A 109273-nucleotide genomic window follows, 5' to 3' on the forward strand; every position below is an offset into this window, starting at 1 on the left:
AGACTGATAAACGAAAAATGACAAATTATAAGTCTAAAACTCGTTTTAATTGCAAGAATTTTTAAGCAAAGAGAAAAGTAACGTTTTATAAAATACAAAAGAGGGTGACCTTTTGGGACACCCTCTTTTTTAGTATCATTTTATAAATTGATGTTAAGAGATTTTCTTGTTTTTTGATAACGAAGTGTTTTTTAGTATGGTAATGTCTAATATCATTGCGAATAGTCATATATTTATGCACCCAATTTATTATTTCTTATGAAAAAATTAAATATGTATTTAATGATACTAGCTCCCATCTTGGGGTTTGCACAGCAACCCAATAAAAAGATCCAGGAATTATGGAAAAGTATCGAGCATAAAGAGCAACAACAAGAAGTGCGAAGCTTGTTGCCCGAAGTACAGGAAGTAATTTCCCTTTCTCGTCAAACAAAAGCATATGCAAGTCTTTTAAAAGGAATGTTTTATGAAGCGAAAATCAATATTACAATTCAAGAAGACAAAGACTACGATATCAATCAAATGCTAGGTGCATTTGAAAAAGAGTTAAATACCGCAACTGGCGAATACAAGGCGATTGTCCAAGCGTATATCGCTCGCGTTTATCAATTGTACTACGAAGAAAATGCGTATAAAATCAGCAATAGAACAGTTGTAGAACAACAAAAAGGAACGGATATTCGCTTCTGGTCCAAGGAAGATTTTGAAAGAGAAAGTATACGCTATTGGGAAGCGGCTTTAGAAACAGCTAAAAAACAAGCAACCGCTACAGTGGGAGGATGGAATGATGTCTTTCAAACAACAGAACAATATAACTTAGACTTTTCGAAGTTCTCGGTTTATGATGCATTGCGTATGGATTATGCCCTGTTTTTAAACAATGGGTTTTCTTATCGCGCGTCTTCGGAACAACGTGCCTTAAAAACTAAAGAAGCGAAGGAAATTGTAGCGCAAGTTATTCAGGACTTGACCAAAAAAGGACAGACCGAATTGGCTGCTTATGTTCGCATCTATGCCTTGCATAATTTTGACGACCAAACAGAAGTAGAAGAACGAAACAAAATCTACCAAGATTTGCTGAAACAAAATCCGACATCGGTTTTAGTACATGAAGCGGTCGCTCAATTTATGTTCTACACCTATCGTGATACCCAAGACAAAGAATTAGCACAAACGGCAGGTGGAACTTTGTTAGCTTTTATTGAGCAAACCGCAGGGAAATTTCCCCAAACGGAAACGGCAGAACGCCTTAAAGCAATGAAGAAAGTGGTGGAAGCTCCTTCTTTAGAAGTAGGGTATAATTCCTATGAATTACCTAATCAAAGTTCGGTCTTAGCTGTTACACATAAAAATCTCAATACTCTGTATTTTAAAATTTTAAAATACGAGGATCAAGCGAAAGTGTTTGCGGTAAATCAACCCAATACCTTAGCAGGATATAAAAAGATTGCTTCGGATTACGAAAAGGTAACCGATTATACGATTGCAGTAAAACCCTTTACAGATTATCAGTCCCATACCACCAAAGTAGAGTTGAAACCATTGGCTCCTGGTCGTTATATTGTCTTAGTGGCGAACCGAGACTTCGATTATCTAACAGAAGGAGAAGATGTGGTTAGTATGGCCTTGGTGAATGTGACATCAAATGCGTTTTTAACCAACGGAAATAAGTTCCGATTGTACGATCGTAAAACTGGACAACCCAAAGCTAATCAAGCGGTGTTTTTAGCGAATGGTTCACAAAAAGATTTAAGTAAAGCCTATTGGGAAACCATTGTAAATACCGATGCAAACGGAGAGTTCTCTACAGAATTTATCAAAGAAAATACGAACTTATTTTATGGAGTAAAAGGAGAATCGATTTACTATTCGACCTATGCTTATCCGCAACACAAAGGAACTGAAGAGGGCGTAGAAGTAACTAATTGGAATGCGAAAGTGCTAACGGATCGCGCGATTTATCGTCCAGGTCAGGTCGTGTATTTTAAGTCGATTGTTTTCCGACAAAATGGAAAAACAAGACAGGTGGGAGCCAATCAATTGGTAACTGTTAAATTGATAAACCAACAAACCCAACAAGAAGTAGGAAACGTAAATTTGAAAACCAATGCTTTTGGGTCAGTTCAAGGGGAGTTTATTTTGCCAACTACTGGATTATTGGGAGATTTTACTTTTGAAGTACTTTTAAAAGAAGGAAATATTGGAGAATATACTTCTATTTCAGTAGAAGAATACAAACGTCCGAAATTTGAGGTGACAATGGATGCAGTTACAGGAGTGTTTTACTTTGATGAAAAAGTAAAAGCGACTGGAAAAGCAGTGGATTATGTAGGAGCAACTGTAGCCCAAAGTAAAGTGAACTATCGTGTAGTGCGCAATTCGGGTTATCGCTATGACGTGAGAGGTTATTATGGTTGGCCACGTCCTGAACAAGCCGTGACGATAACACAAGGAGAAGTAGAAACAGATGAGACAGGACAATTTACCATCGATTTTACTGCTATTCCAGGGCGTAAAGAATATAAAGCAGATGCCTTGCGTGTAGATTCGTATACCGTATATGTAGATGTAATGGATAGTAAAGGGGAAACCCACAGTACGACACAAACCATCTATGTAGGAGATCGAAATATCAGCTTACAATTGCCAATTAGCACCAACGAAATGGTGTCAACCAAAGAATTAGAAGCAATCAAAGTCAGCACAAAGAATCTGAATGGTGAAGCTTTTGCTGCGAAAGGTGAGGTGAGTATCGTTGAATTAGAAGCGCCTTATGCTCGTCGAATGTTATTGCCTTATGACAATTCTAGCAGAGAGGATTACGAACTGTATTCATATGAAGAATTTATAGCGAAGTTCCCTTATGTAGCGTATGGAAATGAAAACGACCACACCAAATGGAAACAAGGTAAAGTAGTGTTCACCAAAGCTTTTGATACTGCCAAAGAAAATACAATCGCCTTTCCAAATGCTAAAATTTTAAATTCAGGATTTTATTTACTGAAGGGATTTGTTTGGGAAAAAGGAGAAAAAACAGAAGTAGAACAATATTTCTATTACGATAATACCAAAGAAGAACCAGGGGTAATTTATCAGTTGCTTTCAGTAAAAGCAGACAAAGAGAAATACAAAGTAGGTGATTTAGCTAAGATTCGATTACAAAGTGGGGAAAACCAAACAACGGTAATCGCTTCTGTATTTGTCAATGGTCACTTAAAACAAAAGAAAACGCTAGAAGTAAACCGCAAAGCAAGTTATTTCGAATACCCAATGAGTGGGGAAATGGGAGATGTACGTGTGAGTTTCACGGCGATTAAACACAACTTTGCAACGCAGAAATCAGCCCAATTGGTATTAGATGCAGCACAAGAAGACTTAAAATTAGAATTGGTTACGTTTAGAGATAAACTAACACCTGGACAGGAAGAAACCTGGCGCTTAAAAGTATCAGGCATGGCGAAGGATAAATTTGCTGCTGAGGTAGTTGCAGCGATGTATGACGCTTCTTTAGATCAATTTAGAAGTAATACGTCTTTCCAAACGAGCTTTGATTATTATTTTAATTATGGTCAAGATTCTGATTTTAGTACATATAATTTAAGCAGAAAAAGCTATGCACAACATATTTTGTATAGTACAACTTATCCAAACTTAGTATCGTATAGTCCGCCAATTGCATTGAATTTATTTGGATTTAGTAGTGGAGCGGGAAGAACCATTAGAATTAGAGGAATGGCTACGGCTGCTCCAACCGCATTAAGTAAACAAAATAAGGGGGATGCTAATATGGTTATGCATGATGCTGTTGTAGAAGAAGTAGCAGTTCAGTCTACGGGTGGCGCAGTACCTCCAGCACCAAAAGCAGAAGTAAAAGAAGCAGCAACCGTTCAGATTAGAACCAACTTAAAAGAAACAGCTTTCTTCTATCCGACCTTAAACACAGATGAAAAAGGAAATGTGAGTTTTTCTTTTACGTCTCCAGAAGCATTGACACAGTGGAAGTTTATGGCGTTTGCTCATACAAAGAACTTAGAAAGTAGCTATGTAGAGCAAGTGGTTCGCACCCAAAAAGAATTGATGGTGCAGCCAAATATGCCGCGTTTTGTTCGAGAAGAAGATCAAATGATTCTATCGACTAAAATTGCTAATTTAAATGATAAAGCATTAAGTGGAGAGGTGGAAATCCAATTCTTTGATGGCTTGACAGCAACGCCAATCACGACCTTAGTGGATAGCAACAGTCAAGTCAAACAGCACTTTACCGTTGGAGCAACAGCAAATACAGAAGTAGCTTGGATAATCAATGTTCCAAAGAATATAGCCGCTTTAGGTTATCGCATCGTTGCAAAATCAGGCACGTTTAGCGATGGAGAAGAGTCAGTTATTCCCGTGCTGTCTAACCGCACTTTAGTAACGGAAACTATGCCGTTATATATCAAAGAAGGACAGAATAAAATCTTTACGTTTGAATCCTTAGAGCATCCTGGGTCAGCCTTACGCGATAACTATAAATTGACCTTAGAAGTAACGGCAAACCCAATGTGGACGGCTCTTTTAGCCCTGCCATACCTAAAAGAATACCCATACAACGGGACGGAACAAACCTTCAGTAAAGTATTCGCCAATACCATTGCTAGTCAGTTGTTGAATAGCAATCTACGCATTCAGTCTGTTTTTGAATACTGGTCAAAACAAGGAGCAATCCAATCGAAGTTAGAGCAAAATGAAGAGCTGAAACAAGTGTTGATTGAAGAAACTCCTTGGGTGCGTCAAGCAGCAGATGAAACAGAACAAATGAAACGCTTAGCGGTATTGTTTGATTTGAATAAAATGAAGATGGAACTAGACGCTGAATTAGAGCGTTTAAACAATCAACAGAATAGCGATGGAGGTTTCCCTTGGTTTAGTGGAGATCAGTCTAATGTCTATATTACCCAAGCTATTGTGGAAGGATTCGGTCAGATGAAACAAGCAGGAACCCTGCATCCAAAAGCAATGGACATACTGAAAAAAGCAGTGGCATATTTAGATGAGCAGCATTATGCAACGTATCAAAAGAATAAAAATACGACCGATTTACCAGCAATCGATACGCATTATTTGTACGTGCGTAGCTTGTTTAAAGACGAACTAAAAATACAAGATAAATATGCGAAAATGATTAGCGAGTATCGCAAAGAACTAGCGAATCAAAAAGCAATAGATAATTTGTATGTAACGGGAATGAAAGCGGTGATTTTACAGCGTTTTGGTGATAGTAAAGCCGCGAATAACCTAGTAAAAGGAATTATGGAGTTAGCTGTGAAGAGTGATGAAATGGGGATGTATTGGAAGGAAAATGCAGCAGGCTGGTTGTGGTATAATTCGCCTATAGAAACGCAAGTGATGTTGATTGAGGCGGCTCATGAAGTAGATGCTGCAAAATATGTCCATGCGATTGAGGAAATGAAAGTGTGGTTATTGAAGAACAAACAAACTGTTGCATGGAACTCCACAAAAGCAACAACACGTGCCGTATATGCTTTATTGTATTTGGGAAAAAATTGGATGAATACCGATCAAGGTGTTGAAGTAAAAGTGGGAGGGTATCCTGTTACGTTCACTAAATCAGAGCAATTCAATACTGGATACTATAAAAAAGTTTGGGAAGGATCAGCAATTCAAGAAAAAATGGGAATTGTTGAATTAGATAAAAAATCCACTGGAGTGGCCTATGGAGCGATGTACTGGCAGTATTTTGAAGATCTAAACAAAGTATCAAAATCAGGTTCAGGCATTACGTTTAACAAACAATTGTTTATCAAAGCAGCTACAGATAAAGGACAAGTATTACGCGAGATTACCAACGAATCGCCGATTAAAGTAGGAGATGTGGTAACGGTTCGCTTGGAAATTCAAGTAGACCGCGATATGGATTATGTTCATTTAAAAGACATGCGTGCGAGTGGATTTGAACCGATGAATGTGCACTCAGGTTACAAACGCAAAGGAGAATTTGGGTATTATGAAGAAACACGTGATGCCGCAACTAACTTCTTTATTACTCACCTAAGCAAAGGAACGTATGTGTTTGAATACGATGTTCGTGCCAATAACGCAGGGTATTTCTCTAATGGAATCACATCGTTGCAAAGTGTGTATGCACCAGAAATGAAAGCCAATAGCGAAGGACAGGATGTGAAAATTTTGAGAAACTAATCTTACAGTTCTAGAGGATTTTATTCCATCTTAACGTATAAAAAAAGAAAAAAGACTTGAGTTAATCAACTCAAGTCTTTTTTTATATTATTTTTTAAAAGAAATAGGTGTTAAAATATGTTTATTTATATGTATATATTTTTTTAAAAATAAAATAATATATATAAAATGTATATTTGTTGAAATAAAAATAGAGAAAATGAAAAAGATTATCTTATTGGGGCTCTTGTGTTTCAGCACATTGTTTACTGCTTGTAATTCAAGCTCATTTTCGTATTGGATTGACAATCCAACGAATGAATCCATCACAGTTTATATCGATGAAAAGGCTTACGAAATACCTGCGCAAACGAAAATTGCCGTTGATTTGCCCTTTGGTAAACATCAATTAAAGTATAAAGACCAATCCCTTTGGTTTCATAATGGGGGACGTATCAATTCAAGTACGGCGATTATTAACCCAACCCAAGGCAATTATGTGTTCTATAAACAGTTGTTTATGGATAAAAACGATACACGTGCTACGAAAGAATTTGAAGAATGGGCAATACAAACCCAAAGTGATTCTCTTCGCTTAGCAATTAATGACACTATTATGACACTGTTTGTTCCTTTTCAAGTATCCAATAAAATCTTTATTAGCAAAAGTGATTTTGATTGGAAATACAATATAGAGGAACCTATGCCAGAGGTGGTAGATTTATCAAATCCGATTGTCACAAGAAGAAATCGTCAATTGCTTAATGATCCCAATTATCAAGCAGGAAGATTTCAAGAAACGGTGTATAAAATATTTCGAGAGCAAGAGTTCTTTGATTTTATTCGAGAAGTAAATCAGGATAAAGTAGTATTCCTCGAAGAAAAAAAACCGTATGCCGAGTTGCCAAAAGCCAAGATTGTATTGACGCAAATGGAGAAGGTCAAGGGAGAGCAATATAAACAAGCATTGGAAGATCGCTTAGTTGGATTTCATACTTGGCTGAACATGGAAGGCAGTAAGTCTAGTAAAGGGTTTAAAGATTTCTTTTTTTCTTCCCAATTAAATGAGTTGAGAACGGCTTATTTAGCCGCGTATCCTGATGATTATTCGTTCAATCAAGCAACGAATGAACTCAATGAACAATTGAATGTGTTTATGCGTTATCAATTGAATATTATTGATGAGGAATAAGCAGTTAACCTTTAGGTTGGTGCAATAAAAGGAATAATTTTCTAGCAAATAATTGTAGGTAAAACAACTGAATCAAGAAAGTAAAGTAGATCGTTTCGTTGACTTTCCATTATAATATAAAAAGAGAGACTAAAAACTTCGTTTTTAGTCTCTCTTTTTATATTAAAGCATCTCCATTCCTTCCATATCACCACCTTCTGGACCATCAGGAGTCATTGGCTTACGCTCCATTTTTTTCGGTTGGTTGAAGCGATAGGTAAATGAAAGATTGATTTGTCTACCTCTCCATTGCATTTCACTATGTGAAATAGATTGTGGTAATACTAAATCTTGTTCTCTCTTTCTTGAGTTGAATATATCGCTAATATTGAACGTAATCGTTCCCTTGTCTTTTAATATGTCTTTACTTAAAGCTACATTACCTGATAAATTACCTAATACCTTTCCTTGAGCTGTATTGTAAGGCGCACGGTACATTCCGTTTAGTTGCCAATCAATTTTGTAAGGTAAGGTGATTTTAGAGGATAAACGCGTAAACCAAGCGTAGGCATCCTTGTCAAAATTCTGTGTTTCTAATGTTCCATCTAGATGGGTAAACGTATAATCCCCTCTTGTTTCCGTTCTGTAGAAGTTGAAGTTTCCATTCAATTTCCACCATTTGAAAGGAGTGTAGTTTAAGGTAATATCTAATCCGTAGCGGTGTTCTGTCGCTAAGTTAATCGGTGAGCTAATAGAAATAGGAGTTCCATCAGCTGTTTCTCCTGCAATTCGACGTACAAATTGGAAAGTATCATCCGTTTTGTTGTAGTAGGCTGATGCATTTAACGTAAAACCAGTCCAACGTTTCATAAAACCAAAATCAACTGCATGCGTTTTCGCAGGATCTAAGTCGGGATTTCCTTGAAAAAAGTTGATATCACTCGTATAATTTGAAAACGGATTCAAGAAGAACCCACGAGGTCTATTCACACGTCTACTGTAACTAATACTCGTACTTGTACTTTCATTCCATTCGTAGTTTAAAAACGCACTTGGAAAGAAATCATTGTACTTTTTGTTGTTGTAGCTTTGGGTGTCTAATTGATTGACATCAATACTAGAATCTTCCCAACGCAAGCCCACCATAAAGCTCAATTGAGACGTAATACGATCTCCATATTGTGCATAAAGTGCGTGAATATCTTCCTTGTATGCTAAGGTATTAGACAAACGTCCATCCGTTTGCCAACTACTGTTGTTCAAACGCTGAAGATTAAAAGCTGTATTTGTCGATTTAAACGTTCCTAAATACCCCGCTTCAAAGTTTCCATGTTCCCCAATAGGCAACGTGTAATCAAGCTTTGCTAAACCACTCTTTTCTTTTTCCTTGTTTGTTGTGCGTTCAAAAGAAGTGTTGTTTAAAAAGTCATTGATATCGTCAATTCCCGCATTTTCATTGTCTTTATCCTGTGCAATAGACCCTTCTATGGTCAATACATGTCCATCTTTGTCAAATTTTTTCTCAAAAGTAGTGGTGTAATCCACGTTGTTTCGTGTACTATTTTTATTCTCGTTACGATAGCGGTTGTATAAAAACGCATCAGAAGCATCGTAGTAATCATAGCTTACTCGATTGGGATTGCTTCCTGTGTTACGACGAGCTGTAACAGTATTGGTCCAGGTGATTGAAGGAGTTAAATACCATTCTAAACCGAAGGTACCGTTGTAGCCTTGTCTTTCTCTATTATTGTCTTTGTACTCATAAATACGTTGAGTTGGTTCGCTTGTTACTGGATCAAGATAGCGGTTGTCATTTAGGTTGTACCCTTCTGATTTAGAGTCTCTATAGCCTAAAGAGGTGAAAAAGTTGAATTTCTCACTTCTAAAATTGAACATTGAGTTCAGCTCATAGTTGCGTGGATCTCCCATCGTTCCTGTTACACTTCCGTTAATTCCTAACGCTTTTCCTTTGCGCAGAATGATATTGATAATACCTGCACCTCCCTCTGCTTCATAACGAGCGGATGGATTGGTAATCACTTCCACACGATCAATAGATTCTGCAGGTAAAATACGCATAGCCTCTTGGATGTTGTTCGCTAATCCTGTGGGCTTACCGTCAATCAATACTTTTACATTTTCGTTTCCTCTCAAGCTGATTGTTCCTTCACTATCTACCACAACAGACGGTACGTTGTCTAGTACATCCGCAGCCGTTCCGCCTTTGACAATCATGTCTTGTCCAACGTTGTATATTTTTTTGTCTAGTTTGATATCAACTGTAGAACGCTCCGCAATAACGGTTACCTCTTCTAACATTTGCGTATCATCCTGTACTTTTTGCATCCCAATATCGGTGTTTCCCTGTACAGTGATATTTTTTAATTCCAGGGTTTTAAAACCTAGAAAATCAATCTTGATATAGTAGTTTCCGTCGGGAACATTAAAAGAAAAACGACCTTTTTCATCGGTCATCGCTCCAGAAACAATAGAAGAATTGCTTTCATTTTGAGCATAAATACTAGCGTATTCAAGGGGAGTGTTAGTCGCTGCCTCAATTACCGTCCCAGTGACTGTACTTTGAGCGCGGTTCTGGGCTGCTGTTGTTAGTGTCGTTAAAAATACGAACAACAGCAGAAGAACTGATAAAGGTGTTTGTTTTTTCATTTATAGTCGTTTAGTTTACTTCTCTGAACTTAGACTATAAATTGAAGCAGGGGTTTAATAACTATATTGTTAAAATAAAGTTAATTAAAGAATTTGATAAATTTTTTCTGTGGGTCTAGCCACAATAGCTTTAGAGCCATTAACGACTACAGGACGTTCTATAATTTTAGGATGGGTAACCATCGCTTCAATAATTTCTTCGTCAGAGAGCGATTTGTCCGCAAAGTTCTCTTGCCAAAAAGCATCCTTGGTTCGAACCAACTCAATAGGGGAGTAGTTTAATTTTTGGAGTAAGGCTTTAATATCGTCATAACTGAGGTTTGCATCCAAATATTTTATAATTTTGTACGCTACCCCTTGTTGCTCCATAAAGGCAATACTTTCTCTTGACTTGCTGCAACGAGGATTGTGATAAATTGTAATCATAAGTGTTAGGGTTTGTTCTCAAATATAGCAATTTTTTTGAAAAATGAAATATATCGATCAACTGCAACATCAAGTAACGAAGCGACAAATTCTGTATTATGTTCCTTTTACCTGCTTTTATTTGATGATTATGTTTGTAAACTGGTTAGTTACAAAATATTCTTCAATATCAACCAAAGAATTGCTGAATTCTCAAGTTGAGATTTTAGGAAAAAACAGAGCGTTTTTTCAATTAATTATTCCTTTTTCTATTTTTTTGTTGTTATTAATCATATGGGTCTTGTTTGTTCACAAGCAATCTTTGGTTACGTTAACTACATCTAGATCAAAAATAGATTTGAAACGCTTTGTTTTCGCTTTTGGCTGGCAGACCATCCTGATTTTGACTAGTTTTGGCGTTAGTTATTGGCTCAATCCAACGAATTTTGTTTTTAATTTCAACCTTCCTGCTTTCTTAGGATTTTTTGTGATTGCGGTTATTTTTATTCCTCTTCAGACAAGTTTTGAAGAGTATTTCTTCCGCGGATATCTGCTTCAAGGGGTAGGATTAGCTACAAGAAGTAGAGGGATGGCGCTCGTGGTGACTTCTGTCGTTTTTGGATTATTACATTTAGCCAATCCCGAGGTGGAAACGCTAGGTGGTGGAATTATGGTGTACTATATCGGAACGGGATTCTTTTTGGGAATCATGACTTTGATGGATGATGGATTAGAATTAGCCTTAGGCTTTCACGCAGCGAATAATCTAATCGGTGCTTTACTTGTTACTTCAAGTTGGACGGTATTTCAAACGAATTCCGTATTTTTAAACGTAGCGGAGCAAGAACAAGTATCGGTGTGGGAATTTATCTGGCAAGTCTTTGTTTTTTACCCTCTTTTACTGATTATTTTTGCTAGAAAGTACCAATGGAAGAATTGGAAAAATCGTCTTCTTGGCCGAATCGCTTAATTTTTTTGACGTTTTAAGGTATGAATAAAAACTATATTCACCCCAAATTTAAATTGAATGGAGTGTCCTATACGATGGCCTCACTTCTAGAAGAAGCACAACAGATGCGAACCTCAACAGCGGAGTATCTGCGCGATTTGGGGCAACTAATCATCGCTTGGTTTGATGAAAAAAACTATGTTGTTCAGCATACTTCGGGTACCACAGGACCACCGAAGAAAATACAACTGGATAAAGCGGCGATGCGCGTTTCCGCACAAGCAACGGTTACTTTTTTTAATGTCAAAGCAGGAAGTAAAGCCCTGTTGTGCATGTCAACCCAATTTGTTGGTGGAAAGCTGATGTTTATTCGCGCCTTATTATTTGGATGGGAATTGGATGTTTGTAAACCTACGGCTCGTCCGTTAGCTGGGAATCCTACTCACTATACTTTCGTGGCCATGGTACCCATGCAAGTAGAAAATAGCTTAGATGAATTGAATCAAATTGATACACTGATTATTGGAGGCGCTAAAGTTTCTCCTATTTTAGCACTGAAACTACAGAACAAAAGGACGAACGTATACGAAACCTATGGGATGACAGAAACCATTACGCATATCGCAGCTAAAAAGATAGGAACTCCTTCTTTCGAAATTCTGCCTCATGCGCAAATTCAAACGGATGAACGTGGTTGTTTGGTGATTGAAGTACCGGCTATTAATCCGCAACCGATTGTGACCAATGACTTAGTGCAATTAATTGATGATAAGCATTTTGAATGGTTGGGACGTTTTGACAACGTTATTAATAGTGGAGGAGTTAAGCTGTTTCCAGAACAAATTGAAGAAAAATTAGCAGCTAAAATAAAAGAACGCTTTTTTATTGGTGGCAAAGCAGATGATTATTTTGGTACTATTGTTGTGCTAGTTATTGAAAGCCAGCCGTATACTTTAGCGGAAGATGTATTCGATGGATTAGCCAAATACGAAAGGCCCAAAGAAATTCAATTTGTGACGCAGTTTATTGAAACGGAATCAGGCAAGGTGATTAGAAGTAAAAATATAAACGAATCAACGAGCAAACAGAGATGAGTAGAATAAAATTACAAAAAATAGTACTATTGGTTATGTTGGTAGGAATTGGTCAGGTGGAGCACAGTGTGGCACAAACAAATAAAAAAAATAGTAAGCAGTCTATTACGGCTGATTTTATGCAACAAATCGTCAATAAAAATCACGCGTATTACAAAGACGGAAAAGTAGCCGACTATATTCCAGAATTGGGAAAAGCAGATCCAAAAGCGGTGGCCTTCTCAGTGGTTAAAGCCAATGGAGAAATTGTCAATGTAGGGGATGTACAGGCAAAATTCACCATTCAAAGTATTTCAAAAGTCATCGCTTTGATGATTGCAGTACAAGAAAAAGGAGAAAAAGCCCTCTATGAACGCATTGGCTATTATGGAACGGAAAAAGCCTTTAATCATTATGCCAATTTAGAAACGGCGGGGAAACCTTTAAATCCCATGATGAATGCGGGAGCAATCTTAACGACGGCTTTCATTGAAGGAGAAGGAGAGGTCGCTTACCAAAAGATTCTAAACATGTTGCGTTATATTACGAAAAATGAATCCATTGACATCAATCAAGCAGTTTATTTATCTGAAAAAGAAACGGGACACCGCAACCGAGGAATTTTTTACTTGTTGAAAAATAACGGGTTAATTGACGGAGAAGAGAATAAATTAGACAATTATTTTAAACAGTGTTCCATCGAAGTAACCGCGGAAGATTTAGCTAAAATTGGTTATTTCTATGCCAATGGTTGTACGCGTTTTGATGGTGATAAAACCTACTATAATCGCGATTTAGCGCGTTTGATTCAAGCGCAAATGCTCATTGCTGGAATGTATGATTTCAGCGGAGAATACGCCAGAACGGTTGGTTTACCTAGTAAATCAGGAGTAGGCGGAGGAATCGCAGTGAGTGTACCGAATAAAATGGGAATCGGCGTATTCAATCCTGCTTTAGACCAACATGGAAACTCTGTCGTTGGATATCGAATTTTAGCTGATTTTGTCAATCAATTGGAATTGAGTTTGTTTTAAAGGTTTGGTGAGGTTTAGATGAGGGTTGTTTAGTTTGTAAATTGTCAGGTAAACTGTAAACTATCAACCACTTAGGAAACCTTGTTAACAAATAATCACAAAACCACGAGCATCGCTCGTGGTTTTGTGTTTTTTCAAAACTCCTCATTGAATTAGGAGGCAGTTAGTTTGTGCGTATGTTGGATTAATCGAAGGGTGAAACCAATAGTTAGAATGAATAGTAGCATCTGTATGACATAATCCTTAGCGGGGATCAGGATAATCGTAAGAGCAAAACTACCTACAGTTGCCCACATTCGATTTTTGTACTCCCCTAGAACAACTTTGTCTTTTTCAAACAGAAGAATCAAAAAAGAAAGTATACTTCCTCCTCCTAATAAGAATAGAATCTCCCTCCATTCAGTTTGCGTATAGATGGAGTAGAACAACGTGATACTAGCGGTTAGCAGTCCAATATAAAGAATGGATTTGTCTAATCGAGCGATAGGAAGCCATTCCAGATGACTTTGATAGATTGTAGCACTTGTGCTATGTTCGAATTCTTCTGCTGTAACTATTTTACCTTGAATACAACGAGAGCTTAATGTTTTTCGATATAGCTGAATCAGCCCTTTTCCTACATCCATAAATAGGAGGAGATAAACAGGATTTTGTTGTTGAGGTAAAACAATCGTGTTTTTAAAATAATCGAGTTTCCAATGGATAGATGTCGCCTCATCAGGAAGGTAAATGTCAAGCGAATCATTATGCATAATGTAGGCCACTAATTCGCTTTCGTGATAGATCTTTAGCCGTCTGGCATGATACCAATTTCTAGGAAAGAAAAGCTTGAGGTGTACTGTTTTCATCTTTTACTTTTTAAGTTAGCGAGAGGCCATAAATGAACTGAAAGCTGCGCCTCCTACTAGTACAGCTAAACCACCCCATCCACTAATAGCTGTAGCTGCTCCTACAGCACCACTTTGAATCATAGCTAATGCTCCTGCTGTATCAGCACCAGCATAGTAGGTAAGAAGACTTCTTCCTCCTAGTATGGATTGATTGGTTAGATGCCAATAAGCATTAGAATATTCAGCAATAGAAATAGCATCTAATAGCTGTTGTTGATATTCAGAACTAAGGGATGCATCGGTTTTAATTGTTGTGGCTATTTTGTCAAGTTCTGCAGAAAAAGAGGTTGTGCCTTCATATTGACTCGTTGCATCAAAAATAGTTAATGCATGTATTTTAACAGCTAGAGGCAAGGATGCTGTATAAGAAGCTTGTAGTTTTTCCCGTAAAAGTTGAAGATTGTCTGTTGATTGTATAAGTAAATTTAACTGTTGTGTTAGGTCAGGAATCTTCAGGAGCATCGCTGAAAATACGTTTGATCCTACTCCTTGTTCTAAGAAATAAGCATTGATTATACTGACCATGGCTTCGGATAGTTCTTTTTTCATAGGATCAACTAATAGCTGTCCTTCTCGCTCAGCTTGTTCAAAAAGGTGAAGTAAATCATTATGCATTTGACCTACTGATTTGTCGTTTTTGTAGATTGTTTTAGAAGAAGCTGGGTCAATACGTTCGCTTGTTTTGTAATCATTTGAACAGCCTAGTAAGGAGCTCAATACAACTAAAAAGAATAGATTTTTTTTCATGATAAATGTATTTAGTGGGTTATAAATCATATCTAATTTAGTGTTGTTTTTCTTATTATATTGATTTTTTTAGTTAAAACAGTGGTTTATATTTTAAATTTGTATATTTTAATTGTATTTTTTTGTTTTTTGTAATTATTCTATACTGATGTATGGGTCTGGGATCGATCGCATCCAAACGATTGGATTACCATCGTCAAGTAACGGCGTAAAAAAGAGGCTGTCAAAGAGGGTATCCCAAAAGGTTAATCTCTTTCGTTTTTATCGCATTTTTCACTTTTCAAGTTGATTCACAACAAGGAATGAATGGTTTTAATATTTGTAAAAAAAAATAGTTAAATAAAATGTTAATTCAGGTATAGTTTTTGATTTAAAATATTGATTTATAATGGTTTAAATATTTTAAAAATGAAAAAATATAACGTAATTATTTTTATATTATTAATATTATTAGGGTTAGGATCCTGCACGTATGAACAAACGACTCAGGTATCTAGGACCCATATCGATTTGCTTTTTATGCTAGCTTATCAAAATGTAAAAGGAGAAGATTTACTTAATCCTTTGACTCTAGGAGGGTGGAGTGCGGAAGAGATTAGCATCTTTGCCATTGATGAATACGGATATCGACTTCCTCTTGCGGAGGAGAAAACGAATAACTTTGTACAGTCAACAGATGATTGGGGGCAGAAGCAGTACTATATTTGGTTTATTTACAGCCCGTTTGCTAATAAGGAAACAAAGAGCATCGTCTATATTGCTTTGCCGAATGGAGATACCGATAAAATTGAAGTTTGGGCAACGAGAGGGAGCAATAGTTTGGTGAAAGAGAAATTGTTTTATAATGATGTATTGGTCTGGGATCGATCACATCCAGATGATTGGATTAAAATCGTTAAATAAAGGCATAAAAAAACCACGAGCATCGCTCGTGGTTTTTATTTTTTATTCTAAACGAATTAGAATTGCTCTCTACCAGAGAAGTGGAATGCACCTTCGATTGCTGCATTTTCGTCGCTGTCAGATCCGTGAACAGCGTTTTCTCCAATTGATTTAGCGTATTTTTTACGGATTGTACCTTCCGCTGCTTCAGCAGGGTTAGTCGCTCCGATTAGTTTTCTGAAATCTTCAACAGCGTTATCTTTTTCTAAAATAGCTGCTACGATTGGTCCTCTTGACATGAATTCAACTAATTCACCATAGAAAGGTCTTTCAGCGTGTACTTCGTAGAATTTCTCTGCGTCTCTAACTGTTAATTGCGTTAACTTCATAGAAACAATTTTAAATCCTGCTTCTGTAATCATGTTAAGGATTCCACCGATATGACCTGCTTCTACTGCGTCAGGTTTAATCATTGTAAAAGTTCTGTTCGTTGCCATTTGTTCTAAAATTAAATTTTTTGCAAAAATAGACTTTTATGTCTAATATATCGCATTTTGATTCAAAATATTCATCCTCAAAGGGAAGTAATTGTCTTAGGTCGTTGGAATATCCAATAAACGCTGCGCAAGATCAATCATTTCGGGTGTACCCGTATGCTTTTTTGGTTCATCGGATAGCTTGACTACATCGGTCCAAGGGCCGCCTTCTGGATAGGCTTGTGACATTTTAATTACAATATTCAACGCAGTTAATCCCGCATCATTGGTGAAGTCCGTGCCAATACCGAAGGACATGCCAATGCGATTCTTACAATAGGTTGCAATGCGCTCTACTTTTTCAGGGTTTAATCCATCAGAAAAGATTATGGTCTTTGATAGCGGGTCGATATTCATCTTTTTGTAATGTGCAATCGTCTGATTGGCAAAATCAATTGGATCCCCACTGTCGTGGCGAACTCCATCAAATAACTTGGCGAATTTTTTGTCAAACGATTCAAAGAACACTTTGCTGGTATAGGTATCGGTCAGGGCGATTCCCAAATCTCCTCGATAGGTATCTACCCAATGTTCCAATCCCATGGAATTAGCCATTTTAAAGCCGTATTTAGCGGCATGGAACATAAACCATTCATGTGCATGCGTTCCAATAGGTTTAGTACCGTATTTCATTGCTAAGTGTACATTACTGGTTCCAATGAAGGTGCCACCACCATATTGTTGTAAAGTCTCAACGACTACTTGATGTACAGCATAGGAATGACGGCGTCTGGTACCAAACTCGGCAATGGTAATGCCTAACTTTTTATAGTTCTCAATTTTCTCTTTGGTCTTTGCGCGAATGATATCGTCTGATTCTCGTTTTGATCCAGTCAATTGATAGTATAATTCACAAATCATTGACATTAATGGCACTTCCCAAAGAATGGTACGATACCAATAGCCTTTAATGGACACTTCTAATGCTGTGCCTTCTTGGGTAATTTCTATTTCTGAAGGATCAAAGTGATACCCTTGTAGAAAATCCAAATAGGTTGGATCCAAATACGGACAAGTCACTTGAAGAAACGCTTTTTCTTGTTTCGTTAATTTGAGTTTTGCCATTTCATCTACAGCCGCTCTTAGCGCTTCTGCAAATCCAGGTGGATAATGGTGCTGACCGCGATTGATGAAGATATACGAGGCTTTGGCGTAGGGAAATTGCTTAATCACCGCATGTTGCATGGTGAATTTATAAAAGTCATTGTCTAAGATAGACGGGATCACTTGGGGCGTGTTTGTTGTTTCCATAGCTTGATTGAATTGCTCAATCGATGTCAATACATCTGATTAAGGCACAAAGATACAATATACAAAAAAGTAAAACGGCTTTGACTTAAAATAGCCGTAAAAAATAACAAACCCGCTGTTAAATGATTTAAAGCGGGTTGTTTTCGGTTGTTTTATTCAAAGGATTGCAGCGACACTAACTTCGTATAGGTGCCGTTTCGTTGCATTAATTCTTCATGAGTACCTTGTTCGACAATTTGCCCTTTCTGCATGACAACGATTAAGTCGGCATTTTGAATCGTGGACAAACGGTGTGCAATCACAAGAGAAGTTCTGTTTTTCATCATATTCTCCAACGCATCTTGCACGAGTTTTTCACTCTCCGTATCTAAGGCGGATGTTGCTTCGTCTAGTACCATGATTGGCGGGTTTTTCAATACCGCTCTCGCAATGGATAACCGTTGTTTTTGTCCCCCAGATAATTTACTTCCGGAATCTCCAATATTGGTCTCAATTCCCTGTGGAAAATCTTGGACAAACTCATAGGCATTGGCTACTTTCAAAGCTGCAATAATCTCTTCATCTGTTGCGTCTTCTTTGCCAATCAACATGTTTGCTTTGATTGAATCGTTAAATAAGATACTGTCTTGCGTAACTAAGCCAATTAAACTTCTTAGGCTGTGTAAATCCAAGTTGCGGATGTCCTCATTGTCAATCTTAATTGCTCCTGCATTGATATCCCAAAAACGAGTCAACAAGTTGGCTAACGTACTTTTTCCACTTCCCGATTGCCCGACTAAAGCGACAGTTTTTCCTTTAGGAACCGTCAGACTAAAGTCTTTGAGTATCAATTCGTTTTCGTATTTAAAGTTGATATTTTCAATGGTGATTTTATCGTCAAAGTGCTCTTTTTTAATGGCTTGTGCTGGACTTGTAATTGGATTTCTTTCTTCTAAAATCTCCAATACTCGTTCTGCCGCTGCATTTCCGCGTTTTAGTGAATAAGATGCTTTTGACATGGCTTTCGCTGGCGTTAAAATATTGTATGCCATTCCTAAATACGAGATGAAGGCAGGTCCAGATAAGCTTCCTTCATTGAGTACCATATGTCCTCCAAAAATGAGTAAGACAGCGATGGTCACAATGCCTAAAAACTCACTTAATGGAGAAGATAGATTCTGTCTGTTCAGAATTTTATTGTTCAAATGATAAAATTCTTCCGTAGAACCTTGGAATTTTTTATTGAACTTCGCTTCCGCATTAAAACTCTTAATTACTTTTAATCCAGACAAGGATTCTTCAATTAACGATAAAAAATATCCTTGTTCTTCCGATGCTTTTTGTGAGCTCTTCTTTAGTGTTTTTCCCGCTAGCGATATGACTAATCCAGCAATCGGAATAAAAATAAAGACAAAAATCGTCAGTTTCGTACTGATCATAAACATAGCGATAATGGTAAAGATGATGGTCAGCGGTTCGCGGACTAATACCTCCAAAATCGATAAAAAGGAATGTTGAATTTCTAGAACATCGGCAGTAATTCGCGAAATAACGTCTCCTTTTCTCTTTTCAGAAAAAAAGGAAAGCGGAAGATCGATGGACTTTTTGTACATCGCATTTCGGATGTCTTTTAACACGCCATTACGCAAAAAAGTAATAAAATACATCGCCCAATAGTTGAACAAGTTTTTCAATAAGAATAGCGTTATAATTACGGCTACCATGACTAACAAGGTGTTTTGTGCGCCATATTGTTGAGAATTAGTTGTGATAAAATAAGACATATAATTCTCAAAGTAGCTAGTAATACTTGTGATTCCTTCGTATACCGGTTTTTCGGTAATTCCTTTTTTTGTGTCAAATAAAACTGTTAGCATTGGAATCAAGGCAACAAAGGACAATGCGCTAAAAAGGGCGTAGAGGATATTGAAAAAAACATTCAGGTAAGCGTAGGATTTATACGGCTTAGCGAAATAAATTATTTTTTTAAAATATTCGTTCATATAGGGTAAATATAAAAAGCAAAAATAAAACAAAAGACTGGTTTGGTGCCAGTCTTTGCTTTACTGTTTAGTTCAGTTTCATTTCTTCTATGATCGCTTGGATCTTATTCGTTAAAAGTTGCTCTACCTCCTTGATGTCTTCCAATCGGTCTAGCCATTCGTTGACACTGAAATAGAATTTAATTTTTGGCTCCGTTCCACTTGGACGAGCTGCTATTTTTGTGCCGTCTTCGAGGTAGTAAATCAATACGTTCGATTTTGGAATGTTGATAGATTCGGTATCGCCGGTGAGTAAGTTCTTTGCTTGGCTGATTTGGTAATCCTCTACACAAACCACGCGTTGACCAATAATTTCAGTTAATGGATTTTCGCGTAATTCCACCATCATTTGCTTGATTTCTTCAGCTCCTGAAATTCCTTTTTTAACTAAGGAAATTAAGTGCTCTTTGTAATAACGGTGATCAATGTATAAATTCATCAACTCTTGGTAGAACGAGCTTCCTGCTGCTTTGGCAAGCGCTGCAATTTCACAAACTAATAGGGCAGAAGCAACAGCATCTTTATCGCGTACATTGTCGCCTACCATATAGCCAAAACTTTCTTCTCCACCACCAATAAACTGTTGGTTTGGAAATTCTTTAATGAATTTAGCAATCCATTTGAAACCGGTTAATCCCACTTTGCATTCTACACCATAGCTCTCTGCTAAATCGAGCATCATAGGAGTAGAAACAATCGTCGAACCAATGAACTCATTGCCTTTGAAGCCTTTGTTTACCTTCCATTGTTCTAACAAAAACGCTGTCATCATCACCATGGTTTGGTTCCCGTTTAACAAAATCATTTGTCCGTCTAAATCGCGAACCCCAATACCAATACGGTCTGAATCAGGATCTGTACCAATAACGATATCCGCTCCTTTTTCTTCGGCTAAAGCCAACGCCATCGTTAGCGCTTCTGGCTCTTCCGGGTTTGGTGATAGCACTGTAGGGAAATCTCCATTAGGCTCTTCTTGTTCTTTGACAATATAAACGTTGTTGTATCCTGCCTCTTGTAAGGTTCTCGGAATCAATTTGATTGAAGTTCCGTGTAGGGAGGTATACGCTATTTTTAATCCGTCTTTTACGGCTTGAGGCGTATTAAAACTCGCATTTTTAAGCGTAGATTGGATAAAGGCACGATCTAGTTCTTCACCAACTGTCGTAATCAAGGTATCATTACCTGTAAAATTAATTTGCTCATACGTCAGTTGATTGATTTGGTCAATCACAGCAGCATCTTCTGGGGGGACAATTTGTCCCCCATCAGACCAATACACTTTGTATCCGTTGTATTCAGGTGGATTGTGAGATGCCGTTAAGACAATCCCTGCCTGACAACCATAGTAGCGCACCGCAAAGGATAGTTCCGGGGTTGGACGCATCTCGCCAAATAAATACACCTGTATTCCATTGGCGGTAAATACATCAGCTACTACTTTGGCTAATTCTTGACTATTGTGACGGCAATCGTAATTGATTGCCACTTTTAATTCTTGCTTGGGGAAGGACTGGTGGATAAAGTTAGCTAATCCTTGGGTGTTTTTTCCTAAGGTGTATTTGTTGATGCGGTTCGTACCTACACCCATAATACCACGCATTCCTCCTGTACCAAATTCTAAGTTTTTGTAAAAACTATCTTGTAATTGAGCAGGATCTGTATCAAGTAATTGTTGTACAATTTTTTGTGTTTCAGTATCAAAGGGCGCTTGTAGCCATTGTTCTGCTTTTGTTATAATTTCTTTTTCTATCTGCATGTCCTTCTAATTTAGTTTTCGTTTAACCTTGTGTATTCCGCAATTTTATATCGACTTGTATTGGATTTCGTCTGTAAAATAAGTTCGCCTAAAAAACCCGCTAAAAACAATTGTGTTCCAATAATCATTGTAGCTAAGGCGATGAAAAACCAAGGATCTTGAGTGACCAAAATCGTCGGTTTACCTTGGTATAGCTTCATTAATTTGCTAGCTCCAATGATGGCAGCGGCAACAAAGCCGACCATAAAGGTAATAACTCCTAAGGTACCAAAAAGATGCATGGGGCGCTTACCAAATTTAGATAAAAACCAAATGGTGATTAAATCTAAAAAACCATAAATGAAACGACTCATCCCAAATTTAGTGGTTCCGTATTTTCTCGCTTGATGTTGAACGACCTTTTCACCAATTTTATCAAACCCTTCATTTTTAGCTAATACAGGAATATAACGGTGCATTTCTCCCGATACTTCAATGTTTTTGACCACTTCTTTGCGGTAGGCTTTCAACCCACAATTAAAATCATTTAAGTGTACACCCGATGTTTTACGCGCCGCCCAATTGAATAATTTAGACGGTAAGTTCTTGGCCAATACCGAATCGTATCGCTTTTTCTTCCAACCCGATACCATATCAAAGTGATCAACCGTAATCATGTGATATAAGCCAGGAATTTCATCTGGACTATCTTGTAAATCCGCATCCATAGTAATCACAACATCTCCTGCTGCTTGAGCAAAACCGGCGTGTAGAGCTTGTGATTTTCCAAAGTTGCGCTGAAATTTAATGCCTTTGACATGAGGGTCTTGTAGAGCTAAATCTGAAATAATGGACCAAGAGCCATCCGTACTGCCATCATCGACAAACAAAACCTCATAAGTATAGCCATTTTCTTGCATGACCTTGCGAATCCAAGTGTATAGCTCCGGAATGGATTCTGCTTCATTGAGCAGCGGAATGACAAGGGATAGTTGTATATGCATGGTTTAGTTTTTAGAATCAGCAGTTGCTTGTTCTTCCTCTTTTGGAGGGGTAAATTCTGATTTATTCTTGAAAATAGCGGCCAATAATAAACCTAAGATTGAATTTCTTAAAATACTACCAGCCCACATGAACAGCTGTGATTTTGGCTCGAATTGATTTAATTCTTTGGCTTTGGCAAATTGTTCGTCAATTTGCGCTTGAGGTAATCCTGAATTGTTTAGTGTTTCCACCAACATATCGTGTAACACTTTATTGATAACATCTTTTGCTGATGGGTCAATCAATTGAAATAATAGGTTATACATCGCAAAATTAACGGTAACTCCTATAGCAATCATAATTAAAAAGGGCGTAAATGCTTCGCGAAAAGTCAGATATCCTCCCATGCGTCTCTTGGCTGTAAATACACAGAGTACTCCAATAATGATGATGATGGCCATAGTAAAAAAGCCGACAAATTTATTGGCAAATAACGTTTGATCGGTGAAAAATAAGGTACAGTTAAACAGGATGTAATACAGTGCTAGTATAATCCCAAAGGTAAGGCCTACTTTATTGAGTGGATTCTTCATCAGTGTGTTTTCAAAAAAATGTAAGTTACAAATATACTAAAATCCCCTTTTAGTTTGGTGTAATACAAGAATAAAGGCGAAAGATTGGAAATAGGGAAGAAATTTTAAAAAGCGGATATCAATTTTGGATTAGAAGGAAGAAGAAACAAGTCAAGCCTCACTTTCTTACTTGCGCCATTTTTGTTATTTTTACATCAAGAGAAGAAGTGAAAATCAAGTAAAAAAGAACGTATGAGTGTACTTTTTATCAAAAATATGGTGTGTAATCGCTGTACGTTGATGGTTCAAAAAGAGATTGAAAAATTGGCGGTAACTGCAAAATCTATTCAATTAGGTGAGGTTGAATTGGAACGTGCGTTAACTACAGCAGAACGCGATGCGTTGCGTCAAGCATTAGAGACTTTGGGTTTTGAGCTGATTGATGATAAAAAGGGCCAACTGATTGAAAAGATTAAGACAAGTATTGTGAAACTTGTTCATTATCAGGATAATGATTTAAAGGTAAACTTGTCTGATTTTTTAGGGAAAGAATTAGAACAGGATTATAATTATTTGTCTAATTTATTTTCTGAAATTGAAGGAAAAACCATTGAAAAATACTTCATTGCACAGAAAGTAGAGCGAATTAAAGAATTATTGGTCTATGATGAGCTATCATTGAGTGAAATTGCGCATCGGCTTAACTATTCCAGTGTGGCGTATCTCAGCAATCAATTTAAGAAAGTAACAGGATTAACACCCAGTCATTTTAAGAAGATACGAGACAATAGGCGAAAACCTTTAGACGAAGTATAAGTAAAAGTTACAAATCAAATCCGAAATTTCATAACAGTTTAGTGGGGGATAAACGCCAAATTTGTAGTATATAAATATCCATAGCATTATGACAAATACAACTAAACATAATATCGTTTATCTTCCTGTTGAACAAGTCAACAGTGAGCATTGTGCCTTGATCGTAGAAAAAGGACTAGCTCAAGTCAAAGGGGTGGAATCTGCCGAAGTTGAACTCAATAACCAACGCGTAGCGCTTGCTATAAAAGATGCAGAAATCATCGGGCAAGTAGTAAAGAAAGTACGCGATTTAGGTTATGACGTTCCTACAGTTAAACAGACGTTTCCTGTTTTGGGAATGACTTGTGCTTCTTGTGCTGGGAGTGCAGAAAGCATTGTGGGCTTTGAAGAGGGAGTGGTAGAGGCAGCAGTGAACTTTGCTACAGGTAATTTAACCGTGGAATACGTACCAACGCTGATTAATGCAACTCAACTTCAACAAGCGCTACAAGGGGCAGGTTATGATTTGTTGGTGGTGGATGAAGCAGAACAACAAGAGTCTTTAGAAGCTATTCACGCGGAGAAATTTAAACAATTGAAACGCAAAACCTGGGGTGCTGTAATTTTATCTCTTCCTGTGGTGGTGATTGGAATGTTCTTCATGGATATGCCATATGGCAATGAAATTATGTGGTTGTTTTCTACTCCTGTCTTGCTGTATTTTGGAAAAGATTTCTTTATCAATGCATGGAAACAAGCGAAAAATCGTTCAGCGAATATGGATACCCTTGTAGCATTGAGTACAGGAATTGCTTATGTTTTTAGCGTATTCAATATGCTTTTTCCTGAGTTTTGGGCGCGTAGAGGATTGGAAGCGCACGTTTATTTTGAAGCAGCAGCGGTTATTATTGCCTTTATTTTACTTGGTAAATTATTGGAGGAAAAAGCCAAAGGAAATACCTCTTCTGCGATTAAGAAACTCATGGGATTACAACCCAAAACAGTATTGGTTCTTCAAGCGGATGGAACAGAAAAGCAAATTCCTATTGAAGCCGTAGAGGTAGGAGCGGTTATTTTGGTGAAACCAGGAGAAAAGATTGCGGTAGATGGAATGGTATTATCTGGTAATTCCTATGTGGATGAGAGTATGCTAAGTGGTGAACCTGTTCCTGTATTGAAAAAAGAAGGAGAAAAGGTGTTTGCAGGAACCATTAATCAGAAGGGAAGTTTTCAGTTTGAAGCAGTTAAAGTCGGAAAAGAAACCATGTTAGCCCAGATTATTCGCATGGTACAAGACGCGCAAGGAAGTAAAGCCCCAGTGCAAAAATTAGTAGATAAAATTGCGGGAATATTTGTTCCTGTGGTGATTGGAATTGCTGTAGTGACTTTTGTGTTGTGGTTGATCCTTGGAGGAGAACATGGTTTAGTACACGGACTATTAGCTGCAGTAACTGTTTTAGTAATCGCTTGTCCATGTGCTTTGGGATTAGCTACACCAACAGCCATTATGGTAGGGGTAGGTAAAGGAGCAGAGAATGGAATCTTAATTAAGGATGCGGAAAGTTTAGAGTTAGCCAAAAGTGTTTCGGCTATTGTATTGGATAAAACAGGAACTATTACGGAAGGGAAACCGCTGGTAACAGGAATGAGATGGTTAAATAATCAGGAGGATAGAAAGGATGTGCTACTCAGTATCGAAAAACAATCGGAACATCCCTTAGCAGAAGCGGTAGTTGCGTATTTCAAAGATGTTGAACCAACAGCTATTACTGCTTTTGACAGTATTACAGGAAAAGGTGCAAAGGCGGATTATCAAGGGGAAACCTATGTGGTAGGAAATAAAAAACTATTACACGAAAATCAGATTACCATTGCGAAGGAGTTGCAAGAGCAAGCTGATCAATGGGGAAGAGAATCCAAAACCGTGGTTTGGTTTGCTAATAGTCAACAGGCATTAACAGTTATAGCAATTTCCGATCAAATCAAGCAAACGTCTGTACAAGCAATTGAAGAATTACAAGCGATGGGAATTGAACTGTATATGTTGACTGGTGACAATGAAGCTACGGCTCAAGCAATTGCTAAACAAACGGGAATCCAACACTATAAAGCAGAGGTGTTGCCTCAAGAGAAGGCCGATTTTGTCAAAGCATTACAACAACAAGGTAAAGTAGTGGCGATGGTGGGCGACGGAATCAATGACAGTACAGCCTTGGCAACAGCCGATGTGAGTATCGCCATGGGGAAAGGAAGTGACATTGCTATGGATGTGGCAAAAATGACCATCATTTCATCGGATTTAACTAAAATTCCACAGGCTATTCGATTGTCTAAACAAACCGTAAGTACCATCAAACAAAACCTGTTCTGGGCCTTTATTTACAACCTAATTGGTATTCCTATTGCTGCCGGAATCTTGTATGCGGTCAATGGATTTTTGCTCAACCCAATGATTGCTGGAGCTGCCATGGCATTGAGTAGCGTTAGTGTGGTAAGCAATAGCTTGCGCTTAAAATGGAAAAAATAAAAATATCACAAAAGAGAACAAGAATAGTATAACAGTGCAAAAGAGAAAAATACAGAACTTTGTACGTATAATAATCAATAAAATTAGATCAATATGAATCATACAAGCAACCAATTCAAGACCAATTTAAACTGTTCTAACTGCGTAGGAAAAGTAACCGCAGATCTTAATGAAGCCGTAGGTGAAGGACAATGGACGGTAGATACGTCGGTAGAGGATAAAATTCTAACGGTAAAAAATGATGCAATAACAGCAGATGAAATCGTGAAAATTATTAAGAAAAAAGGATTTAAAGCAGAAAGCCTTTAGTGGTGATGGGAAATGGGGGATGAGGTGAGGGGTGTGGGGATTTGGTGAGACTAGATACAGGTTTGTACAAAAGATAGACACTATGTCACGCATCAAACCAAAACACCACTTACTACTTACCATTCACTAAAAAAAGTAAAAAAGTATTTGTAAATACAAATTAAATTGTAAATTTGCATGCTTAAATAAAATAAGTATAACCCAAAAGTTATTCAACGTTTACACCTTTCTTGAGAACAGGAAGCTTCGAAATAGCGAATAGCTCAATTTTTAAACAAGATTTATCATGAAAAAAGGTATTCACCCAGAAAATTACAGATTAGTAGCATTTAAAGATATGTCAAATGATGACGTATTCATTACAAAATCAACAGTTGAAACAAAAGAAACAATTGAAGTTGATGGAGTAGAATACCCAGTGTTCAAAATGGAGATCTCTCGTACATCTCACCCTTTCTACACAGGTAAATCTAAACTTATTGATACTGCAGGACGTATCGATAAATTCAAAAGCAAATATGCTAAATTCAACAAATAGTCTGAATTTATTCAAGATAACGAAAACCTTCCAAGCAATTGGAAGGTTTTTTTTATGTATATCTGTCACAAAAATGCGGTTTTTTTAACGGATTCGATTAACTTTGACTCATTGATGAACTGATACCAAGTGTTATGAATTATATTTTATTTGACGGGGAGGTAAGAAATGCCCTATTGCCTTTTACTTTTACAAGACCTGTAGCCGATATACGTGTAGGAATTTTGACCATTCGCGAAAAATGGGAGAACTATCTGGGCTATACCACTACAACAGTAACAGAGGAATACTTAGAAACGAAGTTTCCTATGGTAGAAACAGCACAAAATATCATGATTAATAGCGCGTTCTTGCCAACAGAACAATTGGTGGAACGTATTCAAGAACTTCAACAGAAACAAGCCATTAGCTATCAGGATGATATCGTTGCTTTTTTTACAGAAGAAGAACAAGAAGAAATTGATTTTGATGCGTATGAAATAATCGATTATACAGATACGCTTATTAAAATTGCACATACGTGGGATATTTTTCAGTACAATGATGCAGCTATTCGCCAAGATTATGCCTTGTTGACCGAAGATCGTCTTTCAGAGCCAATTCCTTCAACCGTGCAAGTGCTTGGTAGCGAAAATATCTTTATTGAAGAGGGTGCAGTGTTGAACTTTGTAACGCTGAATGCAACAACAGGACCTATTTATATTGGAAAAAATACAGAAATCATGGAAGGTGCTATTATTCGTGGACCTTTTGCCTTATGTGAAGGAGCTCAAGTGAAAATGGGCGCTAAAATTTACGGAGCGACCACTGTTGGACCAGAATGTAGAGTGGGAGGAGAAGTGAGTAATTCGGTGCTATTTGGCTATTCAAACAAAGGACATGATGGGTTCTTAGGTAATTCGGTTGTAGGGGAATGGTGTAATCTTGGAGCGGATACGAATAACTCCAACTTGAAAAATAACTACGCGCCTGTAAAATTGTGGAATTACGAAACAAATGCAGTGGAAAATACAGGATTACAATTCTGTGGATTGATGATGGGGGATCACAGCAAAAGTGGTATCAATACGATGTTCAATACTGGAACGGTAGTAGGGGTCGCCTGTAGTATTTTTGGAGGCGGTTTTCCAAGAACATTTTTACCAAGCTTTACTTGGGGAGGTAAGGATCTCGATGATGTATATGATGTGGATAAAGCCATTAAAACCATGCAAATTGTCATGAGTCGCCGTCATATCGAATGGACGCCAATGGAAGAAGCTATTATTCGCCACTTGGCAGAAGAAAATAAATTAGAACGCTTTCAAGCAAAATTAGGAAGATAGTTTGGAGATTGGAAATGAGTGAGGATTTATCTCATCTAGTTTATATTTTGTTTTGGTATTCGATGAATCTACGCTACGATGTGGTGAGGTTGGGTGAGATAAGTAAGAAAATAATTTTATAATAATCCATTTACGGAATAACAAAAAAGACTTGGATACCCCAAGTCTTTTTTGTTCTTTGCTCTTTGGCTTTTGATGAGATTATCTTTTACAAAGATTAACTTTCTTACAAAAATAAATCGTGCAAACCTCACCTAATCCTCACCAAACCTTGATTTCTTTTTTGTTCTTTGCTCTTTGGCTTTTGATGAGATTATCTTTTACAAAGATTAACTTTCTTGCAAAAATAAATCGTGCAAACCTCACCAAATCCCCGTCAACTCTCACTCATCACTAGTAATAAGAAACAGTCTGTGGTCGATCGTAATTAAAATTCGGCAGATCCATGCTATATTGTACTGAATTAGCACGGAATACGCTACCACCAGAATCGGGCATAGTCGGATAAAATACCAGGGATATGGTTACCTTACTAAATACGAGGTAATCGTTATTAGCTACTAGACCTAAGCTAAAACGAGAGTAGAGTTTAGGATCGAGTAATCGATTGCTGCTATCCCCTATAAATGCTCCTTCAAAGCTGAAATAGGGATTAAAACGGAATCCTTTCCATTCATAAGGGGCATAGGATTGCCATTGATACGCTAGAGATAATCGTTTGGTTCCTGTAATCTTTTGCGCGCGAATACCTTGAATAATTCCTTCTATTTTTAATTCATCTCCGATGTGGTCATAGCGATGTGATCCAACCACTAACTGAGGGACGAAGAAATGGCGAAAGCGCCAATTGCCCCAGACAAAGAGTCGAGTAAAATAAGTTCCTTCCAGTCGGAAGGCCGCTTGTTCGGTTTTTCCACCATGGAAGTGACTTCCCCATTCAATATTACCCGCAAAATACCCCAATTTGGTATAGCCACCCATAGAAAATCGCGCGCCAAAATACGCGCGTCTCTTGTTGTATTTATCGCGCATTCCTCCTGTAAAAGCTATGATTTTCCCCACTTGAACGTCTTCAATGATGTCGTAGTTGAAGATAAAACGGTCTTGAATATAGTTGGTTGAACTTAAACTAACGGAAGCTAAATACAAGCGCTGATCACGGTAATAATCATAAAGGTCATACTCCTTCCCTGGAGTAGTATGATAATTTTCTTTGACAAAACGAAGTGAGGTACGTAAATTGGTAATAATTGGGCTTTTGGTCGCTATGGGAATAGAATATCCTGCCCAATAATCATAGGTGTTGTATTTAATCGATTCTAAACTGTATTTCATGTTTTGATCGGGGAGGGAATCTCGCCTAAAGCGCTGTTGTGCCGTCACGCCTCCTGCCCACTTTGCATAGGGAGAATAGAACGGACGATTAAGGGAAACACCTTTGACATAATTGCCCCAAGGATCTTGATTGAATAAAATATTGGAGCGGATAAAGGTATTTTGAATGTTGTTGACGGTATAACTAAAATAGCCTCCTTGCTTATTTTCTTTGAAACGAGAAGTATATTGTACCGTTACATCATGTCCAAAACCACCAAAGTTTCGATCAGTTAGTTTCACACGCATGGAAGAAGTAGATAGAGATCCGCTCGGATAAATCGTCCAGGAATCGAGCTCTCGTATCGATACATCGACAGAATCGGGCGAAGAAGTAGGAATAGCGGTAATCTGTACCCGACGAACATAGCGCTGGGTACGAATTAAACGTTCCGATTCTTTTACTTTTAACGAATCAAAAACATCGCCTTCTGTAAAGAGTAAAAAGTTGCGAATAGTAAACTTCTTTGTTTTTAAATGGAGGCGGTTTCCCCAGTCTTCTAAGGATTTTGTAGGCTTTTTTAGCGTATCCTTTTCCGAATATCCGAAGGGATCTAAGGTCGTGATATGAATGTTGCGAATGATTTTCCCTTCCCCTTGGTCTAAATGCCGATTGACTTGAATTTCGGGGGCATGAGCTACCATTCGCTTGTTGCTTTTATACAGCATTCGGTTGAATAATCGCCCTAGTTTACTGCGTTTGTTCTTCTCTTTTAAATTGGAGAAAATCTCGGTACTATCTTGGAGCACTTCTAGGGGAAGTTCCTTGTGATATATGCTGTCTAAGGTGGGAATAGAATCAGCCTTTACGGTAGGTTTATGTTGTGCGCACGTAACTTGCACAACACAGCCGACGAAAAACAAAAAGGTGATGAATCTTAGCATGAAATGATATACTGAACAACTCGATTATTGTAACGCAAAAGTTAAGTATTTATTTCTAAATCTCGGATATAATCTTCATATTCATAAAAGAAAATTTCAAATGCTGTCATTTTTTCGTTGAAAAATTCAAAAATATGCGCCCAAGTTTCTGGATTATTAATAGAAACCTGCTCTAAAGTAACCCAAATACGACTGATTAATTTTCCATTCTCGAGGTAGTAATTGCGTTCGAAAATGGCTTCAGGTAGATGGTCTTCAAGTAAAATCGTTTTCAGTGATTCGATTTTCTCATAATAAATGGTTCTCTTTTCTTCATCTCGAGGCTCAATATCCAAAAGAACTGCGGCTTTTTTATTGTCTGCATAGAATTTGAAAGAAACATCTTTGATTTTAGTATTGTGTAACAACCATTTTCTCGGATATTCAGCGGCAAACTGAATCCAAAATTCTTTTTTTATTCTTTTAGCATCTTCTTTACTATACATGATTGATAAAGTCGTAAATTTAGGTACCTGTTAATTTGATAAAGCAAATCTATGACATTTGATTCTTTTTTGCATAAGATTGAACAAATTAAAGATGCAACCCCTATGGGGATTGATGCACATCGACTGATGATTCCCGTAGAACGGGTTCCGTATTTGTATGCCGATGATTTTGTAACTCGCAATCCCAGAGCCTCTGCTGTGATGATGTTATTGTATCCCAAAGCAATGGAAACTCATGTGCTCCTCATTGAACGAGCCACCTACAAAGGGGTGCATTCCGGACAAGTGGGGTTTCCAGGAGGAAAGTACGAGTACGAAGACGTAGATTTATTGCATACTGCTTTGCGTGAAACCCAGGAAGAAGTCGGTATTGTAGATAAAGATATTCAAATCATTCAACCCTATACCAAAATATACATTCCACCTAGTAATTTCTTTGTACAGCCGTATTTAGGTATCTCACAAAAAGAATTGTTGTTTATTCCTGACGCTCATGAAGTAGCCAATATCATTGAATTGCCCCTAGCCATTTTGATGGAGGATCAATTGGTACAAACCGTAGAAATGAAAACGAGTTACGCCTCTTGGACAGAGGTTCCAGCCTTTGTTTATCAGGATTATACCATATGGGGGGCAACAGCCATGATGCTGAGTGAACTCAAAGAAACGCTGAAAACGGCATTTAAAACACCAATGTAGAACGCAATTAGCAAATTTTAACCCTTAGCAACAGCGAAAAGCATTAAATTTGCAATTCATTAATCAGGATGAAGGAGTATGGGATTATTTAAGAGGAATCCGTTTGGACATATTTTATGGCTTAAAAAATGGATTATTAGAACGTTTGGCTTTTTAACGCATCAACGTTACCGTGGATTTAACGATTTGAAGATTGAAGGTTCTGAAATTTTACGCCGTTTACCCGATAAAAATGTATTGTTTATCTCCAATCACCAAACGTATTTTGCTGATGTAGTAGCGATGTATCACGTGTTTAACGCTAGTTTGAAAGGACGTGATAACTCGATTAGGAACATTATGTACATCTGGAAACCAAAATTAAATTTATACTATGTGGCAGCTTCGGAAACTATGAAGTCCGGACTCTTGCCGCGTATTATGGCCTATGTAGGGGCGGTTAAAGTTGATCGTACGTGGAGAAGTCAAGGAGTAGATATAGAAGAGAAAAGAGCGGTAGATCAAGGACAAGTAGAAAATATTAAGATAGCCTTAGATGATGGTTGGGTAATTACGTTTCCACAGGGAACGACAAAATCATTTAAACCTATCCGAAAGGGAACAGCACATATTATCAAGAATTATAAACCGATTGTTGTTCCAATTGTCATCGATGGTTTTAGACGATCTTTTGATAAAAAAGGATTACACCTCAAGAAAAAGGGAATTTTGCAATCGATGGTGATCAAAGAACCATTGAGCATCGACTATGAAAATGACAGTATTGAACAAATAGTTGAACAGATTGAAATGGCAATCGAACAACATCCTTCGTTCCTTAAAGTGCTGCCACAAGAATTTGTCGAAGAACAAAAAGAATTGAATGAACAGAGAACCTATGATTACTATAATTCATCGAAGAATTATTAGGTATAAGCGTGATGGGGGATGCGTAATGCGTGAAGCGTAAATGTACCTAATGTGTCCAAAGTGTCTCCATTAAAATAAGGTTCTTTATAGACTCATGCTAGTCACACAATACACACATAATATAAGTATGAAAATAAAGACGAAAAGACAGGAGGTTATCAACTTGATAGCCTTCTGCCTTTTCTCGAATTTGATTCGTATTTCAATTAAATTTAGTGCTTTCTATACAATGAACAAAAAAGTAAACAACAAAAAAGCAAAAAGACTATCCTAGGATAGCCTTTTTCTTTTAATATAATGAATTGTTTTCGTTATAGGGATACAGATTAGAACTGTCAATCTTATTTTGGAAAATAGGATTATCTTCCATTTTTCCTTTTTTCAACTTACTGGTTAATTCAAAAATAACCTTGTTAGTATCTTTCGCTAAGCGTTGGATTGTCATGCTGTTTTTTTCAAGCTTACATACCAAGTAACTATTTTCATCATAGTCATAATAGTTGTAGGTATCTCCCCACATTTTTAACGCTACAGTTCCTCCTACAAAGCGACCATCTTCGAAGGTGCTTTTGTATTTGGCTTTTCCATTTTCAAAGTAGGTACAGGTTCCGTGTAAAGCGTAATCTTTTAAACCATATTGATAGACTAAGGCTTCATTTTCATCGTAAATACTTTTCTGCATCGAACCATCTTCCAAGACCGTTTCTTCAGCAAGCAATAATCCTGTATAGGTACTTACGGTTTTTTCATAGGTGATTAATCCATTGTCATAGGTTGTATACACATTGCTGTCATAGCCATAAGCAATGGAGGTACCATTATGTGCATAGCCCTCTTTATACTCCAAGGTAGCAATTAGCTCCCCTTCTTCATTGTAGAATTTAGCAGGCCCGTGTAACTCTCCATCTTTATACACTTTAGACGATTGTAAGTGATCGTCTAGGTAGTTTTCTTCTTTTACAATTTGATCCGCTTTATAGTAGGTTTTGGTTGCAACATAGTCCGCATAATCGCTTTTAAAAGTTGCAACTCCTTCTTTTACCCCTTTTTTGTAGGTAGTAATCGTTGTAGCATACCCGTCATACTCGCTCACAGTTCCTGTATAAGGCTTTCCTGCTTTGTAGGAGGCTTTTGCTGTTTGATTGCCTTCCATATCATAGAAAATCCCTTCTTTGTTGTAGTTGATTTCAGATACTAAATACGGATCGATTTCGGTACTATAGGAACCGTTTTTATTGCCGTACTCTTTTTTGTAAATCAATTGTCCCTTGCTATACGTGCTTGTTGATTCAATCGCATCATTGTCAAAAAACGTATAATAGGTTCCCTCTTTTTCAATATTGTCAAAAACGCCTGTTACTTTGCCTTTTGGGTCAAAATAGGTCACTTTTAGAATGGTTTGTTCGTAGTCATTCTTGTTGAATAACTCCTCTCTGCTCTTTTTTCCTTGTCTTGTATAGTGTACGCGTTTAGCAGTGCCACTTAACGGTGTGAATACTTCGTCGCGTAAGATTGGTTTGCTGTCATAGGAAGGATAGGGTTCATACGTAGCAGCATAAACACTTTGTCCCATTTCATAGGTAATTTTGGAACCAATCTCATCATTGCTTAGCACGATGAAGTCACCATTGTAAGGTTCTGTATAGCCATACGTTCCTTTTTTCGATTGCAGTTTTCCAATAACTCCTCCTTTTTTGTTGTAGTAAGTAGAAGTTAATTCTGTCGCATCTTCAAAAAGTTCGCCAGAAGAATAGTACGATTTTTTCGCTACTAAAACACCATCTTTATAGGTAGTCACGGATTCATCATCATATAAAACACCATTTTGAGGCGTATAACCATCTTCATTATAGATTAATTCCCCTTTTTTGCTTCCATTTTCGTTGAAATATTCAATTTTTTCTAGGTAGTAATCCCCTTTGTAAAATTTCGTTGATTTTGGTGCAAATGGGGTTTGTGTATAGAAAATAGTTTCTTTAACTAAGTTTCCTTTTTTGTATTCCGATTGACTGGTTGGCATATCTGGCGTATCGGTGTATTCGTTGTAGAATAAATAGACTCCCTCTTGGTTGGACTCTGCTCCGTACTCATCTAAATCTGCCTTGTATGTTCCTACAATTCCTCCTTTTGCATCGTAGAACACCGTTGTGCTTTTTGTTGCTGTTGTTGTAGTTTTGTATTTAATCGCTCCAGAAACAAAAAAGTTAGTTGTTTCTGTATTGGTTCCATTCACATAGGTACTAATCATCGTTGGGCGGAAAGTATCATAATCCAAAACGATTGAAGTTCCATTTTGTACCAATCCATCTTCGTAATTTGCTGCATAAACGATTTCACCTTTTTCATTTAAATACTGCTCTTCCAAAATGTTGTTCTCTTCATCAAAAGTGAAGCTGTATTTTTGGTTGGGCTTATTTTTATTGACGTAGATGTACGATTCGTAGCTTCCCTCGTTAATAGCAATGTAAAAATAGGCACTTTTGTACAATTGCACCATTTTCCCATCATAGGGATAACCGTTTTCGTAGGTTAGCGTAAATTCTTCTTGTGTAAAAGGATCAGTAGACGTGATTTTTATTGCGTTTCCTTCTTCAAAAAACATATCGAAATTAATCGAACCATCGGCATTGTAATAGGTTACTTTTCCATCATAAGTAATCGTGTTATTGCTGTCAAAACTTCCGATTCCTTTGACTTCAATTGCTTTTGTTTCTTTGTTGTAGGTTGTAATTTCTTCCCATCCCTTTTGTTGTTTGGCTGGTTTAGAAACTCTAAATGAACTAGCTAACGCTTTGGTTGTTACTTCATCATACGCGTTGACCCATAAAGTGTCTTTTGCTGTCTGACTGTAGATCGCAGAAGAGAATAACAAGGCAATAGGTAATAATCTTTTATACATCGTACTGTGTGTTTTTATTGTACAACAAATGTAGATAAATCCACAGAAAAACAATATCACTAGTTCTAGTGAATGTAAAGTATTTTGAGGGAGCGGTATAAAAAAAGTCTTTGTAGTTTTTACAAAGACTTTGTTATTAGGTATGGGGGTTTGTTACTTAAGTTAACGTTTGTTTTTTCTTGAAAATTAAACGACTATTCATTAAGAAAATAGCACCTAATATCAGTAAAATACCCACCCATTGTAGGAGGACCACTTGTTCTTGTAAGACCATAAAAGCAACGGTTACCGATACTGGTAATTCAATAGAGGCAACAATACTTCCCAATCCAACGCCAGTATGAGGGAATCCCATATTCAGGAAGATTGGAGGTAAGATGGTGCCAAACAGAGCTAATAGTAATCCCCAAGAGTAAAAAATACGCCAATCGAAATCGCGAATACCCTCGGTATTGTCTGTAAATAGGTGGTAAAATGATCGCATGGTATCTGAATTATTAGGACCTAGTTGCGTAATAAAACAGAAAAGTAAAACAATAGCTGTTGCGCCACAGAGCATGAATAAACTGCGTTTAGGAGCTGCTAAGTGATTGGCTACTACGTTAGAAGCAAACATGGTGGTCGCAAACGAACAAGACGCAAGGAACCCGAAGATAACCCCGCGGTAATCCAATTCAATCTCATTGGCTAATATGTTGGTGGCTAATACCGTTCCAAATAAAATGAGCGCAACGGCAGCAATTTTGAGTAAGCTAGGGAATTGTTTGGTTACAACGCTTTCAATCACAACACCAATCCATACCGATTGCATTAGTAACACGACAGCAATAGAAGCATCAATATAACTCACTGCCATATAGTATAAAACCGAAGTAAATCCCATTGAGGTACCCGCTAAGATTAAATTGCGAATGTCTTTTTTGGTTGCGGTTATTTCATTGGGTTGTTTCTTGCGAATTAAGTTGATGATGAACATACCAATTAGTCCTAGTAACACTTGAGATAAAGTCACCTCGGCTGTGGTATATCCATGCGAATACGCCAGTTTTACAAAAGAGGCTAACATACCAAAACTAGAAGCTCCAATGGCTACTAAAAATACGCCTTTGATCAAATTTTGTTCTTTCATTGCTCAGTTTTTAACGGGGCAAAGGTACTTCTTTTTTTTGGAGAGGTCTAGGACAAATGTCTAAGAGGTTGGGAAGAAAAAAGGTTCATCCGTTAGCAACGAATGAACCTTTTTAATTCAGTGTGGTACTGTTTATAATTTCTCAAAATTTCGTTTCACAAAAGCCGTAAGCTCTTCTCCTTTGAGTAGACCTTGCGATAATTTTGCTAAATCTAAAGCTTGACTGAAAGCGGTTGTACGTTCTGCTTCATTGGTGTTGTTCAGGATTTTAGAAGCAAATTCCGAATTAGTGTTCACCACTAAGTTGTACATCTCTGGGAAATTACCCATACCAAACATTCCACCGCCACCGGATTGGCTCATTTCTTTCATACGACGCATGAACTCCGGTTGAGTAAGGATCAATGGCGCATCTTGACTATCCATTGACTCTAGTTTTACCGTATATTTCTCTTTCGGTACTACTTGCTCAATAAACGATTGTAAAGACGTTTGCTCTTCTTCTGATAACTTAGAAATGGCGTTTTCTTCTTTCTTAATCAAGTTATTGATGTGATCTGCATCCACACGTGCAAATGTCATTTTCTCATGCTCGCTTTCTAACTTTTGAATCAAGTGAGAAACAATAGGGGAATCCAATACGATTACTTGGTATCCTTTTTCTTTTGCAGCACTGATATAGCTGTGTTGTGCATCTTTGTTAGATGTATATAAAACAACAAGGTTACCCTCTTTGTCCGTCTGTAAATCTTTCGTTGCTTCTTTTAATTCTTCCAGTGTATAGTAGGTATTGTCCGTGGTTGGGTATAGCATGAAAGCACCTGCTTTTTCTGCAAATTTCTCCTCAGATAACATACCATATTCTAAAACAACCTTAATATCGTTCCATTTACTTTCAAAATCTGCTCGGTTCTCGTTGAACAACGATTTTAATTTATCTGCAACTTTACGCGTGATATAGTTGGATATTTTCTTCACGTTTCCATCCGCTTGTAAATACGAACGGGATACGTTTAATGGAATATCTGGAGAATCAATCACCCCTTTCAACATCGTCAAGAAGTCAGGAACGATTCCCTCTACATTATCCGTTACGAATACTTGATTTTGGTACAGTTGGATTCTGTCCTTTTGCATTTGCATATCACCACTTAGCTTAGGGAAATACAAGATACCTGTCAAGTTGAATGGATAATCTACATTCAAGTGAATGTTGAATAGTGGCTCCTCAAACTGCATCGGATATAACTCGCGATAGAAGTTTTTGTAATCTTCCTCCGTTAAATCTGCTGGTTGTTTCGTCCAAGCCGGATTTGGATTGTTGATGATGGTATCTACTTCCACTTTATCATCCCCTTCGCCTTCTTCGTGGGTACCAAATTTAATCGGCACAGGCATGAATTTGTTATACTTAGTTAAAAGCTCGCGAATTTTATAGTCTTCCAAGAAGTCTAGTGAATCTTCTGCAATGTGCAAAATAATCTCTGTTCCTCTGTCTTGTTTATCTGCTACTTCTAACGTATACTCTGGGCTACCATCACAAGTCCAATGTGCTGCAGGAGCATCTTTGTAGGATTTAGTAATGATTTCCACCTTGTCAGCTACCATAAAAGCAGAGTAGAACCCCAATCCGAAATGACCGATGATTCCCGTGTCTTTAGCGCTATCTTTGTATTTTTCTAAAAATTCCTCCGCACCAGAGAACGCCACCTGATTGATGTATTTCTCTACTTCTTCTTGGGTCATCCCAATTCCTTGGTCAATGATGTGAAGTTTTTTGTTGTCTTTGTCAATTTTAACCTCAATAATTGGATGCCCATAGTCTACATTTGCTTCCCCAATGCTTGTTAGGTGTTTTAACTTTAATGTAGCATCAGTTGCATTTGAAACTAACTCTCTTAAGAATATCTCGTGATCACTATACAAGAACTTTTTAATCAAAGGAAAGATATTCTCTACAGTAACATTAATTTTTCCAGCTGTCATATTTATTTTGGTATTATTATTTTTAATAAATTTATGTAGTTGAAAGTAGACAAAAAAGATACCAAGCTTAAAATAGATGTCAATTTGTCATTTGATTCTTTTTTGGAGTGTAAAATCTATTAATACCTAGAAAGTTTGTATTATTGTAAAAAATAGAAGAATAAGTATGAAAAAGTTAGTTTTATTAAGTTTTGTAGGCTTAGCGTTAGCCTCTTGTAAGCCAACAATGGATAAACAGTCGCAATACGGAATTAAAGGAGATTGGACATTGACTTCTGTTTCTCATATTGGAGGTGAGTTCGTAAAAGTTACTTCGTTTAATATTGCGGATGCACATTGTTTTAATGGAAGCCAATGGAAATTTGTTTCAAATAACAACACAGGTGTAGTAAACTTAAGTGGAGGGAATTCTTGCCCAATGTTTGAAAGTAACTTTAAATGGTTTGTTAATCCCAATGGTGAATTTGAATTTAAATTTGTCGATGCTGGATTAAAGGCTAAAAATGTAACCACAGGATATAAAATGAAGGTAAGAAATCAAACCGCTACGAGTTTTGATTTAATCGATCATTTTTATGTGGATGGACAAGGATATGATGTAACGTATCACTTTGTAAAGAATTAAGAAACAACAAGAAGGTAATATTATGAAAAAAACAACTACAACTTTATTAGCAGGAGTTTTGCTGGTAGGTTCTTTATCGGTGACAAGCTGTGACTCTGTCAAAAATGCGAATAATACACAAAAAGGAGCGACAATTGGAGCTGCTGGTGGAGCTATCATCGGAGGAATATTAGGAAATAATATAGGAAAAGGTGGAAATAGTGCTTTAGGAGCGGTATTAGGTGGTGTTATTGGTGGAGCTGCTGGAGGGGTGATTGGAAATAACATGGATAAACAAGCCCGTCAAATTGAACAAACCGTTCCAGGAGCTCAAGTAGAGCGCGTAGGAGAGGGAATTAAATTGACTTTAGGGGAGAGTTCAGTGAACTTTAACTTGAATCAAGCGACATTAACGGATAAAGCCAAACAAAATTTAGATAAGTTGATCATTGTATTCAAAGAAAACCCAAATACGAATATCAGTATTTTTGGATATACGGATAATACAGGTAGAGAAGAATATAACTTGAAATTATCAAGACAACGCGCAAATGCAGTGAAAACCTATTTGATGCAAAATGGAGTTTCCAACAAGCGTTTAGCAACAGAAGGAATGGGAATTGCTGATCCAGTTGCAAGTAATGATACAGAAGCAGGAAGAGCAAAAAACCGCCGCGTAGAGTTTGCAATTAAAGCGAACGAACAAATGATTATTGATGCGCAAAACGAAGCAGCAACGATGTAATTAGTTGACGGTTAACAGTTGACGGTTTACAGCATATAAAAAAAGGGAGTTCCGTGGAACTCCCTTTTTTTAGTTGCAATCGGTGCAATGTAAGTTAAAATCATCTCCCATCTCATACCAGTGAATTCCTGGTTGAATACTTGATTGAACATCCGTAAACAAGTACGGTTTTACTTTGTCGTCAATCTGTATCTTTTTGCCTATCGGCAGATAGAGAGAAAAGGTAGGATCAAGCTTCAATTGTTCTTCTGTAACTTCAACGATAAAGCTTGTATCGTTTTCTGTTGTTTTCATAACAGCTTGATGGGTATTTCCTGTATTCCCCAACTTTCCATAGGCCTGATCTTGATAGGAAGGTACAATTTCGATCTTGTCTAGGTAGTTAGTGTTAAGATGTTCATTATTATTTAGTTGTAAGACCAAATCTTTGTCGGTTGAAAATAAAAAATAATCTTCTGTGGACTCCTTATTACCATAGATTACTTTATATTGATATTCTGTTTTAGGCTTAAAAAAACTTCCTGTTTCGCTGTTGATCATCACGACAGATAACCCAATTAAACTACCGATCCACAAAACAAAAATACTAATAGCCGTAATCCAAATGTACTTCATATTGGTGTAGAGTAATTTTAATCCTAACAACAACATAATAATGAAAGGCAAGAACGTAATTAAACTAATGAAGGTATGTAGAATCCATTTTGGAATGCTAGGATCAAGAAAGGCCGAAGGGAAGTCAAATTCATTCAACATGAAGTTGGTGTTCACGATAATCATCAAGTTGACGAAAAAACTAATCAACATTCCAATGACTGCGACAATAATAAAACCAATTCCTAAAATATAGCGAATTACTTTGGTACCTTGATTCGTGGCTCGTTGTGTTTGGGCTTTGAATTTTTCGTAGTCGATGTTGTTAATTTTGCTTGTTGTGTAGTCCACCCCTTCACGTATCTTGCGTTCAATGGTCTCTATATTGACAGGTTCACCCATCATATCCAATTTTTCACTGGTCGTTTTTGCACTGGGAATGATAATCCACAACACAAAGTACAACAGAATACCCGTTCCATAGAAGAAAACCAAAAAGATGAAAATCAAGCGGATCCAAATGGTGTCGATTTTGAAGTAATGGGCTAACCCTGCTAATACACCACCTAAAATGCGGTTATCCGTGTCGCGAAATAGCTTTTTCTCTCTGTAATACGTTTGCTCACTGTGCTGATACGTTTGCTCCTCATCGATGGAGTAATCCTCTGGACGACCCATGATTTGAATCACTTCCTCCACATCCTCTGAAGTAATCACTTGTTTGGTTGGGGTTATTTTGGAATTGAATATCTCCGCAATGCGCAATTCAATGTCTTGAACCACTTCATCTTGTTCTTCAATTGGAATGGATCGGCGAATCGCTTTGATGTATTGATCCAAACGTTGGAAGGCTTGCTCTTCAATGTGAAAAACTAAACCACCAATATTTATTGTTAAGGTTCTATTCATTGTCTTGCGTTTTTGTGGTTATTTCTTGAACAGCATTCGCTAATTCTTCCCAGGTTTCTGATAGTTCGGCTAAAAATAATTCGCCTTTCTCTGTTAGTTTGTAATATTTTCTCGGTGGACCAGCATTAGACTCCTCCCATCGATAGCTTAACAAATCCCCATTCTTGAGTCTTGTTAATAAAGGATATACTGTTCCTTCTACCACTAAAAGCTTTACTTTTTTAAGTTCCTCGAGTATTTCAGAGGTATAATAATCGCGCTCTTTTAGAATGGATAGAATACAGAACTCCAAGATACCCTTGCGCATTTGAGCTTTTGTATTTTCACTATTCATAGGTTCAATGATTTATCTTATGCAAAGATATAGCTAAAAGCATGTACTATGTATAACAAAGTACTTATTATTAACTTTAATTTAACAAATAAAGTGTTGGTGTTTATATGTTTTTAATAGTCAATTGGTTTATTTTCAGTTGTTTGTTGTTTTTTTGTGTGCTGATTTGTTAAGAGCTGTTTAGTGTTCATGAGAAGGGGATAAAGAAGAAAAGCGGTGTTTATATTTTACGGAAGGATTGATGCAATAGTATAAATTCGTATATTTAGGGGGAATTAAAAGAGTCATATTATGGAATTTTCTGTTTCATCGATTAATAAATTTTTATTCTTCAAGTTACCTTCGGCCTATTGGACAGGCGTGCGATTAAGAAGTATTTCTGATACTACAGCCACAACAACGGTACGACATAAATGGGCGAATCAAAATCCCTTTCGTTCGATGTATTTTGCTGTACAAGCTATGGCGGCCGAGTTGTCTACGGGAGCTTTAGTGATGAAGAAAATTCACGACAGTGGTGCCCGTATTTCAATGTTAGTGGCGCAAAATAATTCTGTTTTTGTAAAAAAAGCAACGGGTAAGATTTCGTTTACTTGTGTGGATGGACATTTGTTGGATGAAGCTATTCAAAAGACGATTGATACCCAAGAAGGTGTGACAATCTGGATGAAATCAATTGGCGTTGATGAAAAAGGCGATGAGGTTTCTGTTTTTAATTTTGAGTGGACCTTAAAAGTTCGCACCAAGAAATAAAGAGTTGATTATGCGTGTTTTAGTTACAGGAGCAACAGGATTAGTAGGAAGAGCATTACTGAAGCAATTAAAAGCGGAAGGAGAGGAGGTTGTATTCTTGACTACAGCTAAAAATAAACGAAATGCCATACCCGGTTGTCAAGGGTATTATTGGAATCCCCAAACCCGTGAAATCGATCCCAATTGCTTAACTGGAGTAGAAGTCATTATTCACTTGGCTGGTAGTTCCATTAGTGGTTCTTGGTCTAAACAAGGTAAACAGCTGATTGTGCGTAGTCGGGTAGAGGCTTCTCAAACGTTATATCAACTCTTAAGTACCTATCCCCACCAAGTGAAACAGATTATTTGTGCTTCTGCAGTAGGTATATATGATACTTTGGCAGAGGTTCAAACAGAAGAGCACTATACGCCTGCAACGAATTTCTTAGGTCAGGTGGTTCAACAATGGGAAGGTGAAAATAGGCGATTTGTTGACTTAGGGATTCAAGTGGCTCTTTTGCGTATCGGATTGGTACTCGCTCGAGAAGGAGGAGCCTTGCCTCATATCGAACAAATGGCGAACTACTATTTAGCTTCTCCTTTAGGTTCTGGAAAACAGTACTATTCCTGGATACACTTGCAGGATTTAGTCCGCATTTTTCTCTTCGTTAAACAACGCCACCTTGCTGGCGCATTTAATGCAGTAGCCCCAAATCCAGAAACGAATAAGCAATTTACAAAACTACTCGCTCAGGCACTCCACCGCAAGATGTTGTTACCAGCTGTACCCGCTGGGGTGCTTCGCCTTGTTTTAGGTGAAAAGGCCATGCTGGTAACAGAAGGACAACAGATTCGTTGTCAGCGCTTGCTAGAATTGGATTTTCAATTTGAATTCCCAACACTTCCTCAAGCATTTTCTGCATTGTACGGTTGATAGTTAACGGTTAACGGTTAACCCCTTTTCAAAAACTGTCATTATGACATAAATCTATACTTGGCAAAGGATTTGATGAAGAGAAAGCAACATAAATTGTATGCTATTAGTATGGAAAATAAAGATATAAATAAGGAAGAGGTGGATGTGAACACATCGAATACGCAAGAAACGCAGGCTACAACTGACACGACGGAGTCTGTAGAAGATACGTTAAATGCTAAATTAGCGGAAGAAAAAGACAAGTATTTGCGCTTATTTGCAGAGTTTGAGAACTATAAACGACGTACTTCTAAGGAGCGTTTAGAGTTGTTTAAAACAGCCAATGAAGAAGTTATGTCAGCCATGCTACCGATTTTAGATGATTTCGGACGTGCGTTAGCTGAATTAGAAAAACAAGGAGAGAGTGATCATTTAACTGGAGTTCGCTTAATTTCATCTAAATTAATTGACACGTTGGGAGCAAAAGGATTGGAAGAAGTAGTCATCCAAAGCGGAGATGTTTTCAATGCAGATTTATCGGAAGCAATTACACAAATTCCAGCAGGTGATGACCTAAAAGGCAAAGTGGTGGATGTAGTTGAAAAAGGGTATAAATTGGGAGATAAGATTATTCGTTTTCCAAAGGTTGTTATTGGTCAATAACACAAAGGATTGGACCAATTTATTAATAGAAACTCAGAATCTAAATGAAGAAAGATTATTACGAAATATTAGGTATTGACAAAGGAGCAGATGCTGCTACTATTAAGAAGGCATACCGCAAAAAAGCGATTGAATTTCACCCAGATAAAAATCCAGGGGATAAAGAAGCAGAGGAGAAATTCAAAGAAGCTGCAGAAGCATATGAAGTGTTGAGTGATGCGGATAAAAAAGCGCGTTACGATCAATATGGACATGCTGCATTTGAAGGTGGCGGAGGATATGGTGGAAGTCATATGAACATGGATGATATCTTCAGTCAGTTCGGAGATATTTTCGGTAGTGCGTTCGGCGGCGGTGGTTTCGGCGGATTTGGTGGTTTTGGCGGTGGCGGAGGTCAACGCAGAGCCAAAGGAACTAGCTTGCGTATTAAAGTAAAATTAACTTTAGAAGATATCGCTAATGGCGTAGAGAAGAAAGTTAAAGTAAAACGCAAAATCAAAGCAGCAGGCGTTACCTATAAAACGTGTTCAACGTGTAATGGAACAGGACAAGTAACGAAAATAGCCAATACGGTATTTGGTCGTATGCAAACGGCGTCACCTTGTCATACGTGTCAAGGGTCGGGGCAGATGATTGACCAAAAACCAACAGGATCGGACGCAGAAGGGATGATTCTACAAGAAGAAACCGTTTCAATCAAAATTCCTGCAGGCGTGGCAGAAGGCATGCAATTGAAAGTGGCAGGTAAAGGAAATGAAGCACCAGGAAATAATAGTGTTCCTGGCGATTTATTAGTGGTGGTCGAAGAATTAGAACACGAGACACTAAAAAGAGAAGGAGATAATCTACATTATGACCTTTATATTAGCTTCTCGGAAGCTGCCTTAGGTGGAAATAAAGAAATTTACACTGTAACAGGAAATGTGCGCATTAAATTAGAAGAAGGAATCCAGTCAGGTAAAATACTTCGTCTAAGAGGAAAAGGATTGCCACATCTAAATAGTTATGGCAGTGGTGATTTACTCGTTCATATCAACGTTTGGACACCAAAAAAACTGACAAAAGAACAGAAAGAGTTTTTCGAAAAAATGCAAGAAGATGGCAACTTTAAACCTACTCCTGGTAAGGGAGATAAATCTTTTTTCGAAAAAGTCAAAGAAATGTTTTCATAATTAGAAAAGTTATCATACATTTGATGCACACTTATTAAACAGTGGATTTTCTTTTTCATAGCAATTTTTCCCAACCTTATAGCAATATGAGGTTGGGTTTTTTTATGCCTATTCGTAATCAAAATATCCCTTGCTCTTCGCAAGTTGAAATAAATGATTTATTTTTACAAGAAATATAAAAGATCGATTGATGCAACCTATCTTAGAAGTTAAAAATGTTGAAAAAAGATATTCTGATAAAATAGCTTTAAATAATGTTTCACTGGCCGTACCGAAAGGATCTATTTACGGCTTACTTGGCCCAAACGGGGCAGGGAAAACATCCCTAATTCGGATTATAAATCAAATCACCTATCCTGATCAAGGGCAGATTATTCTCGATGGTCAGCCTTTAAGCCCTTATCACATTAAAGACATAGGGTATATGCCCGAAGAAAGAGGGCTGTATAAAACCATGAAAGTAGGAGAACAAGCGCTATATTTAGCTCAATTGAAAGGGTTGAGTAAAGCTGAAGCGAAAGAACAATTGGATTATTGGTTTGATAAACTGGATATCAAAGGTTGGTGGGATAAAAAGATTCAAGAGCTATCCAAAGGAATGGCACAAAAAATTCAATTTGTGGTGACGGTACTTCACAAACCTAAGTTGTTGATTTTTGATGAACCTTTTTCTGGCTTTGACCCTGTGAATGCCAATATTATTAAGGATGAAATTTTAGAACTTAAAGAAAAAGGAGCAACCATTATCTTTTCTACCCACCGTATGGAAAGTGTGGAAGAAATGTGTGATTATATTGCTCTGATTCACAAATCCAATAAGTTAATTGAAGGACGCTTAGTTGACGTGAAAAGAGATTTCCGCACCAATCTATACCAAGTGGGGATTCTATCTAGTGATGTACATCGATTAATGTTTGAATTAGCTCAAAAATTTACCGTTCAACCTACCTCATTTAAATCGTTAAATGATGAATTGCAATTGGAAATTGATTTAGGGCAAGCTCTGCCTAATGAGTTGTTACACATTTTGTCCAACAATGGTCAAGTCACCCATTTTGTTGAGAAACTGCCAACGGCAAATGATATTTTTATTCAAACTGTAAGTAAATAGGTATGAGTGTTTTAAAACTAATTATAAAAAGAGAGTTTATCGCAAAAGCGCGTAATAAGGCATTTATTGTTATGACGTTTTTAGCTCCTCTTTTCTTCGTGGCTGTTGCTGTACTTATTGGGTATTTAAGTACGATGAAGTCTACCACCAAAGTAATCGCAATTCACGATGAAAGTGGAATATTCAGCGCGGACTTTGAGAGTTCCGAAGAATACGACTACCAAGATTTGTCCGCTGTACCGATTGCTATTCTAAAAGATAGTGTTTTGGCAGAAAAATACGATGGGTTGTTATACATTCCCAAGCAAGAACAAGTCACGGCCTATGAAAATTCGATTTATTATATCTCTAATGAAAGTCCAGGGATTGCATTTATCAGTAAAATCGAATCGACGATTGAGAATAAAGTCTCGAGTTTAAATTTAATTGCAAAAGGAATTGATCCTCAGATTATCAAAGAAAATCAGGCGGAAGTAAATTTACATTTAGAAAAAGCTTCTGGAGAACAAACGGTAAAAGGATTAAATGAGATTAAGATTTTTATCGGATCAATATTTGGTTATTGCATCATGATGTTTATTATTATTTATGGTAATATGGTGATGCGTTCTGTTATTGAAGAGAAAACCAATCGAATCATTGAGGTGATTATTTCTTCGGTAAAACCTTTTCAATTGATGATGGGGAAAATCATCGGTACCTCTATGGCGGGGTTGTTACAATTCTTAATTTGGGGAGTTGTTGGTGGTATTCTGATGCTGGTGGCTACCTCTGTTTTCGGATTGAATGCTGGAGCAGCAAATATGGAAGCTGCACAAATGGCCACAACGATGGATCCAAGTGTGATGAGCGATATCCAGAACTATATGACGGAGATTATGAGTTTACCCTTATTATCTTGGTTTATCTATTTTATTATTTTCTTTATTGGAGGGTATTTCCTATATAGTTCCCTATACGCAGCTATTGGGGCTGCTGTAGATAATGAAACAGATACACAGCAGTTCTTATTCCCGGTAATGCTACCGTTGATGCTAGGCGTGTATATCGGTTTCTTTACGGTAATCAAAGACCCACACGGAACTGTGGCTACTGTGTTTTCGATGATTCCATTTACTTCTCCAATCGTGATGTTGATGCGTATTCCTTTCGGTGTGCCGATTTGGCAAATTATTGTGTCGATAGTCTTGTTGTTTGCCACTTTTATCTTAACGGTATGGTTGGCTGCAAAAATTTACCGCATTGGTATTTTGATGTATGGCAAGCGCCCATCATGGAAAGAACTGTATAAATGGTTGAAGTATTAATCAGTAGTGCTAAAGCATAAGAGTATGAGTAAAGAATCTAAAATACTAATCGTAGAGGATGAAGCTGCGATTCGCCGCGTTTTAGTACGCATATTAGAAGATGAATCTCCTTTGTATAAAGTAGATGCAGCAGCTGATGGAGAAGAAGGATTGAAAATGATTGCTCAAGAAGAGTATGATTTGGTCATTTCGGATATTAAAATGCCGAAAATGAGTGGAGAAGAATTGCTTGTTGAGGCTAAAAAAATCAAGCCAGAAACTATTTTTGTGATGATTTCGGGACATGGTGATTTGGAAACGGCTATTAATACAATGAAATTAGGGGCTTTTGATTATATTTCTAAGCCACCGGATTTAAACCGCTTATTGACCACCGTTCGCAACGCTCTAGACAAGAGTCAATTGGTTGTTGAAAACACTATTCTAAAGAAAAAAGTTTCTAAAAAATACGAAATTATTGGCGCAAACGAATCGATTCAACAAATTAGTGCGATGATTGAAAAGGTGGCACCCACAGAAGCTCGTGTATTAATTACGGGACCAAATGGAACAGGAAAAGAATTGGTTGCTCATCAGATTCACGCACAAAGTCCGCGAGCTGTAAAACCATTGATTGAGGTAAACTGTGCAGCAATTCCAGCTGAACTCATCGAAAGTGAATTGTTTGGACATGTTAAAGGGGCCTTTACTTCTGCGGTAAAAGATCGTCCAGGAAAGTTTGAATTGGCAGATAAAGGAACCATCTTTTTAGATGAAATTGGCGATATGAGCTTACCTGCTCAAGCTAAAGTATTGCGCGCGCTACAAGAAAATGTTATTACTCGCGTGGGAGCAGAGAAAGATCAGAAGATTGACGTTCGCGTATTGGCCGCTACGAATAAAGATTTGCGCAAGGAAATTGAAGAAGGTCGTTTTAGAGAAGATTTATACCATCGATTAGCAGTTATCTTAATCAAAGTACCTGCTTTGAATGACCGCAGAGATGATATACCTTTGTTGTTGCATCATTTTGTCAAACAAATTGCCGCAGAACAAGGAACAGCACCTAAGAAATTTACGGCAGAAGCTATAGCGCTTTTGCAACAGTACGATTGGAGTGGAAACATCCGAGAGCTGCGCAATGTCATTGAACGATTGATTATTTTAGGAGGAAACGAAGTAACATTAGAAGACGTAAAGCTATTTGCTACAAAATAATATGAAATTAAAAAAAATACACCCGGTTTTACAACAAAACTTGAGTCAACAAGGATTTGAAGAACCAACAATCTTACAGAAATCTACCTTTGGGCGAATCAAAAGTGGACAGGATTTTGTCTTGCTTGCACCCAAAGAAGAAGGAAAAACAACAGCCCTACTTATTGCAGCTTTGCAACGCGTAGAAGCACCAGTAGATGATATGATCTCTACACGTGTTTTAATCGTAGTAAAAGATAAATTTGAAGTAGAACGCTTGGTGGAAGAATTCAATCAACTAGGGTCTAAAATGGATATCCGTGTATTCGGTGTACACGATTATACCGATTTAGATGATGATAAAAATCAAATGTCATTGGGTAATGATATCTTGATTGGAACGGCAGAACGATTAAATTTAATGTTTAGCGGGGCTGGATTTGATGTGAATCAGCTCAAAATGTATATCATTGATGATGTTGATCAACAATTGAGAAACAGACATGAACCGCGTTTGTATCGCTTATCTGAAAGTATTGGAAAAACACAACGCGTGTACTTTGCTACGGATTACGTTGAACAACTGGATATGTTTGTAGAAAAAACAATGACCGAAGATGTAGAATGGCTTGATTTTTACGAAGAGGATGAAGAAGAGTAAATAAAGAGTGGAAAACTTTGAATATCAAATAAATAAAAAAGGGCGAATGGAGATTCGTCTTTTTTTGTTGTTTGGCTTTTGTTCTTTGTTCTTTGTTCTTTGGCTTTCGATAAAACTACTTTTCACACTGCATGATTTTCTTATAAAAGAAGAGATTAAACAAACCTCACCAAATTCTCACCAAACCTCACCCCAAAAAGATACTCTTTTTAATTATTGCTTACACGAGCAAAAAAGTAACCAACAAAAAAGCCTCCTACAATCCTCACCACTTACCACAAAAAATAAATCGAAAACATGATTACGGCATAAGCAATAGCCAATACAATCAAAGGAGCTGTACGCCTTTGTATCGCTTGGGAAAAGCGATGTTTATAAAGGAAATAATCGCGACAAAAGCGCAGGAGAATAACCAAAAAAGCAACCCAAAAGCACAGGTGTAACATAACCGTAATCGTCTGTAATGAGACGAGGGTTGTTCCTGTAGTTGTCAGTAATAATGTGTTGTACAGTTGCATAATGTTGGTTTTAAGCTCCTATTAGAAGGATAAAAATATTTAATTTTTCTCAATCAACGATAGCTATTGCATAAAAAAACTTTTTTCACTTCACTCTATAAGTTGTTTTTCTCCCTTCTTTGCGGAAAAAAAAGAAATAAATGAGACTTCCAAAAAGCGGTAAAAATAAGATGAGCAAGCTATACAGTACTTTTTGTTGCCCGGAGTAACCAGATTGACCCAGCAAGTAAAAGTTGTAAAACATAAAAATAAAGATAAAAAGTAAGAATAGTTGCCAAAGTAAAATGCCTATGGTATTTATCTATTTTAAGGTGGTGTAATTTCAATTTATAATACAAGATAAAAATACAAAAAACAGACCATTTTTGTATAGAGATGCTAAAGTTAGATGTAAAATTTCATTTTCATAAATGCATAATTTTTTTCTTTCAAATTAGAATAATCTTTACATCTTTGTGAGACAAACTAAATCGATCAATTTACACTCACTTACAGAACATATGGAGTTATTAGATTTTATCTTTCACATAGACCAATACTTACATACGCTGATTGCGAATTATGGCGCGTGGATTTACGCAATTTTATTTTTAATCATCTTCGTAGAAACGGGATTGGTGATTATGCCTTTCTTACCAGGGGATTCACTGCTCTTTGCAACGGGCATGCTTGTGGCTCAATCGTCCGAATTAGATATTACCCTAGCAATTATCTTGCTCCTAATTGCTGCTATTTCAGGAGATTCTCTCAATTATTATATTGGAAGAAAAGTAGGCATGCGCATGACGCATATTCGCTTATTTGGCAAGCAAGTGATTAAAGAAGAACACCTAGATAAAACCCATGCCTTTTACGAAAAATATGGGGAACGTACCATTGTCATTGCGCGATTTATACCAATTGTCCGCACCTTAGCACCTTTTGTTGCAGGAGTAGGAAGCATGCGTTATAAGGTATTTATGACTTATAATGTGATTGGTGGAATTGTGTGGGTTGTCGGGTTAACCCTAGCTGGATATTTCTTAGGAAACTTACCCATTGTAAAAGACAACTTTTCCAAAATTGCACTACTCATTATCTTTATTTCTATTTTACCGATTATTTTCGAATTTATTAAGGCGAAAGTGAAGAAACAGTCCTAAGAAAGGAACATGCCCTTTTATTTTTGGTATCTTTAAGCCAATTAGAGAAGTTGTAAAATAGAAAATAGGAGGAAATACCATAGCCATAGAGCCCAAGTATCAGGTGTACCTCAGTTTAATTACGGGAGTAAGCTATGCGGGAGTTCATTGTTTGTTTCAATTGGCTGATGGCGAAGCAATACAACCAGTAAGATTACTGTTTCAAACAACTTTTTTTGCTGTGTTTTGGTGGTTTATTTTCTTTAAACTACAAATCAAGAAAAAAAAGCTTGCTTTTGAGGGGGGGGACAATCAATCCGTTGCTTTCTATGGAGTAGCGCATCAATTGATCAAAACATCTACTGTAGTTGGGGTATTATATGCTACGGATAAACAGTTATGTTTTGAACCCGATACTAAAGCCTTTGTATCAAGTACGTGGGCTGTAGACTGGAGGAATATTAAAAAGATTCAATATTATTCCTTTTTGGGCTTGTACAATCGCGGTCTCTTGATTCAAACCCAAGGAGGAATGACGTTTACATTTGTAGTTAATCAACCTCACGTGTGGTTAGAAGCCATACAAGCTAGAATAGAATCATAACCCTACCTTGTTGATACAGTATCAGTAAGGTTTTATACCACTAGTTTTATGAGTATATTAAAAAATATTTTTGCTAAAAAAGAAAAACCAATTCACACGCTAGCTGAGTTCTGGGCGTGGTTTCAAGAAAATGAACAAACCTTTTATAAGGTAGTAAAAGGACATGAGCGCATAGAAGAACAATTCTTTGATCGCTTGGCTCCAAGATTAAAAGAATTAAGAGAAGGGATTTACTTCCTTTCAGGAATGATGGATGAGACGGTAGCCGAGTTGATTTTTACACCCGATGGTGCAGTGAAGGATATCGCTTTTATCGAAGACTTGGTACATGCAGCTCCACAATTATCGCATTGGAAATTTACGGCCTTAAAACCTGCTGTAGACATCAATCGCTTTAATATCCGCATGAATAATTATGAATTTTCAAAGGAGAAAATCCATTTTTCCGCTATTGAACACCCTCAGTATCCCGATGAAGTGGATTTGGTTATCGTGTACGATGATTTTACAGAAAATGATAAACAAATGATTACCAATGGTGTATTTATCTTTTTAGATAATTTTCTAGGTGAATTAAATGCTATTACTTCTATTGATAGTCTCAAAGTAGTAGGACCTGAACAAGCGGAAGGCGAATTGATATCCATCTTAAAACTCAAGGATTACTTGGTGTGGAGAGAAAAAGAATGTGTTGAAAAATATGAAGGAACCCGCTATAATACAGAAAATGATGCTTATGTGGGACTGGAAGCAACGTTAGACAATGGTATGCCCTTACTTGCGATGATAAATCGTACCTTATTGGACTGGGATGCCAAAGCCTCACATCCGTGGGTTGTACGCGTAGAGATCGCCTTTAAAGCCAATCAAAACGGATTTCCAGATGAAACTACCTATCAATTGTTGAATCAAGTAGAAGATGAGTTAGTTGAACTTTTACCAGATGAACAAGGGTATTTGAATTTAGGACGTGAAACAGTCGATGGCAATCGCGATATCTTCTTTGCTTGTAAAGATTTTAGAGCACCTGCTCGTGCAATTGATGAGATGAAGAAAAAATATGCCGATGCTTTCAGTGTTGATTATGTCATTTACAAAGACAAATATTGGCAGTCTTTTGAACGCTATAAAGGATAAGAAAAAAAGTGCGATTTAGTTAGAGTCGCGCTTTTTTTGTTAGTATGTCCCGCCTTGGCTACTGTTACTTTTGCCTGGTTTTAAAATAGAAAATATGATTTTCTACATGTGCGCTAGTTCTAGTTTGAATTAGAACAAGTTGACGTTTCATTTTGCTTAACTTTACTAGTATAGAGATACCCAATACTATAGCCTACGCTTGGAATAATAAAGGAGAGCAGGACATTGATAAGCAAAAATGTAAAATCGGATAAGGTAACTGATTCTACCAACATATACCAATGAGAATTAAATCCCATAGTAATGAGAAATAGCGTAAATGCACTGGTATTAGATCCGAAAAAAGAAACATTACCTATACCTCCATTAAAGAGGATAAATAGGAGGAGTAAAAAGATATTGAAAAAGAAAGGCCATAAAACCGAGTGATATTTCTTAAATGTTAGCGCATTGAAACAGCTCGAAGAGATGTTAAATATAAAGGCGAGTGAGAGTAAAATGTACATGTATCGAGCGTCTGCACCGCTGTAAAAAAAGAGTAGTACTCCTAGGAGTGCTGTAAGACAATACGTCAATAAAGAATAGTTTAATCTGAATATGTAAGGCTTCATATTGATTGAGTTATGATTATGGTGAAGATAGTTAAAAAAATAAAAAATCAAAGGTATTCTCTTGTCTTTTACTCCATTAAATTTCATTATGCTTAAAATGAAAAGTCGTTATCCTATTCTTATGCACTTTGATAGGGGATAGGCTAGATAACGAAAAGGTATGTCACTATTCATCAACCAATGATAGGGTTGATTTAAAAGTTAAAATCTCTTGTTTGTTGGCATTTTGTTCAATCAGTTTGACCTGTAATTGTTTCACTTCTTTTGGAATTTTAATACGAGTTGTTTGGTGGTAATTATAACCGTAGATTAGATTGCCTTCTTTTCCAAATCCCCCTTTTGGCGCCACATAATAGGTTAATATTAATTGATTTTCCTCTATCTCTTGTGTCATATCAATGCGACCTAATTTTCTAGCGCGAAGCCCTGATGAACTATACCACCCTTGAACCTCGATAATAGCTTGGCGTCCCCAAAACGAAGATTGGATTTCGCGTAAGCGAATACTAGGTTCTAAAGGTAGGTTTTCTGGATCAACTTGTCGGGTTCGTTCTTTTCCACTATAGCTGTATTGCGTGGGGGTAAGCGTCAATGGAGAGGAACTACATCCCATGAGCGTCAGGACGAAAAAAGAAAGATAAAATACTTTCATAGTATGGGCATTTTTTTTGGTCTAAATCTATGATTAATAAAGAAGTATACGGACGTAAGAAATCGATTAAGGCTTCTGTAGCACCCAACTGCAGATTTTGCACAAAAGCAATGCCAACTAAGTCCGTGTAATACTTGTTTGTTTGGATAAAAGTACTGTAAATTGTTGAGGGATGGTATCCCTACTTTTAGGGTTTTTAGGGTGAGTGAGATTGAGTGAGATTGAGTGAGATTGGGTGAGATTGGGTGAGATTGGGTGAGATTGGGTGAGGTTGGGGGCTGATTTAATTGGGGTTTGTTTGGGTTTCGTTTTAGTTTTGTTTGGTAAAAGTAGCTTGGAGCTTTGTAAAACCGCTGTTTTGCCGAACAATTATCGAACAACTATCAAACAAAGCTAAAATCAATACTATATAACTACTTGATATTTTGTTGTTTATTGCTTTTGAAAGGAAGGAAAATGGCCTAAAATAACCTTATTTCTTCCCTAAATAGGAAGAATTGGATAAGGGGGGGATTTTGTTTAAATAAAAAAAAATCGCTCCTAGTAAACTACGAGCGATTAAGAACAAAATTGTAAGTAATAATATAGTTTTTTTCAGCGCAATTTTTTACTTTATCTTACTTGAGTCAAAATTCATTTATTTTCGCAACATGCGAAATCCCTAATTCTAGTTATTTTTTTGGGTTACATGTATGTTGTTTAACTATAAGAGGGGAAGAGAAAAGAATTCGCATCTATTTTGTATACTTATTTTGAAGAAGCAGTGGTAGATTTGTGATAAAGAGTCGGTATTTCTTTGTCAAGAACAGAATGAACTGTGATTAAATTCTTACTTTTGCGGACAAAATATCTCAAAAATAAGGTATGAATCTCACGCTTTTTAGAAAAACAGTCTGGAATGGACTGTGCTATTTTTTGTTTTTTGTTCTATTGTTTACACTAGGACGTTTCGTTTTTCTTTTGAGTTATGGCGCTTCTGATATTTTTGAAAATGAAAAGGGAAAGATTGTAGAGGCATTTGTTGTAGGGGCCCGTTTTGACGTATCAGCTATTTGTTATGGTTTTTTGCCCTTGGTTCTTTTTTGGTTGGCGTCCTTGTTTATCCCCAGAAAAAATGAAGGAGGCTTTAGTCGATGGTATACTACTTTTGCCCGCTACTATTTGCTATTTGTAGCAATTGTCTTTTTGACGCTGATTAGTATTGATTACTTTTTTTATCAGTTTTTTCAATCGCATATCAACTTGTTGTTTTTCGGAATTTTTAATGACGATACGCAAGCGGTATTGACTTCCGTTTGGACGGACTATCCGTTATTCTCTATTGCTTTGGTGTATGCCGCTGTGATCATAGCATGGCTATTCTGGAGCAAGCGTATCCAGCAGAAGATGATGAAACCTGCTGTATCTCGTGCAAAATACTATAGCTTGATTGGATTATTGATTTTTCCTTTGTTTTTTATTGGAATGAGAGGAAGTGTTGGCGTTTTTACTTTGAGAAGAGAACATACCAATATTTCCAAAAATGAATTTGTTAATTCCTTGTGTTATAATGCGTTGTATTCCTTGAAGTTCGCGAATTCAGAGCGAAAAGAAAACGCCATTAATCCAGATATTGAACGTGAATTACAAGCCAACGGTTTTGCGAGTGTGGAAGAGGTACAACGAAGTTACCAAGAAGGAAGTGAAAGAGAATTGTTTGATGCTAACTTATTTACTCGAACCAAGCACAACGAGTTTTTAGTACAAAATCCACCCAATGTGGTCTTTCTTCAAATGGAAAGTATGAGCAATCACTATTTTGATTTGAATAACGAAACATTAAACTTACTCGGGGATTTAAGTAAGGAATTACCTAATCTATACTATTTTAAAAATAGCTTATCAGCGTATAACGGAACAATTCAAACGCTGGAAGATTTTATCTTGGGTACGCCCAAAACGATTATTTCTCAGTCAGTTTACTTCGATACGCCTTTTTCAAGCTCGATCGCCTTGCCTTTTAAACAAAGTGGATATGAAACGTATTTCTTAACAGGCGCTAGTATTTCATGGAGAAATATTGACAACATGATTAAGAAGCAAAAGTTTGATGTGATTCAGGGGAAAAATTTCATCCAAGAGAAATTCTCTGCTGCTGAAGAATTTGCATGGGGCGTTCACGACGGGTATCTCTTTGACTACATCAGAGAAACACTGAAGGAATCCACTATGCCTACCTTTATTTTCGGTTTGACTATTAGTAATCACACTCCTTTTGAAGTGCCTTCCTATTATAAAAAGCAACCCATTAAAATGAGTGAGGATATGAAGAAGAAGATTCGCGTTGATGAAAAAACAGCGTATGCTAACTTTTACTCCCATCAATATGCGGCTTCAGAATTGGCGCGCTTCATTAAAGAAATTCGAAATTCTCCTCTTGGTGAAAATACCATTATTGTTGCCTCTGGGGACCACAATATTCGTCAGGTCTTTGAATATACCCCAGAGGAAGGATTCTTGAAGAGAAGTGTTCCAATTTTAATGTATATCCCAGAGAAATATAAACCAGCCTTTTTTGATGAAACTGTTTTGGCTTCACACAAAGATATTTTTCCAACGATTTTCAATTTAGCCCTGTCCGATGCATCTTATTTCTATACAGGAGATAATCTATTTGACCCGACTGTGGAACATCGATTTGCGTTAAACGATTATAACTTTATTGCTGATGATAAAGGAGCAGTAGCTATTGAAAATAATCAACCGTATTATTATACCTGGGAAGGAACAGAAAAAAGAAAACTACAAGTGGGAGACAATTCTTCCAGTCATGCGTTGTATTTACAACATAAAATGCAATCCTATACGACAATGAAAACAGTAGAAATTTACAAGAGTATCAATCAACATCGCAATAAAAAATAACGAATAAAAAAAATGTAAAAAAAAGACTTGACCGTGTGGCAAGTCTTTTTTTTATCCTCAATAGCCAGACAAAAAATAAGGCATCAAGAGAAGTTTATATATTTTCGTTTTTAAATTGAACACCCTAGATGAAAGTGAAGTAAACAAAATGTAAAGCAAACTATGTTGGTATATGGACGAAATGTCAGGCATGAAAAAAAAGTGTACTGAAATAGAAAAAAGAGCTGTATTTCCTGTGTTTTTAGTAGATACAATTTGTACATTAGAGTAATTTATAACAAAATAAAGAGTTTTTTTTATGGCATTCTATGATATAATCTCTGGACTGGAAACTCAAAGTGTAAGGATAAATCAGGAAGAAATAGCGCGCTTAAAGCAAATAATGGTAGCGGTAGAACTTCAAAAAGGGGACTTTTTTCAAGAATTTGGACAATGGAGTACACACATGGGGATTGTTACCGAAGGTGCTTTATATGCCTATTCACTTCATGATGATGGAAGTGAGAAAGTACATGATTTTTACTATCCCGTAGAACATGCCGTTGTTGTAGATTATAAAAGTTATCATAAAAACGAACCTTCCAAGGTGTATATCAAATGTCATGAAAAATGCATCCTTTATTTGGTCAATTTGAAAGAGGTTCGTGCTTTATATGGACAATTTCCCGTTTTTGCCCAAATTGAAAGTGTAATCGCTAAGTACAACATCAAAAACGCAATCAATAAAATTGAAATCCTACAAGAAGATTCCAATCAAATTAAAATCGACAAATTTCGATACTATTATTCCAAAGTATTCCATTTTTTTCCATATTCCTATATAGCATCCTATTTGGGTATTCATCGCAATACGTTGAATCGACTTTTTAAAAATAGATAGGGTTATTTTTTACCGCTGTATTGCTTCAATTATATATTTAATTAGTCGTGTTTTTATAGCTTTTCTAGAAGTAAAAGAAATAAATAGGAGAACCTAAATCCAGGAATGCACTATTTAGGGCAATAAAAATAAAAAGAGATTCTTATCTTTGTTAGGACACAATAGTGATTTAAGTTTTAATTATGTGTTAAAATTTATGATTAATTGTTGTGAATAATTAAAATTTAAAAGAAATAAAAAATATGAAAGCGAAACTTGATACCCTACTAAAAGAAAAAAAAGCTAGTACGAAAGATGCATTTCAAATCTTTGACGCATTGGAACCAGCAACCGCTGACTTTATGATTGGACGATGGAAAGGGTATTCTATTTATTCAGAACATCAATTAGATGGAGAATTGGAGAGTACGGGATGGTATGGGAAAATGTTTTTAAATAGAGAAGAGGTGCATCCTTTGCTTTTCTTTACTGAAGATAAAAAGGAGATTTTCTCCGTTAATCCCACAGGTCGCATTGCAAGTTCATCACAGCAAAAAGATAAAACGGTTGGTTTAGAAAAAACAAAATTAGCGAAAGCACGTCTTCGAAATACAGAATATAGAGGGCGATTATGTGCTACGATGATTTACGATGAATTACCTGTACTCGATGTATTTGTGAAAATAGACGATACTAAAGTACTCGGAGTAATGGATAAAAAAGACGATCCCACTTCGTTTTTCTTTATCTTAGAAAGAGATGATCAATCGAATTTAAAACTAGATATATAGGGATACTAGAAAGTCCTACTTGTAACGAACTTGAAGTTTGATATCTTAAACACAACTGATACCTAGTCAAAAAAAAATGTCGTTTTTATTGTATGACTTGTTCGAAGCAAGGGTGTATTTCATTTTTATTGGATGAACTAGTTTAAATAAAACACAAAGGTGTGATATAGAGTTATAGCTAAGGGTTGATGCTTCAATAACTAAAATAAACTAAAAACTACAAATGATGAAAAGGAAGATAACAGCAGCGGTTCTGTTAGAACCAAAGAGTAAGTTTAATGTAAAAACGATAGAATTAGAAGATCCAAGACCAGATGAAATTTTGGTTAAAATTGTAGCTACGGGAATTTGTCATACTGATCTTGCTGTAGCAAATCAAGATATGTCTTTTCCAATTCCCAGCATTTTGGGACATGAAGGCGCTGGTATTGTTGAAAAAGTAGGAGCAAATGTAAAAAAAGTAAGCGTAGGAGATCACGTGGTTCTAGCTCCAGGATCCTGTGGGGTTTGTGAGGAGTGTATGGCGGGGCATCCTTCGTATTGTTTAAATTTTTTTACTTTGAATCTGAATGGACATCGACCTGATGGAAGTTGTGCATATCATGATGGACATCAAGAGATAGGAGGTTTCTTTTTTAACCAATCTTCTTTTGCTACCTATTCTTTAACGAATGAAAGTAGTGTAATCAAAGTTCCTAAAGAGGTAGATTTAGCGCTTTTAGGACCTTTAGGATGTGGAATCCAAACGGGAGCAGGAACAATTTTGAATGTAGCCAAGCCCCAAGCCGGTGATACTATCGCAGTTACAGGAGTTGGCCCAGTTGGATTAGCAGCTATTATGGCTGCCAAAGTGGTGGGCTGTGCTAAAATTATTGCTATCGATATTCATGATGAACGATTAGCATTTGCTAAAGAACTAGGGGCTACACATACCATCAATAGTAAGCACACAGTAGAAGTGGCTCAGTATATTCGCGAGAATTTAGCGCCCAATGGTTTACATCACGCCGTAGACACAACGGCAATAAATGCTGTGATGAATGAATTAGTGAAAGCCATGAAAAAAAATGGAACGGTATATACGTTAGGGGTAATGAAAGCAGGAGGAAAATTAGAACTTGATTATTTGCCCTTCTCTTTAGGGGTGACAATTAAGTCTGTCATTGAAGGAGATAGTATTCCGGATTTGTTTATTCCGAAATTGATTCAATTGTACGTAGATGGATTGTTTCCTTTCGATAAAATGATTAAGTTCTATGAGTTAAATCAGATTAATCAAGCAGTAGAGGATTCGGAAAAAGGAATTACCTTAAAACCAATTATTCGCATGCCCCATTAGGAAGGCGAGAAAGAAAAAGGAGCATAGGGTTTGTTTAGGGGGGATGCTGACAAAAAGCAATCTACTTTTGAAAACACCTTTTGACAATAAAAAAAAAGAGATTTGGAAAGGGCCCAAATCTCTTTTTCGTTATGAAATATCTCAGTGAATCACTGTGATTTTTTCGATCTACATTATTAATGATTGTGCAAGAATGCTTGTCTATTTAAAAGTGTTTCTTCACTTTCAACATGATCGTCGTCTGGAATACAACAATCTACAGGACAAACAGCGGCACATTGAGGCTCTTCATGGAAACCTTTACATTCGGTACATTTTGACGGAACAATATAGTAAAATTCATCTGAAACAGGATCTTGAGCAGCATCTGCATCAACTTCTGTACCATCAGGTAAAACTACACTACCTCTTAAGGCTGTACCATCTTTATATCTCCAGTCGTCGGCTCCCTCGTATATTGCATTGTTTGGGCACTCAGGTTCACAAGCACCGCAATTTATGCATTCGTCGGTTATAATGATTGCCATAGCTTATATTTTGTTTTATATGTATTAACTTTGCTACAAATTTACACCCAAAACATTTCAGAAACAAATCAATATGGATTTAGAAGCTAAAAAAAAAGCATTCGTAGCGTTAGGAGATTTTTTAAGACAATTTGCTACCAATGAATTTGTAAAAAGCGAAAAAGTTGAACATAATGATGCTTTTTTCTCCGCATTTGAAGATTTAATTGAAACAGCTGTTCACTATAACGGATGGTTTGTAAAAGAACAAGTACTCGTGGCTGTACAATCCTGGGCTGATGCCTTGACAGCGGCTAATATAACACAATGGTGTTCTGCTTATGATTTTACAAAAGAACCGCTAAAAAAGGTGGGGTTAATCTTGGCTGGAAATATTCCGATGGTGGGATTCCACGATTTAGTAGCTGTTCTGATTTCTGGAAATATAGCCTTGGTGAAACTGTCATCTAACGATCAAAAAATAGTACCTTTCTTAGCGAAATACTTACAAACCGTAGAACCACAGTTTCTTGATCGACTGCTTTTTGTCGAAGGTAAAATGGAGGGATTTGAAGCGGTCATTGCAACAGGAAGTAATAATACGGCTCGTTACTTTGACTACTATTTTACTGCTGTTCCGCATATTATTCGAAAAAATAGAAATTCTGTTGCCTTACTCACAGGGGAAGAAACACCTGAACAATTAACGGAATTGGGAAAAGATATCTTCACTTACTACGGGTTAGGATGTCGAAATGTATCCAAACTATTTGTGCCGAAAGGGTATAACTTTGATGCGTTTTTTCAAGGTATGTACGCCCAAAAAGACGTCATCATGTACGAGAGATATGCCAATAATTATGATTATAACAAGGCCGTTTTCTTGATGAGTGAATTTCAACTCCTAGATAATGGGTTCTTAACGATAAAAGAAGATTCTTCGTATGCTTCGCCTATCTCATCGATATACTACGAGTATTATGATACTGTTGAGGAGGTGGTTACTCGATTACGCGCAGATCAAGAAAAAATACAGTGTATTGTTTCCAACGGACTGACCACGGATAGTATTGGATTTGGGCAAACGCAACATCCTCAACTGTGGGATTATGCGGATCAAGTAGATACACTCGATTTTTTACTAAAATTATAAACCATGAAAGACATACATAACTTTTGTGCAGGTCCCAGCTTGTTGCCTCAAACGGTATACGAACAAGCGGCGCATGCAATTCTCAATTTTGAAAATACGGGAATGTCTATTTTGTCGATTTCCCATCGAAGTAAAGAATTTGTAGCCGTGTTGGAAGAAGCGAGGCAATTGAGCTTAGCTCTATTGGGACTGGATCAAAAGGGATATGTCGCTTTGTTTTTACAGGGGGGAGCTAGCATGGAATTCTTGCGTGTACCTTATAATTTGATGCAACAAAAAGCCGCTTACGTCAACACGGGAACTTGGTCGAGTAAAGCCATCGAACAAGCGCAATTACTTGGAGAAGTACAAGTAGTCGCTAGTTCTGAGGATCGAAACTTTTCGTATATCCCTAAAAATATTCGCGTAGAAGAGGCTGTAGATTACGTTCACTTTACCTCGAATAACACCATTTATGGTACACAATTTTACGATATTCCTCAAACAAAGGCACCCTTAGTCTGCGATATGAGCTCCGATATTTATTCCCGTGAATTTGCCTATGATCAACTGGATTTGATTTATGCAGGGGCACAGAAAAATATTGGTTCTGCAGGGGTGAGTTTGATTATCGTCAAAGAAGAAATCCTCGGAAAAACAAAACGAGTGATTCCTCAACTCCTGGATTACCAAGAACACATCGCCAAAGATAGCTTGTATCATACGGCTAATGTATTTGCGGTATACACGTGTTTGTTAAACTTAAGATGGCTTAAACAACAAGGAGGGGTTGCAGCAATTGAACAAGTAAACAATAAAAAAGCAGCTTTGTTGTATCAAGTCATCGATGAGTTAGACTTCGTATCGGGAACAGCTGCTAAGGAAGATCGTTCGAAAATGAATGTAGCGTTTCGATTCAAAGAAGAACAAATGAATCGTCTTTTTGATCAGTTGTGTGTGGAGAATCAGATTGTTAATATCAAAGGACATCGCTCGGTAGGAGGATACCGTGCTTCTTTGTATAATGCGGTATCCTTGGAAAGTGTAGAAGCATTAACCACTGTATTACATCAAATGAAGACTTTAGTCTAACGTATTAAAAGAGAAAAGGATGAGAGTATTAGCCAATGATGGTATACCCGAACATAGTAAACAAGAATTAGAATCTTTCGGATTTGAAATAAAAGAAGTACGTGTAGCACATGAGCAATTAGTGAGCTACACCAAAAAAAATGAGATCGATGTGTTGTTAGTACAGCAGGGAACGCTATTAAACAAAGCGATGATTGATGAGTTGAAACACCTTAAGGCTATTGTTTTTGCTGGGGTTATTGTCAATTTGGAGCTAATCGACCACATTAAAAGTAATGGTATTGCAGTACTATGGGCGGAAGAAGCGCTAGCTAATGCAACAGCAGAAATGGTATTTGCTCATTTGTTTAGTGGAACGCGATTATTGCAAGAAGCCAATCGAAATATGCCCTTAGAAGGGGATACGATGTTTAAATCTTTACAACAATCCTATAGCTCGGGGATTGAGTTATCTGGTAAAACCTTGGGGATTATCGGTATGAATCAAGCAGGTCAATTGGTCGCTCAAAAGGCTTTAGGCCTAGGAATGCATGTAATCTATTGTGATCCTGCTGTGCCTCAGCTAAAGACAACGCTAACGTTGCCTAACGGACTTTCGTTTTCCTTGGATATGGAGTCGATTTCTTTAGAGGAGCTGGCTAAACAAGCTCATTTTATTACTATTCATACTAAATATTTTCAACGCTATATCGTTAATAAAGAGGTGCTTGAACAAGCCGAAAATCTAATCGGAATTGTCAATTGTGCGTATCCAGAAGCAATTAATGAAGTGGATCTTGTAGACGAGGTAAATAAAGAAACCATTCTCTTTGCGGGACTAGATCGCTTTGAAGAGGAACCTTACCCAGTGATTCAGGTGCTGATGCAACCAGCGTTTTCACTTTCACCCAATATTGCAACAGCAACCCATGAAAGTCAACATCGAGTTTGGTCAGAAATAGCAGATAAAATGAAAAGTTTGTTGAATTAAGCGCCTGCGCTTAATCGAAAAAATAAAAAGGTTATTCATTGGGAATAGCCTTTTTTTGTATCTTACTCCACTACAAATGAAAGATTATGTCTACGAATGAATTGCTAAAGGATTTTTTCTCTTTTTTGCGTAAACCGAGTACAAATGAAGTAGCGCTAGCTGTACCCCAGCGATTACTTTATACCTTCAGACTATGGTGCTGTCTATTCTTGTTTATCATTTTTGGAGGAGTACTCATTGACTCCCTGATTGAAGTACCTGTACATGATCGATTCGAAGAGGTAATGAACCAAATAGGAGTAGTGGGTTTTGTTTTTTTTGCGGTATTGATCGGACCTTTGTTAGAAGAAACTGCTTTCCGATTAGCCCTGCATTTCCGTTTGCGAACGGTGTTAATTGGTGTAACAGCCTTTGTAATTTACATGACACAAGCAGCCTCTTATTTGTTTGATGCTAAAAATAGTCAAGGTTTATTCGTTTTAGGTAGCGTGGCTACAGTCGGTCTTTTGGGGTTTATTTTGTTGTGTATAAAGCGTCAAAATGCGGTTAAGTCTTGGTGGAATACTCATTTTTCCTGGGTGTTTTATATCTTTTCTGTTGCTTTTGCACTCATCCACATTTTTAACTTTGAAGAATTTCCTTTAAAAGTAATTCTGTTGACCCCTATTATAACACTTCCTCAATTGATTTTAGGCCTCGGAATGGGATACTTGCGTATGCGCTTTGGCTTTTGGTATGGATACCTGTTCCACGTTTTAAATAATGCTTTTGCTGTAACTGTTTTTTTACTGATAACAGATCTTAAATTGTAAAAAAAGAAGAGGTAAACCAATCGATATTTTTTTACTTTTGTTTCAAATTTAGAAGATTATGAATAGCATCCATTGGCATACGAAAGCATTTGAAGAATTAACTGTAGAAGAATTGTATGATATCTTACAATTGCGTACGAATATCTTTGTGGTTGAACAAAATTGCCCCTATCCCGAATTAGATGGGAAAGATAAAAATTGTTTGCATGTATTTGCTACACAGCACGGTAAAGTAATTGCTTATGCTCGAATTGTTCCTCCAGGTTTGAGTTATAAAGAAATATCAATTGGACGCGTTGCTGTACATCAAGACAGTCGAAAAGATGGGTTAGGTCGAATTTTACTTGATTTAGCAATAGAAAAAATAGAAGAAGAATTTGATGCACAAGATATCCAGATAGGTGCCCAGTCCTACTTAAAAAAGTTTTATGGTTCTTTTGGATTTGAACCCGTTTCTGAAGAGTATTTAGAGGATGGTATTCCTCATGTGGATATGATTAGAAAAGTTTAAGTGGAGATGGTGAACCCATCACCCATTCCCAATTACACTTTCTTCAACTTCCATTTTCCTCTTTTAAAGGTGAGGAAAGCCAATGCAGCAATCAGTGTCTCTGCGGCTGGAATAGCGATAAATACACCTTCAGCTCCCCAATTAAAATAGTACACCATCGCGTAGGCAAACGGGATTTGAAAGACCCAAAATCCAATAAAGTTTATGATAGAAGGAGTTAAGGTGTCTCCTGCACCGTTAAAAGCATTCATTAATGTCATACCGATTCCGTAGAAGATAAATCCGCTAGCACCGATGTACATCGCTAAAATAGCTACTGCTTTAATATCTTCCTGTGTGGTGAAAATAGAAGCGAGATAGTTGGCCATGGTAAAGAAGATCAGCGTAACAACGAGCATATAGATTACATTGTATTTCAGCGTTACTAGCACTGATTCAGCTGCGCGTTCTGGGTTTTTATTCCCTAAATGTTGTCCTACTAAAGTAGAGGCTGCATTGCTCAACCCCCAGGCGGGAAGAATAAAGAACACCAGTAAGCGCAAGCAGGTTAAGAAACCTGATGAGCCAATTTCACCACTGCTTTGTGCCACAATACGGGCTAAAATCACCCAACTGCAGGTAGAAATCATATATTGAACCATACCAGGAATGGCAATTTTTAGAATATGCCATACCTTTTTTGTCTGCATCTTGAAATAGTGTAATTTTAACTGAATCAACGAGTCTTTACGAGTTAAGTAGTAAATCTGATACAATACACCAGCACTTCGTCCGATAGCAGTTGAATAAGCCGCTCCATCTAATCCCATTTCAGGGAAAATCCACCAACCACGGACTAAAATAGGGCAGAGAATGATGTTGAATACATTGCCAAACCACAAGCTCTTCATGGCAATTGCAGCATTTCCTGCTCCTCTAAAAATACCATTGATCAAAAAGAGCATCATAATAGAAACACAACTCACCAACAAGATACGGGTATATCCATACCCATATTCTGCTGACTCTTCCGAAGCGCCCATCCAAATCAACCAATCTTTAGCGAAGATAAATCCCAAAATACTGAGTATAACTGTAATAATCGTGGCAATAGAAATGGCTTGTGCTGCATGAATGGATGCTTGCTCTCGATCTTTTTCACCAATTCTACGGGCGATAATAGCTGTAGCAGCCATACTGATACCAATGCAAATTGCATAGATAATGGATAGAAGGGATTCAGTCAACCCTACCGTTTGAATAGCAAAGGCGCTCTCTTTCAAATGACCAACAAAATACAAATCAACTAAGGCAAAGACCGATTCCATCAACATTTCAAACATCATGGGAATCGCCAATAATAGCACAGCTTTATTGGTTGGTATGTTAGTTAAATCGAGAGTTTCATTCGAAAAAGACTGCTTAATCAAAGCAAAAAAGCCTTTTTTTGGGGCGATGTACGTCGTCATAAAATTGGAAAAAAGTAGGCAAATGTATTATTTTATTTAAAAAAGCAGCGGATAAATTATACCAATGGCTTTGGTGGTAGTTAACTTGAAGTATCTTTGTGGTATGTTAGAAATTTTGTACCAAGACGAGCATATCGTTGCAATTAATAAGCCTCGTGATTTATTAGTACATAAATCCTTTATAGCTAGTGATATTCAGGAATATGCCATTCAGATCTTGCGTGATCAAATTGGGCAATATGTGTATCCTGTGCATCGCTTAGATCGAAAAACGTCTGGCGTATTGTTATTCGCTTTAAATAAGGAGGTGTTAAAGCAGCTTAACGAAGTATTTGCTACGCGACAAGTAGAGAAAAAATATATTGCTATTGTACGTGGGTTTACGTGTGAGGAAGAGACAATTGATTATGCATTGACTAATGACAACGGTCAGCATCAAGAAGCGAAAACCTACTATAAAACACTGCAACGCGTAGAAGTGGATATACCCTTTGGAAAACACCTCACTTCGCGCTATTCCTTGGTAGAGGCCTATCCTGAAACAGGACGACAGCATCAATTACGCAAGCACTTTAAACATATTTTTCACCCTATTTTAGGGAGTCGTCCCCATGGATGTAACAAGCAAAATAAATTATGGTTGGATCGGTTTAATCTAACAGCGATGTTGTTGCATGCGGTTGAGCTGACCTTTGAACATCCTGTAAGTAAAGAGCTCATTCACCTGAGCGCCACCATCGATGAACAATATGAAAAGTACAATGCTTTCTTAGGGTTCAATCTTCAGGCTTATAAAAAGTAAAAGCCCAGCCTAGGCTGAGCTTTTATTGTATGAAGAAGGAAAATTAAATTTCGCTTAACTTGTCTAAGGTGTAAATAATTAATTGATCGACTGCTGCATAGGGATCTTCTGAAAACGTACCATTGGCGCGATTGGCAATAATGGTATTTAACGAAACAGCCTGATGTCCTAATAATTTGGCTAAACCGTAAATCGCAGAAGTTTCCATTTCAAAATTGGTAATGCGGTAATCATTAAATTTAAAGTTGTCAATTTTGTGGTTCAATTCTGGATCTTGAATAGCTAAGCGCAAAACGCGACCTTGTGGCCCATAAAAACCACCTGCAGTTCCCGTAATTCCCTTAAAGGTCTTCTCACTACTTAATTTGCTTTCTAACCAAGAACTGTTTGGAATAAAATACGGACGTCCTTTGCGTAAATCCCAATTCGTATGTTGAATAAAGGCTTCTTCCATAGCAAAATCTGTAATATCATCAATAAGATACGAACGCATCATATTGTCTAAACCTAAACCATATTGAGAAAGCACAAAACTGTTTACCGGAATGTCCGCTTGTAAAGATCCTGATGTACCAATGCGCACAATATTAACCGAAGTCAATTCTTTTTTTATTTCTCTTGTCTCTAAATCAATATTGAATAAAGCGTCAATCTCATTGACTACAATATCAATATTGTCCGGGCCAATTCCCGTAGAAATAACAGAAAAACGCTTGCCTTTATACGTACCCGTATGTGTTTTGAATTCCCTCTTTTGCGTTGAAAATTCAATCGTATCAAAATGCCTTGAAATTCGATCTACGCGATTCTGATCGCCAACAAAAATGATGTTTTCTGCTAAGTGTTCAGGTCTTAAATTCAAATGGTACACACTACCATCAGGATTTAAAATAAGTTCAGATGATTTTATTTTCATATTATTTCCTTTTTAACTGCCTACACGTTTAACCTTGTAGCCTTTTTTTTGTAAATACTCCATAATCTTATCGCGAAAATTACCCTGAATGATAATTTCCCCGTCTTTGGCACTTCCCCCAACACCACATAGCGTCTTTAAGTCTTTAGCCAATGTCTTTAAATCATCATCATTTCCCTCAAAACCTTTAATCAGGGTGGCAATTTTTCCTCCTCTATTCTTTTTGTCTAAATGAGCTTCTAATCGCTGTTCATTAGGCGCTAGTGTTTCCACTACTTCGTTGCTTTCTAGCTCAAATTCTTTATTCGTTGAAAAAACAAAACCGCCTAGATCTTCTAGACTACTGATTTTTTTTGCCATTCTTGTAAATTAAGTTGATGGATTAAGTTGTATGAGTAACTCAAAGGTAGTGAAAAATTGGATAAGGGAGAAGAATTATACGTGATGGATGATGCGTAATACATAATGAGTTATGAAGTAATTTTACTCATTACCCATCACGCTCAATCTATTTTATCAATCCTAACTCAACCAAGCGTTGGTGTAAAAATTCACCTGCCGTGATATCGTCGAATTTCTTAGGATTAGCTTCATCAATGCAATTATCCAAACAATTAAGTGGCATTTCACTAATTGGGTGCATGAAAAAAGGAATAGAATAACGAGAAGTACTCCACAATTCTCTTGGGGGATTAACCACTTGGTGAATCGTTGATTTCAAGCGATTATTCGAATGTCTGGATAACATATCACCCACATTGATTACTAGTTCATCTTCTGCTGCAATGGCATCAATCCATTCTCCGTTGTGGTTTTGAACTTGTAAACCTTTTCCTTGAGCCCCCATTAATAGTGTAATCAAGTTGATATCGCCATGAGCAGCAGCGCGAACAGCATTTTTTGGCTCATCTGTGATAGGAGGATAGTGAATCGGTCGTAGAATACTATTCCCATTTTTGACAAATTTATCGAAGTAAAATTCGTCTAATCCTAAGTAAAGAGCCAAAGCACGTAAAACGTAAACTCCTGTTTTTTCTAACATTTGGTAGGTCTCTTTTCCAATAGGATTAAATTGAGGTAATTCGTCAACGGTCACGTTGGCAGGATAGCTTTTTTCTAACTCCGGATTGTCTTCTACATACTGTCCAAAGTGAAAAAATTCTTTTAAATCCCCTTCTGATCGTCCTTTAGCATGCTCTTTTCCAAAAGATACATAGCCCCTTTGGCCACCAATGCCTGGGATTTCATATTGTTTTTTGGTCTCTAAGGGAAGATTGAAAAAATTGCGAACTTCTGTATACAGATTCTCAACTAATTGATCGTCTAAGAAGTGTCCTTTTAATGCTACGAATCCAATTTCTTCGTAGGCTTGGCCGATTTCATTTACAAACTTTTGTTTACGTACCGGGTCATCCGATAGGAAATCACGTAAGTTAACACTAGGAATGTTTTGCATTTTCTAAGTTGTTATGTTCTCTTACTGTTTTTAGATAAAACAAAAGTAGGTAAAATTGTGTATACAATTGGAATATAACATTTATTTAATAGTGAGAGTGAAGTAAAATACTCTCTCTTATAGTAGGTGTTCGAATACAGTTTTAGTACTGATTTTGTGAGAATGATGAAAATAAAGGAAATAAATTTCACAACACCTATTTTATTTGCGGATTTTTAGTGGACATGGAGCAAGTATTTTTATCGCGAAATATGAATTGTCTGAAATTTTTTTTAAATTTCGATAGAATTAAAAAAAAACGATAGATATGAAATTACCGATTGTATTAAAAGCAAATGAATTTGTTGTGCTGGTTACTGTTGATATAGATCCAAAATATGAATTAAAAGATATGGATTCTTTTTACGCAAACTTGCCTAAAAGTTTTAAGCCTATTTTTCAGAAAAAAGACAATTCAACAATACGGGTGTATTGTATTAGCAATAATGAAGATGAGTTGATGTTTTGCCTGCGTCAAACAGGATATAAAACGACTTTACTATAAAAATGGATCAATTGCACAACTTTAAAACAAGTAGACAACAAGTATAAAAACTGTTTCCCTTTTTGGTGAAACAGTTTTTTTTTTACCCAAGATGAGGGGATTAACCTCAGATAAATATTCGTTTTGTGGAAGAATGATAGGATTTAACCAGGGAAATTAGAAAAAAGTATTTTTGTTTTTTGTTTTTATTAAGGGGTTGAAGGTTAAGAGGAGTTAAAAATGTTAATTGATCTCAATGCAAAAAAAATAGCTCGGTTTTTGAGTATTTGTTAAATAAATGATTTTACTTTGGATTTTTAGGGTTTATTATTTTTTTATTTACAATTATTTATTTAATTTTATAATTGAAAATCTAAAATAATGAGTAATAAACGTTAAATTATTACTAAATAAAAAAAGTTCGTTTTTTTTGGTATGTTGTTTGGGATTATCTTTGTAACGTAAAAGATTGAGAATATGATATTGGCTTTAACTGTTTCATTGTTTCCCTCTTGTGGAAGCGATAATTTAACTGAAAAGGGACAAAAAGAAAATGATACAAAACAGCTGGATCTCTTGAAAAAAGAAGATTCAGAGGGAGTTTTTTTTAAGATATTAGCACAAGATTCTTTACAGACAATTACCATTAGCAAAAAGGGAATTGTTTATGCTAGTATGAAACCAAATGTAAAAATTGTTTTTCCGTATGAAGAACCCTTAATTGAAGGGGAAGGAAGAGTATATCGCGCAGCAACGGCAAATGAGAAAATAGAAATTGTTATCTATAAAGATGATAGCGCTCGTTCGTTTTTAGACGGTAGGTTCGATCATTCTGTAGCGGTAAGCTTGAGTAAGAAAGATGGAATTGAAACGGATTTTGCTTGTTTTGGGCATTACCTTTATGATAAAAAATTATCGGGAAACTGGGTGTTTAAAGCTTTTGAAAATAAAAAGATAGAAGAGTTGGGAATTAACCAAATTCCTCTAGTTTGCATTGATGTCAATACACGTAGCTTTTCAGGAAGTGGTGGAAATCACATGATTTATGGTGATCTTCGTTGTGAAGGTGATGGCATTGCTTTCAAAATTGTACTATCTCCAGATTATGTTTCCCTAAATGAAAGCAAAGAGAAAGAATTGTTGGAAATTTTGGAAGAATGTGATCGTTATGAATTAGATGGAGATGATTTGAATCTGTTTATAGGGAAGGAGCTGAAACTACAGTTTTTTAGAGATACCTATAACGTATAAAAGAGAGAGTAAATAATTGAATATCGAAAAAGGTTGAAAACTTAATTGTTTTCAACCTTTTTTATATCATCTGCTTGGATTGTGTCGCGTCGGTCTTCTACTACTTTGTAAGCATTGACGATGCGTTTTACTAATTTATGACGTACAATGTCCTTGTCGTCTAAGTAAAGCATGCCAATTCCTTCTACATCTTTTAAAATTTCAATAGCTTCTTTTAATCCCGAGGATACTTTACGTGGTAAATCAATCTGCCCAGGATCTCCTGTAATGATAAACTTGGCATTTTTACCCATACGAGTCAGAAACATTTTCATTTGTGAATGCGTCGTGTTTTGTGCTTCATCTAGGATGACAAAAGCATGATCCAAAGTTCTACCACGCATAAAAGCCAAAGGCGCAATTTGAATAACTCCTTTAAATAGATAATCCTCCAAAGTTTGTGGGGGAATCATATCGCGCAAAGCATCATACAACGGTTGCATATACGGATCGAGCTTTTCTTTCATGTCTCCTGGTAAGAACCCTAAGTTTTCCCCAGCTTCTACTGCTGGACGAGTAAGAATAATGCGCTTGACTTCCTTGTTTTTCAACGCGCGAACTGCCAAGGCAACTCCTGTATACGTTTTTCCAGTACCAGCAGGACCAATCGCAAAGACCATGTCATTCTTCTCTACAAATTTGACTAACTTCTGCTGATTGACTGTCATGGCTTTGATGAGCTTCCCACCAACACCATGTACCAATACGTCATCTAAAGCTGTGGTTTGTTGTAAGTCACTGTCCAAAACAATACGCTCAATCGCATTTTCATCAATTTTGTTGTATCGAGTAAAGTATTTAATCAAACGAACAAATTTTCGTTCAAATTCATCTAAAACTTCTTCCTCTCCATAAATTTTTAATAACGATCCTCTTGCAATTATTTTGACACGTGGATAGAGTTTTTTTAAAACGTCTAAGTGGATGTCTTGAGGGCCCCAAAAGTCTTTAGGGCTAATTTCCGATAGTTCTATTATTCTTTCGTTCAATACTAATACGAATTAATTAAAAAAATAGTCTAATTTTGTATTTCAAATCTACTATAAAAAATTGATTTTTCTTATAAAAATAGAGACTAAAAAATAATGCAGCGAATAATTACATTAACAACTGATTTTGGATATACAGATTATTATGTGGGGGTTTTAAAGGGGAAGATATATTCTAATATTCAAAATTGTAATGTAGTTGATATCTCCCATGGGGTGAGGAATTATCGAGTTGCTGATGCAGGTTTTGTACTTTCTATGGCATACAGCCATTTCCCTAAAGGCACCATTCATATTTTATCTGTGGCCTCTGCTATTCTGCCGTTTTCGGCTGCTATTTGCGTGAAATACCAAGACCACTACTTTATTGGAACGGATAATGGAGCCATAGCTGTTGCACTGGGCACACACGAGTTTGAAGAAGCGGTTGCCATCAACCACGTTGAAGGGATGAATACCAATGACGTATTTGTGTATTGCGCTTATCAATTGTGTGAAGGCAAGGAGTTACAAGCGATTGGTCAGCCTATAGATTCGTTGTATAAGATGAACTTATTGCTTGAAAATTTGACGGTCAAACCGAATCGCATTATTGGAACTTATGTGTATGAGGATAAATTTGGAAACTTAGTGACGAATATTTCCAGAGAACTATTTGAACAAGTTGGAGGGGGAAGACGCTTTGGTATTCGAATAAAAAATCGTACAATTACAAAAATAAATGAATACTACGCAGATTTTAATGTGAGTGACCCGAGTGAATTGATGAATAAAGCAGGTGAATTACTGGCTTTGTTTAACGAAGTAGGGCAATTGGTTATTGCTATTATGTATTCAACAACTAATGAACCTGGTGGCTCTATCCGTACCTTATTGGGTGTGCACTTAGAAGATCAGCTGTTTATAGAATTCGATGAAGAGTAATCTAAAGGAAAAAAATATGTTTGTACGTATCGTGAAACTTACCTTACAAGAGGATAAAATAGATGATTTCTTAAATCATTTTGAAAAATATAAAAACCAAATTCGCAACTTTCCAGGTTGCCAATTCTTAGAAGTTTACAGAGATAAACATCAACCCAATATCTTTTTTACGTATAGTTATTGGACAGAGGAATCAGATTTGGATGCCTACAAAAAATCAACCTTGTTTGGTGAAGTTTGGCCTTATTTTAAGAAGTTGTTCAAAGAAAAAGCTGAAGCGTGGAGCGTAGATAAATACGCCACGTTAAACTAAATTCTTGACCTTATGAAAGCACTGTGTTTGCGTGAAATTAAATCCTTTTTCGGATCGCCCATTGGCTACTTAGTTAGTATTGTATTTTTGATTATAAATGGCGTATTCCTGTGGGTTTTGGACGGAGATTACAATATTCCTCAAAGTGGTTTTGCTGATTTATCTCCTTTTTTCTTCCTAGCTCCTTGGGTTTTTTTATTTTTAATCCCTGCGGTAACGATGAGAAGCTTTTCAGAAGAAATCAAGCAAGGAACCATTGAGTTGCTTTTAACTAAACCTTTATCGCCTTGGCAAATCGTCCTTGGCAAGTTCTTTGGTGTCCTCGCATTGGTGCTTTTAGCCATTCTACCTACTTTGGTGTATGTATGGGTGCTACAAGAATACCTCCTTGCAGGACAAACATTTGACTTGGGAAGTGTAATTGGTTCCTATCTTGGTCTTCTTTTTTTAGGAGCTGCTTATGTAGCGATGGGACTTTTTGCATCCGCTTTAACGAGCAATCAAGTCGTTTCCTTTATCTTGGCTGTGCTATTTTGTGTGTCAGCTTCCTATGGTTTGATTCTATTAGATCGCATACCAGCATTGTACGGTATTGGTAAATGGGGGATACATGCACATTTTAGCAGCATCTCCAAAGGGGTTATTGATACAAGAGATATTCTTTATTTTATCTCTTTTTCTGCTTTATTTTTGAGTATGACTGTATTCCGAATTAATCAATTGCGCAAATAATGAAAAGAGAAACAAAGAAAAATAGTGTTCAGCTTGGAATTTTTATTGCCGGAATTCTACTCCTAAATGGTATTGGGGCTTTTGTATATCAGCGTTTTGATTTGACACAAGATAAGCGTTATACTCTTTCTCCAATCACCAATGAAATCATTGATAAAGTTGAAGAACCTGTTTTAATAGAGGTGCTTTTAGAAGGGCAATTCTCTCAAGAGTTCGTCAAACTACAAGCAGAAACGCGTCAATTATTAGAAGAATTTAGCGCGAAAAATTCAAATATCTTATTCCGCTTTGTTAATCCCTTAGAAGAAGGAGGAGGTACGCAGGATGAAATTGTCAATAACTTATACGGATTAGGTGCAAAACCGGTAACACTAACAGTAAATAATAAAGGAATTCAATCGCAAGCTTTGGTATTTCCGTGGGCCTTTGTAAGCCGAGGAGAGCAAATGGTCAAAGTACAGTTGCTAAAAAATATGATTGGCGCTAATACAGAAGAAAAAGTATTGACGTCCATTCAGCATTTAGAGTATGCCTTTACCGAGGCAATTGCTAAAATTAATACACCCAAATCTAAGAAAATTGCTATTCTAAAAGGGAATGGGCAGTTAGAAGATCAATATATTGCAGATTTTTTACTTTCTGCAAAAGACAGTTATCACCTGGCGCCTTTTACGTTGGATTCCGTAGCAAAGGCTCCTGAGAAAACGCTGGAACAGTTGAAGGAATTTGATTTGGCCATAATAGCCAAACCAACACAAGAATTCGATGACAAGCAAATCGAAGTACTGGATCAGTTCATTATGAATGGCGGTAAGACCTTGTGGTTGTTGGATCAGGTACAGGCAGATTTCGATAGTTTACGCGCAAAAGGAAGCATGCTGGTCTACCCAAAAGATCAATCATTGGGCGAAATGTTATTTAAATACGGGGTGCGTATTAATCCATTGTTAGTCAAAGATGAGGTAGCTACACCGATAAAATTAGCGTTAGGACGCCAAGGAAGTGAGACCCAGTATGGTGAGTTTATTTGGAAATTTGCGCCTTTTGTTTATCCTGAATCTAACCATCCTATTGTAAAGAATATCGAAGGGGTTCGCATGGACTTTGCTTCACCAATTGATACGCTGAAAAACGGAATTCAAAAAACAGTCTTGCTACAATCGTCTCAGTACTCCTTAACGGTGGGTACTCCAGCAGAAATTACGTTGGATATACTCAATGAAGAAACTGATCCAGCCCACTATGAAGGCAAAGGGAATTATGTGTTAGGAGTACTGTTGGAAGGACAATTTAAGTCCGTTTTTGAAAATAGAGTGCTGCCTTTTGCTTTGCCACAGGTAAAAAAACAAAGTATAGCAACTAAAATGATTGTGATTAGCGATGGGGATATCATCAAAAATCAGCTGGATCAGCACTATCAGCCCATGGAATTAGGCTATGATAAATGGACCAATAAACTTTACGGAAATAAAGAGTTTTTGTTCAATTCAGTCAACTATTTATTGGACGATTCTGGACTGATTAACCTTCGTACTAAGGAAGTTAAAATCCCTGTGCTCGATAAGATGAGGGTGTTTGAACATTATACAACTATTCAAATTATTGTGTTAGCAGTTCCTGTTGCTGTTCTGTTAATCCTCGGATTTTTGTTTTCTTTCTTTAAAAGAAAGGCTTTTGTTAAAAAGTAGTGCAAATTCTGCTTTTATTATTGAAGTTAAACGAATATATTTGTAGGTGTAAAGCCATTTACATATAAAAATATTTTAATATGAAATTTATAGTATCGAGTTCCTATTTGTTGAAGCAATTACAGGTATTGGGGAGTGTTATTAGTAGTAGTAATACGTTACATATATTAGACAATTTCTTGTTTGAATTGGATAATAATATCTTGAAAGTTTCAGCTTCTGACTTAGAAACAACAATGTCTGCTAGCCTAGAGATAGAGTCAACTAGTCAAGGAAGTATCGCTGTTCCAGCTAAGTTATTGTTGGAAACATTGAAAACATTTCCTGAGCAACCATTGACTTTCTCAGTAAAGGAAAACAATACGATTGAAATTAGTTCTGATGTTGGAAAATACGTTTTAGCGTATTCTGCAGGGGACGAATTCCCAAAAGCAGAAAGCTTAGAAGATCCTTCAAGAACAGATGTATCAGCAGGTGTACTAGCTACAGCGATTAGCAAAACAATTTTCGCAGCAGGTAATGATGATTTAAGACCTGTAATGTCGGGGGTATTCTTCCAGTTTGCGCCGACAGGTTTGATTTTCGTTGCTACAGATGCGCATAAATTAGTGAAATATTCACGTACGGATATTACATCACCTAGTGAGGCAAGCTTTATTATGCCAAAGAAACCTTTAACTATTTTAAAGAATATTCTAATGGCTTCTGGTGCTGATGTAGTAATTGAATTTAACGATTCAAATGCAAAGTTTACGTTTGATAACTATGCGTTAACTTGTCGTTTAATCGATGGAAAATATCCAAACTACGAGGCTGTAATTCCAAAGGAAAATCCAAATAAATTATTGTTGAACCGCGTTCAATTCTTGAACTCTGTTCGCCGTGTGGCTATTTATGCCAATAAAACAACCCACCAAATCAGATTGCGCATCGCAGGAACAGAATTGAATATCTCTGCTGAAGATATCGATTACTCAAACAAAGCAGATGAACGTCTAACTTGTGATTACCAAGGAGATGATATGCAAATCGGATTCAATTCAAGATTCTTGTTGGAAATGCTGAATAACCTTCAGTCCGATGAGATTCAATTAGAAATGTCATTACCTAATAGAGCAGGTATCTTAACGCCAGTTGATGGTTTAGAAGATGGAGAAGCAGTAACGATGCTTGTTATGCCTGTGATGTTAAATAACTAATAAAGTTTACAGTTTACGGTTGACAGTATACTGTAAATCATAAACTGTAAACAAAAAAGCAACCAGAGGGTTGCTTTTTTATTTTGATAAAACCCTAGCGAATGAAAGTTTCAAAATGCATTTTAATTACAGGTGGAGCAGGCTTTATTGGTAGCCATGTGGTACGGAAGTTTGTCAAGGCGTACCCCGACGATGTAATTGTTAATTTAGATGCTTTAACCTATGCTGGAAACTTAAACAATATTGAGGATATTGCAGCTTATTCCAACTATCAATTTATAGAAGGGGATATAAGAGATGAATATTTTATCGAACAATTGTTTGCAACCTATCAATTTACGCATGTCATTCATTTAGCTGCAGAATCTCATGTGGATCGTTCCATTGTTGATCCGTTGGCATTTGTTACAACCAATGTATTGGGAACTGTGGTGCTATTGAATGCTTTTCGCAAGCTTTGGGAAAACAATTGGCAAGGCAAGGTGTTTTATCACATTAGTACCGATGAAGTGTATGGAACATTAGGTAAAGAGGGGTTGTTTACAGAAACAACAGCCTATTCTCCTAATTCTCCTTACTCGGCTTCTAAAGCAAGCTCCGATCACTTTGTCCGTGCCTATGGAGAAACCTATCAGATGCCCTATTTAATCAGTAACTGCTCCAATAATTATGGTCCTAATCAATACCCCGAAAAATTGATTCCTTTAACTATTCAGCATATTTTACAACAAAAACCTATTCCTGTATACGGAACAGGTGAAAATATCCGTGATTGGTTGTATGTTGAAGATCACGCAACAGCGATTCACTTTATTTTGGAACATGGACAATTAGGTGAAACCTATAATGTGGGGGGATTTAATGAAGTAAAGAATATTGAGTTGGTGCAAATGTTGTGTGGAACCCTCGATGAACAATTGAATCAAGAAAAAGGAACGAGTGAAAAACTCATCCGCTTTGTAGAAGATCGAAAAGGACATGATTTTCGATATGCAATAGATGCAACAAAATTACAGCATTTAGGTTGGACACCTGTGGAAAATGTACAAGAAGGACTGCGAAAAACAGTTGCTTGGTACTTGGCTAATCCCACTTGGATTGCTGCTGCTATTGAGCAACGAAAATAAAAGCATTATTTGTGTTGGAGTAGACGAATATTATCGCGAATATAATCGTAATATTCCCCTTTAAATGGAGCGATGTGCTGTGCTAAAACATCAAGGGAAATCCAGTTTTTATACAAGGCAATTTCTTCCAAACACGCAATTTTAAGTCCTGTTCTTTTCTCTACTGTTTTTACAAATTCAGTTGCTTCCACTAGTGACTCATGAGTACCCGTATCCAACCAGGCAAATCCTCTTCCTAAGGGTTGAACAGTTAAGTTATCCTGCTGTAAGTACAGGTTGTTTAAACTTGTTATTTCCAATTCACCACGAGCAGATGGCTGAAGTGTTTTCGCATAATGTACCGCATTTGAAGGATAAAAATATAACCCAACGACAGCAAAATTTGATTTGGGATGTGTTGGCTTTTCTTCGATGGATATGGCGTTATGCGCTGAATCAAACTCCACCACACCATAACGTTGAGGATCTTTTACTGTATAGCCAAAAACGACTGCTTTTTTTTCTTCTTCTACTGAAGTAATAGCTTGCTGTAATTTCTTTTTTAAATCATTACCATAAAAAATATTGTCTCCTAAAATCAAACAAACAGGGTCTTGTCCAATAAATTCTTCTGCAATAAGTAGGGCTTGAGCAATTCCTTCTGGTTGTGGTTGTACGGCATAAGACAATTGAATTCCCAAGTGTTCTCCTGTTCCCAATAATGATTCGAATAGCGGTAAATCTCGAGGAGTGGAGATGATTAAAATATCGCGAATTCCAGCTAACATTAACGTGGATAAAGGGTAATAAATCATTGGCTTATCGTAAACGGGTAACAATTGCTTCGATATCGATAAAGTAAGTGGGTGTAGGCGCGTCCCTGAACCACCGGCCAATATAATTCCCTTCATAGTCTTGTGTCTTTTAATTGCTGGTACAAATCCAAACGAGAGTTGAAAGATAAGTAAAGATTTTTGTTTGAACAGGCTTTGACATAAAAACTTTAGGTGTAATTCAACCTAGTTTCTTTCTCTTTCTAGTGCTACTTGTTTCCTTCCTGTCTGTCAGACTAGAAGAAATAAAACTTTGAATAGAATAAAGAGAGAATTATGTGGATTTTATAATTAAATTTGTATATGTTTTACGAAAATAGGAAGGATGTAAAGGACTTCAGAGGTAAAAAGGGGAATAAATAATAAAAAAATCATAAACAGGAATAGCATGCTAGACATCAAGGTTCGATCGCATGACGCGTATACTTTAGAAATGAAAGTTGGTTTTATCAAGGAGGAAAATCAGCACAAAAGTGATTTTACAATCAATACCTGGATTTTTATTCCCAATACCTTAGATCTTAATAAAATGACCTATTCGAAAGATCAATTTTATTCTGATGTCAAATCTAAGATTCGCTTTATCACTCCAGTTTATAAACTTTCAGCAATTGTAGACGAAGGAGCAATCCCTTATAATAATCTTAGCGCTGCTACGAATGATGTATTAGAGACAGAAACAGACTTAAATATATACGAAGTTGAGTTTCAGCTGAAAATGTTTATGGCTATTTTTAGAAGTGCCTTGCGCAATGCCGTGACTGAATTCAAACAAGCAACGGAGGATCAGCACATGGAGTTAATTGAAACCTATGTTCATTCGAGCATGGCTATTCGCAATAAATATCGCGCATTAAAAGAAGAACTGCATTTAAATGAGCAGGTAACAGGAAAAGAATACTTGAATTATTTTAGCTTTGCAGATGAATACCTGTCCTACACTTTATTGCGCTATAGCTTTTTGTTGCTGGATCGGTTAATGTTAGTGCCTGACGAACGATTTCAATTGCTACAACACCAAGTAAAACAGCTGATTCTATCCGAACAAGCCTATATGAAAAACAAGGGGTATAGTTTCATTAAAGCCAATGAAAAAGCCACCAATCAAGCGGTTATTTATCGTTATGCGATGCTAAATAAATACGTAGAATCGGATTTGATTTTAGAATCAAATAAAAAGAAAGATAGCGATGGTGTTTTTGTCCAACAAGTATATTACAGTATTGCAGCGGGAGTATCCATGGTATTTGCCACAGTAGTAGCCTTTTCCTTTCAACAAAAATATGGGAATTTTACCATGCCATTATTTGTAGCATTAGTGGTAGGATATATGCTAAAAGATCGCATAAAAGAATTGATGCGTTTTTATTTTGCGGGTAAACTAGGAGGAAAGTATTTTGACAATAAGACTTCCATTAGTATTAAAGGAAAGTCAATCGGTTGGATAAAAGAAGCCGTAGATTTTATTACGGATGAAAAAGTGCCATCTGAAATTCTCAATATCCGAAATCGATCGGTTTTGCTTGAAGTTGAAAACCGTATTCACAATGAGAAAATATTGTTGTATCGAAAGAAAGTATCTTTGGATCGCGCAGAAATGATGAAAAATAGCACCTATTTTTTTAAAGGGGTGCACGATATTTTTCGCTTTAATTTGACGCGTTTACTGCAACGCATGGACAATCCTAAAGTGGCGGTGTTGAGTTTGGATGGACAAAATGAACAAGTGATCGGGTTTTATGCAGATAAGGTGTATTACATTAACTTTATCTCTCAAATTGAATATGGAGATCGAACGGAATATAAACGCTATCGCATTATTTGTCAACGCGATGGTATCCAAAAAATAGAAGAATTATTTACCTAATCAGTACCTTTAGATTTGTGAAGAAAAAATCCATGTTCTTGGTAAGCATCAGCTTGTTTTGTTGTACTTGGAGCAACGCTCAAGTGGACTCGCTCTATATTGGAAAATATAAGCATACATATGAAGCAACGGTAAGTATAAAGCAGGAGTTTTTATCATTAAACTATCAAGAAGAAAAAAAAGAATTTAATTTTGAACCCAATCGCCCAGTAAATATAGGATTGGCTTTTGCTTGGCGCAATTCTTCCTTGAGTTATAGCCAGGGTTTTTCAGAGATGCGTGATAAAGAGAAAGGGAAGAGTTCTACGGTGGATTTGCAGTATCATCTCGTGGGAAAAAAGTTTATGGTAGATTTTTATTTTCAACAGTATAAAGGATTCTATCGTTTGGATCAGGAAAGTAAAGCGTATCTGAGTTTTGATGATTTGAGAATTAATAGGTATGGTGGGCGATTTACGTATGTGTTTAATTCGAATAAATTTTCAATCGGTGCAGCGAATAATAAAAATAGTAGACAAAAAAAGTCGGCAGGAGCGTTGTTACTTGGAGGATCAAGTTTTTTAACGGTGATTAAAAATACGCCTGAATTGTACGAAGGTATACAGGGAAATGATAGACAAAGTTTTAGTTTTGGGCCTACTCTAGGCTACGCATACAATTGGGTGCTGTGGAAAAGGTTGTTAGTTGCTCCTTCTTTTTCCTTGGGAATTAATGGTATTTTCGACGAAAATCTTCAAACGAAAAATACAGTGTTTTATGTCAATGCGCAAATAGAAAGTACGCTAAATTTGGCCTATCAGGCTGAAGGCTGGGGAATTGGTATTCGCTCTTCGTTGAGTGTGATGTACTTTGATAAAGTTGAAGGTTACACAACTGAATTATCAAATAAAGGTTTTTCGCTCTTTTTTACCAAACGGTTTTCAATGAAAAAGGATCCAAAAATCTTTCAGTATGACTTGATTGATTGGTTGAATCCTTCTACGTATTAATTGTATTCTTTAATAAAATTTAGCGCATTTGAATTTAATTGTTGCTCTCCACTGTATCGATAGCAAACCAAGTGGCCGTTTTTGGCGACGCTATAGTCTAAACAACAGGTATTGGATGTTAAAATAAGCGGTGTTCCATTCGCATTTACTTTCATCCAATAATGGCCAAAAAATACAGGTTTTGCTGCTGGTGAATAGAAATTGACGTGTTGTACATCAATAGCTTCATCTGCCTGATGCTTAATAACTGAAGCACTCACCTTGCTAAGTGTATGTGGTTTCTGGGGTTCTTCCCACCATTTAACGCGAAACGAATGACGAATAATCCCATCTTTATCAATAAACGATTGTTTATTGGGTAGCTCTATTTCCTTGCCTTTGAGTACGATTTCTACCGCCTCGTGTAAGGAAGTGCCTTCGGTATTGGCCTCTTCTAATAAATCTGTGGTTAAGCAGTTATCCAATAGACGCGTTTTAAGGTAAGCTACACTAGCCTCATCCCAACAAGCGTGGATGGCTCGAAAGGATTCATTTTCAAAAAATAGGGGCAACGTCTTGAACCACTCAATGTACATTTTATACAAATTAGGCTTGGACATAAAGGCGGCCATCGTAATGGCGTGTTGATTGAAATTTTTCTTGCTGTGTTCGCGTAAGTAAGTGCCATCAGCTGTTAGCGTATTATAGCAAATGGCATTGTATTCATGGTTTCCCATTAGGGCTATGGCTTCTCCGTTATCGACCATATTTTTAACTAGCTCTAGTACTTCCACAACATTGACGCCTCGATCGATATAGTCACCAAGGAATAACACTTTTCGCTGCGGATGTTGATAGTAGTTTCCTTTTAACTTATAGCCTAGAGCGCCGAGTAGTTTTTTTAAGTCGTTGCTATGACCATGGATATCGCCAATAATATCAAAATTGTTAAAGTTTTTTGGAATTTGATTCATAGTGTAGAGGGGTGTGAAAATATGGTTAGTAATCGATTGTAATAAAACAAGAAAATACTACTATTTAGGGAAATATACAAATAGATAATCGTATAATTTCAGTGGAGAAGAAATAAAAAAAAGCCACTTGTTTACGCAAGTGGCTTTTTAGAGTATCAAGAATGATTATTTTTTCATTTCTTTCATTTCTTTTTCGATCATATCATAGAATTGATCGATTTTTGGCATCAAGATGATTCTAGTTCTTCTGTTTCTAGCTTTGTTTTCAGCTGAATCATTATCCACTAGAGGCACATATTCTCCGCGTCCTGAAGCTACTAATTGTTTAGGATCTAAACCTAAATCTTTTTGTAACACTCTCACAATAGAAGTTGCTCTTTTCACACTCAAATCCCAGTTATCTTCAAACATTGTATTTTTGATTGGCACGTTATCTGTGTGTCCTTCCACCATCAATTCAAAATCAGGTTTGCTTTTTGCAATTTTAGCTACTTTCGCTAATACTGCTTTCGCTTTGTCATTTACTTGGTAACTAGCCGATTTGAATAACAATTTGTCTGCAATCGAGATATATACCACCCCTTTTTCAACGTTCACTTCAATATCCGGATCGTCAAACCCAACTTCTTTTTTCACGCTTTTTACTAAAGCTAGAGTCACAGAATCTTTCTTTGTAAGGGCGTCTTGCAATCTTGTAATTTTTAAATCCTTCTCTTTTAAACTTTCTAAAGATTTCTCTAAGTTGTCAGCACCTTTGGAAGATAACATAGTTAAGTTTCCTACGTTGCTAATCAAATCAGATGTGTTTTTCTTTAAATCGTGCACTTGGTCTGATAAAACTTTTTTCTCAGCAAGGGCAGAGTTCAATTGAATCGTACAAGAATTTAATAAATCTTGTACCTCTTTGTTTTTTGCTTCTAAGTCAGCAATTTTTTGTTTTGTACCACAAGACGTAAGTGCAAGAGCCAAAACCGATAAACCTAAAACTACTTTTTTCATAAATAAAAAAATGATTGAATTTTGAGTCAAATATACCAAAAGCATTGAGATTCTAGCGTATCTGAGTAAAAATTATTTATTGTTTGTTTCGAATTGTAATAAAATTCTTTTTTCTATACACAAAGTACGAAAAAATTACGGATTTTTCTGTAAAATAATTGTTAATGTTTGTAAATTCTAATTTATTCTTAAGTTTTGGAATACGGCTATAGAAGGCAAAATGGGAGCGAATAATCGCCCAACAGTGCTTGGGTTTGAACAACAACATAAAGCGTACTCCAGCTAGACCATCGAAACACAAGCGAATAAATAGTGTGCTGAATTTATGACGTTTAGGTAAATTCTTATACATCATCATCAAGGAATTTCGAAAGTTTAAGTAGGTTTTTCTTGGACTTTCGTAGTTTAATGTTGCACCCCCTACGTGATAAACAGTTGAAAAGCCGCAATATTTGATGCGATACCCCCTGTTTTGTGCGCGCCAGCATAGGTCTATTTCTTCCTGATGAGCAAAGAAATCTTCATCAAACCCCTGGAGAATTTGAAATACTTCATTTCGGATGAACAAACAAGCGCCACTTGCCCAAAAAATAGTTTCAATATCGTCGTATTGACCTTCATCTTTTTCAATGGTGTCGAAAATGCGGCCTCTACAGTATGGAAAACCATATTTGTCTAGATATCCTCCTGCTGCACCCGCATACTCAAAGTAAGCTTTGTTCTTGTAGTCGAGTATTTTGGGTTGTACCATCGCGAGCTCCGGATCGGAGTCAAACAACGCCGTAATGGGCGTCAGCCAGTTTTCGGTTACTTCAATATCAGAGTTAATTAAAATGAGTATAGGTTCAGTTATCCCTACTAACCCTTCATTGTATCCTTTAGCATAGCCGTAATTTTCTGCATTTTGAATTAGCTTTACTTCGGGAAAGGATTCCTGAATCAATGCCTGACTTCCGTCGGTAGACGCATTGTCAATCACATACACGTTCGCTTGTGGTGAAAATTGTTCCATCGCAGGTAAAAATGTTTCTAAAAGCGCTTTGCCATTCCAGTTCAAAACTACCAGTGCAAATTGTTTCTCCATAATCCGTTGTTATTCCGTTGTAAATGTAGTGTAATGGGGTAGGGCTTGTAGAAAGAAATAGCGTTCTTTCTCATAGTCCATTCGACAAAAATAGTGATTCAATCCATTAGTAACGTATAAATGATCGGCCTGTAGTTGAAAATTGTAGCGTGCAATTTGATCAAAGGTTTGCTGGGTAATCGCAACGGAAGGCGCTTTGCACTCGATAAGAATGGCAATTGTACCATTTGGCTTAAAGACTACAACGTCATAACGCTTGTTCATTCCGTTGATTTTGACAATCTTTTCAACGCTAATGAGTGAAATAGGATACCCCTTGTGTTCCATTAAATCGTGAACCACATGTTGCCTGACCCATTCCTCAGGAGTTAGAAGAATAAATTTTTTACGGATCACATCAAAAATAGCTATCTTATTTTCACTATTTTTGAATCGGAAATTAAAGGATGGAAAGTTTAATCTTTGCATTATACAAAGATATTTGTTTAAGCGAATAGTACAATTTTAAGTAAATTATATTTTGGAACAACTCAAGGAAATCGTAAGGAATATTAAGAATAAGACGCTGGCACCTGTTTACTTTTTAATGGGGGATGAGCCTTATTACATTGATAACGTTGCGGATTATATTGAAGATCATGTTTTGACGGAAGAAGAAAAGGGATTCAATCAAATGGTACTTTACGGACGAGATGTTTCCATTCAGGATATTGTATCTCATGCAAAACGCTTTCCTTTGATGGCAGACAAACAGGTGATTATTGTCAAAGAGGCCCAAGACTTAGCGAAGACCATCGAGCAATTAGACGACTATGTCAATCAGCCTCAACCTTCAACTGTTTTGGTGTTTTGTTATAAGTATAAAACCATTGACAAGCGTAAAAAGCTGTACAAAAGCTTGCAAAAACACGCGGTACTCTTTGAAAGCAATCGATTAAAAGATTATAAGTTAGAAGGCTGGTTACAACAAACCGTAGCCAAACGCGGATATGGTATTGACCCTAAATCAGCGGCTATGTTGATTGAGTTTTTGGGGAATGATTTATCGAAGATTGTCAAAGAACTTGATAAATTAACGCTTGTATTGCCGAAAGGACAACCTATAACTGCAGAGGTAATTGAAAAAAACATAGGTATTAGCAAAGATTACAACAATTTCGAATTGATGAAAGCGATTGTCGATCGCAATCAGTTACAAGCCTATAAAATTGCCAGTCATTTTGCTCAAAATCCAAAAAATAACCCCTTTGTTGTTACGATTGGTATCGTCTATGCCTATTTTTCCAAGCTATTGTTATATCATGGACTACAAGATAAATCGCCACAGCATGCCATGCGACAATTAAAAGTGGTGCAGTACGCAATAAAAGACTATGAATTGGGGTTTAAAACCTATCCAATGAAACGCGTAAGTCAAATCATCGCTCACTTGAAAGAGGTAGACTTAAAAGGAAAAGGAGTAGGAGCTTCTCAGTTGCCACAAGGCGATTTGTTGAAAGAAATGTTGATGAAAATTTTTAATTAAAACAAAAAAAATGGCCAATAATTTGAATAAGAATAAAATATTAGGGTATGCTACCTTGATTATGATTGTAATGGGAATTGTATTAATAGCGTTAGGAACGTTGAAATACTACGAAATAGCTGGTTGGGGATTCGCAGCGGTTGGTGTAGGGTTCTTGGCGATTGCTTGGGTATTTAATGCCTTAAAAGGGCGCGTATAGCCTTCTTGACTCATTAAGAAGGAATTCCTCGGTCAATAAAAAAGTATTCGTTTGACTCCAAATGAAAATTCTAAAAGTAACTTCCATAGGGATATGTTAAAAATAAAAAAATCTTGTAATTGATTGTTGTTTTTAGTGAAAAACAAATAATCAGTTACAAGATCCCATTTGCTTAAATTCCAAGGTGCTCTTCGTACTCATCGTAATAATCTATTTCTTCCTCTTCTAAATCTACGTAAAGTCCAGCTGGTATATTACCCTCACCTAGCGGATAGTTTAAGTTTTCGCCTACAGATTGGTTTGCTTCCACATCCTCTTCGTGTAGGTCTTTAAAACGGATCGTTCTAAAAATTTTTTCCATACTATTCATGTGTTTTATTACTTTAAATATAGGAAAAATTATTTGATTATTCTAGGTGTTTTTAAAGGATTGATTATTAATTTTAAAAACTTTAACACATGGGGCGTTTTCAATTGTAGATAAGGTGTTGATTTAACTTTTTTTAAGAATTATAGGCCTTGTTGGAAAACGCAACAAGGAGTGAAGGATTAACTCGCTATGTTTGCTGATAAGTATAAAAAACAGGTTATTTGGTTTCTAGTAACCCTATTGGTTCTGCTTGGATTAATCGCAATTGACGCCTGGATAATGCCCCAAAAGACTAGAGTGGAAAAGCTCTATGGTTATCGAGAGATTACCATTCGATCGAACCATGAGGGATATCGCTTTTATACCGTTCAGGGTACGTCTTTTTCTTTAGGTGAGGCTTTTATTTGGGAACCAGAAGTGACTATCTCTAGTTCATACCTATTTGGTACAATCACAGCAGTAAAGTCGCGGAAAAAGGATTATACGTCTTATTTAATTTCTGGATTTCATGGTATTAATGCTGTTTTGTGTTCGATATTGACTTTTTCAACGATTATTAGGCTATTCTTCCTTTGGAAGAACGAAACTTTGACCCAAAATCAATATTGGAATATTGTTCTTTTTCAGGGGCTCCTTCTTTTTCTTATTTGTGCCATGCGGTTTCACTATAGCTTTATGTAAAAAAAAAAGAAGCTAACGGAAATTAGCTTCTTTCATGAAATAGATTAGAATCAACTTACATCTTTTTTAAAATCAATGCATTTGCTTTTTGTGGGAATAACACATATTCAAACAACGTTGCTTTTAGCTCCGAAGCATTTGTGAATTCTTCTACAGTAAGGTAATAGGTATAAGCACCATTGCGGTTTTCTAATATCACGGTATTCGTTGAATATTTCTCGTATTTAGACATATACTGTACCGATTCAATATTGGGAATACCACTAGTATTTTCTGCTTGAATAACAGAACAAGTACCATTGTCATTAAAGGTAATCGTGAATATTTTTTGTCCATTCAACTCTGCTTTCCACGTTCCAATCAGTTGTTGAATATCTAAAGCAACATCTTCTTTTTGACGGATTAAGCGCCCAGGCTGTCCTTGCTCATGTATGCCTGATACGGTTAAGAGAACATCTAACTCATTCACTGAAATCTGTTCTTTGATGGTTATAATGGAATAATCCGTCATTTTCATTCCAGATGAAATAACATCCAAGTGAATTTTGTCCCCTATTATTCGGTAATCTCCTTGCATTAAGGTACCGAAATACACAAAGTCAAACGTATCTCCTTCATAGAAGTTGTAAATAATATCGTGAGAAGCAGCATTGGATAGCTTCCATTTTCCACGGATGATTTGTTCTAGCTTTGGTTGCTCTTGTTCTTGTTCAATCTGAATGGCAATTTCATTCGATTTAACGTGATTGTTTACAGCGTATACAGTTAGGGATTCTCCGTCTGTTGCCAATACAGTATAAATATTTCCTTCGATGGGTTTGTTGTTCACATAGAAAATAGAAGTAGCTGTAAAGTCTTTTTGCTCACTATTCTCAGCCGATAAGGTGATTTTATCATTGACTTTTGCTGTTTCTTTATTTGCTTTAACAGTTAAGGTTTCTGTAGCAACAGTAATAGTTAAAGCCTGACTGTTTCGGTAGTTAGCTTTCGTAGCAACAACTTTAAACGTTCCTGCTGCTGTTGCTTTATACGTATGGCCTACAATTGCCTTGTCATCTACTAAAATAGTAGCATCGGTTACAGGTTTTCCCTTGTTGTCTGAAACGTCAAAAGAAACTTCTTCTCCAAGTAAAATGCGTTCTGCATTTGCTTTTAAGGTTAAGGTTAGGTCTTCTGTTGTGGAAGCATCATCACTGCTACAACTAAAAACAAATGTGCTTAGCAGTAAAATAACTGCGAAATTGATAATTTTTCTCGTAAACATAATTGATTATTTAATGATGTCGCAAAGGTATTATAACTTATTCTTATTTAGATTAAATATTGATAGAAAATAAAAGTAATTATAACTACTTGTCATTTAGTGTTTTGTTTTTGTTTTTTTGAAAAAAAAAGGTGTAAAACTTCTTTTTTCTTCATTGAAGAGCGGGAAAATTCGCTAGATGAGAAGAAAAAAGGAGCGTGAATAAGCCGATTGAGTGTAGTAGTTGTTGGGGGTAAACAGAAAGAAAATGATGCAAGAAGCGGAATTGAAAAATATTTCTTATCTCCGTAATAATGTGTATTTTTGGGGTATTCGATGGTTCTTGAGTTACTCAGGGTGAGTAGCAACGGTAGCATCACATCATTATTCAATCAATTTTTTACTTTATGTCAGACGATAAAAAGGTAATTTTTTCCATGTCGAAGGTGAGTAAAACGTACTCATCTACAAACAAAACAGTTTTAAAAGACATTTATTTGAGCTTCTTTTATGGAGCTAAAATTGGTATTTTAGGTCTTAACGGTTCTGGTAAATCTTCATTATTGAAGATTATTGCTGGAGTGGATAAGAACTATCAAGGAGATGTTGTATTTGCTCCAGGTTATACGGTGGGGTACTTAGAACAAGAACCAGAATTAGACGAAGAGAAAACAGTAATCGAAATTGTAAGAGAAGGAGCAGCAGAAGTTGTGGCTATTCTAGACGAATTCAATAAGATTAACGATATGTTTGGATTGCCAGAGGTTTATGAAGATGCAGATAAGATGCAGAAACTTATGGATAGACAAGCTGAACTACAAGATAAGATTGACGCTGTTGGTGGATGGGAATTGGATACGAAATTAGAAATCGCGATGGATGCATTGCGAACACCAGATCCAGATACACCGATTAAAATATTATCAGGAGGAGAGCGTCGCCGTGTGGCCTTGTGTCGTTTGTTGTTGCAGAATCCCGATGTTTTATTGTTAGATGAGCCTACCAACCACTTGGATGCGGAGTCTGTGCATTGGTTGGAACAACATTTGCAACAATATGCTGGAACGGTTATCGCAGTAACGCACGACCGTTATTTCTTGGATAATGTAGCGGGATGGATTTTAGAACTTGATAGAGGTGAGGGAATTCCGTGGAAAGGAAATTACTCGTCTTGGTTGGATCAAAAAGCGAAGCGCTTAGAACAAGAAGAGAAAACAGCTTCTAAACGTCGAAAAACTTTAGAACGCGAGTTAGACTGGGTTCGTCAAGGGGCTAAAGGTCGTCAAACCAAACAAAAAGCGAGGTTACAGAACTACGATAAGTTACTAAATGAAGACCAAAAACAACTGGAAGAGAAATTGGAAATCTACATTCCAAATGGGCCTCGTTTAGGAACAAATGTCATTGAAGCAAAAGGAGTTGCCAAAGCATTTGGGGATAAGTTATTGTATGACAACTTAAACTTTACGTTGCCTCAAGCGGGGATTGTGGGTATTATTGGACCGAATGGTGCAGGTAAATCGACGATTTTCCGCATGATTATGGGCGAACAAACCCCAGACGCGGGTACATTCAGTATCGGAGATACCGTAAAAATCGCGTATGTCGATCAGTCGCACTCTAATATTGACCCAGAGAAATCAATTTGGGAGAACTTCTGTGATGGTCAAGAGTTGATCATGATGGGCGGACGTCAAGTAAATTCTAGAGCGTATTTAAGTCGTTTTAACTTTGGAGGATCGGATCAAAATAAGAAAGTAGCTACTTTGTCAGGAGGGGAGCGAAATCGCTTACACTTAGCCATGACGTTGAAAGAAGAAGGAAACGTGCTGTTGCTGGATGAGCCTACGAACGACTTAGACGTTAATACACTGCGTGCCTTAGAAGAAGGGTTGGATAATTTTGCTGGATGTGCAGTAGTGATTTCCCACGACCGTTGGTTCTTAGACCGTATTTGTACGCATATCTTAGCGTTTGAAGGTGACTCTCAAGTATATTTCTTTGAGGGATCTTTCTCTGAATACGAAGAAAACCGTAAGAAACGCTTAGGTGATGTTGCACCAACACGATTGAAATACAAGAAATTAGTTCGATAAACATAGGAGTGGAGGGAGATGAATGAAGGATGTAATTTTCGATACAACGATAAAATAAGGGGCTGTCTTTTTAGATAGCCTCTTTTTTTATCCCTCACTTTTGATAGGGATAGTTAGGTAATAGTATAATAACAATTTCTCTATTTTTTAGTAAAATAAAAAAAAAGGATTAGATGGTTTTAAGTATTAGATTTAAATAAAAGAAGAAAATCTATGGAAGTCCTGTATATTGTTATTGCGTTACATGCCGAGAATAAACAAGCGTTTACGGCCGAATTATGTGCTTTGTTTCCTTTTGCTTTCCTCGATTTTGTCGAGGATAAAGAAGAACCTTTACTCCTTTTATCCATGGGAATAGATGAGATTTGCTGGACGAATTTCAACGGTTCTGTTTTTTTCTTAGAAGAGAATATTGCGCTGTTTAGTCGCAAACACCCCTATTTGAAAATTGGTGTACTCAATAAAATAGGGCAAATGCAAACGTGCTTTTATGAAGGCTATATCATGAAAAATAGGCAAATTATATTTGAATATGCAGGATTACAGCAAGGATATCAACCCTTGTTGAAGCAATTGTTAAAACAGTATGACGAAGCGCAAGCATCTATTTTTGCTACGCTTTTTTCGAGTGTTTAAGGGCAATTTCCCTCGGTGAATCTCTTGTTGAAAGGTTAAAAAAGAATGATTTCTTAGTTAAATCCGTACCTTTGTAAGATTGTATACAATCAAAAAAATATACCTATGCTATCATTTGATAATGAGACCAAGCAACTGATTATTCAGGATAATTACAAAGGAAGATTGCAATCTTCTCGTTTGATGTCTGCTGTGATATTAGGGATGTCCCTGGTGCGCTTGTTTATGGCGGATTGGCAACGTCCCAAAGAAATGGATTACGTCTTTTGCATTATTGCAGCCGTTTTTTTATTTTTAGTGTATAAGAATTTTCTGACCAAGACCGCTGTAGACCGTTTGGATAAAGTAGCAATTAAGTATGTGAAGATGCCGAAAGGATTGGCTACCAAAGCAGTCGTTAAATTGAATAACGGCAAAGTAAGAGAAATCTTTCATTTAAAAACGAAGGAACAGCAAGCCGCAGTAAAAAAGGTATTGACCAATGCAAAAATTACGATGAAGTAAAACAATCATCGAATGGATACGTAAATAAAGAAGGGATGTATCCCTTTTTTATATTTAGTAGCATAGGGATTTGGCAAAAACCAACAGAACATTTACTTTTAATGCAACAAGTCTTCGGACCACTAAGAAAACAAATTCATGAATGAATCACTTGACTTGAGAAGTGTAATGGTTACACGTTATGTGACTCCTTTACGCGAAGGAGGCTCTTTGCCGGCGCTAGCAGATGCAGATGATGGCTTTAAATACGTGATTAAGTTTAGGGGAGCAGGCCATGGGGTAAAGGCTTTAATTGCTGAATTACTTGGTGGATTATTGGCTAAAACCTTAGGATTGCCTGTTCCGGAACTCGTTTTTGCAACCTTAGATGAAGCTTTTGGCCGAACAGAGGCAGATGAGGAAATTCAAGATCTACTCAAGTTTAGTCAAGGGTTGAATTTAGGGTTACACTTTTTGTCTGGAGCCTTAACTTTTGATCCTCAGGCGTATGAAGTAGACGAAACTTTAGCTTCTCAAGTGGTTTGGCTAGATGCGTTTATCACCAATGTTGATCGTACGTTTCGCAATACGAATATGTTAGTATGGCATAAAGAGTTGTGGTTAATTGATCATGGAGCGTCATTCTACTTTCATCATTCCTTTACCAATTGGGAAAAGAGCGCCTTAACGCCTTTTTCTTTGATTAAAGATCATGTTTTACTAGCAAAGGCAAGTCAGCTAGAGGAAGTAAATCAAACATTTACCCGTATTTTAACGGATGAGGTCTTGTTGGAAATCGTACAGCAAATTCCTGTGGACTGGTTGACTTGGGAAGAGTCGGAATTGAATGCAGCGGAAATTAGAGCCGTTTATTACCAGTTTTTACAACGAAGACGGGATCATGCAGTGCTATTTGTTAATGAAGCAAAAAAATTACGTGATGCTGGTATATGAGTATGCAGTAATTCGATTCGTGCCTCGTGTGGAGCGCGGCGAATTTATAAATATTGGACTTTTGCTTTTTTGTAAACAAAAGCGAACGCTGTATGGGCAGTATTTTTTAAACCGCGAAAAATTAGCTTGTTTTGCAACAGAAATTGATTTAGCTGTTTTAGAGAAGCATATTCAAGCCTTTATCGCTATTGCAAAAGCAGAAGCCCAAGCAAGTCCTATTACAGGGTTTGATGCAGCGGAGCGATTTCGATGGTTGGCGGCAACCAAAAGCTCTTGCTTGCAAGTTTCCCCAACACATTGTGGTTTAACAGCAGATGCAGCGCAAACCTTTACCCACCTTTTTGAAGAACTAGTCTTGTAGCTATGCCATTATTTTACGTTAAAGAGGTCGTTTTAAATAAAATTAAGTACTTTTTAGTTCGCTTGCCGTTCCTGCTTAGTTTTATCTCTTTGTTTGTTCTAATCTTTGATTTAGGATTCAATACGCTAAACGACTATCACAACCATTTACATCATCTATACAATGTGTGCTTGACCTTTGGGATGGTGATTATTGCCTATCGGTACTACAGTGCTTTTCGACAAAATAAGTTTCCTAGTTTAGGGGTTAAAATATTTGATGCATTTAGTGTACTGCTGTTTTTAACTCTAGTTGTGGTGCGTTGGCAACCCGAACATACCAATCGATTTTTCGATAGTAATGCGGTTATTTTCTTTGCCGTTTTTATTATGCTTGTGCGGGAATTTTCCATGCTGCAGCTCAATTTGAAAAAAACAAAGCTCACCCCTCCTCAACTGTTTATCGTCAGTTTTTTACTGATTATCTTTATTGGAGCGTTTGTACTTTCTTTTCCTAAAGCAACAGTAACACCTGGAAGTATGCGCTATATTGATGCGTTATTTACCGCTACAAGTGCAGTCTGTGTAACGGGCTTATCTACGGTAGATATTGGCAGTCAATTTACGCTTTTCGGAAAAACAGTGATGATTTTCTTGATGGAGTGCGGAGGGTTGGGAATTATGACTATTGCAAGTTATTTTAGCTATTTCTTCAGAGGTAAAGCCTCTTATGGCAATCAGTTGGTGCTCAAAGATGTTTCGTCTGTCAATAAATTAAGTGATGTATTTAGCACGCTAAAACGCATTATGATTATCTCGGGTATTATCCAATTCATTGGGATGATTGCTATCTTTATCAGCATTCGACATCAAGCATTTGATTCGCTCTATGAACGCCTTTTCTTTGCTATATTTCATGGAGTTTCTGCCTTTTGTAATGCAGGATTCTCCACCTTGCCAGAGAATTTATATACATTAGAATATCGATTCAATTATCCGTTGCAATTGATTATTGCTGGTTTGTTTATCATGGGCGGGTTAGGGTTTCCTATTGTTTATAACGTGTATAAGTATATCAAACACTTGATAGTTAATCGATTGTTGCCTTTTAGTTTAAAAGAGGCCAGTGTGTATGTACCACGTGTGATTAACTTAAGTACAAAAATTATTTTACTCACCACAGCAGGGTTGATTGTAGGAGGAACGATTTTAGTTTATTGTTTAGAATACAATAATACCCTATCGGAACACCACGGTATCGGGAAAGTAGTTGTCGCTTTTTTTACAGCCACTTCGCCGCGTACTGCTGGATTTGCTTCGGTAGATAATAACTTGTTTACGGTGCCTACTTTTTTGATACTGATGTTGTTGATGTGGATTGGAGCTTCTCCAATATCAACAGGAGGAGGGATTAAAACCACGACATTTGCTATTGCATTACTGAATATATGGACGTTAATGAAAGGAAAAACAAGAATAGAAATCAACCGAAGAGAAGTTGATGAATCAGCTGTAAGACGTGCTTTTGCTATTATCTTTTTATCTTTGTTTGTCATTGGAATCGCCTTATTTGCTTTAACCTTTTTTGAACCCAATATTGATATTATCCGTTTGTCTTATGAAGCCTTTTCAGCCTATAGTACAGCCGGATTAAGTACAGGTATTACAGCAAGGTTGACTGATCCGAGTAAAGTGACACTGATTATGTTGATGTTTGTAGGACGGGTAAGTATTTTGACACTTTTAATTGCAATTAGTAAAAAAGAAACGGTAACCAATTACAGGTATCCGACGGAAGAAATTTTGATTAACTAAGAAGAAACACAGGATGAAATACATCATTATAGGTTTAGGAAATTTTGGTGCTTCCTTGGCACAAAAATTAACCGAACAAGGAAACGAAGTTATCGGAGTAGATAAGAATATGGCTCGTGTCGATGCCAATAAAGATAAAGTCTCTCATACGATTTGCTTGGACTCTACGGATCAATATTTAGTGGCTGAATTGCCGCTAGCAAATACAGATATTGTGATTGTCGCTATTGGAGAAGATCAAGGAGCAAATATCATGACCACAGCGGTATTGAAAAATCTAAATGTCAAACGCTTAATTAGTCGGGCAATTACTCCTTTACATGAAAATGTATTACAAGCCATTGGCGTGGATGAAATTGTACATCCAGAAGAAGAAACTGCAGAGCGTTGGGCGAAAAAATTGTGTATCAAAGGTGTCGTGGATTCATATGAAATCAATGGGCGTTATAGTATTGTCGAAATTACGATATCCGACCGTTTTGCCAATAAAACGCTAGGTGAAATAGGGTTTAGAACAAATTATAATTTAGTGGTGCTCACAACGCTAAAGGTGAGGGAGGAGCGCAATTTTTTTGGTGCACAACGAAAAATTCACGAAGTACAAGGAATTGCATCCTATGATACGGTTTTACACAAAGGGGATATTATGGTCATTTATGGTGATAACAAAGATATTAAGCGTATTTTGAATGATTAAATGAAATGGGGGAGGATGGCTCTTTGTTCGGTTACCTGGTTTAGGATTTACTCATCCTTCGTCAAGGAAAATTTTATAATAAAAAAAGGTTCGATTGTCTACAAACAATCGAACCTTTTTTGTGTGGTTTGTTGTGTGAAAAAAACATATTATTTTTTATCAAGTGGCATTATCGCTTAAAGTGTATACGTTCAGAAGCAAAGCTAGAACTTGGTTTTGAAAGTTTACCATGCTCCAATACCCCTTACAGTTCTACATTCCCAACCGGATAATCTCCTAAATAATGAGATAAATCGATTGTTTTGTAGGTTAATTTAGAATATTTATTCGAAAAGAGGATGATACATGCATTAGAATCTGCCAAGCGAATATAGGAAGAGGTATTCCCTCTCCACCAACCGTTGTGGTAGGTATAGTTTTTGTTGTTTTTCATCTTGATTAAGCGCAAACCTAAACCGTAGTTGCGCGTTCCTTTACTCTCAAAACTATAGCCCTCGGTCATTTGCATTTTTAAATCCGCGCTTAAAAAATCATCCGAGTACATCGCAGTATCTAATTTGAGCATATCCCTTGGCGTGGTGTAAATATTCTTATCTCCATAGGTTCCATCCATATAATCCCAATGCATTTCGCGGTAGTTTGAATTATAGGATTGCGTCACTTCATTTTTATGTGTAATATCATCAAAAACAAAGCTGTGGTTCATTTCTAATGGGTCAAAGATGAAGTCACGAACGACTTGTTTAAACTTTTTCCCAGTCACTTTTTCAGCAATAGAAGCCAAGACAACGTAATTGGTATTGCTGTAGGTAAAACGCGTATTGGGTTTAAAATCCAATGCAACGGTTTTACTTTTAATCATTTCTATCACTTGGTCATTGGTGATTACGTTTTGGCTGGTCCATTTATTAGGATAGTACCCGTAGTATTTCAAACCACTGCGGTGACTTAACAAGGTACGTACCGTGATGTCTTCATAGGGAAAACCTTCGATAATTTCTGAAACGGGCTGATCTAAACCTACTAAGTTTTCTTGTACTAAACGCAAAATGGTCACAGCTGTAATTACTTTACCCACTGAAGCTACGTGAATAGGCGTGGTTTCTGTAATGGCTTCATTTTGTCTCTTATTGGCATAGCCTGAGTAGCTTTCGTATAAAACCTTGCCGTTCTGTGCCACTAAAAAGCTTCCAGTATAACCGCTTTTTTTGATATATTGATTGTAAAAATCTTCGATTTGCTGTCCTTTTTCAAGGATATATTCTGGCTTTAGTTCTTGAAAAGAGGTCTCATATGGTTTGTCAATAAACACATTGTGTTCTTTGATAATTGGCATATTCAAGGCTAAATCCATTGTCGCCTCCTGTTGTTTACAAGAAGCGAAAGCTAATAAGCTAACTAAAGAGATTGCGAGTTTGGTATTCATTAGTCTTACTGTCTTTGTAGGGATTTTTTTAAAGAAAAAACCAAATTAGTAAAAGTTATCGAATATCAAAGGAAATTAGGGCTAAACTTTCAATATACAAATGAAAAAAATACAAAGTACGCAGACTATCTTCTTTTTTGAAACGAAATACGCAACGCTTGCGATTTAATTTTGATTCTTTGTATGTATAGAGCGATGTGTAGGATTCTCTCTTTCTTTGTTTAGATATGATGTAAAAAAATAGTAATTTTACTCACAAATAGTAAAAGATATGAGTAAGATAGAATGGAAAACGGCAATTGAGTTTGAAGATATCACCTATAAAAAGTGTGATGGAGTTGCTCGTATTGCGTTTAATCGACCAGAAGTTCGAAATGCTTTTAGACCGAAGACAACAAGTGAGTTGTATCGTGCATTTTATGATGCACAAGAAGACACGTCTATTGGGGTAGTTTTACTTTCTGCAGAAGGACCTTCTCCAAAAGATGGGGTGTATTCTTTTTGTAGCGGTGGAGACCAAAAGGCAAGAGGACATCAAGGGTATGTAGGAGATGACGGTATGCATCGCTTGAACATATTAGAGGTACAGCGTTTAATTCGCTTTATGCCGAAAGTAGTGATTGCTGTAGTTCCAGGATGGGCTGTTGGTGGTGGACATAGTTTACATGTGGTGTGTGATATGACTTTAGCGAGTAAAGAACACGCTATTTTCAAACAAACCGATGCAGATGTAACGAGTTTTGATGGAGGATATGGATCTGCTTACCTTGCTAAAATGGTTGGTCAGAAAAAAGCAAGAGAGATTTTCTTCTTAGGAAGGAACTATTCGGCTCAAGAAGCTTTTGAAATGGGGATGGTTAATGCGGTAATTCCACACGCTGAACTAGAAGATACCGCTTACGAATGGGCACAAGAAGTTTTGGCTAAATCACCGACGTCAATTAAAATGTTGAAGTTTGCCATGAACTTAACCGATGACGGTATGGTAGGACAACAAGTATTTGCGGGTGAAGCCACGCGTTTAGCCTATATGACGGATGAAGCTATTGAAGGACGCAATGCCTTTTTAGAAAAGCGCAAACCGAATTTCCCGAAAAAATGGATTCCATAGTAGATAAAAAATAAAATAGAAAAGGGTAAATCACTTGAAGAGAGATTTATCCTTTTTTTGTTTAAAAAATAAAGACATAAATAGTATTTCAATCACAGAGAAAGCCGTACTTTTGCTCTCTAATGCAGATCGCCTTATCGCTGGTTTAGCAATAAACGAGAGGAAAGTCTGGACACCATAGAGCAGTATAGTGGGTAACACCCATCCGCGAAGTAATTCGTGAGGACAAGTGCAACAGAAAGGATGTACAGGTAAGGCTGTAGTGAAATCAGGTAAACTCTATACGGTGAAATGTCATGTATATTTAGCGTTCGAGGGCTGCTCGCCCGATGCTTTAGGGGTAGGCAGATAGAGCCATTGAGTAATTGATGGCCTGGATAAATGATAAGGGTGCACTTCGGTGCATACAGAATCCGGCTTATAGATCTGCATTTTTTTTAAATCAATTTTGAATGAAATAAAAAGAGCGTGTTTATCCAACACGCTCTTTTTATTTCTCTTCAGTATCTTCCTCCTCATCAAATGTATATTCAAAAAAGGTAAAGACAGATCCTCCGTAGTTCTTTTCAAAAGAAAAATGAGGGAGATGCTCTAGTTTAGTAAATTTTGAATGCTCCACCACCAACATCCCCTCTTCGTCTAAGATATTGTTTTCAAGAATATCCGTGACAATTTTTTCAAATTGCTCTTGCGTAAAGTCATACGGGGGATCAGCGAAAATAATATCATACGTACCCTGGTGTTTTTCAATGAATTTGAATACATCTGATTTATAGGGAACGATATTTAATTCGAAATCCTTGGCTGTTTTTTTTATAAAATTGACACAACCGTAGTCGGCATCAATGCTGACAATATTTTCTACGCCTCTTGAAGCAAACTCATAGCTAATACTACCTGTGCCTGCAAATAAATCTAAGACTTGTAGTTCAGAGAAATTGAAGTGGTTGTTCAAAATATTAAACAAGGCTTCTTTACTCATATCTGTGGTAGGGCGAACAGGTAAGTTTTTAGGCGGACTTAGTTTTCTTCCTTTTAATTTTCCGGAAATAATTCTCATAGATGGAATAAAATATAATGTTGTTTGGGTACTTGATGATGTAGGAGGAGGCTCGGTGCTATAGTAGCCTTTTCCTCTAAGATTTCTACCTCTCTGATATAGGTATAAGCCTGTTCAAATAAAGCATCCTCTTTTTCAATGCGACTCAACAGTTTTAGTGGTGTCGTTTCTGGATCAAGTTTGAGTTGCTCGTATACAAATAAAAGGTAGTAGATGAAATCCTGTGCTGTGTTGTATAAGAAGGAATTGAATAAAATCAATTTTCCTTCTTGGATTACAATCAGCTCAAAATGATCTTTTTGTACATACGCATAAACTTCTATTGCTGTGCTGTGGGCAGATAAATCTACGATATGTTGTACTAAAGGCGTATTGATATGTTGATAGGTAAACTCACCTAGTTTATCCAATAATACATTGTTGATTTGTACGTAAGGGATATACACATTGTTCATTTTTTTGCCTGGCAATTCATCAAAGGCAAAAAAGTCTGTTGAAAATACTTTGGTGTTGTACTGTAAGTACGAACCCAAGGCTTGTTCATCGAATAACTCCGTTGGAACAAATGTATTTAGATTGCTGTCGTGTAAAACTAGAATATCTTCAAAGGAAGAAGAGAGAACTTCATGTTTCGCAAAGAGACTATGCAGCTGATCTTCTATGGTTCGGTTTTGGTTGAATCCTTCGGAAGCAAAATGACAAATTTGTTTCGATTCAATTTCTTGAATGATAAAGGTGAATTTCTGAAGGGAAACTTGAATAATCAGTTTGTGTAAGCTTTGCTCCATAAGTTGATTTAGCACTAATATTGAACAGCGAATGCAAAAGACAAATTTAAACAATTTTAGGGGAGTATATTAGTCTTGGGCTAAAAAGCTTAGTATCTTTGATGTTTTAGGTGTATTTAGGAGAAGTATAGCATGAGAGGAACTGAATTTTACAAGGTATTACGACATCAATTTCCATATGAACTGACGTTAAAGCAGGATATTTTTTTACAGAAGATTGCGGAATTTATTACCGCTGATCAGCAAGATGAGTTATTTGTCTTAAAAGGATATGCAGGAACAGGAAAGACAACGTTACTATCAGTCGTGGTAAATCAGTTGCGAGCGATTCAGAAATACGCGGTTATGTTAGCCCCAACTGGGCGTGCAGCAAAGGTGATTAGCAGCTATGCGCAGCGTCCTGCCTTTACGATTCACAAGTATATCTACTACCCAAAACCGTTGAAAAACGGAGCGGGAATGCAGTATACGATGCGTCAGAACAAGCATAAAAATACTGTTTTTATCGTAGATGAGGCCTCGATGATTGGAGATGGTTCAGCTGGAGATAGCAGCATGTATCCACACGGATCTTTACTTGATGATTTGATTTACTATGTGTATAGTGGACAAAATTGCAAGCTCATCCTCATTGGGGATGTCGCTCAGCTTCCGCCTATTAATATGACCGTTAGTCCTGCTCTTGATACCGATCAGTTGAGCCTCCACTACAATATGCCGATTCAGCATATTGAATTGGATGAGGTGATGCGTCAAGAAGAAGATTCTGGAATTCTCTATAATGCGACCAAATTACGCCTGCTGTTGGATTCACACTTCATGGATACGTTTCAATTCAACTTATATGGATTTAAAGATATTATTCGTCTAACGGATAGCTACGATATTCAAGATGCTATTTTTTCGTCCTATTCTAACGCAGGACCAGAAGAAACCATGTTTATTGTGCGATCAAATAAACGCGCCAATGCGTATAATCAGCAGATTCGCATGCGCATTCTCGATCGCGAAAGTGAAGTATCCGCTGGAGATTTATTGATGGTGGTAAAAAATAATTACTACTGGTTGAAAGATTCTACAGTAACTGATTTCTTGGCGAATGGTGATATTATCGAAATCTTACAGATATACAGGACAGTGGAGCTCTATGGTTTCCGATTTGCTTCCGTACGCATTCGCATGATTGACTACGAGCAAATGGCGCCTTTTGATACGGTGATTTTATTGGATACCTTAACGAGTGAATCGCCTGCGTTGACGTATGAAGAGAGCAATCGCTTGTACCAAGAGGTATTGTTGGATTATGAGGATGAAATTTCCAAGTACAAGAAGAATCAAAAAGTAAAAGAAAACGAGTATTTCAATGCGCTACAGGTAAAGTTTTCCTATGCGGTGACCTGTCATAAATCCCAAGGAGGACAATGGGATACCGTTTTCATTGAACAACCCTATTTACCAGAAGGAATCAATCAAGATTATGTGCGTTGGCTCTACACAGCTCTAACACGAGCGAAGAGTAAATTGTACTTGATTGGTTTTCAGGAAGAGTATTTCGAGGAGTGTTTATCGGAATAATAAAAATAATAGATGCAACTAGCTTTATTTCAAATCGTATACATTGAGGATTTTCAAAAGTTCATTGACTTTTGGAGTGCTTTGTATAGTTATCCTCAAGAGGAGGAATATGAATGCTTGATTCAAAAAAAGACTTTTGTTGAAGCTGATTTAATCTGTTTGTTTACTTGGAAAAACGGAATGAAATTGAGTACTAAAAAGCGCCAAACACTACAAGAGAAAATATTATGTAAATTGAGTCTTATTCAACAGTTCAAAGGGGAGGGATTTGATATAGAGGATTTTAAAATAGCGTTTGGTAGTTTATCTGCTGTATGGCAATTGTTTTTATTACACTGCATCAATCCTGTTGAATATCCAATGTATGACCAGCATATTCATCGAGCTTTTTGTAAGATTCACAAACAAGCCTATCACCATATAACAGATAGGATAAGTGAAAAAAGCAAACTAGCGTTCTATTATAAAGAATATCTGGGTTTTGTTAAGGAGCATAAAGAGTTTGATTTACGTAAGATAGACAAGGCTTTATTTACTTATGGAAGATTTTTAAAAACGAATTTAGCAACAAAAGGATACGTTTGATTCTCTAAGAGAAATAGGCTAGTATCATTTGAAATCCCGTATCTTTGATTGAAAATAAGACAACCCATATGAAAGTAATTGCGGTAATTCCGGCTCGTTATGCCTCTACGCGTTTTCCTGCTAAATTGATGCAAGAATTAGGAGGAAAAACCATTATTCGAAGAACCTACGAGGCTACTGTATCTACAGGGCTTTTTGACGATGTATTTGTTGTAACGGATTCTCCTTTGATTTATGATGAGATTGAGCAGTATGGTGGTAAGGTAGTTCGCAGTATAAAAGAACACGAAAGTGGGAGTGATCGCATTGCAGAAGTTGTAGCAGAAATCGAAGCGGATATTGTTATCAACGTACAAGGAGATGAACCTTTCGTCAACAAAGACAACCTCGAACAGTTAATTGCAATTTTTAAAGAAGATCACCACAAACAAATTGATTTAGCCTCTTTGATGACACCAATTGATGATTGGTCGATGATTGAAAATCCAAATAATGTGAAAGTAGTGGTCGATGAGAATAATGTAGCCTTGTATTTTTCTCGCTCGGTTATTCCGTACCCACGAGACAAAGAAGCAGCGGTACAATACTATCAGCATATTGGAGTTTATGCTTTTCGAAGAGAAGCTTTACTGGCATTTACTACTTGGCCGATGAAGTTTCTAGAAGCAACAGAAAAATTAGAACAGTTGCGTTATTTGGAGTACGGAAAACGCATTAAAATGGCGATTACTCATCATATAGGAGTGGGAATCGATACACCAGAAGATTTAGAAAAAGCTAAAGCTTTATTGGCTAGTGGATTATAACAAAAAAAGAGAATCACAAGATTCTCTTTTTTTTGTTATTCTTTGTTTTCCTCTTGTCCAGTTGTGATGGTCTGAGGTGTAGGTGCGTGATCTTCTTTTGGAACACCAAGATAAGCACGCGTATAAGGGCGTTTGATGCTGTCATAACTTGGTGTTGCTTGCTGATTCTTCGTTACGGGAATTAAAATCGTCGTTTTCCATGCTGCAGGCAAACGATTATCGAAAGAGGATTGATTCAATTCAATTATCATTTTTCCCGTTGGAGTATTGGTAAATATTTCCGATTTACTGATTAACGGTCTAATTTCTCTTAGTGCTTTGGGTAGGTGAGAATAATACCCAGACACTGTACTTTCAAAATAAGAATTTGGCTCTATTGTGGCAGTTTTAAATACTTCTTCCTCATTTAAGAAAATGGAATCGTGTAATTTAAACCCATATTGGAAGGATAAATTTTGAGTTAAAGCTGTATTGTCAAAAATTAGTAAAGGTATAGTGTCTACTTTGATTTGATTGGTTTTGCAGAATGCCTTTAATTTAGCGTGGAGTACCTCAATGGATGGCTTGATATCCGTATAATCTGAGGTTCCATTAAGGTAAATATAGCGTAAGGCGGTTTTATTGGTTAGGCCTGTAGTAGTTAAATCGTATTCTTTGTATTGCTTGATAAAAAAGACAATTAGGGTATTGATGCTGTTATCGATTGCTTCTCCAACTACTTTATTGGGCGATCCAGAAAAGAAAGTAAGAATCTTTGTTTTGAGATCAATAGAACCTTCAAAAGAGAAATCAACTTTTGTTTTTTGCCCTTGTGTACTAAAACGCCAAATGATGTTAGACAATTTATTGTCATACAAAATATCTTGAGAGATACTATCGTTGGGTTTATCGTACTCTTTTCGGATTTGATAGGTGCCTATATTGGGAAGGTCAATGGTGTATACGTCATTGGGTAATTTCTCTGTCGCAATCCAGTCATTCCAATTGTTTAAATCGTGAATGTATTGATAAACAATAGGTTGAGGAGCGTCTAATTCAAAGGATTTCGTTATTTTGAATTGACCACTTTGGGTTAATACAAAAACAATAAGCGAAACGCATAGTAACGTAATAAGCAGTAGGAAATACTTGAGAATTTTCATAGTAAGTCGTCAACACCTAGGGTTAGAAATTATTTAAGCACATTCTTTAAGATGAATAGCGAACCAATAAAGGCAAGAAACGCGAGTAGAATCCACAATCTGTTTTTATAATATTTTCGATGAAGATTAAGATCCTTGCGATACATGATGATTAGTATAATCGTAAACGCAACAATAAAGAAAAGCGCGAATTGAATTTGCCCAGGTGTAAACATAATAAAGATTTTAGCAAAAATAAGTAAAAACCTTGAATATAGCGCATAAAAAAACGGCAGGAAGCCTGCCGTTTTGAAAAATGTATCCCAAAGGGATCCTTATACTTTTTCTGTCCAGTTGAAAGTATCTTCAATTGCTTTTTGTTGAATTCCTTGTAGGTTTGTTTTCAACATAATAGCGTAAGAATCTTCATCTTTCACATTTGGTAATTCGTAGTATTTTTGTTGGTAAGCAAAACCTTCGATTTGTCCGATTGTTACTGCAGTTCCAGCACCGAAGATTTCTAATAATTCACCTTTAGCGTGTGCATCCAATAACTCTTGAACAACAATTGAACGAACTTCAACATTGATTCCTTTGCTTTTTGCGATGTCAATTAAACTTTTTCTTGTTACACCATCTAAGATACGCTCACTTGTAGGAGCTGTAATTAAAGTATCTCCAATGCGGAAAAATACGTTCATTGTACCAGCTTCTTCTAATTTTGTATGCGTAGCATCATCCGTCCAGATAATTTGTTGGTATCCTTCTTGTTGAGCTAATTGAGTAGGGTAGAACTGTCCACCGTAGTTACCAGAACATTTCGTGTAACCTACACCTCCATTAGCTGCACGGCTATAGTGCTCAGCAACTTGTACTTTTACTTTACCTGAGTAGTACGTACGAGCAGGAGAACAAATTACACAGAACATAAATTCGCTAGAAGGTCCCGCAACCACACCTTCATGTGTTCCAACCATAAATGGACGTAAGTATAAAGAGTTTCCTTCTCCTTTTCTTACCCATTCTCTATCTAAATCTAAAAGTGCTTTTAATCCATCAATAAATCGCTCTTCATCAATGTGTGGCATAGCCATACGTTCTGCAGATTTATTAAAACGAGCCCAGTTCTCGCGTGGACGGAATAACCAAACGTCATCATTGTTGTCTTTGTAGGCTTTCATTCCTTCAAAAATAGCTTGTCCATAGTGGAAAACATTAATTGAAGGTGCGAAACTCATCGGTCCATAAGGTTTGATTTCCACTTTTCCCCATTTTCCATCTTTATAGTGACAAACCAACATATGATCCGTGAAAATAGATCCAAATTTTACATTCTCGAAATCAATTGAATCGACTCTAGACTTTTCTATTTTGTCAATAGAAAGTTCAAATTTTGTTTCTAAACTCATTTTATAGTGTTTTTTTAAAAGTTGTTGTTGTATTAAATAAAATCTTTCAGCAGCTTTTTTTATTCAACTGCCTTACAAAAATAGCAAAAAAAGTCGCTATTTCTCAATTTAATTTAAAGAATATTTATGTAGCTGAAGAAAATATTATATTATCAAAAAAAAACTTGAAAAAATTTAGTATACTTTGAATTTGTTTGTGTAAACGCTTTGTTTTTAGTTTATTTTTTTGATTTACTTAGACCTTATTCAGCCATCCTTCAAAAAGGAACCCTTTATTATTACTAAATCCTTAAAGGGAGATGTAAACACTTCTTTTTTTGTGAGTAAAGAAAAAACAGAAGAAGAAAATCCATTGGTCTAGTCTGAAGAATAGACCGATGATCTTTTGATTTTCATTTTATTTTTTAACTATCTTTGAGCCAATTATACTTTAATAAAATCACATGAAATATTTTGTAGTGACCTTAGGATTACTTGCTTTGGCAACGACTAGTTGCGGAAAAAAACAAGAACAACAAGCAGAACCAGAGGTAGCAACAGCGCCAGCAAAAGAGTATGAGAATTTTGGACAAGCGTTGGATGCAACACAGGCTGTGCTATCGAAAGAAGAAATGGCAAATAAATTTAACCTTTTAAAAGAAGGTGATACCTTACAAGTGGCATTTACTTCTACAATTAAAGAAGTGTGTCAGAAAAAAGGATGTTGGATGCAAGTAGATTTGGATCAAGAGAAAAGCGGTTTTGTTCGTTTTAAGGATTATGGATTTTTTGCACCAATGAATGCGGCTGGACATGAGGTAGTTATGCAAGGAAAAGCCTTTGTATCAGTGGTGTCAGTAGATGAACTAAAACACTATGCGAAAGACGCAGGGAAAAGCGAGGTTGAAATTGCAGCAATTACAGAACCAAAGGTGACTTACGCATTTGAAGCAGATGGTATTGCAATTGCTAAATAAAAAAGGAATGATGCGACTAGGCGTTGTTTTGGCTGTTCTTTTGTGTTGTGTTCGTTGTAAAGAACACAAACAGATTGAAGCGACGGAACTACCACAAAAGGAAAATACATTTCAACTGTATGAAATGTCAGAAATGGCTGCTTTAATGGAACAGATGTATGTGGACAATCAACGCATTCGTCAGCGTATTATCGAGGAATTACCTATTGAAAGTGATATGCCAAGTCTACATCAGCGTTTGTTTACTGCAACAATGACGGATCCTTCTGATAGAGATTTGTTTTTTGAAACGCAAGCGCGTGCCTTCATTCAAATGGAAGAAGCTTTTTATGCGGATCCAAATCAACAAACTAAAGAAAAGTTCAATGCCATTGTGCAAGCTTGTTTAAGCTGTCATCAAAAGAAATGTGGTGGCCCAATACCGAGAATTAAAAAACTATTGATTCCTAACTAGACGAATGAAGAGAAAAATTATTGTTACTTCCGATGGCTCTCATTCCTTAGAAGTAGAAGAATGGGGAGAAACCTATCACTCTATTCACGGAGCGATACAAGAATCTAACCATGTCTATATTGAACAAGGATTGATGAAATGTATCGGTCGAGAAGAAATAAAAATACTAGAGTTTGGCTTTGGAACTGGGTTGAATGCTTTTTTAACACTAGCGACTCTAGTACCCAAACAAAAAAAAGTAATCTATCACACCATTGAGGCGTTTCCTTTGACAGCAGCAGAATATACTGTGCTAACTTTTCCGACGTTATTGCCCGAGTTTGCAGAAGGGGAGGACTTGTTTCGAGCTTTGCATCAAGCACCTTGGAATGTTGAGGTGCCTGTGCATTCGCATATGAGGCTGTGTAAATTGCATACTACTTTTGAAACGGTACAACCTGTAAGACAGGATTTTGATTTGGTGTATTTTGACGTATTTGGGTATCAGTTTCAACCTCATTTATGGTCAGAGGCAATTTTTAAAACGGCCTATGACAGTTTGAAAGTGGGAGGAATATTAGTGACTTATGCTTGTCGAAACCCTATTAAAAGGAATATGAAAGCTGCGGGATTTGAAATTGAAATTGTACCCGGACCTCCAGGAAAAAGAGAAATGCTACTCGCTTATAAAAAGTAATGAATGTCACGATATAAAAACCACTAGCTAACCTTGTTGTTTCTGGTGGTTTTTTTTGATTTATCTCACCCAATCTCACCCCACCTCACCCAATCTCATCCAATTTCACCCCACCTCATTGGTATATGTTTGATTAAAATTAGCTTTAGGTAAAAATAGTGTAAATAAAAGAGCGATAAACTTCTCGGATGTACATAATCACTTTCTTATTTTGATTTTACTTTAAAAAAATGTAAAAAAACGTATCAAGTTTGTTTTTTATTTGTTAATAGGTTATTTTTGGTTGTTGTTTAATGTGAAAAAGAGGTAAATAAAATGGAAAACAGATTAATGTTTGACTATACGAAGAGAATATTAGAAAATGTAAGTTTTGATTCAGAATTGTTTGTAAAGGAATTCAATAAAGCGCTACTGCAAATGGTACCTTATGATGTGGATCGATTAGAACAATGGGTAGAAAACTATGTGGCAGATAAACCCACACTTCATCAAAAGTTAAGTCAAGTAGAAATGCACGAAGTATAGGAAGTTAATAGTATTCATACAAGAGTAGGTTTTGGTTAACAGTTAACGGTTAACAGTTGACCAAAAAAAGAGGCTGTCTAAAAAGCCTAAAAAACAAAAACCCCGTCTAAAAAAGGCGGGGTTTTTTCATTGTTTGTCCTCAAAAATAATTATCTTCAAGGTGCACCCAAACAATAAGAAAGACAAATATAA

Annotated in this window: 102 protein-coding genes and 1 other RNA gene; 65 read left to right on the top strand and 38 right to left on the bottom strand. The window is 36.7% G+C overall.

Going from position 1 to position 109273, the window contains the following annotated elements:
* The first annotated feature begins 258 nt into the window (after nucleotides 1-258).
* Both ACLJX0_RS11615 and ACLJX0_RS11620 read left to right on the top strand, forming a co-directional pair.
* Entirely contained in the window at nucleotides 259-6198 is a 5940-nt protein-coding gene (locus ACLJX0_RS11615; RefSeq protein ID WP_410880658.1) for an alpha-2-macroglobulin family protein, read from the top strand.
* A gap of 199 nt (nucleotides 6199-6397) precedes the next feature.
* A complete protein-coding gene (locus ACLJX0_RS11620) occupies nucleotides 6398-7369 on the top strand; it encodes a hypothetical protein (RefSeq protein ID WP_410880660.1) in 972 nt (323 codons plus the stop codon).
* A gap of 162 nt (nucleotides 7370-7531) precedes the next feature.
* Here ACLJX0_RS11620 and ACLJX0_RS11625 read toward each other — a convergent pair whose 3' ends face one another.
* Both ACLJX0_RS11625 and arsC read right to left on the bottom strand, forming a co-directional pair.
* Nucleotides 7532-10015 carry a TonB-dependent receptor domain-containing protein gene (locus ACLJX0_RS11625; RefSeq protein ID WP_410880662.1) on the bottom strand — a complete coding sequence of 828 codons (2484 nt, stop codon included), beginning with the start codon at nucleotides 10013-10015 and terminating at the stop codon, nucleotides 7532-7534.
* A gap of 84 nt (nucleotides 10016-10099) precedes the next feature.
* Nucleotides 10100-10441: an arsenate reductase (glutaredoxin) gene (arsC, locus tag ACLJX0_RS11630; protein WP_410880664.1), complete on the bottom strand. Its 342-nt coding sequence runs from the start codon at nucleotides 10439-10441 to the stop codon at nucleotides 10100-10102.
* 43 nt (nucleotides 10442-10484) lie between these two features.
* Here arsC and ACLJX0_RS11635 point away from each other — a divergent pair, with 43 nt between their 5' ends.
* From ACLJX0_RS11635 to glsA, 3 genes are read left to right on the top strand one after another with little or no spacing between them, the layout of a single operon-like run.
* The gene (locus ACLJX0_RS11635) at nucleotides 10485-11390 is read left to right on the top strand and encodes a CPBP family intramembrane glutamic endopeptidase (RefSeq protein WP_410880666.1); all 906 of its coding nucleotides are present in this window, start codon (nucleotides 10485-10487) and stop codon (nucleotides 11388-11390) included.
* 20 nt (nucleotides 11391-11410) lie between these two features.
* Nucleotides 11411-12463 (top strand): AMP-binding protein, encoded by a 1053-nt coding sequence (locus ACLJX0_RS11640; protein WP_410880668.1) that lies wholly within the window; start codon nucleotides 11411-11413, stop codon nucleotides 12461-12463.
* A complete protein-coding gene (glsA, locus tag ACLJX0_RS11645) occupies nucleotides 12460-13476 on the top strand; it encodes a glutaminase A (RefSeq protein ID WP_410880670.1) in 1017 nt (338 codons plus the stop codon). The genes ACLJX0_RS11640 and glsA overlap by 4 nt, the downstream gene beginning before the upstream one ends.
* Before the next feature lie 152 nt (nucleotides 13477-13628).
* On the opposite strand, the gene ACLJX0_RS11650 is transcribed toward glsA, so the two are convergent.
* Both ACLJX0_RS11650 and ACLJX0_RS11655 read right to left on the bottom strand, forming a co-directional pair.
* On the bottom strand, nucleotides 13629-14324 hold the full coding sequence (locus tag ACLJX0_RS11650) for a hypothetical protein (protein ID WP_410880672.1): 696 nt from the start codon (nucleotides 14322-14324) through the stop codon (nucleotides 13629-13631).
* Between the two features lie 15 nt (nucleotides 14325-14339).
* Nucleotides 14340-15113 (bottom strand): hypothetical protein, encoded by a 774-nt coding sequence (locus ACLJX0_RS11655; RefSeq protein WP_410880674.1) that lies wholly within the window; start codon nucleotides 15111-15113, stop codon nucleotides 14340-14342.
* Between the two features lie 408 nt (nucleotides 15114-15521).
* On the opposite strand from ACLJX0_RS11655, the gene ACLJX0_RS11660 reads away from it, so the two are divergent.
* On the top strand, nucleotides 15522-16016 hold the full coding sequence (locus ACLJX0_RS11660) for a hypothetical protein (protein ID WP_410880676.1): 495 nt from the start codon (nucleotides 15522-15524) through the stop codon (nucleotides 16014-16016).
* Nucleotides 16017-16072: 56 nt separating this feature from the next.
* Here the strand turns inward: ACLJX0_RS11660 and ACLJX0_RS11665 are convergent, their stop codons facing one another.
* From ACLJX0_RS11665 to ACLJX0_RS11690, 6 genes are all read right to left on the bottom strand, one after another.
* A complete protein-coding gene (locus ACLJX0_RS11665) occupies nucleotides 16073-16492 on the bottom strand; it encodes a nucleoside-diphosphate kinase (protein ID WP_410880678.1) in 420 nt (139 codons plus the stop codon).
* 96 nt (nucleotides 16493-16588) lie between these two features.
* Nucleotides 16589-17782 carry a nicotinate phosphoribosyltransferase gene (pncB, locus tag ACLJX0_RS11670; protein ID WP_410880680.1) on the bottom strand — a complete coding sequence of 398 codons (1194 nt, stop codon included), beginning with the start codon at nucleotides 17780-17782 and terminating at the stop codon, nucleotides 16589-16591.
* A 152-nt stretch (nucleotides 17783-17934) separates the two neighbouring features.
* Nucleotides 17935-19764, bottom strand: a complete 1830-nt coding sequence (locus ACLJX0_RS11675) for an ABC transporter ATP-binding protein (RefSeq protein WP_410880682.1) — start codon at nucleotides 19762-19764, stop codon at nucleotides 17935-17937.
* A gap of 67 nt (nucleotides 19765-19831) precedes the next feature.
* Nucleotides 19832-21559 (bottom strand): phospho-sugar mutase, encoded by a 1728-nt coding sequence (locus tag ACLJX0_RS11680; RefSeq protein ID WP_410880684.1) that lies wholly within the window; start codon nucleotides 21557-21559, stop codon nucleotides 19832-19834.
* An 11-nt stretch (nucleotides 21560-21570) separates the two neighbouring features.
* Nucleotides 21571-22536, bottom strand: coding sequence for a glycosyltransferase family 2 protein (locus ACLJX0_RS11685; protein ID WP_410880790.1), 966 nt, complete (start codon nucleotides 22534-22536; stop codon nucleotides 21571-21573).
* 9 nt (nucleotides 22537-22545) lie between these two features.
* A complete protein-coding gene (locus ACLJX0_RS11690; protein ID WP_410880686.1) occupies nucleotides 22546-23115 on the bottom strand; it encodes a DUF4199 domain-containing protein in 570 nt (189 codons plus the stop codon).
* 231 nt (nucleotides 23116-23346) lie between these two features.
* Here ACLJX0_RS11690 and ACLJX0_RS11695 point away from each other — a divergent pair, with 231 nt between their 5' ends.
* From ACLJX0_RS11695 to ACLJX0_RS11715, 5 genes are all read left to right on the top strand, one after another.
* The gene (locus tag ACLJX0_RS11695) at nucleotides 23347-23910 is read left to right on the top strand and encodes an AraC family transcriptional regulator (protein WP_410880688.1); all 564 of its coding nucleotides are present in this window, start codon (nucleotides 23347-23349) and stop codon (nucleotides 23908-23910) included.
* Between the two features lie 88 nt (nucleotides 23911-23998).
* On the top strand, nucleotides 23999-26416 hold the full coding sequence (locus ACLJX0_RS11700) for a heavy metal translocating P-type ATPase (RefSeq protein WP_410880690.1): 2418 nt from the start codon (nucleotides 23999-24001) through the stop codon (nucleotides 26414-26416).
* A gap of 93 nt (nucleotides 26417-26509) precedes the next feature.
* On the top strand, nucleotides 26510-26725 hold the full coding sequence (locus ACLJX0_RS11705; protein WP_410880692.1) for a heavy-metal-associated domain-containing protein: 216 nt from the start codon (nucleotides 26510-26512) through the stop codon (nucleotides 26723-26725).
* A gap of 286 nt (nucleotides 26726-27011) precedes the next feature.
* On the top strand, nucleotides 27012-27263 hold the full coding sequence (locus tag ACLJX0_RS11710; RefSeq protein ID WP_182648819.1) for a type B 50S ribosomal protein L31: 252 nt from the start codon (nucleotides 27012-27014) through the stop codon (nucleotides 27261-27263).
* Nucleotides 27264-27397: 134 nt separating this feature from the next.
* Nucleotides 27398-28588 carry a GlmU family protein gene (locus tag ACLJX0_RS11715; protein WP_410880694.1) on the top strand — a complete coding sequence of 397 codons (1191 nt, stop codon included), beginning with the start codon at nucleotides 27398-27400 and terminating at the stop codon, nucleotides 28586-28588.
* Nucleotides 28589-28981: 393 nt separating this feature from the next.
* Here ACLJX0_RS11715 and ACLJX0_RS11720 read toward each other — a convergent pair whose 3' ends face one another.
* Both ACLJX0_RS11720 and ACLJX0_RS11725 read right to left on the bottom strand, forming a co-directional pair.
* Nucleotides 28982-30847, bottom strand: a complete 1866-nt coding sequence (locus ACLJX0_RS11720; protein ID WP_410880696.1) for a hypothetical protein — start codon at nucleotides 30845-30847, stop codon at nucleotides 28982-28984.
* Between the two features lie 41 nt (nucleotides 30848-30888).
* The gene (locus ACLJX0_RS11725) at nucleotides 30889-31332 is read right to left on the bottom strand and encodes a DUF4268 domain-containing protein (RefSeq protein WP_410880698.1); all 444 of its coding nucleotides are present in this window, start codon (nucleotides 31330-31332) and stop codon (nucleotides 30889-30891) included.
* 51 nt (nucleotides 31333-31383) lie between these two features.
* Between ACLJX0_RS11725 and ACLJX0_RS11730 the strand changes: the two genes are divergently transcribed.
* Together ACLJX0_RS11730 and ACLJX0_RS11735 are read left to right on the top strand one after the other, a co-directional pair.
* On the top strand, nucleotides 31384-32034 hold the full coding sequence (locus ACLJX0_RS11730; RefSeq protein ID WP_410880700.1) for an NUDIX hydrolase: 651 nt from the start codon (nucleotides 31384-31386) through the stop codon (nucleotides 32032-32034).
* Nucleotides 32035-32112: 78 nt separating this feature from the next.
* A complete protein-coding gene (locus tag ACLJX0_RS11735) occupies nucleotides 32113-32943 on the top strand; it encodes a lysophospholipid acyltransferase family protein (RefSeq protein ID WP_410880702.1) in 831 nt (276 codons plus the stop codon).
* A gap of 289 nt (nucleotides 32944-33232) precedes the next feature.
* Here ACLJX0_RS11735 and ACLJX0_RS11740 read toward each other — a convergent pair whose 3' ends face one another.
* The 3 genes from ACLJX0_RS11740 to htpG form a co-directional block, all read right to left on the bottom strand.
* On the bottom strand, nucleotides 33233-35842 hold the full coding sequence (locus ACLJX0_RS11740; protein ID WP_410880704.1) for a hypothetical protein: 2610 nt from the start codon (nucleotides 35840-35842) through the stop codon (nucleotides 33233-33235).
* A 157-nt stretch (nucleotides 35843-35999) separates the two neighbouring features.
* A complete protein-coding gene (locus ACLJX0_RS11745) occupies nucleotides 36000-36971 on the bottom strand; it encodes an EamA family transporter (protein WP_410880706.1) in 972 nt (323 codons plus the stop codon).
* Nucleotides 36972-37103: 132 nt separating this feature from the next.
* Nucleotides 37104-38957: a molecular chaperone HtpG gene (gene htpG, locus ACLJX0_RS11750; RefSeq protein ID WP_410880708.1), complete on the bottom strand. Its 1854-nt coding sequence runs from the start codon at nucleotides 38955-38957 to the stop codon at nucleotides 37104-37106.
* A 166-nt stretch (nucleotides 38958-39123) separates the two neighbouring features.
* On the opposite strand from htpG, the gene ACLJX0_RS11755 reads away from it, so the two are divergent.
* A complete protein-coding gene (locus ACLJX0_RS11755; RefSeq protein WP_410880710.1) occupies nucleotides 39124-39582 on the top strand; it encodes a hypothetical protein in 459 nt (152 codons plus the stop codon).
* A gap of 22 nt (nucleotides 39583-39604) precedes the next feature.
* Nucleotides 39605-40306 carry an OmpA family protein gene (locus ACLJX0_RS11760; protein ID WP_410880712.1) on the top strand — a complete coding sequence of 234 codons (702 nt, stop codon included), beginning with the start codon at nucleotides 39605-39607 and terminating at the stop codon, nucleotides 40304-40306.
* Nucleotides 40307-40375: 69 nt separating this feature from the next.
* Here the strand turns inward: ACLJX0_RS11760 and ACLJX0_RS11765 are convergent, their stop codons facing one another.
* On the bottom strand, nucleotides 40376-41809 hold the full coding sequence (locus tag ACLJX0_RS11765; RefSeq protein ID WP_410880714.1) for a PspC domain-containing protein: 1434 nt from the start codon (nucleotides 41807-41809) through the stop codon (nucleotides 40376-40378).
* Nucleotides 41802-42143, bottom strand: coding sequence for a PadR family transcriptional regulator (locus ACLJX0_RS11770; protein ID WP_410880716.1), 342 nt, complete (start codon nucleotides 42141-42143; stop codon nucleotides 41802-41804). The genes ACLJX0_RS11765 and ACLJX0_RS11770 overlap by 8 nt, the downstream gene beginning before the upstream one ends.
* A 291-nt stretch (nucleotides 42144-42434) precedes the next feature.
* Between ACLJX0_RS11770 and ACLJX0_RS11775 the strand changes: the two genes are divergently transcribed.
* The 8 genes from ACLJX0_RS11775 to ACLJX0_RS11810 all read left to right on the top strand — a co-directional run bounded on the left by ACLJX0_RS11775 (nucleotide 42435) and on the right by ACLJX0_RS11810 (nucleotide 49881).
* Nucleotides 42435-42896, top strand: a complete 462-nt coding sequence (locus ACLJX0_RS11775) for a DUF4442 domain-containing protein (RefSeq protein WP_410880718.1) — start codon at nucleotides 42435-42437, stop codon at nucleotides 42894-42896.
* 10 nt (nucleotides 42897-42906) lie between these two features.
* A complete protein-coding gene (locus ACLJX0_RS11780) occupies nucleotides 42907-43809 on the top strand; it encodes a TIGR01777 family oxidoreductase (RefSeq protein ID WP_410880720.1) in 903 nt (300 codons plus the stop codon).
* Nucleotides 43810-43920: 111 nt separating this feature from the next.
* Nucleotides 43921-44454, top strand: a complete 534-nt coding sequence (locus ACLJX0_RS11785) for a nucleotide exchange factor GrpE (RefSeq protein ID WP_410880722.1) — start codon at nucleotides 43921-43923, stop codon at nucleotides 44452-44454.
* Between the two features lie 44 nt (nucleotides 44455-44498).
* Complete coding sequence (gene dnaJ / locus ACLJX0_RS11790; protein ID WP_410880723.1) at nucleotides 44499-45626, top strand: molecular chaperone DnaJ; 1128 nt, start codon at nucleotides 44499-44501, stop codon at nucleotides 45624-45626.
* A gap of 190 nt (nucleotides 45627-45816) precedes the next feature.
* On the top strand, nucleotides 45817-46737 hold the full coding sequence (locus ACLJX0_RS11795) for an ABC transporter ATP-binding protein (RefSeq protein WP_410880724.1): 921 nt from the start codon (nucleotides 45817-45819) through the stop codon (nucleotides 46735-46737).
* 2 nt (nucleotides 46738-46739) lie between these two features.
* Nucleotides 46740-48044, top strand: a complete 1305-nt coding sequence (locus ACLJX0_RS11800) for an ABC transporter permease (RefSeq protein WP_410880726.1) — start codon at nucleotides 46740-46742, stop codon at nucleotides 48042-48044.
* A 24-nt stretch (nucleotides 48045-48068) separates the two neighbouring features.
* Nucleotides 48069-49241, top strand: a complete 1173-nt coding sequence (locus ACLJX0_RS11805) for a sigma-54-dependent transcriptional regulator (RefSeq protein ID WP_410880727.1) — start codon at nucleotides 48069-48071, stop codon at nucleotides 49239-49241.
* 1 nt (nucleotide 49242) lies between these two features.
* Nucleotides 49243-49881 carry a DEAD/DEAH box helicase gene (locus ACLJX0_RS11810; protein WP_410880728.1) on the top strand — a complete coding sequence of 213 codons (639 nt, stop codon included), beginning with the start codon at nucleotides 49243-49245 and terminating at the stop codon, nucleotides 49879-49881.
* Nucleotides 49882-50153: 272 nt separating this feature from the next.
* Here the strand turns inward: ACLJX0_RS11810 and ACLJX0_RS11815 are convergent, their stop codons facing one another.
* Entirely contained in the window at nucleotides 50154-50399 is a 246-nt protein-coding gene (locus ACLJX0_RS11815; RefSeq protein ID WP_410880729.1) for a hypothetical protein, read from the bottom strand.
* 500 nt (nucleotides 50400-50899) lie between these two features.
* Here ACLJX0_RS11815 and ACLJX0_RS11820 point away from each other — a divergent pair, with 500 nt between their 5' ends.
* From ACLJX0_RS11820 to ACLJX0_RS11830, 3 genes are all read left to right on the top strand, one after another.
* Complete coding sequence (locus ACLJX0_RS11820; protein WP_410880730.1) at nucleotides 50900-51541, top strand: DedA family protein; 642 nt, start codon at nucleotides 50900-50902, stop codon at nucleotides 51539-51541.
* Between the two features lie 103 nt (nucleotides 51542-51644).
* A complete protein-coding gene (locus ACLJX0_RS11825) occupies nucleotides 51645-52124 on the top strand; it encodes a hypothetical protein (RefSeq protein WP_410880731.1) in 480 nt (159 codons plus the stop codon).
* A gap of 48 nt (nucleotides 52125-52172) precedes the next feature.
* Nucleotides 52173-53261: a DUF695 domain-containing protein gene (locus ACLJX0_RS11830; RefSeq protein ID WP_410880732.1), complete on the top strand. Its 1089-nt coding sequence runs from the start codon at nucleotides 52173-52175 to the stop codon at nucleotides 53259-53261.
* A 119-nt stretch (nucleotides 53262-53380) separates the two neighbouring features.
* Here ACLJX0_RS11830 and ACLJX0_RS11835 read toward each other — a convergent pair whose 3' ends face one another.
* Together ACLJX0_RS11835 and ACLJX0_RS11840 are read right to left on the bottom strand one after the other, a co-directional pair.
* Entirely contained in the window at nucleotides 53381-53872 is a 492-nt protein-coding gene (locus tag ACLJX0_RS11835; protein WP_410880733.1) for a hypothetical protein, read from the bottom strand.
* A 166-nt stretch (nucleotides 53873-54038) separates the two neighbouring features.
* The gene (locus ACLJX0_RS11840; protein ID WP_410880734.1) at nucleotides 54039-54524 is read right to left on the bottom strand and encodes a hypothetical protein; all 486 of its coding nucleotides are present in this window, start codon (nucleotides 54522-54524) and stop codon (nucleotides 54039-54041) included.
* 864 nt (nucleotides 54525-55388) lie between these two features.
* Between ACLJX0_RS11840 and ACLJX0_RS11845 the strand changes: the two genes are divergently transcribed.
* The 4 genes from ACLJX0_RS11845 (at nucleotide 55389) to ACLJX0_RS11860 (ending at nucleotide 60417) form a co-directional block, all read left to right on the top strand.
* Complete coding sequence (locus tag ACLJX0_RS11845; RefSeq protein WP_410880735.1) at nucleotides 55389-57428, top strand: LTA synthase family protein; 2040 nt, start codon at nucleotides 55389-55391, stop codon at nucleotides 57426-57428.
* A 298-nt stretch (nucleotides 57429-57726) separates the two neighbouring features.
* Nucleotides 57727-58308: a Crp/Fnr family transcriptional regulator gene (locus tag ACLJX0_RS11850; protein ID WP_410880736.1), complete on the top strand. Its 582-nt coding sequence runs from the start codon at nucleotides 57727-57729 to the stop codon at nucleotides 58306-58308.
* Nucleotides 58309-58550: 242 nt separating this feature from the next.
* Entirely contained in the window at nucleotides 58551-59078 is a 528-nt protein-coding gene (locus ACLJX0_RS11855) for a DUF4334 domain-containing protein (RefSeq protein WP_410880737.1), read from the top strand.
* Nucleotides 59079-59304: 226 nt separating this feature from the next.
* A complete protein-coding gene (locus tag ACLJX0_RS11860; RefSeq protein WP_410880738.1) occupies nucleotides 59305-60417 on the top strand; it encodes an NAD(P)-dependent alcohol dehydrogenase in 1113 nt (370 codons plus the stop codon).
* Between the two features lie 176 nt (nucleotides 60418-60593).
* Here ACLJX0_RS11860 and ACLJX0_RS11865 read toward each other — a convergent pair whose 3' ends face one another.
* Nucleotides 60594-60944 (bottom strand): 4Fe-4S dicluster domain-containing protein, encoded by a 351-nt coding sequence (locus ACLJX0_RS11865; RefSeq protein ID WP_410880739.1) that lies wholly within the window; start codon nucleotides 60942-60944, stop codon nucleotides 60594-60596.
* 73 nt (nucleotides 60945-61017) lie between these two features.
* Between ACLJX0_RS11865 and ACLJX0_RS11870 the strand changes: the two genes are divergently transcribed.
* The 5 genes from ACLJX0_RS11870 (at nucleotide 61018) to ACLJX0_RS11890 (ending at nucleotide 65440) form a co-directional block, all read left to right on the top strand.
* Complete coding sequence (locus ACLJX0_RS11870) at nucleotides 61018-62076, top strand: acyl-CoA reductase (protein WP_410880740.1); 1059 nt, start codon at nucleotides 61018-61020, stop codon at nucleotides 62074-62076.
* A gap of 3 nt (nucleotides 62077-62079) precedes the next feature.
* Nucleotides 62080-63147, top strand: coding sequence for a 3-phosphoserine/phosphohydroxythreonine transaminase (gene serC / locus ACLJX0_RS11875; protein WP_410880741.1), 1068 nt, complete (start codon nucleotides 62080-62082; stop codon nucleotides 63145-63147).
* A gap of 19 nt (nucleotides 63148-63166) precedes the next feature.
* Entirely contained in the window at nucleotides 63167-64117 is a 951-nt protein-coding gene (locus ACLJX0_RS11880; RefSeq protein WP_410880742.1) for an NAD(P)-dependent oxidoreductase, read from the top strand.
* Nucleotides 64118-64203: 86 nt separating this feature from the next.
* Complete coding sequence (locus ACLJX0_RS11885; RefSeq protein ID WP_410880743.1) at nucleotides 64204-64929, top strand: type II CAAX prenyl endopeptidase Rce1 family protein; 726 nt, start codon at nucleotides 64204-64206, stop codon at nucleotides 64927-64929.
* 58 nt (nucleotides 64930-64987) lie between these two features.
* Nucleotides 64988-65440 (top strand): GNAT family N-acetyltransferase, encoded by a 453-nt coding sequence (locus ACLJX0_RS11890; RefSeq protein ID WP_410880744.1) that lies wholly within the window; start codon nucleotides 64988-64990, stop codon nucleotides 65438-65440.
* A gap of 32 nt (nucleotides 65441-65472) precedes the next feature.
* Here ACLJX0_RS11890 and ACLJX0_RS11895 read toward each other — a convergent pair whose 3' ends face one another.
* A complete protein-coding gene (locus ACLJX0_RS11895; RefSeq protein ID WP_410880745.1) occupies nucleotides 65473-66888 on the bottom strand; it encodes an MATE family efflux transporter in 1416 nt (471 codons plus the stop codon).
* A gap of 103 nt (nucleotides 66889-66991) precedes the next feature.
* Between ACLJX0_RS11895 and ACLJX0_RS11900 the strand changes: the two genes are divergently transcribed.
* Nucleotides 66992-67690, top strand: a complete 699-nt coding sequence (locus ACLJX0_RS11900) for a pseudouridine synthase (protein WP_410880746.1) — start codon at nucleotides 66992-66994, stop codon at nucleotides 67688-67690.
* Nucleotides 67691-67733: 43 nt separating this feature from the next.
* On the opposite strand, the gene ACLJX0_RS11905 is transcribed toward ACLJX0_RS11900, so the two are convergent.
* From ACLJX0_RS11905 to ACLJX0_RS11915, 3 genes are all read right to left on the bottom strand, one after another.
* Complete coding sequence (locus ACLJX0_RS11905; protein WP_410880747.1) at nucleotides 67734-68606, bottom strand: nucleoside phosphorylase; 873 nt, start codon at nucleotides 68604-68606, stop codon at nucleotides 67734-67736.
* Between the two features lie 12 nt (nucleotides 68607-68618).
* Entirely contained in the window at nucleotides 68619-68966 is a 348-nt protein-coding gene (locus ACLJX0_RS11910) for a translation initiation factor (RefSeq protein ID WP_410880748.1), read from the bottom strand.
* Nucleotides 68967-69114: 148 nt separating this feature from the next.
* Nucleotides 69115-70062: an isopenicillin N synthase family dioxygenase gene (locus ACLJX0_RS11915; protein WP_410880749.1), complete on the bottom strand. Its 948-nt coding sequence runs from the start codon at nucleotides 70060-70062 to the stop codon at nucleotides 69115-69117.
* 307 nt (nucleotides 70063-70369) lie between these two features.
* On the opposite strand from ACLJX0_RS11915, the gene ACLJX0_RS11920 reads away from it, so the two are divergent.
* Nucleotides 70370-70606 (top strand): hypothetical protein, encoded by a 237-nt coding sequence (locus tag ACLJX0_RS11920; protein ID WP_410880750.1) that lies wholly within the window; start codon nucleotides 70370-70372, stop codon nucleotides 70604-70606.
* 456 nt (nucleotides 70607-71062) lie between these two features.
* The gene (locus tag ACLJX0_RS11925; protein WP_410880751.1) at nucleotides 71063-71836 is read left to right on the top strand and encodes a hypothetical protein; all 774 of its coding nucleotides are present in this window, start codon (nucleotides 71063-71065) and stop codon (nucleotides 71834-71836) included.
* A gap of 41 nt (nucleotides 71837-71877) precedes the next feature.
* Here ACLJX0_RS11925 and ACLJX0_RS11930 read toward each other — a convergent pair whose 3' ends face one another.
* Entirely contained in the window at nucleotides 71878-72864 is a 987-nt protein-coding gene (locus ACLJX0_RS11930; protein ID WP_410880752.1) for a PhoH family protein, read from the bottom strand.
* A gap of 96 nt (nucleotides 72865-72960) precedes the next feature.
* On the opposite strand from ACLJX0_RS11930, the gene ACLJX0_RS11935 reads away from it, so the two are divergent.
* The 6 genes from ACLJX0_RS11935 (at nucleotide 72961) to rfbB (ending at nucleotide 78847) form a co-directional block, all read left to right on the top strand.
* Complete coding sequence (locus tag ACLJX0_RS11935; protein ID WP_410880753.1) at nucleotides 72961-73788, top strand: S-adenosyl-l-methionine hydroxide adenosyltransferase family protein; 828 nt, start codon at nucleotides 72961-72963, stop codon at nucleotides 73786-73788.
* A 16-nt stretch (nucleotides 73789-73804) separates the two neighbouring features.
* On the top strand, nucleotides 73805-74101 hold the full coding sequence (locus ACLJX0_RS11940) for a putative quinol monooxygenase (protein WP_410880754.1): 297 nt from the start codon (nucleotides 73805-73807) through the stop codon (nucleotides 74099-74101).
* 12 nt (nucleotides 74102-74113) lie between these two features.
* Nucleotides 74114-74833: a gliding motility-associated ABC transporter permease subunit GldF gene (gene gldF, locus ACLJX0_RS11945; RefSeq protein WP_410880755.1), complete on the top strand. Its 720-nt coding sequence runs from the start codon at nucleotides 74114-74116 to the stop codon at nucleotides 74831-74833.
* A complete protein-coding gene (gene gldG / locus ACLJX0_RS11950) occupies nucleotides 74833-76521 on the top strand; it encodes a gliding motility-associated ABC transporter substrate-binding protein GldG (RefSeq protein ID WP_410880756.1) in 1689 nt (562 codons plus the stop codon). The genes gldF and gldG overlap by 1 nt, the downstream gene beginning before the upstream one ends.
* 80 nt (nucleotides 76522-76601) lie before the next feature.
* Nucleotides 76602-77720 (top strand): DNA polymerase III subunit beta, encoded by a 1119-nt coding sequence (dnaN, locus tag ACLJX0_RS11955; RefSeq protein ID WP_410880757.1) that lies wholly within the window; start codon nucleotides 76602-76604, stop codon nucleotides 77718-77720.
* A 101-nt stretch (nucleotides 77721-77821) separates the two neighbouring features.
* Nucleotides 77822-78847 (top strand): dTDP-glucose 4,6-dehydratase, encoded by a 1026-nt coding sequence (rfbB, locus tag ACLJX0_RS11960; RefSeq protein WP_410880758.1) that lies wholly within the window; start codon nucleotides 77822-77824, stop codon nucleotides 78845-78847.
* Between the two features lie 5 nt (nucleotides 78848-78852).
* On the opposite strand, the gene rfbA is transcribed toward rfbB, so the two are convergent.
* Entirely contained in the window at nucleotides 78853-79737 is an 885-nt protein-coding gene (rfbA, locus tag ACLJX0_RS11965) for a glucose-1-phosphate thymidylyltransferase RfbA (protein WP_410880759.1), read from the bottom strand.
* Between the two features lie 310 nt (nucleotides 79738-80047).
* Here rfbA and ACLJX0_RS11970 point away from each other — a divergent pair, with 310 nt between their 5' ends.
* Together ACLJX0_RS11970 and ACLJX0_RS11975 are read left to right on the top strand one after the other, a co-directional pair.
* A complete protein-coding gene (locus ACLJX0_RS11970) occupies nucleotides 80048-81526 on the top strand; it encodes a hypothetical protein (protein ID WP_410880760.1) in 1479 nt (492 codons plus the stop codon).
* A gap of 17 nt (nucleotides 81527-81543) precedes the next feature.
* On the top strand, nucleotides 81544-82515 hold the full coding sequence (locus ACLJX0_RS11975) for a DUF4421 family protein (RefSeq protein WP_410880761.1): 972 nt from the start codon (nucleotides 81544-81546) through the stop codon (nucleotides 82513-82515).
* Here ACLJX0_RS11975 and ACLJX0_RS11980 read toward each other — a convergent pair.
* The 4 genes from ACLJX0_RS11980 to ACLJX0_RS11995 all read right to left on the bottom strand — a co-directional run bounded on the left by ACLJX0_RS11980 (nucleotide 82512) and on the right by ACLJX0_RS11995 (nucleotide 86019).
* Nucleotides 82512-83468, bottom strand: coding sequence for a metallophosphoesterase (locus tag ACLJX0_RS11980; protein WP_410880762.1), 957 nt, complete (start codon nucleotides 83466-83468; stop codon nucleotides 82512-82514). The genes ACLJX0_RS11975 and ACLJX0_RS11980 overlap by 4 nt on opposite strands.
* A 165-nt stretch (nucleotides 83469-83633) precedes the next feature.
* Nucleotides 83634-84467 (bottom strand): flagellar motor protein MotB, encoded by an 834-nt coding sequence (locus tag ACLJX0_RS11985; RefSeq protein ID WP_410880763.1) that lies wholly within the window; start codon nucleotides 84465-84467, stop codon nucleotides 83634-83636.
* A gap of 76 nt (nucleotides 84468-84543) precedes the next feature.
* On the bottom strand, nucleotides 84544-85551 hold the full coding sequence (locus ACLJX0_RS11990) for a glycosyltransferase family 2 protein (protein WP_410880764.1): 1008 nt from the start codon (nucleotides 85549-85551) through the stop codon (nucleotides 84544-84546).
* Between the two features lie 9 nt (nucleotides 85552-85560).
* A complete protein-coding gene (locus ACLJX0_RS11995) occupies nucleotides 85561-86019 on the bottom strand; it encodes a type I restriction enzyme HsdR N-terminal domain-containing protein (RefSeq protein ID WP_410880765.1) in 459 nt (152 codons plus the stop codon).
* A 52-nt stretch (nucleotides 86020-86071) separates the two neighbouring features.
* On the opposite strand from ACLJX0_RS11995, the gene holA reads away from it, so the two are divergent.
* Together holA and ACLJX0_RS12005 are read left to right on the top strand one after the other, a co-directional pair.
* Nucleotides 86072-87076, top strand: coding sequence for a DNA polymerase III subunit delta (gene holA, locus ACLJX0_RS12000; protein ID WP_410880766.1), 1005 nt, complete (start codon nucleotides 86072-86074; stop codon nucleotides 87074-87076).
* Nucleotides 87077-87086: 10 nt separating this feature from the next.
* Complete coding sequence (locus tag ACLJX0_RS12005) at nucleotides 87087-87275, top strand: CAL67264 family membrane protein (RefSeq protein ID WP_286442152.1); 189 nt, start codon at nucleotides 87087-87089, stop codon at nucleotides 87273-87275.
* A gap of 172 nt (nucleotides 87276-87447) precedes the next feature.
* On the opposite strand, the gene ACLJX0_RS12010 is transcribed toward ACLJX0_RS12005, so the two are convergent.
* Nucleotides 87448-87636, bottom strand: coding sequence for a hypothetical protein (locus tag ACLJX0_RS12010; RefSeq protein ID WP_410880767.1), 189 nt, complete (start codon nucleotides 87634-87636; stop codon nucleotides 87448-87450).
* Between the two features lie 198 nt (nucleotides 87637-87834).
* Between ACLJX0_RS12010 and ACLJX0_RS12015 the strand changes: the two genes are divergently transcribed.
* Nucleotides 87835-88326 (top strand): hypothetical protein, encoded by a 492-nt coding sequence (locus ACLJX0_RS12015; protein ID WP_410880768.1) that lies wholly within the window; start codon nucleotides 87835-87837, stop codon nucleotides 88324-88326.
* Between the two features lie 55 nt (nucleotides 88327-88381).
* On the opposite strand, the gene ACLJX0_RS12020 is transcribed toward ACLJX0_RS12015, so the two are convergent.
* On the bottom strand, nucleotides 88382-89590 hold the full coding sequence (locus ACLJX0_RS12020) for a hypothetical protein (RefSeq protein WP_410880769.1): 1209 nt from the start codon (nucleotides 89588-89590) through the stop codon (nucleotides 88382-88384).
* A gap of 386 nt (nucleotides 89591-89976) precedes the next feature.
* Here ACLJX0_RS12020 and ettA point away from each other — a divergent pair, with 386 nt between their 5' ends.
* The 7 genes from ettA to ACLJX0_RS12055 all read left to right on the top strand — a co-directional run bounded on the left by ettA (nucleotide 89977) and on the right by ACLJX0_RS12055 (nucleotide 96589).
* The gene (ettA, locus tag ACLJX0_RS12025; protein ID WP_410880770.1) at nucleotides 89977-91665 is read left to right on the top strand and encodes an energy-dependent translational throttle protein EttA; all 1689 of its coding nucleotides are present in this window, start codon (nucleotides 89977-89979) and stop codon (nucleotides 91663-91665) included.
* 213 nt (nucleotides 91666-91878) lie between these two features.
* Nucleotides 91879-92301, top strand: a complete 423-nt coding sequence (locus ACLJX0_RS12030) for a hypothetical protein (protein WP_410880771.1) — start codon at nucleotides 91879-91881, stop codon at nucleotides 92299-92301.
* A 105-nt stretch (nucleotides 92302-92406) separates the two neighbouring features.
* Nucleotides 92407-92805: a hypothetical protein gene (locus ACLJX0_RS12035; RefSeq protein ID WP_410880772.1), complete on the top strand. Its 399-nt coding sequence runs from the start codon at nucleotides 92407-92409 to the stop codon at nucleotides 92803-92805.
* Between the two features lie 138 nt (nucleotides 92806-92943).
* The gene (locus tag ACLJX0_RS12040; RefSeq protein WP_410880773.1) at nucleotides 92944-93738 is read left to right on the top strand and encodes a HipA family kinase; all 795 of its coding nucleotides are present in this window, start codon (nucleotides 92944-92946) and stop codon (nucleotides 93736-93738) included.
* Nucleotides 93725-94099, top strand: a complete 375-nt coding sequence (locus ACLJX0_RS12045; RefSeq protein WP_410880774.1) for a DUF3037 domain-containing protein — start codon at nucleotides 93725-93727, stop codon at nucleotides 94097-94099. Before ACLJX0_RS12040 ends, ACLJX0_RS12045 begins: the two co-directional genes overlap by 14 nt.
* A gap of 2 nt (nucleotides 94100-94101) precedes the next feature.
* Complete coding sequence (locus tag ACLJX0_RS12050) at nucleotides 94102-95892, top strand: TrkH family potassium uptake protein (protein WP_410880775.1); 1791 nt, start codon at nucleotides 94102-94104, stop codon at nucleotides 95890-95892.
* Nucleotides 95893-95905: 13 nt separating this feature from the next.
* On the top strand, nucleotides 95906-96589 hold the full coding sequence (locus ACLJX0_RS12055) for a potassium channel family protein (RefSeq protein ID WP_410880776.1): 684 nt from the start codon (nucleotides 95906-95908) through the stop codon (nucleotides 96587-96589).
* A 244-nt stretch (nucleotides 96590-96833) separates the two neighbouring features.
* On the opposite strand, the gene ACLJX0_RS12060 is transcribed toward ACLJX0_RS12055, so the two are convergent.
* Nucleotides 96834-98015, bottom strand: coding sequence for a serine hydrolase domain-containing protein (locus ACLJX0_RS12060; protein ID WP_410880777.1), 1182 nt, complete (start codon nucleotides 98013-98015; stop codon nucleotides 96834-96836).
* 271 nt (nucleotides 98016-98286) lie between these two features.
* On the opposite strand from ACLJX0_RS12060, the gene ACLJX0_RS12065 reads away from it, so the two are divergent.
* Both ACLJX0_RS12065 and rnpB read left to right on the top strand, forming a co-directional pair.
* On the top strand, nucleotides 98287-99126 hold the full coding sequence (locus tag ACLJX0_RS12065; protein WP_410880778.1) for a 1,4-dihydroxy-2-naphthoyl-CoA synthase: 840 nt from the start codon (nucleotides 98287-98289) through the stop codon (nucleotides 99124-99126).
* Nucleotides 99127-99247: 121 nt separating this feature from the next.
* An RNA gene (gene rnpB / locus ACLJX0_RS12070) (RNase P RNA component class A) lies at nucleotides 99248-99563 on the top strand.
* 53 nt (nucleotides 99564-99616) lie between these two features.
* Here rnpB and rsmD read toward each other — a convergent pair.
* Nucleotides 99617-100186 carry a 16S rRNA (guanine(966)-N(2))-methyltransferase RsmD gene (gene rsmD / locus ACLJX0_RS12075; RefSeq protein ID WP_410880779.1) on the bottom strand — a complete coding sequence of 190 codons (570 nt, stop codon included), beginning with the start codon at nucleotides 100184-100186 and terminating at the stop codon, nucleotides 99617-99619.
* Complete coding sequence (locus ACLJX0_RS12080) at nucleotides 100183-100974, bottom strand: DUF3822 family protein (protein WP_410880780.1); 792 nt, start codon at nucleotides 100972-100974, stop codon at nucleotides 100183-100185. The genes rsmD and ACLJX0_RS12080 overlap by 4 nt, the downstream gene beginning before the upstream one ends.
* Before the next feature lie 132 nt (nucleotides 100975-101106).
* On the opposite strand from ACLJX0_RS12080, the gene ACLJX0_RS12085 reads away from it, so the two are divergent.
* From ACLJX0_RS12085 to kdsB, 3 genes are all read left to right on the top strand, one after another.
* Nucleotides 101107-102549: an ATP-dependent RecD-like DNA helicase gene (locus ACLJX0_RS12085; protein ID WP_410880781.1), complete on the top strand. Its 1443-nt coding sequence runs from the start codon at nucleotides 101107-101109 to the stop codon at nucleotides 102547-102549.
* Between the two features lie 12 nt (nucleotides 102550-102561).
* Complete coding sequence (locus tag ACLJX0_RS12090) at nucleotides 102562-103134, top strand: hypothetical protein (RefSeq protein WP_410880782.1); 573 nt, start codon at nucleotides 102562-102564, stop codon at nucleotides 103132-103134.
* Nucleotides 103135-103202: 68 nt separating this feature from the next.
* Nucleotides 103203-103940 carry a 3-deoxy-manno-octulosonate cytidylyltransferase gene (gene kdsB, locus ACLJX0_RS12095; RefSeq protein ID WP_410880783.1) on the top strand — a complete coding sequence of 246 codons (738 nt, stop codon included), beginning with the start codon at nucleotides 103203-103205 and terminating at the stop codon, nucleotides 103938-103940.
* A 35-nt stretch (nucleotides 103941-103975) separates the two neighbouring features.
* Here the strand turns inward: kdsB and ACLJX0_RS12100 are convergent, their stop codons facing one another.
* Nucleotides 103976-105082, bottom strand: coding sequence for a hypothetical protein (locus tag ACLJX0_RS12100; protein WP_410880784.1), 1107 nt, complete (start codon nucleotides 105080-105082; stop codon nucleotides 103976-103978).
* Between the two features lie 314 nt (nucleotides 105083-105396).
* Nucleotides 105397-106470: a branched-chain amino acid aminotransferase gene (locus ACLJX0_RS12105; protein ID WP_410880785.1), complete on the bottom strand. Its 1074-nt coding sequence runs from the start codon at nucleotides 106468-106470 to the stop codon at nucleotides 105397-105399.
* Between the two features lie 443 nt (nucleotides 106471-106913).
* Here ACLJX0_RS12105 and ACLJX0_RS12110 point away from each other — a divergent pair, with 443 nt between their 5' ends.
* The 4 genes from ACLJX0_RS12110 to ACLJX0_RS12125 all read left to right on the top strand — a co-directional run bounded on the left by ACLJX0_RS12110 (nucleotide 106914) and on the right by ACLJX0_RS12125 (nucleotide 109081).
* Nucleotides 106914-107426, top strand: a complete 513-nt coding sequence (locus ACLJX0_RS12110) for a DUF4920 domain-containing protein (RefSeq protein ID WP_410880786.1) — start codon at nucleotides 106914-106916, stop codon at nucleotides 107424-107426.
* A gap of 7 nt (nucleotides 107427-107433) precedes the next feature.
* The gene (locus tag ACLJX0_RS12115; RefSeq protein ID WP_410880787.1) at nucleotides 107434-107880 is read left to right on the top strand and encodes a hypothetical protein; all 447 of its coding nucleotides are present in this window, start codon (nucleotides 107434-107436) and stop codon (nucleotides 107878-107880) included.
* A 4-nt stretch (nucleotides 107881-107884) separates the two neighbouring features.
* Nucleotides 107885-108556, top strand: a complete 672-nt coding sequence (mnmD, locus tag ACLJX0_RS12120; protein WP_410880788.1) for a tRNA (5-methylaminomethyl-2-thiouridine)(34)-methyltransferase MnmD — start codon at nucleotides 107885-107887, stop codon at nucleotides 108554-108556.
* Between the two features lie 315 nt (nucleotides 108557-108871).
* Nucleotides 108872-109081: a hypothetical protein gene (locus ACLJX0_RS12125; RefSeq protein ID WP_410880789.1), complete on the top strand. Its 210-nt coding sequence runs from the start codon at nucleotides 108872-108874 to the stop codon at nucleotides 109079-109081.
* The last annotated feature ends 192 nt before the right edge of the window (nucleotides 109082-109273 follow it).

This window comes from Myroides sp. DW712, assembly GCF_046557355.1.
Lineage (GTDB): Bacteria > Bacteroidota > Bacteroidia > Flavobacteriales > Flavobacteriaceae > Flavobacterium.

Bases quoted from the DNA above. Each gene is read 5' to 3' on its own strand.
- ACLJX0_RS11615 (WP_410880658.1), top strand. From the start codon at position 259: ATGAAAAAATTAAATATGTATTTAATGATACTAGCTCCCATCTTGGGG.
- ACLJX0_RS11620 (WP_410880660.1), top strand. From the start codon at position 6,398: ATGAAAAAGATTATCTTATTGGGGCTCTTGTGTTTCAGCACATTGTTT.
- ACLJX0_RS11625 (WP_410880662.1), bottom strand. From the start codon at position 10,015: ATGAAAAAACAAACACCTTTATCAGTTCTTCTGCTGTTGTTCGTATTT.
- arsC (WP_410880664.1), bottom strand. From the start codon at position 10,441: ATGATTACAATTTATCACAATCCTCGTTGCAGCAAGTCAAGAGAAAGT.
- ACLJX0_RS11635 (WP_410880666.1), top strand. From the start codon at position 10,485: ATGAAATATATCGATCAACTGCAACATCAAGTAACGAAGCGACAAATT.
- ACLJX0_RS11640 (WP_410880668.1), top strand. From the start codon at position 11,411: ATGAATAAAAACTATATTCACCCCAAATTTAAATTGAATGGAGTGTCC.
- glsA (WP_410880670.1), top strand. From the start codon at position 12,460: ATGAGTAGAATAAAATTACAAAAAATAGTACTATTGGTTATGTTGGTA.
- ACLJX0_RS11650 (WP_410880672.1), bottom strand. From the start codon at position 14,324: ATGAAAACAGTACACCTCAAGCTTTTCTTTCCTAGAAATTGGTATCAT.
- ACLJX0_RS11655 (WP_410880674.1), bottom strand. From the start codon at position 15,113: ATGAAAAAAAATCTATTCTTTTTAGTTGTATTGAGCTCCTTACTAGGC.
- ACLJX0_RS11660 (WP_410880676.1), top strand. From the start codon at position 15,522: ATGAAAAAATATAACGTAATTATTTTTATATTATTAATATTATTAGGG.
- ACLJX0_RS11665 (WP_410880678.1), bottom strand. From the start codon at position 16,492: ATGGCAACGAACAGAACTTTTACAATGATTAAACCTGACGCAGTAGAA.
- pncB (WP_410880680.1), bottom strand. From the start codon at position 17,782: ATGGAAACAACAAACACGCCCCAAGTGATCCCGTCTATCTTAGACAAT.
- ACLJX0_RS11675 (WP_410880682.1), bottom strand. From the start codon at position 19,764: ATGAACGAATATTTTAAAAAAATAATTTATTTCGCTAAGCCGTATAAA.
- ACLJX0_RS11680 (WP_410880684.1), bottom strand. From the start codon at position 21,559: ATGCAGATAGAAAAAGAAATTATAACAAAAGCAGAACAATGGCTACAA.
- ACLJX0_RS11690 (WP_410880686.1), bottom strand. From the start codon at position 23,115: ATGAAGAATCCACTCAATAAAGTAGGCCTTACCTTTGGGATTATACTA.
- ACLJX0_RS11695 (WP_410880688.1), top strand. From the start codon at position 23,347: ATGAGTGTACTTTTTATCAAAAATATGGTGTGTAATCGCTGTACGTTG.
- ACLJX0_RS11700 (WP_410880690.1), top strand. From the start codon at position 23,999: ATGACAAATACAACTAAACATAATATCGTTTATCTTCCTGTTGAACAA.
- ACLJX0_RS11705 (WP_410880692.1), top strand. From the start codon at position 26,510: ATGAATCATACAAGCAACCAATTCAAGACCAATTTAAACTGTTCTAAC.
- ACLJX0_RS11710 (WP_182648819.1), top strand. From the start codon at position 27,012: ATGAAAAAAGGTATTCACCCAGAAAATTACAGATTAGTAGCATTTAAA.
- ACLJX0_RS11715 (WP_410880694.1), top strand. From the start codon at position 27,398: ATGAATTATATTTTATTTGACGGGGAGGTAAGAAATGCCCTATTGCCT.
- ACLJX0_RS11720 (WP_410880696.1), bottom strand. From the start codon at position 30,847: ATGCTAAGATTCATCACCTTTTTGTTTTTCGTCGGCTGTGTTGTGCAA.
- ACLJX0_RS11725 (WP_410880698.1), bottom strand. From the start codon at position 31,332: ATGTATAGTAAAGAAGATGCTAAAAGAATAAAAAAAGAATTTTGGATT.
- ACLJX0_RS11730 (WP_410880700.1), top strand. From the start codon at position 31,384: ATGACATTTGATTCTTTTTTGCATAAGATTGAACAAATTAAAGATGCA.
- ACLJX0_RS11735 (WP_410880702.1), top strand. From the start codon at position 32,113: ATGGGATTATTTAAGAGGAATCCGTTTGGACATATTTTATGGCTTAAA.
- ACLJX0_RS11740 (WP_410880704.1), bottom strand. From the start codon at position 35,842: ATGTATAAAAGATTATTACCTATTGCCTTGTTATTCTCTTCTGCGATC.
- ACLJX0_RS11745 (WP_410880706.1), bottom strand. From the start codon at position 36,971: ATGAAAGAACAAAATTTGATCAAAGGCGTATTTTTAGTAGCCATTGGA.
- htpG (WP_410880708.1), bottom strand. From the start codon at position 38,957: ATGACAGCTGGAAAAATTAATGTTACTGTAGAGAATATCTTTCCTTTG.
- ACLJX0_RS11755 (WP_410880710.1), top strand. From the start codon at position 39,124: ATGAAAAAGTTAGTTTTATTAAGTTTTGTAGGCTTAGCGTTAGCCTCT.
- ACLJX0_RS11760 (WP_410880712.1), top strand. From the start codon at position 39,605: ATGAAAAAAACAACTACAACTTTATTAGCAGGAGTTTTGCTGGTAGGT.
- ACLJX0_RS11765 (WP_410880714.1), bottom strand. From the start codon at position 41,809: ATGAATAGAACCTTAACAATAAATATTGGTGGTTTAGTTTTTCACATT.
- ACLJX0_RS11770 (WP_410880716.1), bottom strand. From the start codon at position 42,143: ATGAATAGTGAAAATACAAAAGCTCAAATGCGCAAGGGTATCTTGGAG.
- ACLJX0_RS11775 (WP_410880718.1), top strand. From the start codon at position 42,435: ATGGAATTTTCTGTTTCATCGATTAATAAATTTTTATTCTTCAAGTTA.
- ACLJX0_RS11780 (WP_410880720.1), top strand. From the start codon at position 42,907: ATGCGTGTTTTAGTTACAGGAGCAACAGGATTAGTAGGAAGAGCATTA.
- ACLJX0_RS11785 (WP_410880722.1), top strand. From the start codon at position 43,921: ATGGAAAATAAAGATATAAATAAGGAAGAGGTGGATGTGAACACATCG.
- dnaJ (WP_410880723.1), top strand. From the start codon at position 44,499: ATGAAGAAAGATTATTACGAAATATTAGGTATTGACAAAGGAGCAGAT.
- ACLJX0_RS11795 (WP_410880724.1), top strand. From the start codon at position 45,817: ATGCAACCTATCTTAGAAGTTAAAAATGTTGAAAAAAGATATTCTGAT.
- ACLJX0_RS11800 (WP_410880726.1), top strand. From the start codon at position 46,740: ATGAGTGTTTTAAAACTAATTATAAAAAGAGAGTTTATCGCAAAAGCG.
- ACLJX0_RS11805 (WP_410880727.1), top strand. From the start codon at position 48,069: ATGAGTAAAGAATCTAAAATACTAATCGTAGAGGATGAAGCTGCGATT.
- ACLJX0_RS11810 (WP_410880728.1), top strand. From the start codon at position 49,243: ATGAAATTAAAAAAAATACACCCGGTTTTACAACAAAACTTGAGTCAA.
- ACLJX0_RS11815 (WP_410880729.1), bottom strand. From the start codon at position 50,399: ATGCAACTGTACAACACATTATTACTGACAACTACAGGAACAACCCTC.
- ACLJX0_RS11820 (WP_410880730.1), top strand. From the start codon at position 50,900: ATGGAGTTATTAGATTTTATCTTTCACATAGACCAATACTTACATACG.
- ACLJX0_RS11830 (WP_410880732.1), top strand. From the start codon at position 52,173: ATGAGTATATTAAAAAATATTTTTGCTAAAAAAGAAAAACCAATTCAC.
- ACLJX0_RS11835 (WP_410880733.1), bottom strand. From the start codon at position 53,872: ATGAAGCCTTACATATTCAGATTAAACTATTCTTTATTGACGTATTGT.
- ACLJX0_RS11840 (WP_410880734.1), bottom strand. From the start codon at position 54,524: ATGAAAGTATTTTATCTTTCTTTTTTCGTCCTGACGCTCATGGGATGT.
- ACLJX0_RS11845 (WP_410880735.1), top strand. From the start codon at position 55,389: ATGAATCTCACGCTTTTTAGAAAAACAGTCTGGAATGGACTGTGCTAT.
- ACLJX0_RS11850 (WP_410880736.1), top strand. From the start codon at position 57,727: ATGGCATTCTATGATATAATCTCTGGACTGGAAACTCAAAGTGTAAGG.
- ACLJX0_RS11855 (WP_410880737.1), top strand. From the start codon at position 58,551: ATGAAAGCGAAACTTGATACCCTACTAAAAGAAAAAAAAGCTAGTACG.
- ACLJX0_RS11860 (WP_410880738.1), top strand. From the start codon at position 59,305: ATGAAAAGGAAGATAACAGCAGCGGTTCTGTTAGAACCAAAGAGTAAG.
- ACLJX0_RS11865 (WP_410880739.1), bottom strand. From the start codon at position 60,944: ATGGCAATCATTATAACCGACGAATGCATAAATTGCGGTGCTTGTGAA.
- ACLJX0_RS11870 (WP_410880740.1), top strand. From the start codon at position 61,018: ATGGATTTAGAAGCTAAAAAAAAAGCATTCGTAGCGTTAGGAGATTTT.
- serC (WP_410880741.1), top strand. From the start codon at position 62,080: ATGAAAGACATACATAACTTTTGTGCAGGTCCCAGCTTGTTGCCTCAA.
- ACLJX0_RS11880 (WP_410880742.1), top strand. From the start codon at position 63,167: ATGAGAGTATTAGCCAATGATGGTATACCCGAACATAGTAAACAAGAA.
- ACLJX0_RS11885 (WP_410880743.1), top strand. From the start codon at position 64,204: ATGTCTACGAATGAATTGCTAAAGGATTTTTTCTCTTTTTTGCGTAAA.
- ACLJX0_RS11890 (WP_410880744.1), top strand. From the start codon at position 64,988: ATGAATAGCATCCATTGGCATACGAAAGCATTTGAAGAATTAACTGTA.
- ACLJX0_RS11895 (WP_410880745.1), bottom strand. From the start codon at position 66,888: ATGACGACGTACATCGCCCCAAAAAAAGGCTTTTTTGCTTTGATTAAG.
- ACLJX0_RS11900 (WP_410880746.1), top strand. From the start codon at position 66,992: ATGTTAGAAATTTTGTACCAAGACGAGCATATCGTTGCAATTAATAAG.
- ACLJX0_RS11905 (WP_410880747.1), bottom strand. From the start codon at position 68,606: ATGAAAATAAAATCATCTGAACTTATTTTAAATCCTGATGGTAGTGTG.
- ACLJX0_RS11910 (WP_410880748.1), bottom strand. From the start codon at position 68,966: ATGGCAAAAAAAATCAGTAGTCTAGAAGATCTAGGCGGTTTTGTTTTT.
- ACLJX0_RS11915 (WP_410880749.1), bottom strand. From the start codon at position 70,062: ATGCAAAACATTCCTAGTGTTAACTTACGTGATTTCCTATCGGATGAC.
- ACLJX0_RS11920 (WP_410880750.1), top strand. From the start codon at position 70,370: ATGAAATTACCGATTGTATTAAAAGCAAATGAATTTGTTGTGCTGGTT.
- ACLJX0_RS11925 (WP_410880751.1), top strand. From the start codon at position 71,063: ATGATATTGGCTTTAACTGTTTCATTGTTTCCCTCTTGTGGAAGCGAT.
- ACLJX0_RS11935 (WP_410880753.1), top strand. From the start codon at position 72,961: ATGCAGCGAATAATTACATTAACAACTGATTTTGGATATACAGATTAT.
- ACLJX0_RS11940 (WP_410880754.1), top strand. From the start codon at position 73,805: ATGTTTGTACGTATCGTGAAACTTACCTTACAAGAGGATAAAATAGAT.
- gldF (WP_410880755.1), top strand. From the start codon at position 74,114: ATGAAAGCACTGTGTTTGCGTGAAATTAAATCCTTTTTCGGATCGCCC.
- gldG (WP_410880756.1), top strand. From the start codon at position 74,833: ATGAAAAGAGAAACAAAGAAAAATAGTGTTCAGCTTGGAATTTTTATT.
- dnaN (WP_410880757.1), top strand. From the start codon at position 76,602: ATGAAATTTATAGTATCGAGTTCCTATTTGTTGAAGCAATTACAGGTA.
- rfbB (WP_410880758.1), top strand. From the start codon at position 77,822: ATGAAAGTTTCAAAATGCATTTTAATTACAGGTGGAGCAGGCTTTATT.
- rfbA (WP_410880759.1), bottom strand. From the start codon at position 79,737: ATGAAGGGAATTATATTGGCCGGTGGTTCAGGGACGCGCCTACACCCA.
- ACLJX0_RS11970 (WP_410880760.1), top strand. From the start codon at position 80,048: ATGCTAGACATCAAGGTTCGATCGCATGACGCGTATACTTTAGAAATG.
- ACLJX0_RS11980 (WP_410880762.1), bottom strand. From the start codon at position 83,468: ATGAATCAAATTCCAAAAAACTTTAACAATTTTGATATTATTGGCGAT.
- ACLJX0_RS11985 (WP_410880763.1), bottom strand. From the start codon at position 84,467: ATGAAAAAAGTAGTTTTAGGTTTATCGGTTTTGGCTCTTGCACTTACG.
- ACLJX0_RS11990 (WP_410880764.1), bottom strand. From the start codon at position 85,551: ATGGAGAAACAATTTGCACTGGTAGTTTTGAACTGGAATGGCAAAGCG.
- ACLJX0_RS11995 (WP_410880765.1), bottom strand. From the start codon at position 86,019: ATGCAAAGATTAAACTTTCCATCCTTTAATTTCCGATTCAAAAATAGT.
- ACLJX0_RS12005 (WP_286442152.1), top strand. From the start codon at position 87,087: ATGGCCAATAATTTGAATAAGAATAAAATATTAGGGTATGCTACCTTG.
- ACLJX0_RS12010 (WP_410880767.1), bottom strand. From the start codon at position 87,636: ATGGAAAAAATTTTTAGAACGATCCGTTTTAAAGACCTACACGAAGAG.
- ACLJX0_RS12015 (WP_410880768.1), top strand. From the start codon at position 87,835: ATGTTTGCTGATAAGTATAAAAAACAGGTTATTTGGTTTCTAGTAACC.
- ACLJX0_RS12020 (WP_410880769.1), bottom strand. From the start codon at position 89,590: ATGTTTACGAGAAAAATTATCAATTTCGCAGTTATTTTACTGCTAAGC.
- ettA (WP_410880770.1), top strand. From the start codon at position 89,977: ATGTCAGACGATAAAAAGGTAATTTTTTCCATGTCGAAGGTGAGTAAA.
- ACLJX0_RS12030 (WP_410880771.1), top strand. From the start codon at position 91,879: ATGGAAGTCCTGTATATTGTTATTGCGTTACATGCCGAGAATAAACAA.
- ACLJX0_RS12035 (WP_410880772.1), top strand. From the start codon at position 92,407: ATGCTATCATTTGATAATGAGACCAAGCAACTGATTATTCAGGATAAT.
- ACLJX0_RS12040 (WP_410880773.1), top strand. From the start codon at position 92,944: ATGAATGAATCACTTGACTTGAGAAGTGTAATGGTTACACGTTATGTG.
- ACLJX0_RS12045 (WP_410880774.1), top strand. From the start codon at position 93,725: ATGCTGGTATATGAGTATGCAGTAATTCGATTCGTGCCTCGTGTGGAG.
- ACLJX0_RS12050 (WP_410880775.1), top strand. From the start codon at position 94,102: ATGCCATTATTTTACGTTAAAGAGGTCGTTTTAAATAAAATTAAGTAC.
- ACLJX0_RS12055 (WP_410880776.1), top strand. From the start codon at position 95,906: ATGAAATACATCATTATAGGTTTAGGAAATTTTGGTGCTTCCTTGGCA.
- ACLJX0_RS12060 (WP_410880777.1), bottom strand. From the start codon at position 98,015: ATGAATACCAAACTCGCAATCTCTTTAGTTAGCTTATTAGCTTTCGCT.
- ACLJX0_RS12065 (WP_410880778.1), top strand. From the start codon at position 98,287: ATGAGTAAGATAGAATGGAAAACGGCAATTGAGTTTGAAGATATCACC.
- rsmD (WP_410880779.1), bottom strand. From the start codon at position 100,186: ATGAGAATTATTTCCGGAAAATTAAAAGGAAGAAAACTAAGTCCGCCT.
- ACLJX0_RS12080 (WP_410880780.1), bottom strand. From the start codon at position 100,974: ATGGAGCAAAGCTTACACAAACTGATTATTCAAGTTTCCCTTCAGAAA.
- ACLJX0_RS12085 (WP_410880781.1), top strand. From the start codon at position 101,107: ATGAGAGGAACTGAATTTTACAAGGTATTACGACATCAATTTCCATAT.
- ACLJX0_RS12090 (WP_410880782.1), top strand. From the start codon at position 102,562: ATGCAACTAGCTTTATTTCAAATCGTATACATTGAGGATTTTCAAAAG.
- kdsB (WP_410880783.1), top strand. From the start codon at position 103,203: ATGAAAGTAATTGCGGTAATTCCGGCTCGTTATGCCTCTACGCGTTTT.
- ACLJX0_RS12100 (WP_410880784.1), bottom strand. From the start codon at position 105,082: ATGAAAATTCTCAAGTATTTCCTACTGCTTATTACGTTACTATGCGTT.
- ACLJX0_RS12105 (WP_410880785.1), bottom strand. From the start codon at position 106,470: ATGAGTTTAGAAACAAAATTTGAACTTTCTATTGACAAAATAGAAAAG.
- ACLJX0_RS12110 (WP_410880786.1), top strand. From the start codon at position 106,914: ATGAAATATTTTGTAGTGACCTTAGGATTACTTGCTTTGGCAACGACT.
- ACLJX0_RS12115 (WP_410880787.1), top strand. From the start codon at position 107,434: ATGATGCGACTAGGCGTTGTTTTGGCTGTTCTTTTGTGTTGTGTTCGT.
- mnmD (WP_410880788.1), top strand. From the start codon at position 107,885: ATGAAGAGAAAAATTATTGTTACTTCCGATGGCTCTCATTCCTTAGAA.
- ACLJX0_RS12125 (WP_410880789.1), top strand. From the start codon at position 108,872: ATGGAAAACAGATTAATGTTTGACTATACGAAGAGAATATTAGAAAAT.